We start from the raw sequence: 111,963 nt of genomic DNA, 5'->3' as shown, positions 1-111,963 counted from the left end.
CTGGTTCTCGGCGGCGCGGGCCTCTTCGGCGCGTTTCCGCTGGCCTATGCGGTGATTATTGATGCGCTGACCATTCCCCTCACCGCGATGCTGATCGGCCTTATCTTTCGCGGCGTCGCCTTTGAGTTCCGCTTCAAAGCCACGCCCTCCCACCGCAAATTCTGGGACTACTCTTTTGCCGGCGGCTCCCTGCTCGCCACCTTCAGCCAGGGGGTGGTCGTGGGCGCGGTGATTAACGGCTTCGACGTGGAGGGTCGGCGGTTTGTTGGCTCGGCGCTGGACTGGCTTACACCGTTCAACCTCTTCTGCGGTATCGGGCTGGTTGTCGCCTACACCCTGCTGGGCACCACATGGCTGATTATGAAAAGCGAAGGCGCCCTGCAGGCCCGCATGCGCGAGTTAACCCGCCACGTGCTGCTGGCGCTGGTGGTGGTTATCGCGGTGGTCAGCATCTGGACGCCGCTCGGCTGGCAGTACGTGGCCGAACGCTGGTTTACCCTGCCCAACTTCTTCTGGTTCCTGCCGGTACCGCTGCTGGTGGGGCTTTTCAGCGTGCTGATCTGGCGCCTGACTCGCAACCCGGACAGCCACTCGCGCCCCTTCCTGCTGACGCTGGGGCTAATCTTCCTCGGGTTCAGCGGGCTCGGTATCAGCCTGTGGCCCAATATTATTCCGCCGCGCATCACCCTGTGGGAAGCCGCGGCGCCGCCCGCCAGCCAGCTGTTTATGCTGGTCGGGACGTTGCTCATTATTCCGGTGATTCTGGTGTACACCGCCTGGAGCTATTACGTCTTTCGGGGCAAGGTTTCTGATACAGAAGGTTACCACTGAGGTGCAGGATGGCAGGCTGGCATACACGGGCCATTATTTACCAGATTGATACCGCGCTCTTTTATGATTTAAACGGCGATGGCTGCGGGGACATCGCCGGGATCGCGGCCAAGCTGCGTTATATTCGCCGCATGGGCGCGACGGTTATCTGGATCACCCCGTTTTATCTCACCCCTTTTCTTGATGAAGGTTACGACGTCAGCGACCATCTCCAGGTGGATCCCCGCTTCGGAAAGCTGGCCGACATTATCGCCTTTATCGAGCAGGCCCGGGAGCTGGGCATGCAGGTCATTATTGAGCTGTTGATCCAGCATACCTCGGACGCCCATCCCTGGTTCCAGCAGGCTCGTCGCAACCCGGCGTCACCGTATCGTGATTACTATCTCTGGTCGGATAATGACGACGACGATACGCCCCCGATGTTCCCCGGCGTGGAAAAGAGCATCTGGAGCTGGGATGACGAGGCGGGACAATACTATCGGCACATGTTCTATCGCCACGAGCCGGATCTGAATCTGACCTCTCCCGCGGTACTCAAAGAGATTGAGAACATCATTCTTTTCTGGCTCAAGCTGGGGGTGTCGGGATTCCGCCTGGATGCCGCGTCCCATCTCACCACCCAGGCAGGAAACGGTGATGAGAAAAAGGGGCTCTGGATCCTCGAGCATATGCGCCGTCTGATTGAGCAGCACAATCCGAACGCAATCCTGCTGGGAGAAGTAGATGTCGAGGTGGAAGCCTATCGGGACTATTTTGGCAACAATGACCGGCTGAATCTGGTCCTCAATTTCTGGCTTAACAAGTATTTCTACGTCAGCCTGGCCCGGAAGAGCGCCCGCCCGCTGCGCAACGCGGTGAAGAAAATGATCGTCCCGCCGGATTCCTGCTGTTTCGCCAACTGGCTGCGCAATCATGACGAGCTGGATCTGGAAGGCATCTCTCAGAAAGATAAACAGTTTGTTCTCGACACCTTCGCCCCTGACGAAGAGATGAACGTCTACCAGCGCGGGATCCGCCGCCGCCTGGCACCGATGCTCAATGGCGATCAGAAGCGGCTGGCGTTCTGCCACGCGGTGCTCTTTTCCCTGCCGGGCGTCCCGGTGATGCGCTATGGCGATGAAATAGGCATGGGTGACGACCTCGACCTGGAGGAGCGCTACGCTGTCCGCACCCCGATGCAGTGGGCCGGATCGCAGGGGGGCGGTTTTTCCGCGGCGGATCCGCAGCGTTTTATTGCCCCAATCATCGACCACGGTCCGTACCGCTATCAAAAGGTGAACGTCGCCGATTCGCTGCTTCACCGCAATTCGCTGCTGCACCGGATCATTGATATTGCCAATACCCGCTCTGAGTTTCCTGAAATTGCCGTAGCGCCGTTTCGGCTTATCACCCTTGATCATGACGCGGTACTGGGTCTTTATTATGAGACCGACGAGCGCAGCATCCTCACCTTCGTTAACTTTAGCGACCAGCCGGTGCAGTTTACGGCGAAAGGGATCCGCAACGCCACCTGGACCGCCTGCCTCGCGGACAAGCGCTACGATGACGCCCTGATTTGCGGTAAAACCGTTGAGCTCACGCTTGGCGGCTACGGCTATCGCTGGTTCTGGACGCACCGCAGCGCGCTGCGCTGATTACCGCTTCCGGCGGGTGAGCAGACGCGTCACCACAATCCCCGCCACCGCGAGGGCGCCTAACGCCACTTTGCCCGGCATACCGGAGGTCACGGACGACGCGCGGGTTTTCGCCTCGTCAGTAAAACGGCCATGGATTTTGTGGAGATCGTTAACCGGTTGATCGAGATAGTCCTGGCGATCCGGTGCGTTCAGGTTGTCGGTCATCTGCCCTTCCCAGGCTTTTTTCACCATCAGCCGGTCAAGAAAACCGGGGAAGAAGAACTGCCCGACAATCGACTGGATGGTACTGCCGCCGACCCACAGCTCCCGAACCGGTTTTTGTGCGACCCTGAAAATGGCGCTGGCGGCCACTTCTGGCTCAAACACCGGCGGCACCGGGCGCATCGCCCAGGCGAACTTATTGCGCGCCCATTCGAACTGCGGCGTATTGAGCCCCGGCATCTGCACCATCGAAAGCTGTACCCGGCTGTTTTCATGCATCAGCTCGGTACGCACCGCGTCGGTAAAGCCGCGGATCGCCGCTTTGGCCCCGCAGTAAGCTGACTGCAGCGGGATGGATCGGTACGCCAGCGCCGAACCAACCTGGATAATCACGCCCCTGTCACGGGGAACCATCAGCTCAAGGGCGGCGCGCGTGCCGTTGACAAAGCCGAGGTACGTCACTTCCGTCACGCGACGAAACTCATCCGGTGTCAGGGTGCGAAACGGTGCCAGCACCGCGCCCATGGCATTATTCACCCAGACATCAATCGCGCCGAGGCGATACTCAATCTCGTTAGCGGCATCCACCACCGCCTGACTGTCGGCGACGTCCGCCTGAACGGCGTGGGCATTGACGCCAAACCGCCGCAACTCCTCCTGCGTGGAGTGCAGGCTGGCTTCATCGCGGGCGATAAGCCCGACGTTGTAACCTGCCCTGGCAAAGTGCAGCGCCGTGGCTTTTCCCACGCCCGCGGTTCCGCCGGTAATCACGATGACTGCCATATAACCTCCCCTGCGTTCAGCCTTTATTGCCGTCGGATAACAGGCTTACCAGTTCAGCCAGTGAAAATTGCACCGCCTTTTCCACCACGTCCTGACAGTCGCCGGAGAACAGCACGGTGCGGGTGTGCGTCTGGCCACAGATATTCCAGCCGAAACAGACCGTTCCCGCCGCCGTACCATCGTCGCCCCCTTCAGGGCCGGCGTAGCCGCTGATGGCAATGCTAACATCCGCCTGGGCGATGTCGCGGATACTGGCAGCCATCTCGGTGACCGTCTGTTCACTGACGGCGGTATACCGTTCAAGCGTCTGCGGGCTTACGCCGAGGATCCGCTCTTTTGCGCCATCGCTGAACACCACCAGACCGACATCATAAAAATCGGCGGTGTTCTCTTCTGCGCAAAGCGCCACCGAGAGCTTTCCCCCGGTGCAGGATTCCGCCGTGGTTAAGCGAAGCCCGAGATCGGTTAATTTGCTCGCCACCTTTTTTGTCAGTTCACCCACCGTGTAATGGTTATCGTGCAAAAGATTGCTCATCTTGCCGCCTCTTATTTCTCGAAAGGAATGATTGAAATATGTCCATTGCGTTCAAGTATGGCATATTTAATTTTACTCATTTCAGTAATGCCATTATTCTGACGCGCTGATACCAGAATATCATCGCAAGAGACATCGACTTTTTTGAGTTTATCGGCTAAGGGAATGCCGTTTTCCACCAGAATCACTGGGGTGCCATCAAGGATATTTTCGACAGGCGAAAAATATTTCTTCATTAACCCGAAAATAATATCCACTACCACCAGGGTAGTAATCGTAATCATCGCACCGGTGACCGAAAAATCCTCGCCAAGAAGCGCCTGTTGCGTGGCTTCACTAATTATCAGAAGCAGGATGAGATCAAAGCTGGTCATCTGCAGCAGCGCGCGTCGCCCGGCCACTTTAAATACCACCACGAGGAACAGATAAATAGCCAGCGCACGAAAGACCATATCCATATCAGCCTCCTACGGGTAAATAAATTGCCAGATGCTAATCTCCGGCCCGTTGTTTACGCGGATGACCGAGTTCCATTTGCCGGCTCGGGACGGTGTCGTGAAGAGTAATACTGAAAAGGTGTCTGTCTTTTTCAGGTTGTGATAAACAAAATAGAGGCTGTTGCCGTGGCTGAACATGCTGTCCGGCTGAGGCCAGACGCTACCAGGCTCATACGCATCGCTGCTCTCGCTGGTGATGCTGAGGGTATAGGTCCCCTCCGTTTTCACCGGAAACGCGAGCTGCATCCGTGTCTCCGTTTCCCGTCGGCCAAAGCGCTCATAATTGATGGTCAGGGATTTATCGGCATTCTCCTTAGCCGTATCGCTGACCACTCCGCTTGAAAACAGGCCGGCAATGGCAGCGACGATAATACCTAAAAGAACAATAAACCCTACCTGACGAAACGCGTATTCAAACGTCAGCAAGCGATAACTTTCATCTATCCCGGGTAACTTTTCATTTTCACGCTTCATGGTCATCGTCACCGTTTCGCTTATTATCCGATAATTTTGATTTCTAACGCGAATGTTTTTAGGACTTATCACATTTGCCACCTAAAGGAATAGCAACAATACTTAATAAGTCAAGACAACCAAAATGAAGGATATCCGATGAAATTATCGCTTATTTCCGCTTTTTTGATATTTCTGGTTCCGGCCGCATGGGCAGATAATAACGGCGGGTTACAAAAAGGTGAAGCACCACCGCCGCCGCACGCACTCGATAGCGGATATCGCGGAACCGATGACGCGCGAATTATGACCATCGATCAGGCAAAACAGCTCCACGATGGTGCAACCATTTCCTTGCGCGGCAATCTTATTGATGGTAGCGGCGATAAGTTTGTATTTCAGGATAAAACCGGAAAAATCGACGTTATTATTCCCCAGGCAGTCTTCGACGGCAGAACGGTAAAACCCGACCAGATGATCAGTATCAACGGTTCGCTTGATAAAAAATCATCCCCTGCCGTCGTCCGTGTTGATCGTTTGCAGAAATAATTCAGCGAAGCGTTAACGCTGCAACTATCCATCAAATCTCACCCCTTGGCTTAAGGAGTCAGCTATGAGTGATACACAACGTACGAACGCTTACCCGCAACCCCCGTTCCCGGAACAGCCGCAAACGCCGCCGGGACTGGCATCTGAAATGCAACCTGTACCCGACCACGGGGAGAAAAGCTACAAAGGGCATGGTCGCCTTGCCGGTAAAAAAGCGCTGATAACCGGTGGGGATTCCGGTATCGGTCGCGCAGTGGCGATCGCCTATGCCCGTGAAGGCGCTGACGTGGCCATCAACTACCTGCCTGAAGAAGAAAAAGATGCCGCTGAGGTCATCGACCTGATTAAAGCGGAGGGCCGCACCGCCGTGGCGCTGCCGGGCGACGTGCGGGATGAGACCTTCTGCCAGAACCTGGTTGAGGAAGCCGTTGCGAAACTGGGCGGGCTGGACATTCTGGTGAATAACGCGGGTCGTCAGCAGTTCCGGGAATCCCTTGAGGAGCTGACTACCGAAGACTTTGACGCGACGTTCAAAACTAACGTTTACGCGCCTTTCTGGATCACTAAGGCGGCGCTGCGCCACCTGAAAGCGTCGTCCGTCATCATTAATACCTCCTCCGTGCAGGCGGTGAAGCCCAGCCCCGTGCTGCTGGATTATGCCCAGACCAAAGCCTGTCTGGCGGTATTTACCAAATCCTTAGCCAAACAGCTCGGCCCGAAAGGCATTCGCGTCAACGCGGTCGCCCCCGGCCCTTACTGGACGGTACTGCAATCCAGCGGTGGCCAGCCGATGGAAAAAGTGAAGGAGTTCGGGGGAGATACGCCGCTGGGGCGTCCGGGTCAGCCCGTCGAGATTGCCCCGCTGTACGTCACGCTGGCCTCGGACGAGTGTTCATTTACCTCCGGTCAGGTATGGTGTTCTGACGGCGGTGATGGTGTGATCTAAATCTGTTTCCCTTTCCCACCCTGCAATGAGCAATAAATGAACATGGACGTTCGCTTATCTGATCCTGCCGAAAAACATGTTGTAACTCAAACAGATCAAATGTTAAAAATATTTTGCTATCAAGTTATCAAAATTAAACAACTTAACTTGTCACCCGCATCGCTCTGTTTTTAACATCGCCTATGGAAAAAAATGGTCTGTTCAGTCAGCGCATACGCTTGCGCCATTTGCATACATTTGTGGCCGTCGCTCAACAGGGAACACTGGGGCGTGCGGCTGAAACCCTTAACCTGAGCCAGCCCGCGCTCTCCAAAACCCTTAATGAACTGGAACAACTGACCGGTGCCCGTCTTTTTGACCGCGGTCGGTTGGGGGCACAGCTTACTCTCGTGGGCGAACAGTTCCTGACGCACGCGGTGAAAGTCCTGGATGCGCTCAATACCGCAGGCCAGTCCCTGCACCGGAAAGAAGAGCAAACCCACGAGGTCGTGCGCGTGGGTGCCCTGCCAACCGCCGCGCTGGGCATTCTCCCTCCGGTTATTGGCCAGTTCCACAAGCAACAGCGGCATACCACGCTTCAGGTTGCCACCATGAATAACACCATGTTGCTCGCCGGGTTGAAATCGGGCGAACTGGATCTCGGCATCGGTCGGATGTCCGACCCCGAACTGATGGTCGGTCTTAACTACGAATTGTTATTCCTGGAATCGCTGAAGCTGGTGGTACGTCCCGATCACCCTCTGCTGCAGGACACCGTCACCTTAAGCCGCGTCATGGAGTGGCCAGTGGTGGTTTGCCCGAAAGGGACCGTCCCGCGCCAGGCCGCCGAAACCTTGCTGCAGATGCAGGGGTGTACGCTCCCTTCAGGGTGCATCGAAACGCTCTCGGCCTCGCTGTCGCGCCAGCTCACGCTGGACTATGACTACGTCTGGTTCGTCCCCTCCGGGGCGGTGAAAGATGATTTGCGCCAGGGAACGTTGACCGCCCTGCCGATAACCTCCCCCGGCGCCGGTGAACCTATCGGCATTTTAACCCGGGTGGATACCCCGCTTTCCACCGGCGCGCAGACGCTGCTGAGCGCTATTCGTAAATCGATGCCGGTTTAATACCCCCCTCACCCTGACCCTCTCCCCTGAGGGGAGAGGGGACTGACCTGTGCGTTAATCAAATAATGCGGAATAAATCATTAACAATTGCGTAAAACAATTTAACAGTTTTATCATAACGGCGAATTCACCAAATGGTTCGCAAATCATTTTATAAATCTGAATTCACCTGTATCAAACATTAATCCCTCCGAATTTATTACCCAACTGGTACACATCCGGCACGGCGGGGGGATCTAAAGGAGAGAGAAATGGCATTTGGCAGCGCGCCACGTGGGATACCGCGTATTCTGCAGTGGCTTCTTGCCGGACTGATGATGCTCATCGGTCTGGCCGTCGGCGGTCTGGGCTTTAAGCTCGCCACCGTGGGCGGAAGTGGTTACTTCCTGATGATGGGTGTGGCGATGGTGATTGCCGCAGTCCTGATTTTCCTCAACCGCAGCAGTGGGATCGTGCTTTACGCCATCGCGTTTATCGCCTCGCTGTTCTGGGCGGTAAGCGATGCAGGCTGGGATTTCTGGCCGCTTTTCTCCCGCCTGTTTACCTTTGCAGTGCTGGCGTTCCTTTGTGCCGTCGTCTGGCCTTTCCTGCGTACAGCCAACCACCGCACGGCGAATAAAGCGCCTGCATTTGGCGTTGCGGCGCTGCTCGCGGTGGCTATGCTGGTCAGCCTGGGCTGGATGTTCAAGCCGCAGACCCTCGTGGCGGCAAACGAGCCCGTTCCGGTTAAACCCGTCGCACCCGGTGAGCAGCAAAAAAACTGGGAGCACTGGGGCAACACCACGCACGGCGACCGCTTCGCCGCGCTGGACCAGATTAACAAGCAAAACGTCAACGACCTGAAGGTCGCCTGGGTTGCGCACACCGGCGATATTCCGCAAAGTAACGGTTCCGGCGCGGAAGATCAGAACACGCCATTGCAGGTTGGCGACACGCTCTATGTCTGTACCCCGTACAGTAAAGTGCTGGCCCTTGACGTGGACTCCGGTAAAGAAAAATGGCGCTACGATGCCAAAGCAACGGCGCCTAACTGGCAGCGCTGCCGCGGTCTGGGGTATTTTGAAGATCGCTCAAACGTGACAATGTCACAGACAGAGATTCAGCCTGCGGCCTGCCCACGCCGCCTGTTCCTGCCGACCACCGATGCGCGCCTGATTGCCATCAACGCGGATACCGGCAAGGTCTGTGAAGACTTTGGCGATCATGGCACCGTTGACCTGAGCGTCGGCATGGGCGAGATCAAACCAGGCTATTATCAGCAGACCTCCACGCCGCTGGTTGCCGGGAATGTCGTCGTGGTCGGCGGTCGCGTCGCGGATAACTACTCCACCGGCGAACCGCCGGGCGTGGTGCGCGCGTATGACGTTCACACCGGTAAACTGGCCTGGGCGTGGGATCCGGGTAATCCGAACCTGACCGGCCTGCCGCCGGAAGGGCAGACCTACACCCGCGGTACGCCGAACGTCTGGTCTGCGATGTCCTACGACGCCAAACTGAACCTGATCTACCTGCCTACCGGCAACGCCACGCCAGACTTCTGGGCAGGTGAACGCACCGCGCTGGACGACAAGTACAGCTCGTCTATCGTCGCCGTTGACGCGGCCACCGGTCAGGTCCGCTGGCATTTCCAGACCACTCACCACGACCTGTGGGACTTTGACCTGCCTTCCCAGCCACTGCTGTACGATCTGCCAGACGGTAAAGGTGGCACCACGCCTGTGCTGGTCCAGACCAGCAAGCAGGGCATGATTTTCATGCTCAACCGTGAAACCGGTAAACCCGTGGCGAAGGTTGAGGAACGTCCCGTTCCGGCGGGCAACGTTGAAGGTGAACGCTACTCTCCGACCCAGCCGTACTCCGTTGGTATGCCAATGATAGGCAACCAGACGCTCACCGAGTCTGATATGTGGGGAGCGACGCCTGTTGACCTTCTGCTGTGCCGCATTCAGTTTAAGGAGATGCGTCATCAGGGTGTCTTCACCCCGCCTGGCCTCGACCGTTCCCTGCAGTTCCCCGGCTCTCTCGGCGGGATGAACTGGGGCAGCGTCTCCATTGACCCGAACAACAGCCTGATGTTCGTCAACGACATGCGCCTGGGTCTGGCAAACTACATGGTGCCGCGCGCTAACGTGGCGAAAAACGCCAGCGGCATTGAGATGGGGATTGTCCCGATGGAGGGCACACCGTTCGGTGCGATGCGCGAGCGCTTCCTGTCACCGCTGGGCATTCCGTGTCAAAAACCGCCGTTTGGCACCATGTCGGCGGTTGACCTGAAATCCGGCAAGCTGGTGTGGCAGGTTCCTGTCGGCACGGTGGAAGATACCGGCCCGCTCGGCATTCGCATGCACATGCCCATCCCGATCGGGATGCCGACGCTGGGTGCGTCGCTGTCAACGCAGTCCGGCCTGCTGTTCTTTGCCGGTACGCAAGATTTCTACCTGCGCGCGTTTGATACCGCCACCGGAAAAGAGATCTGGAAAGACCGCCTGCCGGTCGGCAGCCAGTCCGGCCCGATGACCTACGTGTCGCCGAAAACGGGTAAACAGTACGTTATCATTAATGCCGGTGGCGCACGCCAGTCGCCGGATCGCGGTGATTACGTTATCGCGTATGCGTTACCCGATAAGCAGTAACAGATAAGAAAAGGGACCGAAAGGTCCCTTTTTTGTAGGCCATACGTAGGTCGGGTAAGTGAAGCGCCACCCGACACTGCTGGCGACTCAGAACGTCTCCCAGTTATCTCCGGAAACCGCTGCTGCGGGGCGTAACGGCGCGCTCTTCGCCACCGGCGCAGGCGTTGCCGCACGGCCCGGCTTCGTGCCGCTCAGACGAAACGCGCCGACCGCCTCGGTCAGACGTGCGCCCTGTTCTTCCAGAGACGCCGCCGCGGCAGAGGCTTCTTCCACCAGCGAGGCGTTCTGCTGGGTCACTTTATCCATCTCAGAAATCGCCTGACTGACCTGCACGATACCGCGGCTCTGCTCATCGGACGCGGCGGCGATCTCCAGCATGATGTCGGTAACGCGTTTCACCGCTTCGACAATTTCATTCATGGTATTACCGGCGGCAACCACTTCACCGGAGCCCTGGTCAATCAGCGAAACCGATTCGTTGATCAGGCTTTCGATCTCTTTTGCGGCATTCGCACTGCGGCTTGCAAGCGTTCGGACTTCGCTTGCCACCACGGCAAAACCGCGTCCCTGCTCGCCCGCACGCGCGGCTTCTACCGCCGCGTTCAGCGCCAGGATATTGGTCTGGAACGCAATACTGTTAATGACCGCGGTAATCTCAGAGATCTTCTTCGAACTGCTGGAGATATTGCCCATGGTTTTGACCACCCCGGAGACCATCTGACCGCCGCGGCTGGCTTTCCCGGAGGCATCTTCCGCCAGCTTGCTGGCATGGTGGGCGTTATCGGCGTTCTGTTTCACCGTCGCGGTCAGCTGTTCCATGCTAGCGGCGGTCTGCTCAATGGCCGCCGCCTGCTGCTCGGTACGGGAAGAGAGATCGGTATTACCAGCTGAAATCTCGCTGGTGCCGCGGTAGATCTCCTCCGCCCCCTGACGGACGGTGCCGACAGTGTTTTCAAGGGAGTGCTGCATGGTTTGCAGATCGCGCGTCAGGCGGCCAATTTCGCTGCGTCCGGCCACGTCGTCCGGCATCGTCAGGTCGCCTTTGGCGATATTTTCGATGCGTTTTGCGGCACGCTGCAGCGGGTTGATCACCGTGCGGCGCAGCACAACAAAGGTCATCGCCGTCAACACCAGCGCCAGCGCAAACGCGCCGACCATAAACATCAGCCCCAGCTGCGTGCGGCTGTGCGCCTGTGCCGTAAGCGCATTGGCTCGATCGGTACGGATCTTAATCGCCTTCAGCAACACGGCGTTGTAGGCGTCATCCAGCGGACGCGCCGTTTCGTTTTCGTGGTTGATGATCGCCTCGAACATGCCGTTTTTGGCAAATTTGACCATCGGCTGCAGGCCCGCGATATAGGCGTCGTAGCGCGCTTTCAGGTCAGCATCCAGCGCTTCGTCGGCAGAGGTGCGCACGGAACGGTTCATGTAGGCGGTAAAACTATCCTGGGACTGCTTAATCCGCGTTTCCGCCTCGCGGATGTTCTGCTTCATGGCATCCATCTCTGCGATACGGCTGGCCGCACCGGCGTGGATCATGTTGATGCGCGCCGTTCGCAGATGGTTTGAGCTGTTCGACAGCCCCATACGCACCTGAATTTCGGATGTAACATCCTGCTGATCGTTATCGGCCTGTAACAGGAAATACCCTGCCAGACCCGAGCTCAAGGCAAAAAGCAGAATAATGCCACCGAGAATGGAGGAAAACAGCGGAACCAGCCTGATGTGATGCAAGAAGCTCAGCTTGCGCTGCGCTGGCATCGAAGTAGTGTTGTCCATGACCGTCGACTCTCTTGTAGGTAAGATGCGTAAAAACACGCCTGTCAGATAGTCATCGGCACGGCAGAGATTTAGATTACGGCTAAAAACGCCGCACTGGTCACACTTTAGAGAAGAATATTAAAGCAATGCCAGCGGCGAAAAACCGCTGGCAGAAGAGTTACTTGTCGCCGAAATGAATCACGGTACGGATGGATTTTCCTTCGTGCATCAGATCGAACGCTTCGTTGATCTGCTCCAGCGGTAAACGGTGGGTAATGAACGGGTCGAGCTGGATCTTGCCGACCATGGCGTCTTCAACCATCCCCGGAAGCTGGGTACGGCCCTTCACGCCGCCAAACGCGGAACCGCGCCACACGCGCCCGGTGACCAGCTGGAAAGGACGGGTTTTGATCTCCTGGCCTGCACCGGCCACGCCAATGATGATGCTCTCACCCCAGCCTTTGTGGCAGCACTCAAGCGCGGAACGCATGACGTTAACGTTGCCGATACATTCGAAGCTGAAGTCCACGCCGCCGTCGGTCATCTCGACGATGACGTCCTGAATCGGCTTTTCGTGATCTTTCGGGTTCACAAAATCAGTCGCACCCATTTCACCCGCCAGTTTGAATTTCTCCGGATTGGTGTCGACCGCGATGATGCGACCGGCTTTCGCCTGAACCGCGCCCTGAATCACCGCCAGACCGATGCCGCCAAGCCCGAACACCGCCACGGTGTCGCCCTCTTTCACTTTTGCCGTGTTATGCACCGCGCCAATGCCGGTGGTGACACCGCAGCCCAGCAGGCAGACTTTATCCAGCGGCGCCTGCGGATTCACCTTCGCCAGCGAGATCTCCGCGCAAACGGTGTATTCGCTGAAGGTGCTGGTGCCCATGTAGTGATAAACAGGTTCGCCGTTGTACGAGAAACGGGTGGTACCGTCCGGCATCAGCCCTTTCCCCTGGGTAGCGCGAACTGCCTGGCAGAGGTTGGTTTTACCGGATTTACAGAACTTACATTCGCCGCATTCCGCCGTATACAGCGGGATCACGTGGTCGCCTGGTTTCAGGCTGGTCACGCCCTCGCCCACTTCCACCACAATCCCGCCCCCTTCATGGCCGAGCACCGCCGGGAAGACGCCTTCCGGATCGTCACCGGACAGCGTAAACGCATCGGTGTGGCATACGCCGGTATGGGTGATTTTGATCAGCACTTCTCCTTTTTTGGGCGGCGCGACGTCGATTTCAACGATTTTGAGCGGCTGGCCGGGTCCAAATGCAACTGCAGCGCGAGATTTCATATTGTCTTCCCTTATTGTGAGGTGTGTGGGTTTATTTTAGATAAGCGCGCAGCAAATGGCCGACTTCCGCCATGCGCACGGCTCGCTGATCCGGCGTGGTTTCCCCCGTCACCAGCTCATCTTTGAGGTGAATTTCGACCATTTCGCCCATCAGGCCATTGGCAGCCCCGCGCACGGCGGCAATCTGCTGCAAAATGGTCAGACAGGGGTCGCCCGACTCCAGCGCGCGTTCAAGGGCCTCAACCTGGCCCCGAATGCGACGGACGCGGGTAAGAATACGTTTTTTATCTTCGGGTGAATGCGGCATACGCCCTCCTGATACTATAGGGGGGTATGGTATTTTAGTTATCTGATGATGTAAACCTGTCTTTATGGGTGGCAATAACAACAGCACATCGTCGGCAACTCATCAGTCGCACAGATAAATCAAACAAAGGCATAACAAATTGAAATATATGATCTTTTAATAACATTAATTGCCTAAGCGAATTGATACTCTCGTTGTTTACTGACGTTTTCATACTTCAGACAAAGAGATATGTGGAGTGGCCCGGGATATCGCTCCGCACGCCCTCCTTACAAAATTTACAGGAAAAGCTGATGCGTAACGTTCTCTTGATGTGCCTGTTTCTTACGGGATGTTCAACACAAATGGATGCGCCGGAAAAACGTACTCATGACTTTTACCAGTTTTACCTCACTGCTTTCGTTACAGACAGCAAAGAAGATAATCTCGATTCACCAAAAATGCGTGACTATATTGCGCATGACACGCTCTCCCGACTGCAGAAAATTTCCTCTCTCTACGAACAAGAAATTATCGGTTCTGATTATTTTACCTATACGCAAGACTATGCGGCGGAGTGGATCCCTGACCTAAGCGTAAGCAATGCGATAAACTCGGTGTCCGGAAAAGTTGTTAACGTCGACCTGGGTACAGGTAATGGGCAAAAACAGCGGTTAAACGTGTATCTGCGTAATGAAGACGGTAAATGGAAAATTTATCGCGTCACCGATGCGAGCCATCATTTCGAACAGTATATTTTTGACGACAGGGCGATTGCTGCCGCACAACGATATACGGCCAGTATAACTTCTCCATAATTAGCAAGATTAACAGTCTCCACGCCTGGAATATTGCGATACCCCCTTGCTTGCCGGGTGGCGCTGCGCTTGCCCGGCCTACTCTCCCCTGCAAGCCTGCGCCAGCGTTTGCAGTTCTTCCTTAAGCCAGCGTGTCGCGCCCCGCTGACCGCTGCGTTTATGGGAGTAAATTTTCACCTCAAATCTTCGTATTGAGAACGGTAAGTCAAAAATTTTAATATCCACTGCCGCCATCAGCTTCTCGGCCGCATACCGTGGAATGGCCATCAGCAGATCGCTTTCCGCCACGATAAATGGCGCGCTGAGCATCGACGGCGTTTTGATCGCAATGTGTCGGGTATAGCCTAACTGCTCGAGCCGCACATCCAGAACGCCCTGTTTCTCATTCCATGGCGTAACCACCAGATGTCGGGCCGCGAGATAATCCTCCAGCGTCATCCGCGTCCGGTTCACGTTGCTAATGACGACATACTCATCTTCAAACCAGCCGATCTCTTCCAGTTCCGGATGACGGATATCCTCCGGCGTACTAAATCCCAGGGCCAGATCCACCTCGCCCGCCAGCAGTTCCGTCAGCGCCGGGCTGTGCGGCAGGTAGCGTAATTCAAAACGTAATCCCGGGGCAGACAGCTGCAGGGTGTGCATCAGGGCCGGGAAAATGCACAGCGCGGTAAAATCGGTAATCGCAATCTGTAAGGTCTCAGTACTACTGGCCGGGTTAAACGGCGGCTGCGGCGTTAACTCGTGGTTGAGGAACGATAAGGCGGAAGCAATGGAAGGTGCGAGTTGAGAGGCATACACGCTGGGGGACATGCGGTGCCCTTCGCGAAAAAAGAGCGGATCGTTCAGGGTCGTACGTAAACGCGACAGCGCATGGCTGAGTGCGGACGTGCTCATCGCCAGCTCGTCAGCGGCCAGCCGAACAGAGCGGTGGCGATATATCGCATCAAAAACAGGCAGCAGGTTTAAATCAAGACGTCTCAGGGCCGGATGCATAATATTCATCATTTGTTGATTTCATTGCACTTAATTCTTCGGACAATACTCCGTATGCTTAACGCCATCAATCAACACACAGGCAAAAATCAGGAAAAACCATGAATATCACCCTTCGCCAGGCCCGTCCCGACGATGCAGCGGCCATTTACGCCATGATCTATGAGCTGGCAGTGTATGAGAAAGCGCCGGAAGCCGTCGTCACCACCCCGGATGAGATCCGGGAAACACTCTTTGGCGAAGGCAGTAAAACCGAAGCGTTGATCGCTGAGTGTGAAGGACAAATTGCTGGCTATGCCGTGTTCTTCACCAGTTATTCAACCTGGCTTGGCCGCAACGGGATTTATATGGAAGATCTGTATGTTTCCCCGGCGTACCGCGGCCTGGGTGCGGGAAAAGCACTGCTGAAACATATCGCGCAACTCGCCGTACAACGGCAGTGCGGTCGCCTTGAATGGAGCGTGCTGGACTGGAACCAGCCCGCCATCGACTTTTACCTGAGCATTGGTGCACTGCCGCAGTCTGAATGGGTGCGTTATCGTCTGGATGGCGAAGCGCTGCTGAAATTTGCCGATTAGCGGCGTCGCGTGCTGTGGCGTTTCAGGCACAGAGATATCCGAAAACAGCCATATTGCGGGCCGAATTTAGCCCTGCGGGCCTCACATCTGTTAAGAGAGGCTATCCTTTACCTGTTAACAAAAGGAGGCACAATGTCTGATTTCGGTACTGATAAAAACACCCAGTTTGCTGAAGACAAAGCAAAAAATAAGCTTGATGAACTGACAGGTTCAGCGCAGCAGCAGTTTGGTGAGTTCGTGGATTCACCAAGACATCAGGTAAAAGGTGCCGCTAAAAAATATGCCGCACAGGCCAGCGATGCCGTCTCCGATGTCACTGAAGCTGTCAGAAATAACCCCCTCACCGGCCTTATCGCCGCGGGAGCGGTGGGTATTGTGCTCGGCCTGTTGCTGGGTCGCAAATAATCAAAGGCCCTTCGGGGCTTTTTTTTCGCCCTCTTCCTGTCGCTCCCCCTCTCTCCTGTTTGCCCCCGACATCGTTCTTTCTTCTGCGTCAAAATGCTGTATTATGCAAACTATTGCGACATTTTGCAGGATTGCAGCCATGCACAAAACCGCTCGTCAACGCTACGTCCTCGATCTCCTCAGTGAGCAGGGCCAGGCCAGCATCACCGAACTGGCAGAGAAGCTGCAAGTTTCAGCAGACACCATCCGTCGGGATTTGACCGACCTGGAAAACCAGGGCCTGGCGCAGAAAAACCACGGCGGGGCCATCGCCCTGAATCTCTCCGCCATGAATCGTCAGGGCCGCAACACGCTGCTGCCGGAAACCAAACAGCGCCTGGGTAAACAGGTCGCAAAGCAGATTCCTCCGGGTTCCACCCTGTTTCTGGATGCCGGAAGCACGGTGATGGCGGTCGCCACCTTTCTTCAAGGGCCGCTGACCGTCATTACCACGTCGCTTGATATCGCCCAGCATTTTAGCGAGCGGGAAGACATTGAACTGATCCTGCTCGGCGGGAAATGGGACCCAAAACAACGCCTGTTCGCCGGAAGTGCAACGTTGTCGCTGCTGTCCCGGTATCGGGCAGATATCGCCATTCTCGGCGCGTGCGCCATTCATGCCGAACTCGGCCTGAGTGCCGGTAAAGAAGCGGATGCCGAGGTTAAACGCGCGATGCTTGCCGCGAGTCATGCCCACTGGATTGTCGCCGACCATCTGAAAGTCAACCGCTGTGAACCGTATCTGGTTTCGGGGCTATCCGGCATTCAACAACTCTTTTTAGATCGTCCCTGGCCTGAGCTTGGGGACCCTGGCGCATTGCAGGTAACGGTGTGAGCGTAATAACGTGGAGAAGGTCATGAGTACAGTTCAAACAATCAACATTGCGCTGATCGGGTATGGATTCGTCGGTAAAACGTTCCATGCTCCGCTGATCCAGTCTGTGGATGGCATCAGGCTGGCCGTGGTCTCTTCCCGGGATGAAGAGAAGGTGAAACGCGATCTGCCTGACGTGCTGGTGGTGGCCACGCCGGAAGAGGCGATTCAGCACCCGGACGTCGATCTGGTGGTGATCGCCTCCCCCAATGCCACGCATGCCCCGCTGGCAACCCTGGCCCTGAATTCAGGGAAACATGTGGTCGTGGATAAGCCCTTCACGCTTGATATGCAGGAAGCCCGGGATCTGATCGCCCTGGCGGATGAAAAGCAGCTTCTGCTCTCCGTCTTCCACAACCGCCGCTGGGACAGCGATTTCCTCGGCATTAAGCAGATTATTGAGCAAGGCACGCTCGGCAAGGTTAAACATCTGGAGTCGCACATCGACCGCTTCCGCCCGGAAGTGCGCGTGCGCTGGCGTGAGCAGAATGTCCCAGGGAGCGGTCTGTGGTTTGACCTGGGTCCGCATCTGATCGACCAGACGCTGCAGCTCTTTGGCCTGCCGCAGACGGTGCAGGGGAATATTGCGACACTGCGCGACGGCGCAGAAGTTAACGACTGGGCGCACGTGGTCCTGAACTACCCGGAGCATAAGGTCATTCTGCACGCCAGCATGCTGGTGGCTGGCGGAACAGCACGTTTTACCGTCCACGGGGACAAGGGCAGCGTGGTGAAAGCCCGCATCGACCAGCAGGAGGCGCAACTGCTGTCTGGCGTCATTCCAGGCAGTGAAGCCTGGGGGGAAGATAGTGACAGTATGGTGTTCTATGGGGCTGATGGCGCACCGCAGACGATTACCACGCCGAAAGGCGATCAGCGCCAGTATTACATCAACGTGCGCGATGCCCTGCTCGGGAAGATCGCCAACCCGGTGCATCCAGTTGAGGCGTTAGCGGTGATGGCGGTGCTGGAAGCGGCGGTGAAATCGTCGGAGACGGGGTCAACGCAGCCGCTGGCGTTAACGGCTGAAGAGCGTGCTCTGCTGGGTTAAAAACAAGCCGGGTGGCGGCTACGATGCAAATGTAGGCCGGGTAAGCGCAGCGCCACCCGGCAAGCGTTAAAGACTACTGACGCTTTTTCGGCATCATGCGAAGAAGCGTATTGTCCTTCCAGAAGTAGTGATGCATCAACGCTGCGGCGGCATGCAGGCCAATCACAAAATAGCCCAGATTTGCCAGCGTCTCGTGCCACTCTTTCAGCGTATCCACCAGGTCAAAATTGGACTCCGCCGCATGCGGCATCGTCAGGCCAAAAGCAAACCAGTCGCTCCCCCGGTTGTACATCATCACAATGCCAACCAGCGGCAGCGCAATAAAAAGCAGATACACCACCAGATGCCCTAAATGGGAAAGGCCCGTCACCATCGCTTTTGGCTTCGGTTGAATCGGTGGCGCGCGGAATTTCAGACGCACCAGCAAACGGGTCACCATCAGCACCAGGATACTGATACCGCAGGACACGTGGATCATATTGATCGCCGGGCGTGCAGTTCGCGGGAAGAAGCCTTTAAACTCCATCGCGCAGTAGGCGACGATGATTAACAGAAACACCAGCCAGTGAATCGCAATCTGCAGGCTTGTATATTTAGTACGCATGGGATTTCCTGAAAAAAAACAGTCACCGCGCCAACATAATCTCCTTTCCTTAAAAATTCATTAACTTTACTGTATGGTTTTTCAAATACTTCCTCGCGCATGAAGCATCTTCAATTGCCGCCCTGCCCGTCATGGTCTAAGCCTGGATGAGTTCAAACTGTCGCACCGACACGTTTACAGGAGAACACCATGAGTAAAATTGGCATTAACGGATTCGGGCGCATCGGACGTCTCGTCCTTCGTCGCCTGCTTGAAACCCAGGACAGCAACACCGTCGTCGCCATCAACGATCTTACCTCGCCCAAAGTGCTGGCCTATCTGCTCAGGCATGACTCTAACTACGGCGGTTTCCCGTGGAGTGTGGATTTCACCGAAGACGCGCTGATTGTGGATGGCAAAACGATCGCGGTGTACGCCGAAAAAGAGGCCCGACATATCCCGTGGAAAGCCGCCGGGGTGGATATCGTCGTGGAATGCACCGGTTTTTATACCTCTGAAGAGAAATCCCGGGCGCATCTGGATGCGGGTGCCCAAAAGGTGCTGATCTCCGCCCCTGCGGGCGAGATGAAAACCATTGTCTTTAACGTGAACGACGATACCCTCGACGCCAGTGATACCATTATCTCCGTCGCCTCCTGCACCACCAACTGCCTCGCCCCGCTGGCAAAAGCCCTGCACGACGCCTTTGAAATTAAAGTCGGTACCATGACCACCATTCACGCCTATACCGGTACGCAGGCGCTGGTGGATGGCCCGCGCGGGAAAGATCTGCGCGCCTCGCGCGCCGCGGCAGAGAACATCATTCCGCACACGACAGGGGCCGCGAAAGCCATTGGCCTGGTGATCCCGGCCCTCAGCGGTAAACTCAAAGGCCACGCCCAGCGCGTGCCGGTCAAAACCGGTTCGGTAACCGAGCTGGTCGCTGTTCTGGGGAAAAAAGTGACGGTTGAGGAGATCAACGCCGCGCTAAAAAAAGCGACCCAGGGCAACAAATCCTTTGGCTATACCGATGAAGAGATTGTGTCGTCGGATGTGATCGGCTCGCATTACGGTTCGGTATTTGACGCCACGCAGACGGAGGTCAGTGAGGCTGGCGATCTGCAGCTGGTGAAAACGGTCGCCTGGTATGACAACGAATATGGTTTTGTCACACAGCTGGTGCGTACGCTGGACAAGTTTGCTGCACTGTAACCGGAAACCTGCCTGTTTGCAGTAAAGGTGATGCAAACGGGCAGTGATTTACAGCAGGGCTCGGCTCGCGAGCGCCTCTGTCAGAATCGCATCGTTACGTAAGATTTGCCATGCGGTTTCCACCTGCGCGGGTATCGTCACATGGGCGATAAAATCACGCCCGGCCGGTCCGTAACCGTTAACATCGTCGCGCAGACGCGGCAGTTCACCCAGTACCAGCGACAAATAGCGTTCAACCGGCCACAGCCCTTCTCCTCTCCCGCTGAAGACCAGTCCATCGTTGCTGTTACGTAGCACGGGCGTCAATCCGGGATGGCTTATCCATTCTGGTGCGGCAGGTTCATCCCGGCATACACGGGCAAACGTTGCCATTGTGCGCCGCTGCATGGTGGGGTCCTGCACCACCAGCACGCGTTCAGGAGCAAGATGAAGATGTTTCATCAACGCCCGGCTAAACCGTGCGTTCTCACCGCAGTTGGTTGACTGCTCTTCCACAAAAATGCGCTCTGCCGGAATATGCCAGTACTGACGGGCGATATCGGCCAGAATGGCCGCCTCCGCACGGCCTGCCGTGGGGACGATGTGATAGTGCGGGTGTCTGGCAACAGCGGCATAGAGGAAGGCGGTGGAATGTCCTATTCCCCCGCTAATCATCAAAGGCACCCCCTGCTCGGCCGCCAGGCGACAGGCGGCATCAATGGCAGGAATGACAGCATTACCCGCCAGAATGACCAAATCAACGGGCTGCCCCGGCTGCAGGTCATCCTGTGCCAGCCAGTGTCCTACGGTGTTAATAGCACGTAGCGTGTCAGCGGGCACGCAGGGGAAAAAAGTCGGTATCATCATCATCTCCTTACAGCATCTGCGGTTAGCGTACCGCACTTAGCGCCGCAAAACAGGCTTTCATGGCTAAAGTTCGTCTGGTCAGGCCGCTCTTTTTCCTTAAACTTCCTCTTCAACATTTGATTAACATGCGTAAATCATATTCACTTGAATTATGATTTAAGGCAGACGTAGAATCGCGAGCCCGTTAATTTTTCAATTTTTTCAAAGGTAAACAACGTTATGCGCCTGCCCGAACGCGACCCTTATGCTCCTCGCGAGTGGCAGCCACACGAGAAACCGGCACTGCTGGGGTCACCCTCCACGCCAAACCACAGTACGCCCAAACGGGTTGCCTACGGCGTCGTTGGCCTGCTGGTCTGCCTGACGGGTGCCCTGGGCAATGCGGTGGTCACCGCCAACCTGCAAAATCTGCAGGGTACCTTCGGCGCCTGGTCTACGGAAATCGCCTGGTTACCGGCGGTCTATGTGATGACCAACATTTCCATTAACCTGCTGCTGGTTAAGTTCCGCCAGCAGTACGGTTTGCGCGCCTTTACGGAAGGTTTTCTGGTGCTGTATGTGCTGGTCACCTTTTTCCACCTCTTTGTTAACGATCTCAGCTCGGCGCTGATGGTCCGCGCCGCGCACGGCATGGTGGCCGCCGCGCTCAGCTCGCTGGGGATTTACTACCAGATCCAGGCCTGGCCGGCGAAACATCGCCTGAAAGCGCTGACTATCGGCATCACCGGATCGTCACTCGCCATCCCTCTCGCCCGCCTGTTTTCGACCGAGCTGCTGCAGCTGGACGAGTGGCGCGGGCTCTATTTCTTCGAACTGGGGCTGGCGCTGATCTCCCTCGCCTGCGTGATAGCCTTAAAACTGCCTCCGGGTGACCGACGAAAGGTTTTTGAGAAAAAAGACTTTATCACCTTCTTTTTAATGGCCCCTGGAGTGGCCCTGCTCTGCGCCGTACTCTCTTTAGGCCGTCTTGACTGGTGGTTCGAGGCGCCGTGGATCGGCTGGTCGCTGGCGCTATCGCTGGTGCTCATTGTGGCGGCCATCGTCTTTGAGCATAACCGCAGCAACCCGCTGCTCAACACCCGCTGGCTGTCGAGCGGCAGCATCGTTCGTCTTGGGCTGATCATGCTGCTGATCCGTATCGTGCTGGCCGAGCAAAATACCGGCGTCATCGGCTGGCTGCAGTACGTGGGCTTACAGAACGAGCAGATGACGCATCTGGCGTGGTCCATTTTCGCCGGTATCGTCTGCGGGATCGTCACCAGCTGTCTCACCATCAAGCCGACGAAACTGGCGTGGCCAATTATTACCTCGCTGGCGCTGATGATTGTTGCCTCGCTGCTGGATAGCCAGTCCAACAATCTGACCCGACCGGATCAGCTGATGCTGAGCCAGTTCCTGCTGGGCTTTGGCAGCGCCTTCTTCCTGGCTCCGGCGATGCTGGCTGCGATCGGCGGCGTGATCGCTGACCCGCGCAACCTGGTCAGCTTCTCGGTCATGTTTGGCATGAGCCAGAACCTCGGCGGCCTGCTGGGCTCCGCTATTCTCGGCACCTTCCAGACCTGGCGTGAGAAGTACCACTCCAGCCTGCTGGCGGACCAGCTCACCACGCTCAACCCGCTGGTCAACGAGCGGATCCAGCTTTATACCCAGATGTACAAAAGCCTGATTGGCGACAGCGCGCTGCTGGGCACCCAGGCGATCACGCAGCTGCAAACGGTCACCAGCCTGGAAGCGAATATTCTGGCTTATAACGATACTTATCTTCTGACCGCCAGTATCGCTGCCGCCACGCTGGTCTGGATTTTATGGCGCTTGCTGCGCCTGCGCATCACTGCCCGTATGGCGCTTAAGAACGCCACCGGCAACAAATAATTGAAATATTTCTGGAGAGTTTATGAGTCAGCAGGATGCCGCCAAAGAGCAGGCCAACACCCGCAAAAATGTGCGCATTGTTTCCGTTTTCACTGCCGCCGCCATCGGTATCGTCGGCGTGCTGGTGATCCTTTACGCGTGGCAACTCCCGCCATTCACCCGCCATGCCCAGTTTACCGACAACGCTTACGTGCGCGGCCAGACGACGTTTATCAGCCCGCAGGTGAACGGTTATATCACTGAGGTGCACGTTCAGGACTTTGTGCAGGTCAAAAAAGGCGATCTGCTGTTGCAGATTGATGACCGTATTTATCGTCAGCGGGTGCATCAGGCCGAGGCCCAGCTGGCGATGAAAATTGCCGCCCTGAATAACAATCTGCAGCAGCGTAAAAGCGCTGAGGCCGTCATCGCCAAAAATGACGCTGCGCTGAAAAATGCCCGCGCCCAGAGCCTGAAAACCCAGGCGGATTTAAAGCGGGTGAAAGAGCTGACGGCTGACGGTTCGCTTTCCATTCGTGAACGCGACGCGGCGCTGGCCAGCGCCGCCCAGGGGAGCGCGGATATCGACCAGGCGAAAGCCGCGCTTGAGATGTCGCGTCAGGATCTGCAGACGGTGATAGTGAACCACGGTGCGCTGGAAGCGGATGTTGAAAACGCGAAAGCGGCGCTTGAGCTGGCGCAGATCGACCTGCAAAACACCCGTATTGTGGCCCCGCGCGACGGCCAGCTCGGTCAGATCGCCGTGCGTCTCGGGGCGTATGTGGCCGCCGGGACCCACCTCACCACCCTGGTGCCGCCGCAGCACTGGGTCATCGCCAATATTAAAGAGACCCAGCTCGCGGAGCTGCGCGTCGGCCAGCCGGTGAAATTCACCGTCGATGCCCTCAATAACAAAGCCTATCAGGGCCGCGTGGAGAGTATCTCTCCGGCAACCGGCGTAGAATTCAGCGCCATCACGCCGGATAACGCCACCGGGAACTTTGTCAAAATTGCCCAGCGTATTCCGGTGCGCATTGAGGTGCTCGGTAAGCCAGAAGATTCCGCGCTGCTGCGTCCGGGCATGTCGGTACAGGTGACCATTGATACGCGGGAGGCGAAGTAATGATCCTTCGCCCGATAGCCGCACTGGTGGTGGCGGTCATGCTGGCCGGATGCCAGTCCGTTGATGTCAAACCGGCTCAGCCGACGCTGCACATCCCCACCCAGTGGCGCACTGTCTCCGGCCCTGCCAGCCCGACGGAGCAGCTCTGGTGGCGCAATTTTCATGATAACCACCTGAACCGCTATGTGGACCAGGCGCTTGGGCATAACAGCGATGTTCTGATCGCCCGCGAACGGATAAACGAGTATCAGGCGCGGGTTTATGCTGCCGACGGCAGCCTGTTTCCCTCGCTCGATGCCGGCATAACCGGGACACGCGCCCGTTCGCAGTCCGCCGCGACCGGGCTGCCGGTTTACGGCACGCTGTACAGAGGGAGCCTGACGGCGAGCTATGACGTGGATATCTGGGGCGTCAACCGCAGCACGTCTCGTGCTGCCGAAGCCTCGCTGGAGGCGCAAAAAGCCGCCGCTGCCGCCGCGGATTTAACCGTCGCGTCGTCCGTGGCATCCGGGTATGTCACCCTGCTCGCCCTTGACGAACAGCTGCGGGTAACCGAGTCCACGCTGAAATCACGCGAAGAGGCATTTAACCTCGCGAAGCGTCAGTTTGAGACGGGCTACAGCTCGCGCCTGGAGCTGATGCAATCGGATTCCGAACTCCGTTCAACCCGGGCGCAGGTTCCGGTGCTGCAGCATCAGATTGCACAGCAGGAGAATGCCCTGAGCCTGCTGCTGGGAAGTAACCCGGGCGACGTGGCGCGCAGCGAAAGTTTTGCGGCGCTGACACCGCTGAAATTGCCGTCACAGCTTCCATCTGCGCTGCTGAACCGCCGCCCGGATATCGTCCAGGCCGAACGACAGCTGGTGGCAGCGGATGCCTCGCTTGCCGCGTCGCGTGCCAGCCTGCTGCCGTCGATCAATCTCACCGCAAGCGGATCGATACAGGATCGCACGCTTTCCGGCCTGCTGGATAACCCGCTGCAGCTCTGGAGCGCAGGGGGAAGTATTCTCGCCCCGCTCCTGAACCGTCAGGCGCTGAATGCGCAGGTGGATATTTCTCAGTCCCAGCGTAACCAGGCGCTGTACACCTATGAGAAAACCGTGCGAAACGCGTTTGCCGAAGTAAACAACAGCCTTGATGCCATTATGCGCTATCAGGAACAGCTGACGGAGCTGCTTGCCCAGCAAGATGTCGCCCGGGAGACCCTGCGCATTGCGCAGAACCGCTATCGCAACGGCTATTCATCTTATCTCGACGTGCTGGATGCGCAGCGCACGCTGTTCTCGGTCCAGACCAGCGTTGTGCAGGTGAAAAATAACCTGCTGCTGGCGCAGATTGATCTGTACAGAGCGCTGGGCGGCGGCTGGGTCAGTGCCTGAAGACCTGCCCGGTGGCACTGCGCTTACCGGGCCTGGATTTCGTCCCGTAGGCCGGGTAAGGCGCAGCCGTCACCCGGCGATTACCCGCAAGGAGTCAATGTATGCAACAACAGTGGTCTGCAGTCGATAATTTCATGATTTCGTCGCTTATTCCTGAAGATGACATCCTTAATCAGGTCCTGGAAAATAACAAACGCGCCGGACTCCCCGAACATGATGTAGCGGCCAATCAGGGTCAACTGCTGGCGCTGTTCGTGCGCATGACGCAGGCGCGGCGTGTTCTGGAGATCGGTACACTGGGGGCTTACAGCTCTATCTGGATGGCACGCGCGCTGCCGCCGGACGGAAAGCTGATTACGCTTGAGGCCGATCCTACGCATGCCGACGTTGCGCGCCAGAATATCAACCTCGCGGGGCTGAACGAACGCATTGAATTGATTGAAGGCCCGGCCCTGAACTCTCTTGAAAAGTTCGGTGACATTCCGCCGTTCGACCTGATCTTTATTGATGCCGATAAGCCAAACAATCCCGGCTATCTGGAATGGGCGCTGCACTACTCCCGTCCGGGTACGTTGATCATCGGCGATAACGTGGTGCGCGAGGGCGAAGTGATTAACGGGCAAAGCGACGACGCGCGGGTGCAGGGCGTGCGTCGGTTTATCGAGATGACTGGAGATAACCCGCGCTTAACCGCCACCGCACTGCAAACGGTGGGGGTTAAGGGGTGGGATGGGTTTACGCTGGCGATTGTAGAACGATAACCAGCCGGGTGGCGGCTACGCCTTACCCGGCCTACCTGTTCTCCCGTAGGCCCGGTAAGCGCAGCGCCACCGGGCAAGGGTTTTAAGCGGAAATCTGCTCCATCGCCTGCAGAATACGTTTATCCGAAATCGGATACGGCGTACCGAGCTGCTGGGCAAAGAAGCTGACGCGCAGCTCCTCAATCATCCAGCGGATCCCCCGAACGTCTTCATCGTCGCGGCGCGCAGGTGGCAGCTTGTTCAGCCACTGCTGCCACGCCTGCTGCACGCTTTCCACTTTCAGCATCTGGGCGCGGTCGCGATGCGGGTCGATGGCCATTTTCTCCAGACGTTTTTCAATCGCCTGAAGATAACGCAGCGTATCACCGAGACGGTTAAAGCCGTTGCCGGTAACAAACCCGCGATACACCAGCCCCGCCATCTGCGCCTTCACGTCTGACAGCCCCAGCGCCATGGTCATATCCACGCGCCCTTTCAGGCGCTTGTTGATGTTGAACACGGTGGTGAGGATCTGCTCCACCTGCTTCGCAATGTCCACCACGGTGTCGTTCAGCTCCGCACGCACTTTTTCATGAAGCTGGGCAAAGCCCTCTTCCGTCCAGACCGGGCCGCCCGCCTCGTGGATAAGTTTGTCCACGCCGCAGGAGATGCAGTCGTCAATCAGATCCAGCACTTTACCGTACGGGTTAAAGTACAGCCCCAGCTTGGCTTTGTTCGGCAGCTTCTCGTGCAGATACTTGATCGGCGACGGGATGTTCAGCAGAAGCAGGCGACGCAGCCCGCGCCACATCATCTGCTGCTGTTCCTGCGGGTTATCAAAAAGCTTGATCGCCACGCTGTCGCGCTCGTCCACCAGCGCCGGCCAGGCCTTCACTTTGTAGTTACCGCGCTTCTGCTCGTAGCTTTCCGGAAGCTGACCAAAGCTCCAGATATGCAGCCCGCTCTGCTCAATGCCGTCATCCGCCACCGCAGAGAGCGTCTCCTGGACTTTTCCTTTCAGCGCCTCTTTCAGCTCGCCGAGCGAACGCCCTTCCAGCAGCTTTTTATTTTTGTCGTCCACCACGCGGAAGCTGATTTTCAGGTGATCGGGCACCTGATCCCAGTTCCAGTCGTCGCGGTCAATGGTGGTCCCGGTCATGCGGCGGAACTCACGCTCCAGCGCATCCAGCAGCGGCAGCTCCAGCGGCGTAACGCGGCCTAAAAACGCTTCCGCATAGTTTGGCGCAGGCACAAAATTGCGGCGCACCGGTTTCGGCAGGGATTTGATCAGCGCAATCACCAGCTCGCGACGCAGGCCAGGGATCTGCCATTCAAACCCGCTCTCATCCACCTGGTTTAACAGCGGCAGCGGAATGTGGACGGTCACGCCGTCCGCGTCTGCCCCTGGCTCAAACTGATAGGTCAGACGCAGCTTGAGGTTGCCCTGGTGCCAGAAGTTCGGGTAGTCGAGTTTGCTGACCGACTCCGCCCCCTCTTTAATCAGCATGCTCTTTTCGAAGTTGAGCAGATCCGGCGTCTCTTTGCTGGCCTTCTTCCACCAGCTGTCGAAGTGGCGGGCGGAGATGACGTCGTGGCTGATGCGCTGGTCGTAAAACTCGAACAGCGCTTCATCATCCACCAGAATGTCGCGGCGGCGGGATTTATGCTCCAGCTCTTCCACTTCGGCGCGCAGTTTGAGGTTTTCACGGAAGAACGCGTGGCGCGTCTGCCAGTCGCCCTCCACCAGCGCATGGCGGATAAACAGCTCGCGGCACAGCGCCGGATCGATCTGGCTGTAGTTGACCTTACGCGCGGCCACCACCGGCAGACCATAAACGGTCACTTTCTCGGTCGCCATCACCGCCCCCTGCGCGCGCTCCCAGTGCGGCTCGCTGTACGAACGCTTCAGCAGGTGCTGCGCCACCGGCTCAACCCATTCTGGATCGATACGCGCGGCAATGCGTCCCCACAGGCGGCTGGTTTCCACCAGCTCCGCGACCATGGTCCACTTCGGCGGCTTCTTGAACAGGCCGGAACCCGGGAAGATGGCGAAACGGGCGTTGCGCGCGCCGGTATACTCCTGCTTCTCGGCGTCTTTCATCCCAATGTGGGACAGCAGGCCGGTCAGCAGCGCGATATGGATTTCGCGGTACGCCGCCGGTTCGCTGTTGACCGGGATCCCCAGCTCTTTCACCACCTGGCGAAGCTGGGTGTAGATATCCTGCCACTCGCGCACGCGCAGGTAGTTGAGGAAATCCACGCGACACTGGCGACGGAACTGGTTCGAGGAGAGCGCTTTCTGCTGCTCGCCGAGGTAGTTCCACAGGTTCACGAAGGCGAGGAAATCGGACTCTTTATCGTGGAAGCGGCGGTGTTTTTCGTCAGAGGCCTGCTGTTTGTCCATCGGACGCTCGCGCGGATCCTGAATGGAGAGCGCCGAGGTAATGATCATCGCCTCGCGCACGCAGCCGTGTTTCTGCGCTTCCAGCACCATACGCGCCAGGCGCGGGTCGACCGGCAACTGGCTGAGCTGGCGGCCCAGCGGCGTCAGCTTGTAGACCGTCGCCTGCTCGTCGGTGGTGATCGCCCCGAGCTCTTCCAGCAGACGTACGCCGTCCTGAATGTTGCGTTTGTCCGGCGCTTCGACGAACGGAAACGCCGCGATATCGCCCAGCCCCAGGGCAGTCATCTGCAGGATAACGGACGCCAGGTTGGTGCGCAGAATTTCCGGGTCGGTAAACTCCGGGCGCGACAGGAAATCGTCTTCGGAATAGAGGCGAATACAGATCCCTTCCGACACACGCCCGCAGCGGCCTTTACGCTGATTGGCGGAGGCCTGGGAGACGGGCTCAATCGGCAGGCGCTGGACTTTGGTGCGGTAGCTGTAGCGGCTGATGCGCGCCGTACCCGGATCGATAACGTATTTAATCCCCGGCACGGTGAGCGAGGTTTCCGCCACGTTGGTAGCCAGGACGATGCGGCGTCCGCTGTGCGGCTGGAAGACGCGATTCTGCTCGCTATTCGACAGACGTGCGTATAGCGGCAGGATCTCCGTGTGGCGCAGGTCGCGCTTGCTGAGGGCGTCGGCGGTATCGCGGATTTCACGCTCGCCGCTCATGAAGATCAAGATGTCGCCCGCGCTTTCGTTGCCCAGCTCGTCAACGGCATCAAAAATAGCCTGCAGCTGGTCGCGCTCGGTATCATCCGCCTCTTCGACGATCGGGCGATAGCGCACTTCCACGGGATAAGTGCGTCCTGACACCTCGATAATCGGCGCATTGTTGAAGTGCTTCGAGAAGCGTTCCGGGTCGATGGTTGCGGAGGTGATGATGACTTTCAGATCCGGACGACGCGGCAGCAGCTCTTTCAGGTAACCGAGCAGGAAGTCGATGTTCAGGCTGCGCTCGTGCGCTTCATCGATGATGATGGTGTCGTACTGCATCAGCAGGCGATCCTGCTGAATTTCCGCCAGCAGAATACCGTCGGTCATCAGCTTGACCATGGTGTTATCGCTGACATGATCGCTGAAGCGCACCTTGTAGCCGATGCAGCCGCCCGGCTCCGTCTGCAGCTCTTCTGCAATACGGTTCGCGACGGTACGCGCCGCCAGACGACGCGGCTGGGTGTGGCCAATCAGCCCTTTGATCCCGCGCCCAAGCTCCATACAGATTTTCGGCAGCTGGGTGGTTTTTCCCGAACCGGTTTCGCCTGCGACAATCACCACCTGGTGGTCGCGCACGGCCTCAAGAATGTCCTGTTTTTTCTGGCTGACGGGCAGGTTTTCCGGGTAGGTAATCGCCGGACGCGCGGCTTCGCGCAGCACAACTTTCCCTGCTGCCTGTTCAATCTCTTTCGCCATCTCCTGGTAAATGGCCTGTTGTGCATCAGGATTTTTAACCTTCTTCACGCCGTGCAGACGCCTGGCGAAGCGCTGTTTGTCGCGCAGCGTCAGAGAATCGAGTTGTTGCAGGAGCATCGGGAAGGTGAATTTTTGTTGTTCTGTCATAGCGTTAAAGGGCAGTACACGCCCTGATAAACTCTCTTTTTAATGATTGCTATAGAGTACCACATTGACGCCTTTCGCGCCTTATTCAAAAAATTCGAACATAGACTTCGATATATTGCGCTATCTCTGTGGCAGGATTGTGAATAGAGTGTCAACAAGCAACGGGGCAACCCCCTTCAATCAAATGCAACAACAGGAATCACCCATGAGCAAAGTATTAGTTTTGAAATCCAGTATTCTGGCAGGGTACTCTCAGTCTGGTCAGCTGTCTGATTACTTCGTTGAACAGTGGCGTGAACAGCATTCCGCTGACGAAATCACCGTGCGTGACCTGGCTGCAAACCCGATTCCTGTGCTGGATGGCGAGCTGGTTGGCGCGCTGCGTCCGAGCGATGCGCCGCTGAGCCCACGTCAGCAGGAAGCACTGGCCCTGTCCGACGAGCTGATTGCTGAGCTGCAGGCGCACGACGTTATCGTGATCAACGCCCCAATGTACAACTTCAACATCCCGACCCAGTTGAAGAACTATTTCGACCTGGTGGCTCGCGCTGGCGTAACCTTCCGTTACACCGAGAATGGCCCGGAAGGTCTGGTGAAAGGTAAACGCGCTATCGTGCTGACCAGCCGTGGTGGTATCCACAAAGATACCCCAACCGACCTGGTAGCGCCGTACATGAGCCTGTTCCTGGGCTTCATCGGCATCACTGACGTGAACTTCGTGTTCGCTGAAGGTATCGCTTACGGTCCTGAAGTGGCGACCAAAGCGCAGACCGACGCGAAAGCCGCAATCGACAGTCTGGTTGCCGCTTAAGATTTCCCCCTCTCACCGCCCGGTGGGAGGGTTTTTCTTTTCCCCGCATTTCGTTATCATCCGCTCCCACTCTCCAGCCCGGCGGCCTGATGTCTGCGATTATTGATTCTTTTATTGCCCCACCGTGTCACGACGACATTGCGATCCTCTGGCAGGATGAACATCTGCTGCTGATCAATAAGCCTTCCGGTCTGCTCAGCCTCTCGGGCAAAAATCCGCAAAACCGCGATTCTGTACACTATCGTCTGGTTCAGACCTTCCCCGACTGCACGCTGGTGCATCGCCTGGATTTCGGCACGTCCGGGCTGATGGTGGTTGCGCGCAATAAGGCCATTAACGCTGCGCTCTGCCAGCAGTTTAGCCAGCGCAGCGTGGAGAAAGGTTACAGCGCCCTGCTTTGCGGACATCTGGAAAACGATGAGGGAGTCATAGACGCGCCCATTGCCAAAGACCCGGCGCTGTTCCCGTTAATGTCGATCTGCGCTACAACCGGAAAACCGGCTCGCTCCCGCTACCGGGTAGTAGAACGTTTTTATCAGGAGACGGGCGTACCGTTAACACGGGTAACGCTGACCCCGGAGACCGGGCGCACCCATCAGTTGCGTATTCACTGCCAGCAACTGGGGCACCCAATTCTGGGGTGCGATCTGTATGGCGGGCTTAACGTGCCGGGCACCGAAACGGCACCGCGGCTAATGCTGCATGCAAGCGTTCTGAATTTTATTCATCCCGTGAGCGGTGAGCCGGTTAACGCCCGTCACGCCGCCCCGTTCTGACGGTGATTTACCACATCAAATCGTCCGGGATTTTGAAGTCCGCGTACGGATCGTCTTCGTCCTGCTCGTCCTGACTGAGCGCGCTGTTTAACACAATGCTGTCGGCATCGCGCTGGGCAATTTTATCGGCCACCACCGCCGGAATAATCGCGTATTCACAGTCGCCGCTGGCGTTGATGACCAGGCGGGCAATCGCCAGACGGCCGTTGATCAGCTGAGTCTGCGTCTGCTTATCAACTTCGAGCTTTTTGATCACATTACCGTCGGTAAAGTTAAAGGTGATATTGCCTTTCGCCACGGTGATGCGGTTCATCTCAATCAGTTGCTTCACCTGCGCTTTGAACTCTTTCGCCAGCACGGCCTGCTTCTGCTGCTCGCTCAGCAGCTTGTCACGCTCGATCTGCGCTTTCTTATTCTCTTCGACCGCTTCCCGGGCCTCACGCGCCTGAACGCGTGATTTCTTGGCCGTGCGCTGCACTTTCGCCGCTTTCTTGCTGCTGACTAAGCCTGCTTTCAGCATCTGCTCTTGTAAGGTGAGTTTTGTCATGATTATTTCTAAACCGGTTGGAAATTTTGGGGATTATAGCGTCATTACGCGCGAGCCGAAACATAAGTAAAACATAGGGCAAGTCACCCTAACTGTCTGATAATTTAACGGCTGTAAACAATCCGCAATGGAACCATCCCATGATAACGATTAACACCGCAGACCTGCATGCCTGTGAATCCCTGCGTTTGATTGAAAATTTGTCATCAGAACTGGCAACGATCACCGGGGATAGCGGTACGCGTCATTTTGCAGTTGACTCAATGAAGGGTGAACGCGCTGTGTGGGTTATCGCCAGAAATGCAACAGGTGATGCCGTAGGATGTGCGGCATTGCGCCCGCTTACCGAACAGGTTGCCGAGCTAAAGCGCATGTATTCAGACAGAAGCGAACCCGGAATTGGTCAGGCTTTACTGGCTTTCCTTGAAGCCTCTGCGCAACGTTTAGGCTACGGTGAAATCTGGCTTGAAACCCGGAAAGTGAACAGGCGTGCTGTGAACTTCTATGAGCGCAATGGCTACCGTGCGATCGACAACTATGGCCCCTACATCGGCAGGCAAGAAGCCATCTGTTTCGCTAAAAAAATCATGATGACCTGACACGGTCAGAATATGTGATCAGCATCATGAACTTCCCTCATGTTGCGTTGAAATTAAGTCACTTCCCCTGTGCCGCGGGCTCAGGCATAAATTATGCATCGGTAACTTCTTGGCAACATGAACTTAGGATGCATAACCACATGAGCAAAGCTTTCACATATACCCTTAAGCGCAGTTGCTTCGATGAGAATTACAACCCGTCAGAAAACACGCGTACCACCACCAACTTTGCCAACCTGGCGCGCGGGGAAAAGCGTCAGGAAAACCTGCGCAATACGCTGGTGATGATCAACAACCGCTTCAACGCCCTGGCGCGCTGGGATAACCCCAACGCCGATCGCTACGCGGTTGAACTGGAAATCATCTCTGTCGACCTCAATATCGGCGCGGAAAAACCGTTCCCGGCCATTGAGATATTGCAAACGTATATTATCGACAAAAAACGCAACCTGCGTACTCCAGGGATTGTCGGCAATAACTTCTCGTCTTACGTGCGGGATTATGATTTCAGCGTCCTGCTGCTGGAACACAACAAGAACCAGCAACACTTCACTATTCCGGAAAAGTTTGGCGAACTGCACGGCAATATTTTCCGCCACTTTGTGAATTCACCTGAATACAAAGAGAACTTCAGAAAAGCACCGGTGATCTGCCTGAGCGTCTCCAGCAAGGATACTTATCGCCGCACGGGCAACCAGCACCCCATTCTGGGCATTGAGTATCTGCCGGAGGGCGAATCCTTAACGGAACAGTACTTCGCGAAGATGGGTCTGAACGTGCGCTATTTCATGCCGGAAAACAGCGTGGCGCCTTTCGCATTCTTCTTTACCGGAGATTTGCTGAATGATTACACCGATCTGGAACTGATCGCCACCATCAGCACGATGGAAACATTCCAGAAAATTTATCGCCCGGAGATCTATAACGCCAACTCGGCGGCGGGCCTGTGCTATCGACCGGATCTGAACCAGCAGGATCACTCATTAACCAAAATTGTGTATGACCGTGAAGAGCGAAGCCGCCTGGCCATTGAACAGGGTCGGTTTACCGAAGAATACTTTATTAAGCCTTACAAACATATTCTTGAGCAGTGGTCTGATAACTACACGCTTTAATTCATCCAAAAAGGTCTTTTATTATGAAAACATTGCTCCCGACGTCCACCGCTGGCAGCCTGCCTAAGCCGACCTGGCTTGCGCAACCTGAAACGCTCTGGTCACCGTGGAAATTACAGGATCAGGAATTACTGGCGGGTAAACAGGATGCGCTGCGCTTATCGCTGGATGAGCAGATCCGCGCGGGAATTGATATCGTTAGCGACGGGGAACAGACCCGCCAGCACTTCGTCACCACCTTTATTGAACACCTGAGCGGCGTTGATTTTGAGAACCGCCAGACGGTGCGCATTCGTAACCGCTATGATGCCAGCGTGCCGACCGTGGTCTCTGCCGTCGCCAGGCAGAAACCGGTCTTCGTGGACGATGCCAAATACTTACGCCAGCTCACGGATAAGCCGATCAAATGGGCCCTGCCGGGGCCGATGACCATGATCGACACCCTTTACGACGCGCACTACAAAAGCCGCGAAAAGCTGGCCTGGGAATTTGCCAAAATCCTCAACCAGGAGGCGAGAGAGTTAGAGGCCGCAGGCGTCGATATCATCCAGTTTGACGAACCGGCGTTTAACGTCTTCTTTGACGAGGTCAACGACTGGGGCATCGCCGCGCTGGAACGCGCCCTCGAAGGGCTGAAATGCGAAACCGCGGTACACATCTGCTACGGCTACGGCATCAAAGCCAATACCGACTGGAAAAAGACGCTGGGTTCAGAATGGCGACAGTACGAAGAGGCCTTCCCGAAGCTGCAGACCTCTAACATCGACATCATCTCCCTGGAGTGCCACAACTCTCGCGTGCCGATGGATCTGCTGGAGCTGATCCGCGGTAAAAAAGTGATGGTGGGCGCGATTGATGTGGCAACCAACACGGTTGAAACGCCGGAGGAAGTGGCCGATACGCTGCGTAAAGCGCTGCAGTTCGTTGATGCCGACAAGCTTTACCCTTCCACCAACTGCGGCATGGCCCCTCTCTCCCGCCAGGTTGCTAACGGGAAGCTGAAAGCGCTCAGCGCCGGCGCAGAGATTATCCGCCAGGAGCTCGGCGCGTAATCCCCTTACGCTTGCCAGTACAGCGGCGAACCAAAACGCTCGACGTAATAATCAATCACCGCCCTGACGTTCAGGGGCGGATGTCGGGCATCAGGATAAATCGCCGCGATAGCCTGTTGTTCCGTATTAATGGCGCACTCCAGCGCGGGCAGAAGCGGGATCAGCTCGCCGCGCTGGAGGGGCTCGCTCAGCAGCCAGTCCGGAAACAACACAATCCCCATTCCGCCCAGCGCCGCCGCCAGTAACGCTTCCGCATTATTTGAGGTCATCAGTGGCGTAACGGGATAGTGCATCCACGCCTCGCCCGGCCTGCGAAACAGCCAGCGGTTAGGCCCCGACGATCCGCGATAAACAAGACAGTGATGCCGGGTCAGTTCGTCGGGACCGTCCGGCGCACCGTGTTTACGCAGGTACTCTGGCGATGCGGCCAGGTGATACACCTGCTGACCAAACACCCGGGCGCGAAAAGAGGAGTCGGTCAGCACGCCAATGCGGAAGATCACGTCGGCAGCATCCCGGTGCGGGTCGATAAAATCATCGGTCAACGTCAGCTCTACGCTGAGTCGGGGGTAACGTTCCGCCAGACCGGGAAGCCCCGGTGCAATGTGCTTCTGGCCGAAAAATACCGGTCCGTTAATACGGATTACGCCAGACGGCTCCACCGCGCGGGCGTCCAGCTCCCGTCGCGCCTCTTCCAGGTTTTCCGCCATCAAACGGGCATAGCGAATAAAAAGATGGCCACTTTCCGTGGGGATAACAGCCCGCGTATTGCGATAGAAAAGCTGCTGCCCCAGCGCATCTTCAAGCTGATGGATCACGCGGGATATCTGCGAGGCCGAGATCCCCTGCCTGCGCGCGACGACGGAGAAGTTCTGCGCTTCATACACGTCAATAAAGATCAGCAGCGCGCGGATATTGATGTTACTGGCGTCGACCATTAATGCATACCTTGCAAAGGTGTTTACTGCATTATGGCATTTTTCTCACTAAGCTTGCGACGTAATCTTCTTCCCCTGAAATGGAGGAAAGATATGCAGTTTGTTTTGATTTTACTGGTGATTGCCGGCGGGATGGGCCTGTCCGTTGAGGCGGGGTTGCTCGGTCCGCTGGGCAGTGAAGTTGGGGATTTATGGGCGACGTTCAGCATTTTTGGCTTCGGTGCCGCGCTAACGTTTCTGTTGATGTTGTTTTTTAGCCCTCGCAATAGCCCGTCGTTTTTTGCTCAGCCCGGCTGGCAGTTGCTCGGCGGCGTGCTTGGCCCTGTGTATGTGGTCATTCTGACCGTTGCGACACCCGCCATCGGCATCGCCATGACCATGATCGGCATTCTGGCCGGTCAGGTCTTTAAAAGCCTGATCATTGACCACTATGGTCTGCTGGGGACACCGCACAGGAGAATAAACGCGAAACGCATTATCGCGCTGGGTTTCATCATTGCGGCACTGGTTCTGGTCGCACAGGGGTAACGTATGACACTGATTATGATCCTTCTGGCCGTCTGCGGCGGCGCGACGCTGAGCATCCAGGCTGCAATCAACGGACAGCTCGGCAGCAGCGTGGGCGTATTTAAAAGTGCGTTTCTGACTTTTTCCGTCGGCGCGCTGGTGACCGCCCTGCTGATTTTCTTCGTTGAGCCTAAGCAGGCCATTACGCTGCTGGACGTGCCAAAATGGCAACTCCTCGGCGCGATGTTCGGCGTGCCCTATATCGTGATAATGGTGCTGGCCGTGCAGCGGATCGGCACCGCCGTCGCCACGGTGGCGGTGATCTTCGGCCAGCTCGCGATGAGCATGCTGATTGATCACTTTGGCTGGCTGGGTAATTCTGCCATTCCGTTTTCAACAAGTCGTCTGGGGGCGGTAGTCTGCCTGGGTATTGCGCTCTGGTTCATTTACTCGGGCAGTAAAACCCACCGCGCCCGCGACTAGACTCATGTCTTACGGGTAAAGAACAGCGTCACGGTGGCGACGGTGACGCCAAATTTCTTCATCTCCGTTTTATTAAACAGATGGGTCTCGTCCTGCAGGTACATCCAGTCGTCAAACGTCAGTCGCCAGGTGCTCCCGTTGGCTTTTACATTCATGCTGTAATGCCAGTTAAAGGCGTTGCCCGCTGCCTGCCCCGTGGCGACACCATCAATGTCCCCCGCCGTGCCCTCGTAACGATCGTTCCCTACGCGCCGGATATGCCATACCCGCTGCTGCTTCTCACCGTCGTCATAGACAAAGTGTTCATTGAGGGTCAGCGTATCGCCGATAACATCCCCGGCAATCTCCACGTGAAAGCGGCGGATCTGTTTGCCGCTGCGATCCTGCACCATCCCCCACGCTTCGGTTTTGCCCTGAAAGTACTGGAAGATATCCAGCCGCGGCTGCTGCTGGCGATACTCGGCCACCTCGGTACTACAGCCTGCCAGCAGCATCGTCAATGCCAGCGCCAGGGTCAGGAAACGTTTCATTTTTGGCCTCCGATTAACTGCTGACGCAGCTCAGGATATTGCGTGCGGGGACCCAGCCAGATGGCCAGAAAGCGGGTGCTGAAGGCTTCTGACTGACGCGGTCCGAGTGGAATAAAGGCTTTTTGCGCTGCTGACGCGCGATACCAGAACTGCCCCTGCCCGTCGTCGAGCACAAACGCCAGCTGTGCGCCCGGCCGGACATCCGGCCACAGAGAGCGCAGCATCTGTAACCAGGCTTCGCTTCGGGGTTCCCGTTGCAGGATCCCCTGCGCCTGCCACTGGTCGCGGGTCGCTTCAACCAACGCCTCGCGATCGATATCGCGCGCATAGGTAATAATCAGCGCCTGATCCTGGTTCTCCCGACCGTAACGCCCGTCCGGGGTGCGCAACTGGGAGGTATAGACGGTGAAAGGTCCCCAGGTGAGCGTGGCGTCGCCTACCTTACGCCAGGCCAGCCAGTCTGCCGCCAGGACCTCGGGCGCGACGAGCGAGAGCCAAAGCAGCAGTACCGCAGTTCTCATTTTTGTCTCCCCATCAGCAGGTGGTAAAACAGCATCAACACCAGCCACCCCGGCACCATCCAGCCGACGACGATAACGGTCGGCTCCAGAAACGTGATGGCGCCCAGCCGCTCGCCGAACAGATAGGCCACCGGCCCTCCCACGGCGGCAAGCAGCGTCAGCAGCCAGCCGGGCAACGTGGTGGTGCGCGTCAGCTGCGTCCAGACGGTGGCGAACATCAGCCACAATGCCACCATCCATAGCGGCATCAGCGACTCGCCCGCGAAGTCAATGAGCCCGGTCAGGGCCCAGAGCGCGTCCAGCAAACTGCCCGCCGCCGCCAGCCCAATGGCGTAAGGACGGTATACCGACGGCAATAGCAGACACGCCAGGATCGCCAGCGCGAGCCACAGAATCAGGCCCTGTTCGCGAAAGAGCACCACCAGCGCCCAGTAAAGATCGAACGCGACGGCCAGCAGGAAAACCTGAAGGTAACGTCTCATACGCGCTCGGCGGTGAGCTGCACCACGCTGATGGTGCGGGCGTTAAACCCGGCTTCGCAGTAGCCAAAGTAATACAGCCACATCCGGCGGAACCGGTCATCAAAGCCGAGCTTTTCAATCTCCTGCCAGGCATGGACAAAACGCTGCCGCCAGTGGGCCAGCGTGCGGGCGTAGTCCGGCCCCATGTCGAAGAGGTTGCGCACCACAAAGTCGGTGTGGCGCGTCATCAGCTCATTCATCGCGGTAATGCTCGGCAGGAAGCCGCCGGGGAAAATGTAGCGCTGGATAAAATCGACGCTTTTGCTGTAGTCGCGATAGCGCTGATCCTGAATGGTGATGGCCTGAATCGCCATCCGTCCTCCCGGCCGCAGCCGCGCCTGACAGGTGCGGAAGAACGTGGGCAGATAGCGCTGCCCGACGGCTTCAATCATCTCTATTGAGACCAGCTTGTCGTACTCCCCGGTCAGGTCGCGATAGTCGCAGAGCAGCACCTCGACCCGGTCCTGCAGCCCCGCACGGGCAATCCGCTCGGTTGCCCAGACGTATTGCTCCTGCGAAAGCGTGGTGGTGGTCACCCGACAGCCATAATGCCGGGCGGCGTATTCCGCCATTGCCCCCCAGCCGGTGCCTATTTCAAGCAGGTGATCCCCCGGACTCAGCGCCAGCTGTTCACACAGGCGCGCCATTTTGGCCTGCTGTGCCGCGGTAAGATCCTGCTCATCCGCGGTAAACAGCGCGCTGGAGTAAAGCAGCTCCTTATCCAGAAAATGGCTGTAAAAGGTGTTGCCCAGATCGTAATGGGCGGCGATATTTTCCCGCGCCTGGGCACGGGAGTTACGCCGCGTCCAGTGGCGTAGCCGCTCAAGCGGCCTGCCGAGCAGGCGAAAGCCTTTCTCCAGACGGCCAAGAACCTCGCCGTTGAGAGCCAGGATTTGCAGCAGCGGCGTAAGCTGCGCGGTCTCCCATTCGCCGTCCATCCAGGCTTCTGCTGCGGCAAGGCTCCCGCCCGTTAAGACACGCCAGTAGACCCCGGGCGTCAGGATCTGCACGTCGGCATGCAGCGCGGAGGATGTTTCGCCGAAATGGAAACTCTGCGCCCCTTCACGCAGGGTGAGCGAGCCGCCGCGGATGCCGCTTAACAGCCTGAAAAGCAGCCAGCGCGCGATGCGGACGTTGCGCGGAATATCGGGTTCAAGCGCAAAGACGGGATCGGTCATGAGCGTTCACTCCTGCTGAAGGGATGGTTATACAGCGGCACGCGCTTGAGCCACAGCCTCAGCGCCTGCCAGTAAATGGCGAATACGGTTTTCAGGGTCATGAGCGGGATGCGCAGCAGCAGTACGCGCAGCGTCGTGCGGGTCAGCGGCTCCCGACGCAGCACCAGGGTGGCGTCAAACACCTTTGTATCCTGATGATTTTCAATGTGCATATGCAGCGTGTTGTCCGGGGTGTTGAAGCGCCAGTGGTAGATCATGTCCATCGGGTTGAACGGGGAAACGTGAAACGCCTTTTCCGTAGGCTGCGCATCCTGTCCGTTGACGGCATAGTAATGGCGTTCATTCCACGGCGTATTACGAACCTCCGCCAGTACCCAGCGCAGCGTCCCCTTTCCGTCATAGCAGTAGTAAAAGTTGACCGGATTAAAATGAAACCCGAAGTAACGCAGCTGGGTCAGGAGCATAACCCGCCCGTCAGGTCGTTCTCCGGTCAGGCTCTCCAGCCTGCTCAGCACGTTCTCTTTAAGCGGCGTGCCGAGCGGATAGTCGGCGTCATGGAACGAGGCGGCGGCAAAGCGATTGCGCCGCACGCCAACGGACGCCAGCAGCGGCAGTTCATCCAGATCCAGCCAGGCCATAAAGACGGTGTAGCGAAATTCATGCGTTTTCGGCTGAAGGCGGCGGTGGCGTAACACGCCGTGATAAAGGCAGCTGTTCATCTCAGTTCCCCTGTCCGGCCGCTATCGCATTGACCACGTCCAGCGCGCTGCGCACGCCGTCTTCATGAAAACCGTTGTACCAGTAAGCCCCGCAGAACCAGCTTCGCCGCTGACCGTTGATCTCTGGGCGGCGCGCCTGCGCCCGCCAGCTTTGCGGGTTAAACAGCGGATGTTCATACACAAAACGCTGCCAGACGAAACGTTCGTCCACCGGCCTTTCCGGGTTGAGAGTGACACAGAACAGCGGGCTGCCCGCAGGCAGCCCCTGCAGGATGTTCATGTTGTAGGTGACGCAGGCGCTGGCCTGCTCCTGCTCGCTGAGACGGTAGTTCCAGCTGGCCCACGCGCGCTTGCGCACCGGCAGCCAGCGCGGATCGCTGTGCAATACAACCTCGTTGCGCTGCCAGCCGATATCACCCAGCACCTCGCGCTCCGCCTGCGTCGGGTCGGCAAGCATGGCCAGCGCCTGGGCGGAGTGGCAGGCAAATATCACCTGGTCGAAGGTATGGCTACCGTTTTCGAGCTGGAGAGTGACCCCGCGCTCATGGCGGCTCACGCGCTTCACCGGCGCGTTCAGGTGCAGCGTCAGACGGTCACCCCGTTTTTCCAGCATGGCGCGGATATACTCCCGCGAGCCCCCCGGGACGACGTACCACTGCGGGCGATGGGTGATATCCAGCAGCCCGTGGTTTTGGAAGAAACGTAAAAAGAGCGGCAGCGGGAAACGCTTCATCTCCTGCAGCGACGATGACCAGATGGCGGCCCCCATCGGCAGAATATAGTGGCGCGCAAAAAACGACGTGAAAGCGTGCTGGTCCAGAAACGTCTGCAGCGTAGCGTTGGGATCCCCCTCGCCCTCCAGCGCCGCTTTCGCCAGACGGTTAAAGCGAACGATCTCGCCCAGCAGCCGCCAGAATCTCGGATTCAACAGGTTTCGACGCTGGGCAAACAGCGAGGTCAGGGTATGGCCGTTGTACTCAAGCCCGGTCGCAGGATTGTGTACCGAGAAGCTCATCTGCGTTTTTTGCCCGCTGATGCCCAGCTCGCTGAGCAGACCCATAAAGCGCGGATAGGTGCGGTCGTTGTAGACGATAAACCCGGTATCGATGGCCCAGGTGCCCTGCGACGTTGCCACATCCACAGTTGCGGTATGGCCTCCTGGCACGGCTCCCGCTTCAAACAGGGTAACCTGATGATGTCCGGCCAGCCGCCAGGCGCAGGTCAGCCCGGCAATGCCGCTGCCAATAATCGCAATCTTCATGAACGCACCATCCTGCGCAGCAGCGTGCGCTGAAGAAAAGCAGGCAGCCCGGCGAGCAGCCGCAAAATGAGGCCAAAACCGACAGGAAACGCGATATGCATTTTTCCTGCCGCCAGCCCGATACGGATCGCTTTCACCGCTTCGTCAACGCTCACCCTGCCCGGCATGGCAAAATCGTTTTTCCGCGTCAGCGGCGTATCCACAAAGCCTGGCGAGACAACCGTGACGGCAATCCCTTTTGGTTCCCAGTCCAGGCGCAGGCTCTCGGCAAACCAGCTCAACGCCGCTTTGGAGGCACCATAGGCCTCCGCACGGGGAAAAGGCAGCCAGTGGGCCATTGAGCTCACCAGCACCACGCGGTTGCCGGCAACCAGCTGCGGCTGAAGTGCCTCAAGGCAGTTCACCGGGCCAAGGAAATTGGTTGCCATCACCCGCTCCACCAGCGCCGCATCCACCACGCCACCGTCGAGGTATTCGCAGGTACCGGCGCAGAGAATAATCAGATCGGCGTAGCTGCCGGTCAGCGCCTGTCGGCAGGCGTCCCGGTCCGTCATATCGAACAGGCGAACGGTGAGATTGGGGCAGGTCTGATGCAGCGCTTCCAGGCGCGCCGGATCGCGTCCGCAGGCAATCACATGGTAGCCGTCAGCGGCAAAGGATTTCGCAAGCCCAGCCCCTATGCCCGAGCTGGCGCCGGTAATCAGCACCGTCTTCATGATTTCACCCTGCGCTTGACGCCGCGAACCGCCCAGCCCAGCAGAGGAAGATGTTCGTAGATCATCTCTCCCGCATCGTAGTAATCCCGCTGGCGCGTGATGAGATCGTTTTCCGTCTCCACCACTGAGCACCCCGGCAGTTCGAGCGGCTCTCCTCCGGCAATGCGCGGGTGCGACCAGTGCATCACCCAGGTGACCACAAACCGGTTTTCGCCGCACAGTGGGTCATCGATGGTAAAGCGGCAATGCTCAACGTTGGCCAGCAGATGGGTGAAGTAGCGCTGAAGCGCGAAAAGCCCGTCATGCTCGCCAAAGGGATCGATAAGCGTCGCATTTGAGTGATAAAGCCCCACCAGCGCCGAGGGCGGCTGGCTATCCAGTGCGGCGTAGTACTCAACAAACCGACTCACGACAGAGGGCAAAGTGCTCATGGGTCACATCCTGGCTGTAAACAACGTGGCGTAATCGCATAATTAAAACTTACACAATTAACGTTATTTGTCCAAGTTTGTGCAAATTTATTTTTTATTTTCTAATACTTTCAATGAGATGAACCTTCATTCAATTGAGAGCTTTGTAGGCCGGGTGAGACGTAGCCGCCATCCGGCTTTCACTTTCAGGAAATCCTTAAGGCAAACTCACCGGCCATCTTCCAGGCTTATTCTTTTTAATTCATAAGGATGCCTGACATGAAACGCTTCTTTCTCTCACTTTTCTCCAGCCCCGAATCCTTACTTCAGGTCATGAGTCAGCAGGAAATTATTGAAGCTGTCGAAGATGGCGATCGCATCATCATCGACCAGGACGGGAACGCCTCGGTGAACTACAAGAGCAACGAGGTGCGGCAGGACTTTCTGCGTCACGTCAACGCGCTGAAGAGGGCCTGATATGGGAACGGCGATATTTATGGTGCTGATGGTCTGCGGGTACTGGTACACCAGCCGCGACCTGTCGACCCGCTTTAAAATCAAGCGTTCCTTTGGCTGGGATGTCTATTTTCTGGTTGCGCTTTATGGCTCTATTTTCGTTCTGCAAGGCGTGATTGCCACGGGGCTGCTCTGGCTGCTGCTGCTCGCCCTCTCCGCCGCCAACAACGCTTTTCACTTTGCCTCTCCGAAATACACCGACTGGCAAATCGACTTTATGAACTGGAGTTTTTTAGGTATTCAGGCGCCGGTGGTGGTGATGCTGGCCTTCGCCATCCTGTTTTGCCTCTACCGCTCTAACTGGGCAGGCAGCGCCAGACTGGACGGCGAGAGCCGGAAAAAGCTCTACAAACGGCTTGCGCAGGCGAGCGGGATCGAACAACTGCTCTATCAGTGTATGGAGCAAGGCGAGCTGGCGCAGGTCACGCTGCGCTCGAGGCGGATATACGTGGGGATGATCCACACCGCGACGCTGGAATATGAAAAAACGGCCAACATCGTGCTGATCCCGATGTTGAGCGGGTACCGGGACGCGAAGACGATGAACCTGCGCATCGAGAATAATTACAGCAGGTGGTATGCGGAGCATGACATCACGCTCGACTCGGAACCCCGCAGCGCCATGTCATTCCGCAAAGTGATTTTACTCAATCAGATTGAGAGCCTGTCGTTGTTCGATCCCGCCAGCGCCAGTGCGCTGTCGCTGGCACAGCGGGACGAGCATGCGTGTGCTAAAGAGACATCCCCATAATTCTGAGTATGCTCTGCTGAGAAGCGGTTTCGAAAAGAAAGTTCTTAATGCAGAGCATGCCCTGCTTTTGGTAAAACCGGTACGCGCCCGCATTCTGCTCAAGCACCTCCAGCCAGAGATAGTTTTTCCCCCTGTTCCGGGCCAGGTCGATAATGGTGTTGAACATGAACTGACCATAGTTCTTGCCGGTTTCAGCAGGATCAAGGTAGAGCTTGTTAAGGAGCACGCCCTGTTTATCCGTTTCTGGGATCGTGGCCTCCCAGGTCGCTTTCATGAACCCCACGGGGCGATCGGTTTCGGCTACAAACCAGGAAACAGGGCTCTCAGTCAGGCTCTGCTCGACGACGGAAGGGGCGTACTCGGCGTCCAGAAAATCCTTCATTTCTGCGCCTGACACCCACAAATGCTGAAAATGGGCGGGATAAATGCGGTATCCCAGCTCGCTTAACAGTGTTGAATCGGCCACGGTGGCCTGTCGAATTCTAAGCATCATTTGCCACCTGGTAAGCCTGCCAACGCCCGCTTCAACGACGTGATGACCTCATCCGTCCCCATGCCCATCTGCGCATGAATAATGGCACCGTCAATGAGCAGCATGATTTCATTGACGATGTGCTCATCAGCGATCCTCGTCAGCGACGCAATAATATTCTTTGTTTCGATTTTATGATCGCGACATATCGCTTTTATTTCGCTTTCAATATCTTCGGATTTGGCTTCCGCGCTGGCATTAATAAATGCGCAACCGTGGAACTCGGGTGAAACAAACCATTCATATAGCGTTGCAGAAATCGCATCAGCAGGTATTTCGCCTTCATCGAGATGTCGGCGCAGCGTGGATTCAAACCAGTCAATCCATATTTCATGCCGATACTGCAAATAGGCAAGGATAAGTAAACTTTTACTCGGAAAGTGACGATAAAACGTCACCTTGGTGACTTTCGCCTGCTTGATAAGCGTATCCACGCCGGTTGCTTTAAAGCCCGTGGAATAAAACAGATCGTGGGCCGTTAGTATTATTTTATCCCTGACGCTGATTTTTTTATCGTTGCCTGCAGCTTCTGCTTTCATTTTTCCACAGCCTCATAAGGGGGGTTGACAGCGTTATTTTACAGGCATAGATTACCGCAAGTAGACAGATCTGTCTACATATAACTCACTGAGGTAATCGCCATGAACACACGCCCTCCCTTACCGCCCTTTACCCGTGAAAGTGCGACAGAAAAAGTCAGACTGGCAGAAGATGGCTGGAACAGCCGCGACCCGGCGAAAGTCGCGCTGGCCTATACGCTGGATACCCAATGGCGCAACCGCGCCGAGTTCGCCACCAACCGTGACGAGGCGCAGGCGTTCCTGGCGCGGAAATGGAAAAAAGAGCTGGATTATCGTCTGATTAAGGAGCTGTGGGCCTTTACGGATAACCGCATCGCCGTTCGCTATGCCTATGAGTGGCATGATGATTCCGGCAACTGGTTCCGCTCGTACGGCAATGAAAACTGGGAGTTCGCACCGGACGGGCTGATGAAGCGTCGTTTTGCCTGCGTAAACGATATGCCGATAAAAGAATCGGAACGGCTGTTCCACTGGCCGCTGGGCAGACGCCCGGACGATCACCCTTCGCTGAGCGATCTTGGCTTATAGGATTTTCGCATCACTCCGGGCCGCCCCGGAGTGGTGAATTTACAGTGCGCCCAGCTGTTTCATCAGCGTCAGGTTGTCCTCAATATGCCAGTTAGCCGCAATCTTGCCGTCAGCGATCTCATAGATATCCGTGGCGATAAAATCTATTTTCTGCCCCTTTCCCTTCAGCTTGCCAAATGTCCCGGTGAATGTGCCGTGAAAATGTAAATGCGAGACCACGCGATTGCCTGAAATAATCATTTGCTCAACGTCGCAGCGTAAATCAGGCACGGCTGTACGAAACGCACGCGAGGCTAAAATAGCGCCTTCGGGACCTTGCTTACGACCTTCCGGAGGCGTTTTATCAATAAAATTCACTGCCAGCGCATCACGCGCCAGGGACTCTTCTCCCGTATTCCAGAACGTTGCATATTCTCTGGCAACGGCTTCATTCGCCCTTAATTGCGCCTGGGGTAGGCTCTTATCAACAATAAGCTGTTTCGGTGGAAGCCATTCCAGCTGCGCCGAAAATGCGGTGCCGGACAGACCGGCAAGAATAAGCATCGCCACAGCTGGACGAAAACACGTCGTATATTTCATGATATCTCTCAATAGAGTATTACATTACTCGCAGTCGATTTCCTGCGGTTCAAATCCGCGAGGGTCAGTTAATTAACGCCCCGCCCTCAATATCAATGATCGACCCCGTGACAAAGGGATTATCAATAGCGAAAAGATACCCTTGCGCGATGTCCTCCGCCCTTCCCCAGGCTTTGGCTGGCAGGGTTTCCGCCGCGCCAGCGAGCATTTTTTCCCGCGCGGCGGAGTCCATGCCCGCGTACGCTTCCGTGTCGGTCAGCCCCGGACTCACGACGTTGACGCGCAGCGGTGAAAGCTCTTTCGCCAGCACTTTTGTCGCGGCCTCAATCGCGGCATTCATCGTCGTTTTAACAATGGCACCCGCCACGGTGCGACGCGCCACGAACCCGCTGGTGAACGTCAGCGTACCGCGGGGAGCGATGTTCCCGCTGAGATAGCGGGCGACATTGATGCTTCCCCAGAATTTTGTATCAAAGGCCAGCCTTGCAGCGCGGAGATCCAGCCCGGAAAGAAGCCCTCCCGGAGCCTGTGAGCCCGCGGTAACGACAATATTATTGACCTCACCCAGCGTTTCACCGAGCGCGACAAGTTCTGCCTCACGGCTGATATCCAGCACGAGGGTGTGAACAGACGCGGCGTGGGTGCTCAGCCGTTGCCGCGCAGCGTTCAGCTTCGCGCCGTCGCGGCCCGCAAGAATAATTTCCTCGCCTCGCCAGGCAAGCAGGCTGCCCACGGCGAAACCGATGCCGGACGCGCCGCCGATAATTAAGGTTTTACGGGTCATAACGTTTCCTCCTGCAGGGTGTAAATGGGGTAATCGGTATAGCCCGTCGCGGTGCCGCCAAACAGCGTGGCGGGGTCTCGCACCTGGGCCAGAGGCAGCTGGTGCGCCAGCCGGTGGGGTAAATCCGGGTTGGCAATAAACGGCCGTCCGAAGGCAATCAAATCGGCATAGCCGGCAGCAAGGATCTTTTCCGCTTTTTCAAGGTCATAGTTACCCGCAACGATAAGGGTTCCGCTAAACGTCTCGCGAAGGGATCGACGGAACTGTTCAGGTACCTGCGGCGCATCGTCCCAGTCGGCTTCCGCCAGGTGGATGAAAGCAATACCTTTTTGCTCACACCAGGCCGCGAGCGCGAGTATGGCTTCCGTCACCTGCGGGTCGTTCATCCCGCGCTGGGTGATAAACGGCGAAAGACGAATGCCCGTTCGCTCGTGACCAATGGCCTCAGCAATGGCGCTTAACACTTCCTGAGCAAAGCGGATCCGATTCGCCAGCGTGCCGCCGTACTCATCCGTGCGTATATTGGATGTCTGGCGCAGGAACTGGTCGATTAAATAACCGTTACCGCCGTGAACCTCCACGCCATCAAATCCGGCCTGAACGGCATTCAGCGCGGCCTGGCGATAGTCCGCGACGATGCTGTGAATGTCCTTGCGCGAAAGCGTTCTTGGCTGCGGGCAGTCCACCATTTGGCCTTCACCCTTTTCATTCACCACCCATACCTGCGCGTCCGGCGCCAGCGCTGACGGGGCGACGGGCTGGCCGTCCTGATGAAAACTGGCGTGGGACATTCGCCCGACGTGCCAGAGCTGAGAAAAAATGAGTCCGCCCGCCTGATGCACGGCGCCCGTGATGAGTTGCCATCCTGAAACCTGCTCCGGCGAATGAATGCCGGGCGTCCAGGAGTATCCCTGACCCTGAGGCGAGATCTGCGTGGCTTCGGTGATGATTAACCCCGCGCTGGCCCGCTGCCGGTAATATTCCGCCATCAGTGCAGAGGGAATATTCCCCGGCTGAAGGGAGCGCGCGCGGGTCATCGGCGCCATGACGATACGATTTTTCAGGTCCTGCGGACCTAACCTGTAGCGTTCAAAAAGTGAGGTCTGTTTCATGTTTCATCCCTTATGGTTTGGATGAAACCACTTTACAGACAGCATCTGCTTTTGATAATTACGCTAAAATCAGATGCACTTTTCGGAAAAGATGAATAATGGGAAAACTCGAAGACATGGCCCTGCTGGTTGAAGTCGCTGAGGCCGGTGGCCTTTCCGCTGCCGGACGACGCCTGTCGCTTTCCCCTGCCACCATGACGGCCAGGCTGAAGGCGATTGAAGAGCGCTACCAGACCCGCCTGTTCCATCGCTCAACGCGGTCGATCACCCTGACCCGTGCTGGCGAAGAGTTTTACCATGCCGCGCTGCGCGTGCTGGAAGAGGTTCACCATGCCGAGTCGTTACTGACGCAAAAAGAAGGCGTGCTCAGCGGTAATATTCGCCTTTCTGCCCCCTCTGACTTTGGCAGGCAGTACCTTAGCCCCGCCGTGGTTGAGTTTTCCCGCCACCATCCCGACGTGAAATTTTTCATCTCGTTAAGAGAGCACGTTGAGGACCTGGTCGCTAACCGGCTCGATATGAGCGTGCGCTTCGGCAACCTCCCGGACAGCAGCCTTGTCGTCAAAAATATTCGCCCCAATCATCGGGTACTGGTCGCCTCCCGGTCCTATCTTACCGCCCATGGTGTCCCGGCCACGTTTGCGGAGTTAGCCCATCACCGGTGCCTGGCGCTTGAGTCGCAGGGGGTGGTGATGAACGAATGGCGCTTTGAGACAGAGGGCAAGGAAACGGTCGTTCGCGTCGATCCTGCCATGGTGTGTGACGACGGCGCGCTGCTTCGTCAGTGGGCACTCAGCGGGGCGGGCATCGCGGGGAAATCGTGGTGGGACGTCAAAGACGACGTTGAGACAGGAAGACTCACGGTGCTGTTTGCCGACAGCTTCACCGGCTTTAGCCGATACGACCGCAAAGACGTCGGGCTGCAGTTTGTCTACCCGCAGCGCACCCTGCAGCCGCTTCAGGTCACAGCGTTCAGTCAGTTTTTTCTCGACTGGCTTAAAAAACAATAACGCCAAAAAACGGTGATACACTACCTCTCACCGGGTCATCGTCCCGTCTGAATGACCTGGTACGAAAACACAGGTAACCAAAATACAAAATGGTCACTCGTTGTTAATCGTAACCTGTCACGCTAAGCTTAAATAATGACTAAAAATATGCCTACCCCATCATCACGTGGTCCACTTGACCACACTGTCAGAGAGCAAATCGTCGAAGCGGCTTTTGAGCACTTCGGCCACTACGGCTATGAAAAAACCACCGTGGCCGAGCTGGCCAAATCTATCGGTTTTTCTAAGTCCTACATTTATAAATTTTTTGAGTCCAAACAGGCAATTGGTGAAGTGATCTGCGCTAACCGCCTGGAACTGATCATGGCGGCCGTGCTTTCCGCCATCGAGGACGCGCCCTCAGCCAGCGAAAAACTGCGCCGTCTTTTCAAAGCGCTAACCGAAGCAGGCAGCGAGCTGTTCTTCCACGATCGTAAGCTTTACGACATTGCCGCCGTCGCCGCACGCGAACAGTGGCCCTCAACGGAACGGTATGCAGAAAGCCTGATGAAGCTGATTGAGAGCATCATCATCGAAGGCAGGCAGGCCGGTGAGTTCGAGAGAAAAACGCCGCTGGACGAGGTCACCCAGGCCATTCACATGGTGATGTGTCCATACATCAATCCCGTACAGCTGCAGTACAACCTCGAAACAGCCCCAACTGCGGCAGTGCTGCTCTCTTCACTGATTTTACGAAGCCTGGCCCCCTGATTTGTGACCATTGACAATATTGGTCACTAGTCAGAGAATGCGGATACCGTTCTGTTACGTCAAAAAGGTTTCCCATGCTCAGGCTCACTTCAGCCCGCGTTGCCGTTTGTCTCCTGCCGTTCGCCCTGGTGGCATGCGGCGATACGTCTTCGAGTGACGATCCGCGCACTCAGCCGCCGCTTGTCAGATCCGCCTCTGTCGCACTTGCCAGCGACACAGCCCGCGCCTTCACGGGCGTGGTGGTCGCCAGAACGCAAAGCGATTTGGGTTTCAGGGTGCAGGGAAAAATCCTCGAACGTCTGGTGGATACCGGGCAGACCGTCAAACAGGGTCAGCCGTTGCTGCGCCTTGACCCGGTGGATCTGAAATTACAGGCCCAGGCACAGCAGCGCGCGGTGGACGCCGCCCAGGCGCGCGCCCGGAAAGCGTCCAGCGATGAGGCGCGCTATCGCGGTCTTGTGGCTTCTGGCGCCGTGTCCGCCGCGGAGTATGACCAGATCAAAGCCGCTGCGGATACGGCCAGAGCTGAGCTCAGCGCTGCCCGGGCGCAGGCCAGCGTGGCGCAAAACGCCACGGGTTATGCCGTACTGCTGGCGGATTCAGACGGCGTGGTGATGGAGACCCTCGCCGAACCGGGTCAGGTGGTCAGCGCCGGTCAGGTGGTGATCCGGCTTGCCAGAGCTGGACAGCGCGAAGCGCTTGTACAGTTCCCGGAGACCCTGCGTCCTGCCGTCGGCAGCGCCGCGCAGGCCACGCTGTACGGCAATGAAAAACACCCGGTCAGCGCAACACTGCGCCTGCTGTCTGATTCCGCCGACGCCACCACCCGCACCTATGAAGCACGCTATGTCCTGGAAGGCACCCTGGCAAACGCGCCGCTGGGGGCAACCGTCACGCTCCAGCTCGCCGAGCGCCAGGCGCAGGGCCAGGTGATGCAGGTTCCGCTGGCCTCCCTCTACGATGCAGGCAACGGCCCCGGCGTCTGGCGCATTTCCGATCGGTCAGCAAAAGTTGCCTGGACGCCCGTTACGGTGCAGAGCGTGGGGGACGATGCCGCGCAGGTCACGGGAGGCGTGAAGCCCGGGGAGAAGATTGTTGCGCTGGGTGCCCATCTTCTGCATGAAGGTGAGACCGTCAGGCTGGCCGAACAACGTCATGCCGGCCTCGCGGAGACCACGCCATGAGCGAAAACCGCTTCAACCTGTCAGCGCTCGCCGTTCGCGAGCGTTCAGTCACGCTGTTTCTGATCGTTCTCGTAACAATTGCCGGTATTTACGCCTTTTTTGGCCTTGGACGCGCAGAAGATCCGCCTTTCACGGTGAAGCAGATGACGGTGATTACCGTCTGGCCGGGTGCAACCGCGCAGGAAATCCAGGATCAGGTTGCCGAACCGCTGGAAAAGCGCCTGCAGGAACTCAAATGGTATGACCGCACGGAAACCTATACCCGGCCCGGCATGGCCTTTATCACGTTGTCATTGCAGGACAAAACGCCGCCCGCTGAGGTGCAGGACGAGTTCTACCAGGCGCGGAAGAAGCTGGGAGACGAAACCCGGCGTCTCCCGTCCGGCGTCATCGGGCCGATGATCAATGACGAATTCTCGGATGTCACCTTTGCCCTCTTTGCCCTGAAAGCGAAAGGCGAACCGCAGCGGCAGCTGGTACGTGATGCCGAAGGCCTGCGCCAGCAGCTCCTGCACGTCCCGGGCGTAAAGAAGGTGAACATTATCGGTGAACAGGCTGAGCGGATTTACATCTCCTTCTCGCATGACCGTCTGGCGACGATGGGGCTCTCAACCCAGGATATCTTCACTGCGCTCAACAGCCAGAACGCCCTGGCCGCTGCTGGCTCCATTGAGACCCGGGGCGCGCAGATTTTTATTCGCCTCGACGGTGCTTTCGACGAATTGCAAAAGATCCGCGATACCCCCTTTGTGGCTCAGGGCAAAACCCTCAAGCTGTCCGATGTGGCCACGGTTGAACGGGGCTACGAAGATCCCCCGACGATGCTGATCCGTAATCAGCATGAGCCCGCCCTTCTGCTGGGCATTGTGATGCGTGAAGGCTGGAACGGTCTGACGCTGGGTAAAGCGCTGGATACAGAAGCGGCGAAAATTAATGAGGGCCTGCCGCTCGGCATGACCCTGACCAAAGTCACCGATCAGTCCGTGAATATCCGCTCGTCGGTCGACGAGTTTATGATCAAATTCTTCGTCGCCCTGCTGGTGGTGATGGTGGTCTGTTTTGTCAGTATGGGCTGGCGCGTGGGCGTGGTGGTGGCAGCGGCGGTCCCGCTCACGCTGGCGGTGGTCTTCGTGGTAATGGAGGCCGCAGGAATAAACTTTGACCGCGTCACGCTGGGCTCCCTGATCCTCGCGCTTGGCCTGCTGGTTGATGACGCCATTATCGCCATCGAAATGATGGTGGTGAAGATGGAAGAAGGTTACGACAGAATCAAAGCTTCCGCCTACGCCTGGAGCCACACCGCCGCGCCCATGCTGGCGGGTACGCTGGTGACGGCCATTGGCTTTATGCCGAACGGCTTTGCCCAGTCGACCGCCGGGGAATACACCAGCAACATGTTCTGGATTGTCGGCCTCGCCCTGATTGCGTCCTGGTTTGTCGCCGTGGTGTTCACGCCGTATCTGGGCGTGAAGATCCTGCCAAACATCCCGGTCGTGGAAGGTGGCCATGCCGCCATCTATAACACGCCTCGCTATAACCGTTTTCGCCAGCTGCTTGGCCGCGTTATCGCCAGAAAATGGCGGGTGGCCGGCTCGGTCGTCGCCATTTTTATCCTCGCCGTGCTTGGTATGGGGCTGGTAAAAAAACAATTTTTCCCGACCTCCGATCGCCCGGAAGTGCTGGTTGAAGTCCAGATGCCCTACGGTACCTCGATTGCGCAGACCAGCGCCGCCACCGCAAAAATTGAAGCCTGGCTAAGCAAACAGCCGGAAGCCAAAATCGTTACCGCCTATATTGGACAGGGTTCACCCCGTTTTTATCTGGCGATGGCCCCCGAGTTGCCCGATCCGTCTTTTGCCAAAGTCGTGATCCTCACAGACAGCGAGACCTCACGCGAGGCGCTCAAGTTCAGGCTCCGGCAGGCGGTTGCCAGCGGCCTTGCGCCGGAAGCCCGCGTGCGGGTAACGCAGCTGGTGTTTGGCCCGTACTCGCCCTTCCCGGTGGCCTGGCGCGTTTCAGGACCGGATGTCGCAGCCGTGCGTGGCATCGCTGATAAGGTGAAAGCCGTGCTGGAGGCAAGCCCGATGATGCGCACCGTCAACAGTGACTGGGGCTCGCGCGTGCCTGTATTACATTTCACCCTCGACCAGAACCGCCTGCAGGCGACGGGGTTAACGTCCAGTGACGTCGCCCGCCAGCTCCAGTTTCTGTTGTCCGGTGTGCCTGTTACCGCCGTACGGGAAGATATCCGTTCGGTAGAGGTGATGGGCCGCGCCGCGGGAGATATCCGCCTTGATCCGGCAAAAATTGAGGGGTTCACCCTGGTCGGCAATGCGGGACAGCGTGTTCCGCTGTCCCAAGTCGGCAAGATTGAGATCGGCATGGAAGATCCTATCCTGCGCCGTCGCGATCGCACACCGACCATTACCGTGCGGGGCGATATCGCCGACACGCTTCAGCCACCGGATGTGTCGGTTGCCATCATGAAGCAGCTCCAGCCGATTGTTGATGCGCTGCCAGCCGGGTACCGCATCGACATGGCGGGGTCGATTGAGGAATCAGGTAAAGCCACACAGGCCATGCTCCCGCTGTTCCCGATCATGATTGCCCTGACGCTGCTGATCATCATTTTGCAGGTGCGTTCCCTCTCGGCGATGGTAATGGTGTTTCTTACCGCGCCGCTGGGATTGATTGGCGTAGTCCCCACCCTGCTGATGTTTAATCAGCCGTTTGGCATCAACGCCCTGGTGGGCCTGATCGCCCTGTCAGGCATTCTTATGCGCAATACCCTGATTCTGATCGGGCAAATCGACCATAACCAGAAGGCGGGCCTCGATCTGTTCCAGGCGGTGGTTGAGGCGACGGTCCAGCGCGCGCGCCCGGTATTACTGACCGCGATGGCTGCCGTGCTGGCGTTCATTCCCCTGACGCATTCGGTGTTCTGGGGAACGCTGGCCTGGACGCTGATCGGCGGAACGTTGGGGGGAACCATCATTACGCTCGTCTTCCTGCCAGCGATGTATGCAATCTGGTTCCGGATCCGCCCTGCGGAACAAGGCGTGCAGCTCCCTGCTGAATACGTGTAAACTACCCTCAGTAATTAACTGACCCGAGGAAAACATGGTTGTTAAGCGCTTAAGAAAAGAGGATCGCCGCGTGCAGCTGCTGGAGGTGGCGCGTGGCATTGTCCGCCAGCAAGGCACGGAGGCACTGACGCTGGGTTACCTGGCGGAACGGGCCAACGTGACAAAGCCGATCCCCTACGACCACTTTGGCGATCGCGAAGGGCTGTTGATGGCGCTGTACCAGGATTACAGCGATCGGCAGTTGAAAAAATTCCGTGAAACACTGGCGGTAGACAGCAAAACGCTGGAAAAGACGATCCGCTTTTTCAGCGCCGCCTATATCGATTGCGCCATCACCGCGGGGCCCGAAACCGGCCCCATCGCCGCGGCGCTGTCCGGGTCCCACGCGCTGCAGACCTTCCGGGAAGCGTGCGTGGCAGAGTGTGCGGACTGCCTGCGCACCGCACTTTCTCCTTTTGTCGTGCTCAAAGGTGTCCAGGGGGAAGCGGTGCTGACGGCCATTTTGGGTGCTGCGGACGCGCTCAGCGCCGCCGCAGGGAGCGGTGCGCTCGCCCGAAATGTTGCGGAAGATATGCTCAGCGGCGCCATGTCCGGCGTGCTGGAGACCTACGCGAAAAGCACAAAATGATCGTAGCAGGCAGATTGACAGGTAAGTTACCAATAGTAATATAGGGGGCAATTCACTCCCTGCTGAGGTTGCTATGTCTGCTAAAGATGTCATCAAAAATGCGCTGATCGTGACGACTCACCCTGTCGAAAACTCGTTGTCTCATTCACTGGCCGATCGCATTGCCGGACAGCTTCGCGAACAAGGCACGCAGGTTGAAAGGGCTGACCTGCATGCCGAAGGTTTTAATCCGGCCATGTCGCGCGCCGATCTGGATTTTTATCATGGCGAACCCGGCGCCCTCCCCGACGATATTCTGCGCGAGCAGCAGCGCGTCGAGCGAGCGGATATGCTGGTGTTTGTCTTTCCGGTGTACTGGTGGTCAGTTCCCGCGCTGTTGAAAGGCTGGTTCGATCGCGTATTAACCCTGAACTGGGCGTATAAGGTAGCCGACGACGGCCGGATTGTGGGCAACTTAAGGGATGTTCCCGTCCGCCTGATTGCCACTGGCGGCAGCGATCTCACCGGATTTGATAAACACGGCTATACGACAGCGATTCAGACGCAGATCATCGAAGGCGTATTTGGCTTCTGCGGGTTGAAGAACGTCACGCTCGATATTCTCTACCAGGCCGATACGGCAACACCTGCTCAGGTTGAGGATTTTCTGCAAGGACTCAATATTGCTGATTAATATCAGCCTGTGATTGAAATTTCCCGGCGCATCTTATCGCGCGCCGGGCACAGATGAGACCCCTTACAGGATAAAACCCCCATCACCCACTTGCGCCTGCGCGTACCATTGCATCAGCTTTTCGGTGCCGGGTGCGTTTTCAGCAGGTGCCCATGGGGCAAAATCAGGCCCGGCAACAGGCTGATATCCGCCGTGTTTAACCTCAAAAATAACGCCACCTTTATCCAGTGACAGCACGGCATGCCAGGTGCCCGCCTCCATCTCCAGCACCTTGCACGCGTCACCCAACACCACGCGTTGAGTCACGTTACCGTTGTCATCAAAATTCAGCACCAGAAAGCGGCCACTTAGCGCTGTCAGTAATTCAAAGGTATGCGGGTGGCGATGCGGGCGAACATAGGTGCCAGGCTCCATGGCAATGGCCAGGCGCTGAACCGGGTCGCTCAGTTCAGGGTGTAAATTACGATGCGCACGTAAGCGAGGGGAATTGGCGGCCTGCTCGCTCTGTTGCTGCAGATCGCTGAAAGTAATTTGTTTCATATACACCTTTGTGAATGGGGTCAGCTGACGGCACCCCGAGTGCCGCAAGGCGTTATACCATTCTGAACAGACTGTGGGCTACGGCATTTGTGAAACAAAACGCTGCCTGAGTTATCGGCCTGGAGGCTGAAAATGGCCTCAAAGAAGGGTGACGGACTCATCCAGCCAGCCGGGAAGATGATCCCTGTACCAGTTAAGGTAGATATTCAGATCAGGCTTTTTCCTTTCGTGCAGTAATAACACGACTTCAGTGACAATCCATGCTTTGGCGATAGTGATTTCTCTGGCTAACCTGTCTGCAAGGCAATGAGCAGTAAATAAACAGTAGCGTTCGGCAAGCTGCAAAATGCTTTGTCTTGTACCCATCCCTTTCACCAGCGGAGCAAGGTCGATAGCCGGACTGCCCGTGCCGAACCTTTCCCAGTCAAAAAGGATCACATCGCCGTTTTCTCTTCTGCCCCAGTTACCCGCATTCGTATCACCTGAAATCAAACATTCCTGATTAAACAAAACGCTGCCCGCCTGGTGAAAATAACGCAACTGCCGCTCAATGCGGACGGGTAATTCCAGAAGAGACAGCGATCTTTCAAGCGATGACTCAGGCCAGCTATGGGGGTGATAAATCCATGCGGGGTCGGCAGGATAATCGTGAAGGCGTGAAAGTCGTCTCAATATTTCGTCAGCAGTAACCTCATCCTGGGAGATCTTATGCGGAACGTACTCGAGCCTCAGGACGTGTTGATGAGGATCTGAGTGCAACAGTCGAGGTGATTCAACAGCCCTCTTGAGTGGCTCCGCCGCACGCTCATAAAAGCAGTATTCAACATCACTAACAGGGCTTTTTTCAATTATCTGATTGCCATGTTGATCCGTCAAAAGGCGTACCTTTGCAGCGCCCATTTTGGATAAGTTGTCGGTAGACATACCGTCCTCATTCGATACGTTCGGTTTCTGGTCGTAAGTATAGCGTGATGGGGTAAATAAGATGTTGAGTAAAACTCACACTGACGCTCACTATTTATCGTTTTTCAAACGTAATCACGTTAAATACCATCAGGTCATCATCCCTTTAAAATTATAAATATCACTCTGCCTGTATGGAGCACCTATGACACTCGATGTTTTACTCCCGGTCATGAAAATTATCGCGCCGCATAAAAATAATATCGCTGAAAGCTTACATGACTTAATTAAAATACTGTCAGCAGAAAAAGAACATTCCGAAGCGCTGTCACCCTTTATTCATCGACTGCATCTGCTCTCTTTCGCCCAGAGCGCGCCGGGTAACGCCGAGGCGCTGCTCGCGGCGCATCTGCCAAAAGAAGATGGGCTCCTTCCGCTGCTTGACTTCGCGGACTGGCCCCGGGTGCGTTACGCCACATCAGGTGAAGTACAGACGCCTGAGTCTGAGGCGTACTTCCAGAAAATAACAACGGCTGCCAATCTGTTACGTTCAGCATTGATTGATGCTGAGCGCGAAAAAGGTACGCCTGCGCTTTATATTATCGATAAATTGCTTAATCTGAACAGCGCGCTGCCGGAAAGATATAAACAAATGGCAAATATTCCCTACGCCTGATGTTATGCCTGTGGCCGTCCTTTTTGACAGGTGACGCTGCGCTTACCCGGACTCTGTTGTAGGCCCGTGCAAGCGTAGCGCCGCCGGGCGAAGGTGACTATTCAACGTTCAGACAGACAATATCCAGAGCAGGAACCACCGGCGTATGGAGGTTAAGCCAGTCCCGCAGGCGTTCGATACTGTGTGTTCTGATGGAATTTTTCGGCCAGACAAGATAATAGCCGTCGCCTGTGTCGATGGCTTCCCTGAAGGGTAATGCAAGCAGTCCGCTTTTCAGGGCTTCCAGCGTGAGCCGAAGATCGGCCATCGCAATACCATGCCCGTGCATGGCGGCAAGACTTCCCTGCTCCAGGGTGTCGAACACGATCCCGCCACTCATGTCGAGCCCCGGATATAACCCGGTCCTTTTCAGCCAGCGTTTCCAGTCCCGTCTGTCCGGAGAGGGATGGATAAGATCGCACTGCGAAAGCTGGTGCCGGGCAGACTCCAGCAAAGACGGCGTACACACCGGAATGAGCCATTCGCTGAAAAGCAACCGACTCTCCGTTGACTCGCCAAAGTAGCCATTGCCGAGGAGGATTGCGCAATCATACGGCTCGCGGCTGAAGTCCACGGTGTCAAAGTCCATCCAGACGCTGGCGATTTCAACTTTAGGTTTTGCATGGTTCTCGCGAAAGGATTTGAGGACATTCAGAAGCCAACGCATCGTCAGGGTGCTGGGCGCTTTAAGGCGCAACAGATGATTTTCACTTCGGAATGCGCGACAGGCCCACTCGATATTCGAGAAACTTTCGCTAAGCTGTCCTGCCAGGATACGCCCGGCGTCGCTGACCTCGACTCTCGGCCCCTGCCGTTTAAAGAGCTCACAGTCAAACCACGTTTCAAGCGTCCGGACATGCCTGCTGACCGCACCCGGTGTGATATTGAGCACTTCAGCAGCTTTGCTGAAGGAGTTCAGCCGCGCGGCTACTTCAAAAGCGCGCAGGGCATACAGCGGAGGTAAGGACATAATTTCCCTTTAAGTGACGAATATTCATCGCGTTATTCTTTCAGCTAATAACCGTTGGGCGGTTACTCACGAGATTAATGTGTCCGATCTTTTCGCCGGGTACAACACCTGTATTCACAAGATTATATTTCGCTTAAGTTCAGACACGAAAAAAAATACCAAAACTGGCAGTTGATTCTTATTTGTATGACTTTTAAGATTTGTCTGCAACTCATTGATTAATTTGATTTAGGGAAATAAAAATGACAAATAAAGTCGTTGCGGGAATGATGATGGCCGCGTTTTCAGGGGCAGTATATGCAGGACCAGCACAAGTCACTCCGGATTTTTCACCAGAGAGTTTAACGGTTTCAGCCTCTGCAGGGATGCTGAGCGGAAAATCTCACGAGATGGTTTATGACGAAGTGACAGGAAGAAAAATTAGCCAACTGGACTGGAAAATTAAAAATGTCGCCATTCTGAAAGGCGATATTTCCTGGGATGCTTACTCCTTTTTGACACTGAACGCTCGCGGCTGGACATCCCTCGCATCAGGCTCTGGTCATATGGATGACTATGACTGGATGAATGCAAAACAATCCTCCTGGACAGACCATTCGAGCCATCCAGCGACGAACGTTAACTATGCCAATGAATACGATCTCAACGTAAAAGGTTGGATCTTCCAGGGCGATAATTATAAAGCGGGTGTTACCGCAGGTTATCAGGAAACCCGCTTCAGCTGGACGGCGACTGGCGGTACTTACAATTACGATAACGGCACCTATAAAGGGAACTTCCCGGCAGGCGAACGCGGCATTGGTTATAGCCAGCGTTTCTCCATGCCGTATATTGGTCTTGCAGGACAGTACCGATTTAATGACTTTGAGTTTAATGCCCTGTTTAAATTCAGTGACTGGGTCCGTGCGCATGATAACGACGAGCACTATATGCGCGATCTGACCTTCCGTGAGAAAACTAGCGATTCCCGCTATTATGGCGCATCCGTCGATGCCGGGTATTATGTCACTCCGCATGCCAAAGTATTTGCTGAATTTACCTATAGCAGCTACGAAGAAGGTAAAGGCGGTACGCAGATCATTGATACCAACACCGGGCAGTCCGGCTCTATTGATGGGGACGCTGCGGGTATTTCTAACCACAACTATACCATTACAGCGGGTCTGCAATATCGCTTCTAATCCAGGCCGAATGTTAATACAGTTCAGGCCCCTGATGGGGCCTTTTCTGCGCTAACCTCGCATGTCAAAGCCGGATTTTTGAAAATCTCTGTAGACTTCCGGATTGTTGAAGGCCGGGAATGTGGCTTTTTGGGCTGCTGATTTTAGCGCTTCGCACCAGGCTTTATTGCCGTCGCTGGTTGAGATATTTAAAGCCGTGCCATCCTGAGCAAATTCAATATGTAACCGGCATTTTTTCCCTTTCCACTTTTGCGGCTCGTCAATTTTGTCTTCTATTGCCGCCTTGATCGCCCGTGCCTGCGCCCCCCATTCATCCTGATCGTCCCAGCGTCCGGAACCACAAGACCCCGTTGCCGTGGTCTTATGGCACCCGGAAGGATGTAACGGCGCGCATCCCGCAGCCAGGCTCGCCACAATGGCCAGCATCACGATTTTCTTTACTGTGTCAGACACGCCCACGTCTTGCTCCTTAAATCCATTTAAACCTCAACAGTGTTGGCCTATTCTTTCGTAACTGGTGGTCGCTACTCAACTACTAATAATTAGCCTGTCAGTGCGGCACGGATCGCCGATTCCATTTTCTCGGGCGTGGTCATCGGTGCAAAACGTTTGAGCGGTTTACCGTTGCGTCCAATCAGGAATTTCGTAAAGTTCCACTTGATCCGCCCACCCAGCACGCCGGGCAATTCCTCTTTCAGGTAACGAAACAGCGGGTGCGCAGCGGCGCCATTGACCTCTATTTTCTCGAATATCGGAAAACTGACACCGTAGTTTATGTGGCAGATTCTTGAGATGTCTTCGGCGCCGCCGGGTTCCTGTTTACCGAACTGATTACAGGGAAAGCCAAGCACCACAAATCCCTGAGGAGCGTATTTCTTGTATAACGCTTCAAGAGCAGCGTACTGCGGCGTAAAGCCGCACAGGCTAGCCGTATTCACGACCAGCACCACCTTACCCTCATAGTCGGCCATAGCGACCGGTCGGCCATCCAGGCGGGTGGCTGAAAATTGATAAAAATGCGTCATACTGGCAACCTCAAAGCGGAATGTATTCACCCTCAACATTACCACATAGCACGTGATTCGGATCTTTACAGCCACAGAGCGACATTGAGGATTAAACTATCTATACGCCGTTATATAAGTCCCAATAAAATGAGTCTTTCAGCCGTTAATACTCAAGGATGATTGAAAATTTGCGTCACATGGAACCCCTCAGGTAAATGAGGTACGGGATGAGGTAATAAAGGATCAAAATACACACCTTCGTAGCAGGCAATCCAGTGGCGAGCCCCACTCGTAACATTATCCCAGCGGCCATGAAATATACCATTAATTTTCGGTTCACTGGCCCCGTCATGTTTTATAAACGAAATATTCTCCAGTCCGATATAAAGCAAAAATCGTTTCATTTGCGCAAGATTGACACGTTTATATTTATCACAGAAACCTTTTTCCATTGCAATGTGTAACGTTTCTTCATAAGTTTTTTGAAGTAAACGGGCCATAACAGCAATACCACACCCTTCGTGCTGATAAGGTTGTTGGACATGCTTATAAGTCATTTTCATCGGAATCATCCATTTTTTATTTTCAGGAATTACGTTTAATCCACAGATTATTATCGGCCCCCTGAAGCGTTTCTTGATAACAATAGCGCGTTGCGATGTAAGACTGGTTAAGAAACCATCTTCGCCGACTCAACCAGCGGTTAAATTTCAGCAATGGATTGCCTGGGGACAGGTGTATGAGTAAAATCCAATCTTTCGGGTAAAGAAAATGACTGTTGCTGATTCACTTCTCACTTTCTCCTTCGCTGCACTCCTGCTCACTCTCACGCCTGGCCTGGATACGGCTCTGATTCTTCGAACGGCCTGCGCTGAAGGGGGACGAAAAGCTATTCACACTGCGCTTGGCATCGATGCTGGCTGTTTTATATGGGGAGCGCTGGTCGCTTTGGGGCTTGGCGCTCTGCTGGCCGTTTCTGAGCTGGCTTACACCGTGCTGAAAATTTGTGGTGCAGCCTATTTAAGCTGGCTGGGCTTACAGCTGCTGGTACGTCCCCGATCGTCTTTCGGTCTCAGCGACGGCAACCATGCTTCTCATGGGAACTGGTTTATGAGAGGGATGATGGGTAATGTGCTCAACCCCAAAATGGGTATTTTCTATGTCTCTTTTTTGCCTCAGTTTATACCTGCCGGTCACTCTCCTTTACTCTGGACGTTTTTGCTGGTCAGTATCCACGTGACAATCGGCACGATATGGTCAGTGACGCTTATTTTATCGACGCATTTTGCGTCAGGCATCCTGAAGAGAAGTGGCGTGATCAAGGTTATGGACAGGGCAACAGGAGGCTTGTTTTTGTGCTTCGCGGCTAAACTGGCGCTAAGCACAAGATAAGTCTCTTTCGTCCGCTTCTGCCGCGAAGCGGACCTCCCCCTACACCGACGACTTCGGCCGTAAATTCTCATCAAACGTCAGCCGTTTCCGCTCTGGCTCAACCTCACGCAGCGGCTCCACCTGATGCATCGTCAGTTTGCAGCGTTCCACCAGCACCTGATACTCCCGCGTGCCCTGCTGCTTCCAGGCCAGCTCCTGCTCGCTCAGCTCACGGATCGCTTTTGCCGGGCTACCGATGATCAAATGGTTGGCGGGCATCTCCGCTTTCGCCTTCACGAACGCCGCGGCGCCGACGATGCTGTTCTCGCCAATGACGGCGCCGTCCATCACCACCGCGTTCATGCCCACCAGCGCATTGCGGCGGACCACACAGCCGTGAAGGATCGCACTGTGGCCAATATGCCCGTCCTCTTCCACCACCGTGTCCTGCTCCGGGAAACCGTGCATGACGCAGTTATCCTGAATGTTCGCCCCGTCTTTCACCACGATACGGCCGAAATCACCGCGCAGGCTGGCATTGGGGCCGACATAAACACCTTTGCCCAGAATCACGTCGCCAATCAGCACCGCCGTTGGGTGTACATAGCTCTCGTCCGGCACCACCGGCGTCAGACCGTCAATTTGATAAACTGGCATCCTCACTCCTTATGCGCTTGTCAAACCGCCAAAGCGTTGATAGTAGAGCGTGCCGGGCACAGGCAGTTCGCCGACGGAGGTTTCGCCCTTCTCGCTGACAAACGCCAGCGCCCCCGGTGCCACACGCTGATAAATATTGATGCAGAGCTGTCGGGCGCTTTGCCCGGCCCAGTGCGCAGGCAGTAACTCCTCCGGCAGCAGCGGGTCTTTCAGCACCACACGACGATAAAAGTGGATCAGTAACAGCTGGATCTGGAAGCAGCGTTCCGGCGTCAGCTCTTCCGGCGTGGCCTCTTTCAGCAGCGGCAGCAGCGGGCGGAACGAGCTGATAAACGTCTCGTACATCGCGTTTTGCTCGGTCAACTGCCAGCACTCCTCGACCCGGGAACGCAGCGCGGCGCGGGAGAGCGCCAGCGGCGAGTGGGCTTCGAAGAAGATCACGTTTTCTGCCACGCCGGCATCGTGTAGCAGGGACTGCACATCCGCCAGATGCTGCGACGGCGAGGCCATCAGGCTCGGCGCCAGCGTGCCAAACCCCTGCCAGATAAGCTGTTTTTTAACGTCGGCGAGGGTGTTTTTATCCAGCCCCTCGGAGAGCAGCAGTAACCATTTACCATCCCAGGCGGGCAGTTCCGCGCGGTAGATCTTATTCTCCGCGCGACGCGTCAGGCGCAGCCCTTTATCACTCAGGCGGTAAAAGCTGCGCCTCCCGATGCGCGAGACGTCGAGCCAGCCCTCTTTGTTGAGGCGGAACAGCGCGGTACGCACGAAGCGTTCACCAAACCCCAGCCCTTCCAGCAGGGCGGCCAGACTACCGAGCCAAATCTCACCGCCGCGATGGGAAAGCGCGTCACCGTATAACGAGGAAATAAGGGATGTCCCGCTGACTGGAACAGAGCTGACCGCGTGCTGGATAAAGGCGTCGAGTTTATTCATGTGATTCATTCTGTTGTTATTTTTGTCCTGGATGAATCATAGCATACCAATCTGGCATCGACCCTCACCCTAACCCTCTCCCAAAGGGAGAGGGAACTTAATACACCCTCTCCCTTTGGGAGAGGGCTGGGGTGAGGGAAATTTAACCGTTGGCTGCCACTTTACGCAAATCAAACACCCGGCAGGCTTTGCCCTCTGAGCGCGGGATACTGCCGCAGTTCACGATCGTCACGTCGGTGGAAATCCCCACCATCGACTTAATGCGGTGACGCAACTGGTGACACACCTGGCAACGCTGCTCGTGCGTTAGCGTCAGGCTGCTCTCTTTTAGCTCCACCTTAACGGAAAGTGAATCAAGATGCCCGCAACGGTTGACCTCCAGCTGGTAGTGCGGAGAGAGGTGTTCAAACTTCACAATCTCCTCTTCCAGCTGTGACGGGAAGACGTTAACGCCGCGGATGATCAGCATATCGTCACTGCGGCCGCTGATGCGGTCCATGCGGCGCATGCTGCGCGCCGTCGCCGGCAGCAGACGCGTCAGGTCGCGGGTGCGGTAGCGGATCACCGGCAGCGCCTCTTTGGTCAGCGTGGTGAACAGCAGTTCGCCCTGCTCGCCGTCATCCAGCGGCGTGCCGTCGTTCGGGTTGACGATTTCCGGATAGAAGTGATCTTCCCAGATGGTCGGGCCGTCAACGGTTTCGATACACTCCATCGCCACCCCGGGTCCCATGACCTCCGAGAGGCCATAGATGTCCAGCGCCGTGATGCCTAAGCGTTTCTCAATTTCGTGGCGCATCGCCTGGGTCCACGGCTCGGCGCCGAAGACACCCACGCGCAGGGAACAACTGCTGGCATCGCCGCCCATCTGCCGCTCCAGCTCCTCAATCAGGTTGAGGCAGTAGGAGGGCGTCACCATGATCATATCCGGCTGGAAATCACGGATCAGCTGCGCCTGTTTCTCCGTCTGGCCGCCGGACATCGGGATCACCGTCGCCCCTAAGCGCTCGGCACCATAGTGTGCCCCCAGCCCGCCGGTAAACAGGCCATAGCCATACGCCACGTGAATTTTGTCCTTCGCGCTGCCGCCCGCGGCGCGCAGGGAACGGGCCACCAGATTGGCCCAGTTGTCAATGTCGCCTTGCGTGTAGCCGACAACGGTCGGTTTGCCGGTGGTACCGGATGAGGCGTGAATACGCACCACCTGCTCCATCGGCACGGCAAAAGTATCGAATGGGTAGTTATCCCGCAGGTCCTGCTTGGTGGTGCACGGGAATTTACGGATATCCGCCAGCTCTTTGAAATCGTCAGGGTGAACGCCCGCGGCGTCAAACTTGCGTTTGTACATCGGCACGTTGTTATAGGCGTGATGCAGCGTCCATTTCAGACGCTCGGTCTGCAGCGCCTGTAACTCGTCAATGGAGGCCGTCTCAATCGGATCAAGCTTTGTTGTATTTGTCGTTGTCATTGCAGGGTACTCACATTGAAAATTTGATCAAACACGCTCAAGGATCATGGCAATGCCCTGACCCACACCGATGCACATCGTACACAGCGCGTACCGCCCGCCGCGTCGATGCAGTTCATTGCTGGCTGCCAGCGCCAGCCTGGCCCCGCTCATTCCGAGCGGGTGACCCAGCGCAATCGCCCCACCGTTTGGGTTAACGTGCGCGGCATCATCCGGCAGTCCCAGCTGACGCAGCACGCCCAGCGCCTGGGAGGCGAAAGCTTCGTTAAGTTCGATAACGTCCATATCGTTAATACTGAGTCCGGCACGCTCCAGTACCTTGCGGGTGGCAGGTACCGGGCCTAATCCCATCAGTCGTGGCGCCACGCCGGCCGTTGCCATCGCCACGATCCGCGTGCGCGGGACTAACCCCTGCGCCAGCGCCGTCTGCTCGCTGGCAACGATCAGCGCCGCCGCGCCGTCGTTGACGCCGGAGGCATTGCCCGCCGTGACCACGCCGTTCTGACGGAACGGCGTTTTCAGTGCGGCCAGCTGTTCAAGCGTGGTGTCCGCACGCGGATGTTCATCCACGCTGAATTCGGTGACCGCGCCCTTTTTACCCGCGACCTGCACCGGCACGATCTCCTGCGCCAGAATGCCGTTCTGCTGCGCCTGTGCGGTACGCTGCTGGCTGCGCAGCGCAAAAGCGTCCTGATCGGCACGACTGATATTTAACAGTTCAGCTACATTCTCTGCCGTTTCCGGCATACTGTCCGTTCCGAAGTGCTGATGCATGAGCGGATTCACAAATCGCCAGCCGATGGTGGTATCAAAGATCTCCGCCTGACGCTGAAACGCGGCGGTGGCTTTGCCCATCACAAACGGCGCACGGGACATCGACTCCACGCCGCCCGCAATCAGCAGATCGCCGTCACCCGCTTTGATGGCGCGTGCGGCAAAACCAATCGCGTCCAGCCCGGAGCCGCACAGGCGGTTGATGGTGGTCCCGGAGACCGTTTGCGGCAGCCCGGCCAGCAGTGCCGACATACGCGCCACGTTGCGGTTATCTTCCCCCGCCTGGTTGGCGCAGCCGAAGATCACATCATCTATCCGCTCGAGGTCGAGCTGCGGGTAGCGGGCCAGCAGCGCACGCAGCGGCACGGCACCGAGATCGTCGGTCCTTACCGTGGAAAGCGCGCCGCCGTAGCGCCCCACCGGGGTTCGAACGCCATCACAAATAAATGCATCACCCATCAGGCCTCTCCTGTCACACTGCCGCCGATGCGGTGAGATTTCCCGCGAAAAAGGGCGACGGTTTTCTGTTGTTGATTTTGGATCTCAATGTCATACACGCCCGTCAGCTTGCCCTGATGCTTCACCCGCGCGGTGGCGGTAAGCGTGTCCCCGGCAAAGCCCGGACGCAGAAAATCAATCGAGCAGCCTGAGGCCACCGCTGCCAGCCCCTGGCTGTTGCAGGCGTAGGCAAAGGCGGTGTCTGCCAGCGAAAACAGCTGTCCGCCATGGCAGGTGTTGTGCCCGTTGAGCATCTGCGGGGTGATGGTCATGGTCACCACCGCGTAGCCCTCGTCCATCTCGACAATGTCCATCCCCATCGCCTGCGCGCAGGCGTCCCGTTCGTACATGGCGCGGGCGTTGTGCCAGGCGTTATGACTCATAGCTACTCTCCAGAAGCGCGCGCTGGCGCAGCAGTGAACAGGGGCGATAGCGTTCCTCTCCGTAATGGCGCTGCAGGTTCTCCAGCAGCGTCAGCAGGCGCTGCCAGCCCAGTCGTTCCCCCCAGGCGATCGGGCCGCTCGGGTAGTTGACGCCAAGACGCATGGCGGTATCGATATCCTTCTCGCTGGCCACCCCTTTTTGCAGGGCATCCAGCGCTTCATTGGCAATCATCGCCACCGTGCGCCAGATCAACAGGCCAGGATAATCGGCGATTTGCACCACCCGTTTTCCCTGCTGTTGCAGGTAGCGGATGACTTTTTGTGTCGAGGTCAGGGGGTTGCTGGCGGCGGCCGCAATCACCGCCACGTCGCCTTCAATGCGGTCCACCACCACCACCGGGCCGCTCAGGCGTAACGCCAGCGCCTGCGCGGTTTCCCCCTGCGTTTCGATGAGATACACATCATCAATTTTTGTGACACCGTCACGTTCTTTCTCGACGCGCATCGGGCTGTAGCTGTCATCTACGGTCTCAATCCACTGTACGGTGGGTTTGTCACCCTGCCAGTCGTAAACGCCCTTCCCGCTCTTTTTGCCCAGCCTTCCAGCCAGCACCAGCTCCTGCTGCACCAGTGAGGGCAGAAAACGCCGCTCCTGCCAGAAGGCGTTAAATACCGAGCAGGTCACCGCAAAATTAACGTCCTGACCAATCATGTCGGTCAGCTCCAGCGGACCCATCGGGAAACCGCCGCCTTCGCGCAGGGCAGCGTCAATCACCTCCGGTGCTGCCACATGCTCTTCCAGCGCGCGCCAGGCTTCGGAATAGAACGGACGCGCGACGCGGTTGACGATGAACCCCGGCGTTGACTGGCAGCGAACCGGCTGTTTCCCCCAGTTGAGCGCCAGCTCGCACAGCGCGTCGGCCACTTCCGGGGAGGTCGCCAGCCCGCTGACCACTTCCACCAGCTTCATCACCGGCGCCGGGTTAAAAAAATGCAGCCCCGCGACGCGTTCCGGGTGGTGTACATCCGCCGCGATTGCCGTGATCGAAATGGAAGAGGTGTTGCTGGTCAGTACCGTCTGCGCCGGGCAGATCTCAGCCAGCCGGACAAACAGTGCTTTTTTCACCTCAAGACGCTCAGAAGCGGCCTCTATCACCAGCTCCGCCATAGAGAGCGCGCTGATATCAGTGACCGGGAGCAGCCGGGCGAGGATCTGTCCGCTGGCGTCCGCAGAGAGTTTGCCGCGCGTGACCCGGGAAGCCAGACGCTGGCGGATCCCCTCAATGGCGCGTGAAATCGCATCGGCGGAGATGTCGTAAATCAGCACCTGATGGCCGTGGCTGGCAGCAACCTCGGCGATGCCGGCACCCATCGTGCCGCTGCCAATCACGGCGACAGTCCGTATGTTCAACATCTTATTTCCCCGTAAAGTGTGGCGCGCGCTTCGCCAGGAAGGCGCTGACGCCCTCGCGATAGTCGTCGCTGCGCCCGGCCAGACGTTGATAGTCGCGCTCGAGATCGAGTTGAGCGTCCAGGGTGTTGGTTTCCGCGGCATTGATCGCCTGCTTTATCAGCCCCAGCCCGAAGGTTGGCTGCGACGCAAAGTGCAGCGCCATCTGCTGCGCGGTCGCGGAGAGCTGTTCGTCATCCACCACCTGCCAGATCATCCCCCAGGCCTGCGCCTGTTCGGCGCTCAGCTTGTCACCGAGCAGCGCCAGTCCCATGGCACGGGCGCGTCCGGCTACCCGCGGCAGCAGCCAGGTGCCACCGCAGTCCGGGACTAACCCGAGCTTACTGAAGGCCATCACAAAACTGGCGGAACGCGCCGCAATCACCATGTCGCACCCGAGCGCCAGCGTGGCTCCGGCACCGGCCGCCACGCCGTTGACCGCGCAGATGACCGGCTTCGGCAGTTTTGCCAGGCGACGAACCAGCGGGTTGTAAAAGGTTTCAACGGACATTCCCAGATCCGGCGCCGGGCCGTTGGGGTCGACATTACGGTCATTCAGATCCTGACCGGCACAGAAACCGCGTCCGGCGCCGGTGATCAGCAGGCAGCGAACGGTGTCATCACGCTCAGCCTGTTTCAGGCACTCGGCGAGTTGCTGATGCATTACGTCATTAAAGCTGTTCAGACGCTCCGGACGGTTCAGCGTAAGGGTCATTACGCCCTGTTCTACATGACTGAGAATAAATTCCACAATTAGCGTCCTTTAAAGTCGGGGGTGCGTTTTTGTAAGAAGGCGTCGATGCCTTCCCGGCGGTCTTCAGTGGCAGAGAGCAGCGTAAACAGCTGACGCTCCTGGGCCAGCCCGGCCTGCAGCGGCACCTCCTGAGACTGGCGCAGCGCCTGTTTCGCCGCCTGCAGTGCCAGCGGCGAGTGGCGCGCCATCAGGCTCGCCTGCTTCAGGGCATACTCCAGCGTCAGCGCGGCCGGGAAAACATCACTGACCAGCCCGGCGCTCAGCGCCTGCTCTGCGGAAATGCTCTCGCCGGTCAGCACCATTTTGCTGGCCAGCGATTTACCGACGCAGCGGATAAGACGCTGGGTACCGCCCGCGCCGGGCATAATGCCGAGCGTGATTTCCGGCAGGCCAAAACGGGCGTTGTCACCGGCAATCACCACGTCGCACAGCAGCGCCAGCTCGCAGCCCGCTCCCAGCGCGAAGCCGTTCACGGCGGCGATCAGCGGTTTAGGAAAAGCGTTGATACGTGCCCACAACTGCGGGCGAATATCGTTCAGGGTGGCAGGCAGGTCTTTCTCCGCCATTTCGTTGAGATCCGCCCCGGCGGCAAAGCAGCGCTCGTTGCCGTAAATCACGCAGACGGTGACCCCGGTATCCGCTGCGGCGGCCTCAAGCTGCTCCGCCAGCTGCGTTAGCAGCGCATTGTTGAGCGCGTTGTGCGCCGCCGGACGGTTCAGCGTCAGCTGCAGCACGCGGCCATGACGGGTGACAGTCAGTTCGCTCATGCCATCCCCTTCGCGTCAAAATCCACGATCACGTCAGCGGTGAGCGGCAACGACTGGCAGCTCAGCACATACCCGGCGGCCAGCTCGTCCGGCTCCAGGCTGTAGTTGGTCGCCATGTCCACCTTCCCGCGCAACACTTTGCATTTACAGGTGGCGCACACGCCGCCCTTGCAGGCATACGGGAGATCCGCCCCCTGACGCAGGGCGGCATCAAGTATGCTTTCGTCGTCCGCCGTCAGGGTGATTTCACGGTCGCGTCCGTCCTGGCGTACGGTCACTTTCTGGCCTTCTGCCTGCACGTGCACCGCGCGTTTAACAGTGGTTCCGGCGGTATTAAAGCGCTCAAGATGAATCGATTTATCCGGCATTCCCAGCGCCTTCAGCGCGGCTTCGGCGTCGTCCATCATCGCCGACGGGCCGCAGATAAACGCTTCGTCATACTGGCGGAAGTTGATCAGGTTTTTTGCCAGCGCCTGCAGCTTTTCCCCGTCGATGCGGCCATAAAGCAGGTCGCTGTCCAGACGCTCCTGGCTGAAAATGGAGACCAGCTGCAGCCGCTGCGGGTATTTGTCCTTCAGGTCCGCCAGCGCCTGGCGGAACATCATGCTCTGGCTGCTGCGGTTGCCGTAAATCAGCGTGAAATGGCTGTTAGGTTCGGTCGCCAGCGTCGCGGAGATAATCGCCAGCATCGGGGTGATCCCGGAGCCTGCCGCAATCGCCAGATAGTGCCCCTCGCGCCCTGCCTGGGGCTGGTAGCCAAACTGTCCCTGGGGAACCATCACCTCCAGCGCCATACCCGCTTTGATCTCGTCCCGGGCATAGCGGGAAAAGCGACCGCCTTCGATGGCTTTAACCGCCACGCTGATCTCGCCCGGAGCGCTACTCCGGCAGATGGAGTAGCAACGGCGCAGCTCATCCCCGCCCAGCGTCGTTTTCAGGGTCAGGTGCTGGCCGGGACGAAAGCGGTAGGCTTCCTGCAGCGCCTGCGGCACCGCGAACGTGATGGTCACCGCGTCGCGGGTTTCGGGTTCCACTTTTGCCACTGTTAATGAATGAAACGTTGTCATGGCAGCCTCAAATACATTTGAAATAGTCGAAGGGCTCACGGCAGGCATTGCAGCGGTAGAGCGCTTTGCACGCCGTCGAACCAAATTCACTGATAAGCGAGGTGTCGGTGCTGGCGCAGCGCGGACAGCTCACCCCGGCCGGCGCGTGCGCGTGACAGCTATGGCCCACGGGCGGGCTGATACCGTATGCCCGCAGGCGCTCGCGCGCGTCGGGGGTCATCCAGTCGGTGGTCCAGGCGGGTTCAAGCTGGAGCACGATATGCACCGGGGTAAAGCCATGGGCGGTCATCGCGTCGCGGATCGCCCCCAGCAGATGTTCCGTTGCCGGACACCCTGAGTAGGTGGGCGTGAAGCCAATAACCCAGCCTTCACCCTGCGCCTTCACGCTGCGCACCATGCCTAAATCGGTGATGGTGAGTACCGGCACTTCCGGGTCCGGGATCTGGCTTAACAGCGCCCAGATTTGCGGAATTTGCGCAGGCGCAATGTCGACGAGGCGTTGCATAGCGTTCTCCTTTACCACTGCTGACCGGGATACGCGCGCTGGAGATACTGCATTTCCGCCAGCATCGGACCGAGATGTTCGGTATGCAGCCCTTTCTTGCCCCCGGTGCGGTACGCCACCTCTTCGGGCACCCGCAGGCAGGCTTCATTCAGACCGGCAAAGACTTCGCTTTCCCACGGCTGACGCAGCGTGCGCGGGTCAACCGCCACGCCGGCGTCAATCAATTCCAGCTCGACGTCATCCGCCTCAAACAGCTCCGCCGTAAAACGCCACAGGTTGTCGATGGCCTGCTGCATTTTTTGCGCGGAGGTTTCGGTGCCGTCGCCCAGCCGCACCAGCCAGCCGCGGCTAAAGCGCAGGTGGTAGCGTGCCTCTTTAATCGCTTTGGCGGCGATGGCGGCAAGCTGGCTGTCGTGGCTTTGGGTCAGGCGTTCGTACAGCGCGACGTTCCAGGCATCCATCAGATACTGGCGGGCAATCGTGTCGGCGAAGCTGCCGTTCGGCTGTTCCACCAGCAGAAGATTGCGGAACTGGCGCTCGTCACGACCAAACGCCAGCGTGTCTTCATCGCCCTGTCCTTCCAGCCCGGCGGCATAGCTCAGGAAATTGCGCGCCTGGCCCAGCAGGTCAAGCCCGATATTGGCGAGCGCGAGGTCAATCTCCAGCTCCGGGGCGTGGCCACACCAGGCGCCCAGACGCTGGGAGAGCACCAGACCGTTGTCGCCCAGACGCAGGGCATAGGCAGTCACTGAATTCATTCTTTGCCTCACATGTGCTCGATGCCGTCGGGGAGGGTGTAAAACGTCGGGTGGCGGTAAACCTTGCTTTCCGCCGGGTCGAAGAACTCGCCGCTCTCTTCCGGCTGGGAGGCGACAATCTCGCTCGCCTTAACCACCCAGATAGAGCATCCTTCACTGCGCCGGGTGTAGGCATCGCGCGCATTTTCCAGCGCCATGCGGTCGTCGGCGGCATGCAGGCTGCCCACGTGACGGTGGGACAACCCTTGTTTGCTGCGTACGAACACCTCGTACAGCGGCCAGTAGACATTGCTCATGGTTATTTCCTCTTATGCGGCCTGACGGGCGCGTTGTTTTTCAGCATGCGCCAGCGCGGCTTCCCGCACCCATGCCCCCTCTTCCCAGGCTTTACGCTTGGCCGCCAGGCGTTCGTGATTGCAGATCCCACGTCCGTTAATGACCTCTTCAAACTCCTGCCAGTCGATCTCGCCGAAACGGTAGTGACCGCTCTCTTCGTCAAAGCGCAGATCGGGATCGGGCACCGTCATGCCCAGCATCTCCACCTGCGGCACTGTGTTGTCGACAAAGCGCTGGCGCAGTTCGTCATTACCGAAACGTTTGATTTTCCAGGCCAGGCTGCGGGCGCTGTTCGGCGAGTTGTCATCGTTCGGCCCGAACATCATCAGCGCCGGCCACCAGAAGCGGTTGATGGCGTCCTGCAGCATCTGGCGCTGGGCCTCACTCCCCTGCGCCAGCGCCATGCAGGCTTCAAAGCCCTGACGCTGGTGGAAGCTCTCTTCTTTACAGATTTTCACCATCGCCCGGGCATAGGGCCCGTAAGAGGTGCGGCACAGCGCCACCTGGTTGACGATGGCGGCACCATCTACCAGCCAGCCAATCACGCCGATATCGGCCCAGCTCAGGGTCGGATAGTTAAAAATGGAGGAGTACTTCATCTTGCCGTCGAGCATCTTCTGGTAGAGATCTTCCCGCGCGCAGCCCAGCGTTTCGGCTGCGCTGTAGAGGTAGAGCCCGTGTCCGGCTTCGTCCTGCACCTTCGCCAGCAGGATCGCCTTTCGACGCAGCGTCGGCGCGCGGGTGATCCAGTTCCCCTCCGGCAGCATGCCGACAATTTCGGAGTGCGCATGCTGACCAATCTGGCGGATCAACGTCTTACGGTAGGCATCAGGCATCCAGTCCTGAGGCTCAATCGCCGTCTCCTGCGCTATGCGCTGCTCAAACCGTTGTTCTTGCGTCACATCATCACCTTTATGATTCGTTAGATTGCAAACTAAAGCGTAATTTTGAATCACTTTGTTTTTTAAAAGTTACACAAAGGTTAAATATAACCCCAAGAATTGTTTCCTGGTTTTGTGATGTCGCTCGCAAGGCTTTACCTGAGCGCCTCTCATCACTGTGCTGTGAGCGCAATGATTCGTCATCCCGGATCACAATGTTAACAATTCATTAAAACTCAGCTTGATTTTTATGATTCACGATCAAACTATTAATAGTGAAATTACGTAACATTTGGAGATAAGCGATGCAGCAGTTAGCCAGCTTCTTGTCCGGTACCTGGCAGTCTGGCCGGGGACGTGAACGCACTATTCATCACGCCATCAGTGGCGAAGCGCTGTGGAGCGTGACCAGCGAAGGGCTGGATATGGCAGCCGCCCGACGCTATGCAATTGAGCGCGGCGGCGAAGCACTTCACGCGATGACCTTTATCGAACGTGCGGCCATGCTGAAGGCGGTGGCAAAGCACCTGCTTGGTGAGAAAGAGACGTTTTATGCCCTCTCCGCCCAGACCGGGGCGACGAAAGCAGACAGCTGGGTCGATATTGAAGGCGGCATCGGCACCCTCTTCACTTACGCCAGCCTGGGCAGCCGTGAACTGCCGGATGACACGCTGTGGCCGGAGGATGAACTGATCCCGCTGTCAAAAGAAGGTGGCTTTGCGGCGCGTCACGTTCTGACCTCGAAGGCCGGCGTGGCGGTGCATATCAACGCCTTTAACTTCCCCTGCTGGGGGATGCTGGAAAAACTGGCGCCGACGTGGCTTGCCGGCATGCCCGCCATTATCAAACCCGCGACCGCTACCGCGCAGGTTACGCAGGCGATGGTGAAATCCATCGTGGACAGCGGACTGGTGCCGGACGGCGCCATTAGCCTGATCTGCGGCGGCGCGGGCGATCTGCTGAATCAGCTCGACAGCCAGGACGTGGTCACCTTTACCGGCTCCGCCAGCACCGGACAAAGCCTGCGCGTGCACCCCAATATTGTGGCGAATTCAATTCCATTCACCATGGAGGCCGACTCCCTGAACTGCTGCGTGCTGGGTGAAGACGTCACCCCGGAACAGCCGGAGTTCGCCCTGTTCATCCGGGAAGTGGTGCGTGAGATGACCGCCAAGGCCGGACAAAAATGTACCGCAATCCGCCGCATTATCGTCCCGCAAAACCAGATTGAAGCCGTCAGCCAGGCGCTGATTGCGCGGCTGGAAAAGGTAGTGGTGGGCGACCCGGCGCAGGAAGGAGTGAAGATGGGCGCGCTGGTCAACGCTGAACAGCGCGCGGACGTTCAGGAGAAGGTGAATCAGCTGATCGCCGCTGGCTGTCAGATCCGTCTGGGTGGAAAAGCGGATTTGCAGGCCGCTGGCGCATTCTTCCCGCCGACCCTGCTGTTCTGTCCGCAGCCGGATGAAACCCCGGCGGTCCACGCGACGGAGGCTTTCGGCCCGGTTGCAACTCTGATGCCATATCGGAATGCACAGCACGCGATGCAGCTTGCCCGCGCCGGCGGCGGCAGCCTGGCGGGAACGCTGGTTACCGCCGATCCGGCCATTGCCCGCCAGTTTATTGCCGGCGCGGCGCGCGCCCACGGGCGTATTCAGATCCTTAACGAGGAATCCGCAAAAGAGTCTACCGGCCACGGCTCCCCGCTGCCGCAGCTGGTCCACGGCGGTCCGGGCCGCGCGGGCGGTGGCGAAGAGCTGGGCGGTCTGCGCGCGGTGAAGCACTACCTGCAGCGCACCGCGATCCAGGGCAGTCCGACCATGCTGGCCGCCATTGGCAAACAGTGGGTACGCGGCGCAACGGTGCAGGAAGATCGCGTGCATCCGTTCCGCAAATACTTCGAGGAGCTGCAGCCGGGCGACAGCCTGTTGACGCCGCGTCGTACCCTGACGGAAGCGGACATCGTGAACTTTGCCTGCCTGAGCGGCGACCACTTCTACGCCCATATGGACAAGATCGGCGCGGCAGAGTCGATATTTGGCGAGCGCGTGGTGCACGGCTACTTCCTGATTTCCGCCGCGGCGGGACTGTTTGTCGACGCGGGCGTCGGGCCGGTGATTGCCAACTACGGTATGGAAAACCTGCGCTTTATCGAGCCGGTGAAACCGGGCGATACCATTCAGGTACGTCTCACCTGCAAACGTAAAACGCTGAAGAAACAGCGTACCGCAGAGGAAAAACCCACCGGCGTGGTGGAATGGGCGGTTGAGATTTTCAACCAGCACCTGCAGGCGGTGGCGCTCTACTCCATTCTGACGCTGGTGGCGCGCCAGCAGGGTGATTTTTAATCCACAGCAACACCACCTGCAGAGAAAAGGACTGGATGGATTTGGTTAAGCAAACCATCCAGTCAACGTAGTCTGGATAAGTTACAACCAGAAACATTAAGCAAATTGACCAGATTGTTAGCATGGTTATTATTTAATACCGGGAATGTTCCCGGATTAAATTACATGGAAGATTAATAGATTATGGCAATTCCTGTTTACCTTTTCTTAACTGACGATGGCGGCTCAAAAATCGCAGGCTCGGTAGATATTCGTAACCGTGAGGGAAGTATTGAAGTTACTGGGCAATCCCTTAAAACAGCGGAGTTAAGGTGGTATCGCATTAATGATACCGAGCAGGAAGTCGAATATTACAATATGCATCTCGATAATATTCACGTCGTTTCTGTTACACCATTGATGCATGACACTAAAGACCCGACAAAAGAAAAACACAATCATCTTGAAGTCGTGGAACTACGCTACGATAAAATATCCTGGACGTATTGCGACGGTAACTTGCAGTTCGCGGATAGCGGAATAGATTATGCGCGACGGTCGGGTTTTTAACTGGCGAGCCGGGATAGTGGTAGTCATTTTCCTGGTATTTATCCTGTATCCGTTCCGCAATTTTTTCACCGTGTATGAAAATATTCAGGAAAAAATTAGCGTTAACGATCAATTAACTCTCTATATCACCCAGGTTGAAGCGAGTTCTTTATCCAAAAACACGTTTCACTTTTATCTCTATGATGCGAGAAAAAGCACTGAAGAGTTTATGTCTCACCTGTCAGACATCAAGCCTGTCATGATTACCAACGATGCTAAAGCCACTGCAACGGTTACCAACGGAGAAATTTATCTACGCGTTCGCGGAAATATTTATGCTTTCACTGCAGTTGGGTTCGATGTACCTATTCATCTCGATAGATCAGCTGACTAATCGCACGGGGTTTTTATCACGGGGATGTGATGTATCCTCGCTCTTTTTTTAACCTGGCAAGACTGACAAATAATCTGGCAGATGCAGGCAAACGCTTTTCTCATGCGCCTGTCAGGATAAGGCTATCACAACACAATATACCCTAAATAATTCGAGTGGCAGGAAGGCGGCAAGGGAACGAATCCCCGGAAGCGTACACAAGTACGTGACTGGGGTGAGTGAGTGCAGCCAACGCACCTGCAACTTGAAGTATGACGGGTATAAACACAACAAGATGAGGTCTACGATGGGAAGCAATTCTTCTTTTTCTGCCCGTAGAACGGCACTGGCCATGGCCGTTGCGCTGTGTTGCGCCTGGCAATCCCCTGTTTTCGCCCACGGCAGTGAGGCGCATATGGTCCCGATGGACAAAACGCTACAGGACTTCGGCGCGGACGTTCAGTGGGATGATTACGCACAGATGTTTACCATTGCGAAAGACGGTGCCTTTGTGAAGGTCAAACCGGGTGCCAAAACCGCCATCGTCAACGGCAAAACCCTCAAGCTTGAGGTGCCGGTGGTGATGAAAGGCAAGAAAGCCTTTATTTCAGACAGCTTCATCAACGATGTTTTCCAGTCCGGTCTTGACCAGACCTTCCAGGTTGAAAAAAGCCCTCACCCGTTAAACGCCCTAACGGCGGACGAAATTAAGCAGGCCGTCGAGATTGTGAAAACCTCTGCGGATTTTAAACCCAATACCCGCTTCACCCAGATTGCCCTTGCCGAGCCAGAGAAAGCCAAAGTGTGGGACTTTGTACTTAACGGCACGCCAGTGGATGCCCCCCGCCAGGCGAAGATCGTGATGCTGGATGGAAAGCACGTTATCGAAAGCGTGGTGGATCTGAAGGATAAAAAAATCCTGCGCTGGGAACCGGTGAAAGACGCGCACGGTATGGTGCTGCTGGATGATTTCACCGCGGTGCAGCAGATCATCAACGAGAGCACCGAGTTTGCTGAGGTGCTGAAAAAACACGGCATTACCGACACCAAAAAAGTGATCACCACGCCGCTTACCGTGGGCTATTTCGACGGTAAAGACGGTCTGAAGCAGGAAGATCGCCTGCTGAAAGTGGTGAGCTATCTCGATGTCGGCGACGGCAACTACTGGGCGCACCCGATTGAGAACCTGGTGGCCGTGGTGGATCTTGAGCAGAAAAAAATCCAGAAAATAGAAGAAGGCGCCGTGATCCCGGTGCCCATGACCCCGCGCCCCTATGATGGCCGCGACCGGGTAGAGACGCCGAAAAAGCCGCTCGACATTACTGAACCGGAAGGCAAAAACTACACCATTACCGGCGACAGGGTTCACTGGCAGAACTGGGATTTCCACCTGAGCCTCGACTCCCGCGTCGGCCCGATGATTTCGACCGTCACGTATAACGACAACGGCAAAAAACGCCAGATTATGTATCAGGGCTCCTTAGGCGGGATGATCGTCCCGTATGGCGACCCGGACGTGGGCTGGTACTTTAAAGCCTATCTCGACTCCGGCGACTACGGTATGGGCACCCTGACCTCCCCGCTGGTGCGCGGGAAAGACGTCCCGTCCAACGCCGTGATGCTCAATGAAACCATCCCGGATTACACCGGCGCGCCGATGGAGATCCCACGCGCGATCGCCATTTTCGAACGCTACGCCGGGCCGGAATACAAGCATCAGGAGATGGGCCAGCCTAACGTCAGCACCGAGCGCCGCGAGCTGGTGGTGCGCTGGGTGAGCACCGTTGGCAACTACGATTACATTTTCGACTGGGTGTTCCATGAAAATGGCACCATCGGCATTGACGCAGGCGCGACAGGAATCGAAGCAGTGAAAGGCGTGCAGGCGAAAACCATGCACGATGCCACCGCCAAAGACGACACCCGTTACGGCACGCTGATCGATCACAACATCGTGGGCACTACGCACCAGCACATCTATAACTTCCGCCTGGATATGGATGTGGATGGCATCAACAACAAGCTGGTGGCCATGGATCCGGAAGTGAAACCGAATACCGCCGGCGGCCCGCGCACCAGCACCATGCAGATCAATCAGTATGATATTGATACCGAGCAGCAGGCGGCGCAGAAATTCGATCCAGGCACTATTCGCCTGCTGAGCAACACCCGCAAAGAGAACCGCATGGGCAACCCGGTCTCGTATCAGATCATCCCTTACGCGGGCGGTACGCACCCGGTGGCGACCGGTGCGAAGTTTGCCCCGGACGAGTGGATTTACCATCGCCTGAGCTTTATGGATAAACAGCTGTGGGTGACCCGCTACCACCCGGATGAGCTCTACCCGGAAGGAAAATTCCCTAACCGCTCGATCCACGACACGGGCCTGGGACAGTACAGCAAAGATAACGAGTCGCTGAACGACCAGGATGACGTGGTCTGGATGACCACCGGCACCACCCACGTGGCGCGCGCAGAGGAGTGGCCGATCATGCCAACGGAATGGGTGCATACCCTGCTTAAACCGTGGAACTTCTTCGACGAGACGCCAACGCTCGGCAAGAAGAAAGAGAATAAATAACTCCCCGCCGGGCAATTGCCCGGCTTTTTTTTGCCGCAACATTTGAGGATCGTCCAGGCTTGCTTATAGTTACTGATATCTCAGCCGCATGATTTATCCCCCGGACGGGAAAGGATTTTATGGAAAAAAGAAAAAAACCGCCCCTCGAACGGGCAACCTGGCCGACACGTCATGCCATGGTCATGCATGGCCTGGCGAAAAACCTGCCGTGGCTGGCCTTCGTCAACGTCAGTTTCGCGGTAATGATCCTGCTGCGACACGTCCTGCTTAAGCCCGGCGATCCCCTTTATCCGACCTCTCCGCATCTGACAAAAATGGTCGATGCCTCAATGCTCGGCATTATTATCCTCTCTGCGGCACTGATCCTGATGACATGGCGACGCATCGCCGGTATTAGCGTGGTGCTGTTTTTCTGTAGCGCCATCTGGTCAGTCGCCTGTTTCTGGTTTATTACCCAGCTGCTGCTGCCCCACGTCTGGCCGCTGTGCGTCATTCTGTTACTCGCCGGTTTGACGGCGCTCTACTTTTACCCCGAGGGGTTGCTCGCCTTTGAACTTCCGCTCTGGATCACCCTGCTGATTGCTAGCTGGAGGCTCAATGACGGTCTCAACCTTCACTTCGTCATCATCTGGAGCGTGTTTACGCTGATCCTGATCTGCGGACGTTTCATCCTGTTGAGCTGGTTTGACGAAGCCTGGCGGCGCAACCAGCAAAATCAGCTGCTGATTTCCCGGCTGGACGCGCTGGCGCATCAGGATCCGTTAACCAAAACCGCCAATCGCCGGAAAATGGAAGTGGTGCTGGAGAACGCCGTTGAGCAGAAAAAAACCTTCTCGGTGATCATGCTGGATATCGACTATTTCAAGCGCTACAACGATACCTACGGGCACCAGGCGGGTGACGAATGTCTGACGCGCGTAGCGCGGGTGCTGAAGCAGTCGGTGCGCACCCCGGAAGATGTGGTGTCACGCTACGGTGGCGAAGAGTTTCTGGTGATTTTGTTTAATTGCCCTGAAGCCATCGCGGAAAAGGTTGCCCTGCGTATTCAGGACGGCCTGCGCGCAGAGGCCATCCCGCACGGTGCCTCAGCGGTCAGCGACCATGTCACGGTGAGCATGGGGATTACGAGTATGGCGGAGGGGCTAGCCGGCACCGAAATCATCGCCCGCGCCGACGCGGCGCTGTACCGGGCAAAGGAGGCCGGGCGGGATCGGTGGTCGCGGTGATAAAGCCCGATGCGGCCTGATGCCCTCACCCTGACCCTCTCCCACGGGAGAGGGAACAAACACTAAAAAGGCAACCTCCCGGTTGCCTTTTGCTTTTACTAGTACCGCACGCACACCGATTTAGTTTCACACCAGCCGTCCAGCCAGTCCGGACCAAAATCACGTCCGGTGCCGGACTGCTTCATCCCGCCGAACGGCAGGTTGGCGTCAATCAGCGTGTGGCTGTTCACCCAGACGGTGCCCGCCTGCAGCCTGTCGGTATACTCCAGCGCCTTGCTGATATTCTGCGTCCAGACGCTGGCCGTCAGGCCATATTCGGTGTCGTTTGCCAGCTGGAGCGCCTCTTCCCCGTCGGAGACGCGCACGAGGTTGACCACCGGGCCGAACACCTCTTCGCGGGTCAGGCGCAGCCCGGCATCCGGGTTTACCACCAGTGTTGGTGAAACGTAATAGCCTTTGCCTTCCGGACCACGGTTGCCGACGATCAGCTCCGCGTTGCGCGATTTTGCTTCATCAAGGAAGGTCTGCACCTTGTCACAATGCGCACGCGACACCAGCGGATTGATAAACGCCTCCGGCGACATGCCCGGCCCAACGCTCAGGGATTTCACCGCCTGCTCAAACCCGCTGACCAGCGTGTCGAAGAGCGGCGCCTCAATGTAGATGCGTGAGCTCGCCGCGCAGACCTGCCCCTGGTTCAGGAAGCTGCCGGTCATCAGGCCTTCGATCACCCAGGCCGGGTCGGCATCCTTCAGCACAATGGCCGGGTTTTTGCCCCCCAGTTCCAGCGTCACCCCGGTCAGCGTGTCCGCCGCCGTGCGGGCAATCTGCTTGCCGGTCGCCGTTGAGCCAGTGAAACTGACCTTGGCAATATGCGGATGCGCGGTCAGCGCTGCGCCACACACCGCGCCGCTGCCGGTTACCACATTGAATACCCCGTCCGGGATCCCCGCTTCGCTGGCCAGTTCCGCCACGCGCAGCATGGTCAGCGGCGTGGTTTCCGACGGTTTAATGACGATAGAACACCCCGCCGCCAGAGCAGGCATCACCTTCCACATCCCGATCATCAGTGGGAAGTTCCACGGGACAATCCCGGCCACCACGCCAACCGGCTCTTTGCGCGTCCACGCCTGGTAGCGTGCGCCCTGCGGCAGCGGAATGGAGAGGTCGAGGGTTTTCCCCGCAATTTTAGTGGTCAGCCCGGCGGTATAGCGCATCCAGTTGAGGGTACAGCCGACTTCAAAGGCGCGGGAGATGTTGATGGACTTGCCCTGCTCCAGCGTTTCAAGCTGGGCCAGCTCCTCGCTGTGCTGCTCCACCAGATCGGCGAAATGGAGCAGGATCCGCTCGCGCTCCGCCGGTAATTTTCCGGCCCAGCTGCGGGCGACGAAGGCGCGCCAGCCGGACATCACGGCGCGATCAACGTCATCGACGCTGGCATCGGCAGTCGAGGCTATCACCTCGCCCGTGGCCGGGTTATAGACATTGAGCCGTTTTTCACTGTCCGACGCAGCCTGACGCCCTTCAATCCATAGGCCATGATGTCGGTCTAAAAACTGCTGCACGGCAGGCTGAATAGCCACCTGTGATTCAGACATAGGATACTCCTTCGTTATTATTCGCAGGGTGTTTATCCAGTCTAAGAGGGGTTTCGCATTCCCGCTTTTGTCTCTGTGACATTCGCTTTGCCACCTGTGACAGGCTCCGCAAATCGTGATAATTCCGTCTTATAGCGCTGTCCCCGGTGAGTGTTCTTTCCTATAGTCAGCCTCAGAGCTCTGACAAAATGCAACACAAATGCAACAATGCGTAAACGTTGACGGTGCAGTGAGAAAAACGATGGCGTGTGCAAGCGAGCAGGAACAGTATCAGCAGTGGCTGGCGCAAATTAACCAGGTTTGCGGGCGTTTTAACGCGCGTCCTCTGGAGGGAAAATTCTTCGGTGAACTGGAGACCAGCTATGCGCGCAGCCTGAAGCTCAGTACCGTGACCGCTGGCGGCGTTACCCTGTTCCGCTCCCGCCAGGAGATCAGAGACAGCAACGATGCCTGGTTCTATACCGTGTTTCAGCTTGAAGGCAGCGCGCAAATCGAGCAGGACGATCGCCGCTCTGTGCTGAGAACCGGGGATATTACGCTGATTGACGCATCGCGCCCGTGCTCAATTCACTGGCAGGAAAAATCCCGCCAGATTTCGCTGCTGGTGCCCCGTCAGATCATTGAGCAGCAGTGCCGGTTTCAGGAGATCAGCTGCGCACTGACGCTCTCCCGTTCGTTGCCGACGGTACAGTTAAGCCATCGTCTGTTGATGGAGAGTATGAGTAATGCCGACCTGAGCGACCGGGAAAGTGAAGCGGCGCTTGAAGCGATGGTGTGCCTGCTGCGCCCGGCGTTCCAGCAGCGCGAGTTGATTCAGCCACGTAAGGAACGCCAGTTCCGGCAGGTGGTGGCGCTGATCGACGACAACATTCAGTCTGACTCCCTGCGCCCGGAATGGATTGCCGCCGAAAGCGGAATGTCCGTGCGCAGCCTCTACCGCATGTTTGCCGAAAAAGGGCTGGTGGTGGCGCAGTACATTAAAAACCGTCGTCTGGATCTCTGCGCGCAGGTGCTACGCTCCGCCGGAGATGATGAAAAGCTGGCGGGAATTGGCTACAGCTGGGGGTTCACCGACCATAGCCATTTTTCAACAGCGTTTAAGCAGCGTTTTGGCGTCTCACCGGGTGAATACCGCAGGCGCTATCGCTAGCTACTTTTTGAGCCACTTTCCGTTAATGCCCTTCACGTACTCGCCCGGCTGCGCGCGGGCAACCAGCTTTTGACCTGCCATTTTCGCCACTTCATCAACCGGCAGATTGTTGCTGTCCGCCAGTTTCTGGTAGTTTTCCGTGCGGGCCGCGTTGATGCGGCTGACCAGTGCCAGCGTTTCCGCGTCCTGTTGAATCGGGGCCAGATAGCCGCTGAGGGTTTCCCCCACCCGGCCCTGCGCCCGGGCGTCGTTCAGGGTCAGCGCCGCCGCCTGCACGTTCATCCCTAATGCCAGTAAAATCAGAGCTAATCGTTTCATAGCATCCTCAGAACAGATCGCTGCGCGATTTCAGCAGATTTTCAACGTCTTTATCGACTTTTATATAGATCTCATGTTCGATTTTGACGTTCATGTTGATGGTAATCGGCTCTTTTGGCGCGGCGACTTCAATACGCGGCGTACAGCCAGTCAGTAGCGCGGCAGCGGCAACGGTGAGCACACCAGCCCTCTTTTTCATTGTTGTTCCTCACTTTCCTTGCCAGTCGAACTGCGGGGCGCAGGTATCGCCGTATGTTGCTCAAACCAGGTTTGCAGGTTGTCGCCAAAACGCAGGCTGCGCCAGAGGGTAAAGACATTCTCGTCATGGGTATAGTTCAGATTGACGGAGCTGCTTTTGCCCTCCACGCGGCTGGTCCCCTTGATGGTCGCCTGCATGGTTAATTCACCCAGGTTATCTAAATTGATTCTCGTCCACGAACGTGAAATTTCCATATAGCGGAGCCAGTTAATCGCGGCACCCGCCACCATATTATCTTTAACGATGGCGTCTGCCGTATCTTTGTCGATGCGCAGCGTCATGGGCCCCGGGTTGGTCAGCCAGCCATCTTTAATGATCCACTTTTCATTGTCCAGCCAGAACGGCAGCGCTCCGCTGACCGGGCCAGACATGGCAAACTGTTTCGGATTGACGGCACTAATCAGCTCGCTGGAGGAGATATTGTCCACACGCAACAGGGCCGGATCGTGCTGCGGCATCCGCAACTGCTGCATGGTGATCTTCCCGCCGAGGGTTTCCACCTTCACGTTGGTGAGCAGCAGCGGATTGTCCTCGGTCCAGGGATAGTCCCCCTGCAAATCCGCGGTAATGTTGCGCGCGGTGATCAGGTTTTCCACTTCGCCAATGCGCAACGTCACCGGTCCGCGGGTCCCCAACGACCAGGTCCCCTCGCTGAAGCGGAACGGCAGCACAAAATCGACGCCGTTAATCTGGTTATCCGGCATCCAGGCGCTGCCGGATTTCAGTACGCCGTGCCCGCCGGCCTCAAAACCCTGATCGGCCGCCGCCGAGAAGGCAACCTGGGCATAGAGCTCCCCGTCGCGCAGGGTCATTTTCCAGTCTGGCGGGATCAGCGGCTGGAAGACGGTAAGCGACTGTTTCGGCCACCAGGCCTGCCCGCGAAGACGCTCCCCGTCCCAGCGGCCGTTGACCTGTACCGGACCGATGTTGTCCGCACGAAGATCGCCTTTGAACTGGAAAATCGTCGGGTCGCTACCGTCGACGCTGAAGGTCAGAACCGACGGCGGCAACACGCTGCCGCCGGAGAAACGGGTCTGTCCGGCATTGAGCGACAACGCGCCGCTGAAGGTCGGTTTTTCGGGGTCACGGAACCAGCGCACCGGTTGGTCGAGCACCATGCGTGGCTTGCTGACCTCCATCGTGCCGTACTGAAGCTTGTCAAAACCGGTGGAGAGCGCCGTCAGTTCGATAAGGTTGTCGCGCCACTCGCCTTTCCCGGCGACATCCCAGCGGGCATGCATCGGCGTAAAGCCGCCTTTCCCCCAGTAGCGCCACTGCCACAGGCCCTTGTCGGGTAAAAAGTCGTTTGCCTGACCGTCGAGGTGGAGCTCAAAATCCCCCATTTCGTTTTCATGGGCGCGCAGAATAGCCTGTAAACGGCCGTCCACGCCCTTTTGCGTGAGCTTCACGCCCGCCAGCGGCCAGCGGATTTCATCGATATCGAGCGAGTCAATGATGCGCCCGCGCGAGCGGAGCAGCGCGCCCGGCTCAAAGGCGAGCTGCGGTTCATACAGGCTGCCGGTCAGTTTTGCCGGCAGCCGGGCGTAGAGAATAAGATCGTTCTGTTTCGCCTCACCGCTCAGGTGCAGCGGCATGTCGCTGTTCTCCATGCTGAGTCTGCCGGGCCCAATATTCAGTACCGCGTTGCCTTTCCCGGCGTCGCCGTGGGTCAGCACATTCAGTCGACCGGTCAGGGTGGCCTTCTCCAGCCCCTGCTGCCAGTTGTCGGCACGAAGCGAAACGCGTCCGCTCAGCGGCATGCCGGAGAGCGCCCAGTTCCAGCGTCCATCGCTGATGTTCAGCTGCTCAGCGGTGATCTGCCACGGCAGGTCAAGGAGCGGTTCGGGGTTATCCCGTGCCATCACCACCAGTTGCCCCTGATTGTCTTCCCAGTCCAGATCGGCATCGACCAGGGACGTTAGCTGTGGCACGTTAAAAGTCGCCACCGCGTGGCCCTTCACCGGCACGCCATCCGGCACCAGCGGCAGCGTGAACTCGCCCACCAGCTTAACGGGCTGCGGCTGGTCAGGAAGCTGCACATCGAACTGGGTAACGGAGAGCGTCTGCCCGCGAAGTGTCCCCTTAATGCTGACCTGCTCGCCTTTATAGGCGATCTCCTGTCTTGCCGGGGTCAGCGACGCGTAAAGTTCCCCCTGCCACTGCTGCCAGGGTGAAAGCGTCAGACGGTGAATGGTAAGCCAGGTATTCGGTAATACCGCCTGCCACTGGGCCAGCGTTTTCGGGGCGACCGTTGACGGTGCGGACTCGGGAATCTTGCTCAGACAGACGGCGTTGAGATCGAGTGCGCCGATATCCAGCTTCCAGCGGCTGGGATGTGACAGCGTCACGTTATCGATACGGGCTATCTCGCAGTCTTCCACCAGATAGCGGAGATCGGGGATCACCAACGCGTGACGAGTGAGCTTCGGGCTCTCTTCGAACGCGATACGCGTCCCGACGGGTAGCCAGATCCCGGCGAGCGTCGGTACCCACTGGGCGAGCGTCATCAGCAGCGTCAGCGGCAACAATATGAACAGCAGTAAAAGCGCAAGTGCGGCTTTGTATTTACCCTTCATGGGCAGTTAATATCCTGATTTAGCGAAAGAATTAAGCCGGCAGTGCCGATCATTGTCGCATGTTTGGCCAGTCAGTTGAAGGAAATGCCATTTTTAAGAATAGATGCTCTAGAATAATTAACAGAACTTATTGAATTCAATAATATTTTAGAAATTGTAAGATAATTTTAATCATGCTAACGTGAATGCAAAATCACTGGAGAAAGTCTTATGAAACTCGCGGTATATAGCACAAAGCAGTACGACAAAAAGTATCTGCAACATGTTAACGAGGCTTACGGGTTTGAGCTTGAATTTTTCGACTTTCTGCTGTCCGAAAAAACCGCCAAAACGGCGCACGGGTGTGAAGGTGTCTGCATTTTTGTAAACGATGACGGCAGTCGTCCGGTGCTGGAGGAGTTGAAAAAACAGGGGGTGAAATACATCGCCCTGCGCTGTGCGGGCTTTAATAATGTGGATCTCGATGCCGCCAAAGAGCTGGGTCTGAAGGTAGTTCGCGTGCCGGCGTACTCTCCGGAAGCGGTGGCGGAACATGCGATTGGCATGATGATGTCCCTCAACCGTCGTATTCACCGTGCTTATCAGCGTACCCGTGACGCCAACTTCTCACTGGAAGGCCTGACCGGCTTTACCATGTACGGCAAAACCGCTGGCGTGATCGGGACCGGTAAAATTGGCGTCGCCGCCCTGCGGATTCTGAAAGGCTTTGGCATGCGTCTGCTGGCGTTTGATCCGTACCCAAGCGCGGCTGCGCTGGATCTGGGCGTGGAGTACGTTGACCTGCCAACCCTGTTCTCGCAGTCTGACGTAATCTCCCTGCACTGCCCGCTGACGCCGGAAAACTACCACCTGCTTAACCAGGCGGCATTCGACCAGATGAAAGACGGCGTAATGATCATCAACACCAGCCGCGGCGGGCTGGTTGACTCTCAGGCCGCTATCGAAGCGCTGAAAACCCAGAAAATTGGCGCACTGGGGATGGACGTCTATGAGAACGAACGCGATCTGTTCTTCGAAGACAAGTCGAATGACGTGATCCAGGACGACGTGTTCCGTCGCCTCTCCGCCTGCCATAACGTGCTGTTTACCGGACACCAGGCGTTTCTGACCGCCGAAGCGCTGATCAGCATCTCGGAAACGACGCTCGGGAATTTGCAGCAGCTGGAAAAAGGTGAAACCTGCCCTAACGAACTGGCTTAAATCTCACGCCGGGTGGCGTCTACACTTCACCCGGCGCGTTCGTTTCCCAGCTACGGTGGGCAAAACGCCACCACAGCAGTACGCCCATCAGCGCAATCGCGCTTAATACACTGAATGCCGTCGCAAACGAGTAATGCCCGGCGATCGTACCGGTTAATGCCGGACTCATGGCTGCCCCCACACCCTGCATCAGCATCACGACACTCTGCCCGGCATTGACGTGCCCGCTTCCGCGCAGCAGCACCACGATAAACGACGGTACCACGACCCCCAAAATGCCGGCGGCCAGACCGTCGAGAATTTGTACCGGGATCATCATGAACGGTGCGTCCGTGCTTGCTGCCAGCGCCGCGCGTACCGGCATCACCAGCAGCGCCAGCATAATTAACCGCCAGTAGCCGTAGTGTTCTATCCGGCGTGCGCTCCAGATGGCGACGGGGATCATCACGGCCTGTGAGATGATGACGGTACCCGCCGCATACAAACCGGGGTTGATCGAGGCGGGTGCCGCTGCAACCCGCATGCTCAGCATCGGCAGCAGCGCGGCATTCGCCAGGTGGAACAGCAGAAGCGTCAGTCCGGTCACAAAAAGCGCCCGGTTTTTCATCAGCACCGCAAAGCCGGGAACCGGCACGCTCCCTGAAGATGACAGCCCCCGCGCGGCATTGTTGTCGATATCGCCGTTGCGAATGGCCAGCAGCGCACAGAGCGTGAGCAGCGTCGTACAGGTCATCAGCAGGAAAATCCCGCCGACGCCCCAGTACCAGGCAATGCCGCCTGCCATCAGCGCGGTGACAAAGTTTCCGCCGTGATTGAACGCTTCATTTCTGCCCATCTGCGCGCTGAAGCCGTTCTGGCCGGTCAGCCCCAGCGTAATGCCGGCGATCAACGGCCCGACAAATGCCGCACAAATACCGGTGATAATTTGCGAAATGGCGACCACGCTGCTCTGCTGGCTAAACCAGAGCAGAAGCGTGCTCAGGGTGATCAACAGGCAGAGCAGCGCCAGCACGGCACGTTTGTTCCTGGAAGTGTCAGTAATAAATCCTGCCGGGAGCGTGGCCAGTAATCCTGCCAGCCCACCGGTCGTCATCAGTATGCCGATATTGTCCGGGGACCAGTGACGCTCGGTCAGAAAAATACCGAGAAATGGCCCGAGGCCATCGCGAACATCCGCAATAAAAAAACTGGTCAGGCATAATGCCCGCAGCGAACGAAGAGACATACTTCCTGCCTTTGTCTGTTATCGCCTGAAAAAATGAAAATGTAGTATAGCGGGTATTTTTGACAATCAGCGTCACGCGGGTTGTTCAATACTATCAATTCATTGTATGGCCCAGGCTATACGCACTTAATACCGCTGCGTTTAAATTTAAGTCCGCAATGGCAGACGGTTTCCCGAGTAAGTACCCCTGCACTTCATCGCACTTATTTTTCATGAGGAAAGTGAGCTGTTCGAGGGTTTCCACCCCTTCTGCGGTGATCTCCATGGAATAGGCCTTGCCCAGATCGATTATTTTCTCAACGACAGCCTGGTTCTGCGGTGAATCGCCTAACGTAAAAATAAAGCTTTTGTCGAGCTTGAGCCCATCAAACTGAAACTTCCGCAGATAGCTCAGCGAGGCATAGCCGGTACCGAAATCATCAATCAGAATGCGAACGCCCATTTTTTTGAGGGCCTTCATGGTCTGCAGAGTTTTTTCTGGATCGGAAAGCGTGACATTCTCCGTCACTTCAATTTCCAGCCGCTGGGCTTCGAGCCCGGTGTCATGAAGAATATCTTTAATTCTTTCGGCGAGATCGCTTGCCTGGAATTCAATCGCAGAAATATTGACCGATACCGATAATCCTGGCAAGAAAGCTTGCGTATCCAGACACGCTTTGCGAATAACCCAGTTGCTGAGACTAATAATAAGCCCGGTTTCTTCAGCCAGCGGGATAAACTGATCGGGCATCATGTTTCCGCGTTCCGGGTGCTGCCAACGAACCAGGGCTTCCACGGCCTCGATTTTAGAATATCGGAGGCTATAACGCGGCTGATAAACCAGAGAGAGCTGGTCCTCGCGAATCGCAGTTCTGAGCTCTAATTCCAGTTTTCTGCGTTCAGTCAGCTTTTCCGACATATCCGGGCGATAATAAACCCATCGGTTTCTACCCGATTGTTTCGCCTGATAAAGGGCAATATCCGCAAAGCGTAAAAGATCGTTTGCGCTGCTGCTGTCCTGTGGCGCCATTGCAATCCCCATGCTGACGCCTATTGCCACATCGTTGCCATCAATGGTGAAAGGACGGTTGAGTTCTTCCACGATACGTTGACACACCTCTTCAATCTGCTCTTTTTGACTGATGTTGCCGAGGAGCAGCATAAATTCATCGCCCCCTTGTCGGGCGACAAAATCCCCGTCACGAACACAATGTTTAAGACGCGAGGCGACCTCGCCAAGCAGGGCATCCCCTGTGGAATGGCCAAAAATATCATTGACGGGTTTAAACTTGTCTAAATCCAGGCAAATCATGGCGAAGGGATAATGATTAACGCCTTCTTTCGCTAACTGGCCCGCCAGAAACTCCTTAATATGGTACCGGTTCGGGAGGCCTGTTAATTCATCATGCCGTGACAGGAACTCCACGCGTTTAGTGGCTTCCACTTCCAGAGAAACATCGGTTGCCGCACCGCGCAATACAACAGTGCCATCCGGCTGAGTCGAAAATTTAGCCAGCAGCGTGCAATACGCGGTGGCATGTTGATAGTTCTTATAAGGGCAGTTCTTAAATTCGAAGCGCCCTGTTAACGCATGGCCCGTTACAGGCTTATTAAAACTGCCTCTGGTCGAAGGAAAGAGTTCATCCAACCGGCGACCGATCCATTGACTCTGATCGTAACCTGTGACGGTGGAAAAACGGCCGGACAGCCATGTTATTTTTAACGATAAATCGGTTTCCCAGAACCAGTCGCTGGTGGTTTCACTCACGTCCCGGAAGCGTTTTTCGCTCGTGATAAGATTCAATCTTGCCTGTTCAAGCAGAAACGTATTTTCGTCATGCATTCTCGCCTTGTGCATAATATGGCGCATAAGGATGACCATCATCGAAATTGTCAAAAGTACTGACAGGATCATTAACGGCAGAAAATAGATGATCAACGCCTGACCGGGGTTTTCACTGTCCCAGATAATGTCCACATCACCATTTTGGGTGCGTAGAGTAAATGCGGTCTGGTTATTTGCCTCAGCCTTTTCTTTATTAAGGGAAGCGCGTACATTATTTATTCCGGCATCCTGCCCTATCGTCAGCAGTTTTTTAGCCGTTAATTTATCAATAAACACCATGACTGATGGCTTACCCGGTGAGGGTCGTACACTCGGATCATCGCCCGTTGTTATCCATTCGGCTGAAACAATGGCGGGGACGGAATGGATAAGCGTGAGCATGGAGATCGGCAGTCCATTTTTCAGGCTAAGTTCATGGAGTAAACGCGCTTTCGTGGGTTTATCTAACCAGCTTTCCAGTTCTTCACGTTTCAGTTTCCCGTCAAGCACGCTGTAACGCGTGGTCCCTTCCGCTGAGATAACAAACACCCCTTCGTAGCCAAAGTTGTCGTACAGTGACTTACCCAGATTCTGCTTATCCCATGCCCAGTGAAGGTCAATTCTCTGATGAAGATGTTTATAAACATCGCCCCACTCGGCATTGTCTTTAAGATGACTTCGCATGCTTTCCTGGCGAGTCTCTAACGCTTTTTTTAATAAAAACTCATCGTGTTGGTCGCTGATTTGGTTAACATTGTTTTTTATTATTAGCAAGGCAACGATTGCCGCAATGAAAATACTTATCAATAACGTGACGACATAGGTAAAGGTTTTATTTATCAGCCTTTTAGAATGTTCGGTATCCGTAAAGCCAGGAGTGTTCAGAGGTAGGGTCATCATTCGCCTTCTTAACTGCTCTTACGTCATTTTTTATGCCATCTTCGGTTATCGGCATAAAACAAGAAAATTTTAGCGTTAAAACCTGACACTAAAGAATATTTGTTTTCCCTAATCCAGATCAAATGATTAATCATTAACTATTTTGCAAACTCTACACTGTTTATAAAACATGCCGTGCAGAATGGGTTTATCTCGCATAAATTTAATTTAAATAAAACGTTTGTTGGCGGGAAATAGGATATTACTTTGTTGGTGCCATTCCAGACTTCAGACCCGGTATAAAAAAACCGGGCGTAAAGCCCGGCTCTGTTTTCAGGCAACCCGTGTTCTATGCACTCAACCCGCGATTCTCCAGCATCGGTTCAATCTGCGGATCGTGTCCGCGCCAGTTACGATACAGTTCCGCTAAATCCGTGCTGTTCCCGCGAGACAAAATCGCTTCGCGGAATTTTTGTCCGTTCTCACGCGTTAAGCCGCCCTGTTCGACAAACCACTGGTAGCCATCATCCGCGAGCATTTGCGTCCACAGGTAGGCGTAATACCCCGCCGCGTAGCCGCCACCAAAAATATGGGCAAAATAGCTGCTGCGATAGCGCGGCGGTACAGCGGGCAGATCCAGCCCCTCTTTTTGCAACGCTGCCGTTTCAAATGCGTCAACGTCCGAAACGGCCTCACTGATGCCGTGCCAGTTCATGTCCAGCAGCGCAGCGCTCAGCAGTTCCGTCATATCATAGCCTTTGTTGAAATGCGTCGCGTTGAGCATGCTTTCCCGCAGCGCGTCCGGCATCGGTTCGCCGGTTTCGTAGTGGCGCGCATAGTGCGTAAAGACCTGCGGATGGCTGGCCCAGTGCTCATTGATTTGCGACGGGAATTCAACAAAATCACGCGGAGTATTGGTGCCAGAGAGCGTGGCGAAACGCTGGCTGGCAAACAGGCCGTGCAGCGTATGGCCGAACTCGTGGAAGAGCGTTATCACATCATCCCAGGAGAGGAGCGCGACACCGCCGTTCGCCGGTTTTTGGTAGTTACAGACATTATAGATAACCGGACGGGCCGCAAACTCGAACGATTGTTCGACGAAATTGCCCATCCAGGCGCCGCCCTGCTTGGAATCGCGTGCAAAGAAGTCGCCGTAAAACAGCGCCATGCCCTCACCGGTGTGGTCGAAAATTTCCCATACGCGTACGTCCGGGTGATAAACCGGGATATCGAAGCGCTCGACGAAGCGGATACCAAACAGCTGGCTGGCCGCCCAGAACACGCCATCCTGCAGTACGGTATTGAGCGCAAAATAAGGCCTGATTTGCGACTCATCGAGAGCATATTTTGCCTGGCGCACGCGCTCCGCATAAAAGGCCCAGTCCCACGCCTGCACCGTAAAACCAGCCTGCTCGTCATCAATCACTTTCTGAATATCGGCCTGCTCGCGCTCCGCGCGGGCGCGGGCGGCAGGCACAATGCCGCGCATAAAGGCCAGCGCGGCGTCAGGGGTTTTCGCCATCTGATCCGCAGTACTCCAGCTGGCGTAATCCTCAAAGCCCAGCAGGCGAGCCTGACGGGCACGCAGCGCCGTGAGACGAAGGATCAGCTCGCGGGTGTCGTTTTCATCCCCTTTCTGGGTACGTGTCCAGCCAGCCCTGAAGAGATTTTCACGCGTCTGACGATTGCGCAGCGCTGCCAGCGCGGGCTGCTGGGTGGTGTTCAGAAGCGGGATCAGCCAGCGATCGTTAAGCCCTCTCTCTGCGGCCGCCTGTGCCGCGTCCGCGATCTCTGTTGCGCTGAGCCCATCCAACTGATGCGCATAATCCACCACCAGCCCGCCGGTCTTATCGGCAGCCAGCAGACGTTGATTAAACTGGCTGGTCAGAGAGGCTGCCTCGGTATTCAGCGCCTTCAGCTCGGCTTTTTCTGTCTCACTCAGACGCGCCCCGGCCAGTATAAACCGCTGATACGTCTCCTCGACCAGCCGCCGGGATTCGGCGTCCAGCGCGGCACGGTCCTGCCAGACGCTCTCGACGCGGGCGAAGAGGGTATCATTCAGCCAGATATCGTTCGCCAGCGCGGCAAGTTCGGTGGAGAACTGTTCTTCCAGTTCCTGCAGATACGCGTTGGTGTGCGCGGAGGTCATGGCGAAGAAAACGCTGCTGACGCGCGTGAGCATAACGCCACTTTTTTCCAGCGCCAGCACGGTGTTATTGAAATCTGGCGCAGCGTGCTGAGCGACAATGGCCTCAATGTCCGCCCGCTTCTGGCGAAGCGCTTCATCGAAAGCCGGGCGATAGTGGCTGTCGTTGATTTCATCAAAACGGGGCGCCTGGTAAGGCAACAGACTGATGTCAAAAAAAGGATTGGTGGCCGCCATCTTTCACTCCTGAGTACGGGTTTCTTCCCAGAGTAGCCCCTGCAACGCTGTCATACAAATGTTGCCTTAACGCTCCCTCTGCGACCATGCTATGTTAGTACAACACAAAAAGCGTTGAGGAACAGTGAGATGATTATTTTAGTTACCGGGGCAACGGCAGGTTTTGGTGAAAGCATCACGCGTCGCTTCGTCGCCAACGGGCACAAGGTTATTGCGACCGGGCGCCGCCAGGAACGTTTGCAGGAGCTGAAAGACGAATTAGGCGACAGCATCCTGACCGCGCAGCTCGATGTGCGTAACCGCGCTGCCATTGAAGAGATGATTGCCAACCTGCCCGCTGAATGGCGCGCCATCGACGTGCTGGTCAACAATGCTGGTCTGGCGCTGGGCATGGAGCCCGCCCACAAAGCCAGCGTAGAAGACTGGGAAAACATGATCGACACCAACAACAAAGGGCTGGTCTACATGACCCGCGCGGTGTTGCCGGGGATGGTTGAGCGTAACCGTGGCCATATTATCAATATCGGCTCAACGGCCGGGAGCTGGCCTTACGCGGGCGGCAACGTTTATGGCGCGACGAAAGCGTTTGTACGCCAGTTCAGCCTTAACCTGCGCACCGATCTGCACGGCACCGCCATTCGTGTGACCGATATCGAGCCGGGTCTGGTGGGCGGCACCGAATTTTCCAATGTCCGTTTCAAAGGCGATGACGCGAAGGCAGATAAGACCTACGAAAATGCTAACGCGCTGACGCCGGAAGATGTCACCGAAACGGTCTGGTGGGTGGCGACGCTGCCAAAACACGTCAATATCAATACTGTCGAAATGATGCCCGTCAGCCAGAGTTTTGCCGGACTGAACGTCCATCGCGGCTAACCGTGCCCTTCCCGGCCTGCGGGCCGGGTCTGTTTCGGGTTATAAAAGAATGGTAGTATGTTCGGGCTAACTCTCTGAGAAATGACAACTCATGGCCGCTGAATCGCAACTTAATCCCACCCAGCCCGTCAACCAGCAAATCTATCGCATTTTGCGACGCGATATTGTTCATTGCCTGATCCCACCGGGAACACCGCTTTCCGAAAAAGAGGTCTCCGTGCGGTTTGACGTCTCCCGGCAGCCGGTGCGTGAAGCGTTTATTAAGCTTGCGGAAAACGGTCTGATTCAGATCCGTCCCCAGCGCGGCAGTTACGTGAATAAAATTTCACTTTCTCAGGTTCGCAACGGATGTTTCGTTCGTCAGGCCATTGAATGCGCGGTGGCGCGTCGTGCTGCAACACTTATCAACGACAACCAATGTTACCTGCTGGAGCAGAATCTGCATCAGCAGCGTATTGCGATTGACCGTAAACAGCTGAATGACTTCTTCCAGCTCGATGATGAATTCCACCAGAAACTGGCGCAGATTGCGGATTGCCAGCTCGCCTGGGACACTATCGAAAACATCAAAGCCACCATCGATCGCGTGCGGTATATGAGTCTCGATCACGTCTCGCCACCGGAAATGTTGCTCCGACAGCATCACGATATTTTCAGTGCGCTCGAAAAACGCGACCCGGACGCTGTGGAAAAAGCAATGACGCTGCATCTGCAGGAAATTAGCGAATCGGTGCAGCTTATCCGTCAGGAAAATAGCGAGTGGTTTAGCGAAGAGTAACATTCGCCGCCCCTTACGGGTGCGGCGAGTCATGCGTTGTCCTGCCTGGTTTTATTCCATCCAATGACGTTCGCGCTATATTCCCCTCTCTGCGATCGCTGCTCCTGCGAAATAAAGAAAAAAGTGTGAGTTTGATCAAAAACAAAAAACTGACCTGCGGACAGGCGTATTTATATGCCCCGTGAACGGCGTACCAGAAATAACGCCGTAACGACCAGGTTAGAGAGGAGAAATACCATGATGACATACGACCGTAACCGCAATGCAATCACTACTGGCAGCCGCGTCATGATTAGTGGCACAAACCAGTTCGGCGTGATTAAAGCGATCCACAGTGACGGCCTCAATGCCGAGCAGGTGCGTCGTAGCAAAACCGTGGAAGTGGAAGGATGTGAAGGTAAGTTCGAACCGATTGAGCTGATTCGTCTGGGGATGCACTAACCTGTGTCCCTGCATGCCGCCGCGAGCGGCGGCATGTGCTGAACTACCGTTGCGACACGAACTGCGCCACGGTCGCTTTGGCGCCCTTCTGCAGTAACGTCTGATATGCCTTCATCACCGTATCCACAAAGTCAGCGTCCTGCGGTAACGCTTTACCGAAGATAGCCTCAATGCCGAGCAGCGCATGCACCCGGCTTTCCCCTTCTGCACTGCCCTTCACCGCCGCCTGAATGACCGCCAGCTGCGGATCGCTCACCTCAATGGCCTTGCCCTGCTCATCCACGCCGCCGACATAGCGCATCCAGCCTGCGACACCCAGCGCCAGCAGCGGGAAAGGCTTCCGGTGCGCCAGATGCCAGCGCACGGAATCAAGCATCCGCTGCGGGAGCTTCTGGCTACCGTCCATCGCGATTTGCCACGTACGGTGACGCAGGGCCGGGTTGCTGTAGCGGGCTATCAGCAGATCGGCATAGCGACCTAAATCGACGCCTTTCACCTTCAGGGTTGGTGCCTGTTCGCCGATCATCAGCGCGTGCGCAGCAATGCGGTAGTTCTCGTCTTCCATACACTCGTTGATATGTTGATACCCGGCCAGATACCCCAGATACGCCAGGAACGAGTGGCTGCCGTTGAGCATGCGCAGCTTCATCTCTTCAAACGGAATGACGTCAGCAACCAGCTCGGCACCGGCTTTTTCCCACTCAGGACGACCGGCGACAAAGTTATCTTCTATTACCCACTGGCGGAACGGTTCACAGGCCACCGCTGCAGGATCGCGAACGCCGGTCAGCTGCTCGATTTTATCCAGCGTATCGGGCGTGACCGCGGGCACGATGCGGTCCACCATCGTTGACGGGAAGGTGACGTGGGTTTCGATCCAGTCCGCCAGCTCAGCGTCAACCGCCCGGGCGTAAGCGCACGTGACGTTGCGCATCACATGGCCGTTCTCCGGCATGTTGTCGCACGACATCACGCTAAATGCCGGCAGACCCGCCGCTTTGCGGCGCGCCAGCGCTTCCACCACCACACCCGGCGCGGATTTTGGCTGGTGCGGGTTTTGCAGGTCAGCGACGATAAACGGGTGATCGAGCATCAGTTGTCCGGTCGCGGGGGAATGGCAGTACCCTTTCTCGGTGATGGTCAGTGAGACAATCGCCACCTGCGGTTCGCACATTGCTGCCAGCACGCTCTCCAGCCCGTCAACCTGCGCATGCAGCGCCTTTTTGACTACGCCAACCACGCGGGAGGTCCATGCATCGGCGGACATTTCCGCCACCGTATAGAGGTTATCCTGCGCGTTCAGATCGGCGATCTGCTGCTCGCCGCCAATCAGGTTAACCTCGCAGTAGCCCCAGTCGCTGCCCTGTTCTGCCGCGAGTATGTCGGCATACACCGCCTGATGCGCCCGGTGAAAGGCGCCAAACCCTAAATGAACGATGCGTGCTTTGAGGCTGTCGCGATCGTACTGAGGCAGCGTCGCGTGGGCCTGCAATAACTTGTTTTCCATGATTAAGACTCGTTAATTAGAACGCTGTGGAGCGCTGCCGCATATTGTTAAACGGCAGCGCTTGCTGACTACACCAACTAGAATGGCAGTTGGGGTAAACCATAACTGCCATCAACCATACTGATACTGCCGTTCGAGGTTTTGATTTATATTAACTTTTGCGCACGTGGTGTGACATAAAGAGAAAGTTGTGTGATATCTCACGAAAGATATAAACCACTAACGACGCGAGGAGAGCGCTCCGTAACCAACAGTCTCTTCTGGCACCGTCTCCGCCGCGTCTTGTGCCGCACTCAAATCGCGGTCGCGCACTTCTGGCATCAGGATAGCCGAGACCAGCCCGATCGCGGAATAGGCCACCAGCATGGCAACAATCGGCCACCAGGAGCCGGTCATATTACAGAAGATCCCCGCCAGCACCGGACCAAAACCTACCGCCACCAGACCACCCGCCTCTTTTGAGATAGCCATGCGGGTAAAGCGATTTCGCGAGCCAAACATCTCCGCCATGGTGATATTTTCCAGCGCAAACAGCCCCAGTACGGCGAAATTGTGGATAACGATAATCGAGAGCATGATCGTCCCCGGCGCGTAGCTTTTGTCGACGATGATCGACAGCATCGGATACGCGAGAAGAATGGCGGAGATATTGAGGATTATGTACGGCAGCCGACGGCCCACTTTATCGGAAAGCCAGCCCAGCAGCGGAATGGAGATAAACCCAAGAATGGAGCTGATCATCAGCGCATCGGTCGGGATGGCTTTATCGAACAGCAGTGTCTGAACCAGATAACCCGCCAGGAACGTCTGAATCAGGCCTGAATTCCCCGCCTGACCAAAGCGCAGGCCGGTCGCCAGCCAGAAGGATTTGCTTTTCACCATCGAGCCCAGCGAGGTGTCCGGCATCGCGGTTTCTTCTTCGTTAACTTTCTCAAACACCGGGCTCTCTTTCAGGTTCATACGGAGCCAGATGGCAAAGATCATCACCACAACGCTTGCAAGGAACGGCACGCGCCAGCCCCAGGCGAGCAGCTGTTCACGGTCAAGGGCGAAGAACATAATGGCCCAGATAGCCGTTGCGCTCAGCGTCCCGCAGTTGGTGCCCATCGCCACCAGCGAGGAGATAATGCCGCGTTTACCTTTCGGCGCGTACTCCGCAAGCATCGTCCCCGCTCCGGAGATCTCCGCCCCGGCACCCAGTCCCTGAATAATGCGCAGCGTCACCAGCAGAACGGGGGCGAAAATCCCTATCTGGGCATAGGTCGGCAGTACGCCAATCAGCGTGGTGCAGATCCCCATCATGGTAATGGTGATAAACAGCACCTTCTTACGGCCAATGCTGTCGCCCATGCGTCCGAAGATAAAGGCCCCAACGATACGCGCAATATAACCTGCGCCGTAGGTGCCCATCGCCAGGATCAATGCCATCGCGGCGGATTGTTCCGGGAAGAAGATCTCATGGAAAACCAGGGCGGCTCCCAGTGAGTAAAGCTGGAAGTCCATAAATTCGAGCGCGGTGCCCAGCCAGCCGGAAACGGCGGCTTTCACCAGATCGGAGGTGGTTCTTTGAGGTTGTACTTGCGTCATAATGGCTATCTCTGAAAGGTAAGATGCGTACCACTTAGCGCCTGTCTGCGCAGGCGCTTAACCGCGTAAATGATTATTGCCCGAACGTGAGCAAGACTTTGCAGCACTGCCGCTGGTCTTTTTCAAACAGTTCAATGGCGTCTGTAACGTGGTGATAGTCAAAGGTATGGGTGATCAGTTTTTCCGGGTCGATCAGCCCTTTTTCCAGCCAGTCGATGACGACCGGGAATTTGTTGGCATTCAGGCGCGAGGAGAAGATCGCCAGCTCTTTGCCGGTAATGCCCTGCTGAACAATCTGGCTCGGCTCGCTGGAGAAGCCCATCAGCACAATGCGCGCCGCCGGAGAGGCCAGGGTTATCGCTTCCTGCAGAATCGACGGATGACAGGCAGCATCAATGATTAATGTCGGCCTGATGCCTTTTTCGTCCAGCGCGACCTGCAACGACTGCTTGCCGTTATTGAAGACCCAGTCCGCGCCGCTGCGCTGCGCCATTGCAAGGCGTTCATCTATACGGTCAACCACGATAACCTGCTTCACCTTATAGACGCCCTTCAGCGCCTGTACGGTGACCAGCCCCATCGGGCCTGCGCCATAGATCAGCGCAACGTCCTGTTCAGTGGTATTGGCCTGCCCCGTCACGTTGGCAGCAATGGTGAAGGGCTCAACCATGACGGCATGGTTATCCGGGATCGCATCCGGAATTGGCCAGGCATTTTTAGCGGGCACGGTCGCATATTCGCTAAAACCGCCGTCACGGTGTACGCCCAGTACCACCAGCGAGGTGCAGACGTTCGGTTTCCCGACGGAGCACGGATAGCAGTGCCCGCAGCTGATCACCGGGTCGACGGAGACGCGCTGGCCCAGGCGGGCGCTGTCGACACCCTCGCCCACGGCGTCAATCACGCCAAAAAATTCATGGCCGATCACACGTGGATATTTTGCAAACGGGTTGTGCCCGCGGAATATGTGGCTGTCTGAACCGCAGATGCCGGCCAGCCGGATGTTAACGCGGACCTCACCTGCGCCCGGCTCCGGGAGAGGACGCTCTTCAAGCACCAGTTCGTTCGGCTGTTGAATCACTACGCTTTTCATCGTTAGCTCCTCCATTACCAGTTCCACAGCGTCCCGTCTTCGAGACGGGCCACCGGCAGATAGGCGGGATCGTAGGGGTATTTCGCGGCCAGTTTTTCATCAAATTCGATGCCCAGCCCCGGCTTGTCGCCCGGATGCATATAGCCGTTATCGAAACGCCAGCTGTGGGGGAAGACTTCCAGCATCTGTTCGGAATAGCCCATATACTCCTGTACGCCAAAGTTCGGCACCCACAGGTCGAAATGCAGCGCGGCGGCATGACACACAGGCGACAGATCCGATGGGCCATGTGAACCGGTACGGACCTGGTAGAGCGAGGCGAAGTCCGCGATGCGACGCATCCCGGTGATCCCGCCCGCATGGGTAAGGGTGGTACGGATATAGTCGATAAGCTGCTCTTCAATAAGCTGCTTGCAGTCCCAGATGCTGTTAAACACCTCGCCCACCGCAATCGGCGTGACGGTGTGCTGGCGGATAAGGCGGAAGCAGGCCTGGTTTTCCGCAGGCGTAGGGTCTTCCATCCAGAACATGCGGAATTCTTCAATGCTCTTGCCAAAACGGGCCGCTTCAATCGGCGTCAGGCGGTGGTGCATGTCGTGAAGAAGATGTTCATTAAAGCCGAACTGGCTGCGCACCGCATCGAACAGCTTCGGCGTGAAATCGAGGTATTTCTCGGTGGACCAGAGCTGCTCTTCCGGCCAGTCGCCTTTGGTCGCAGGCTCGTAGGCCAGCCCTTTCCCTTTGGCCATGCCGTAGGTGGTTTTCATGCCCGGCACGCCGCACTGCACGCGGATCGCCCTGAAGCCCATCTCTTTATGACGGGCGTAATCTTCCAGCACGTCATCAATGGTGTGCCCGGTGGTGTGGCAATAGACCATCACCCCTTCCCGGGACGCGCCGCCCAGCAGCTGGTACAGAGGCATGTTGGCGGCTTTGGCTTTGATGTCCCACAGCGCCATATCCACCGCGGAGATGGCCGACATGGTGACCGGACCGCGACGCCAGTAGGCGCCTTTATAGAAAAACTGCCAGATATCTTCAATGCGGTGCGCATCGCGACCAATCAACTGGGGGCAAAGGTGATCCTTCAGGTAAGAGGCAACAGAGAGCTCGCGTCCGTTCAGCGTGGCATCGCCCAGACCGACGATCCCCTCATCAGTGGTGATTTTAAGGGTGACAAAGTTACGTCCCGGACAGGTCACAAATACTTCAGCCCCGACAATCTTCATAATTCCTTTCCTTACATCGCGTGTTGTGATGTGAGAAATTTACGCAACTGAGCTACTACCATACAAGTATGATGATCAAAATATCCGCGAAGGATCACAAAACTGGGGCGCTCAGGCGCGCCCCCATCCTGCGACAATAATCAGCATCCCGCAAAGGGCTACCAGCGCCCCGGCCCAGTCGTATGCGCTGAGTTTGACGCCATCCACCACCCGTAACCACAGCAGCGCGGTGCAGACATAAACACCGCCGTAAGCCGCATAGACGCGACCGCTGGCCGCCGGATGCAACGTTAATAACCAGACAAACAGCGCCAGCGCGACCCCGGCCGGGATCAGCAACAGTGCGCTTCCCCCCTTCTTCAGCCAGAGCCAGGGCAGGAAGCAGCCGATGATTTCGCACAGCGCGGTGGCAAAAAAAAGCAGCGTTGTTTTAAGCATGTTTCACTTCAGGTGAGGATTCATTTAGACATGATACCTGATGATGCCCTTTACTTTTCCATACTTGCCCCGCGGGTATGCCGTCATTTCGCTTTAGTGTAGAATCTGTACGGGGTAACTTGATTATCTGCACCCATTTAAAAGGAAACGCTATGACCACATTAAGCAAACGCCTTTGTCTGACAGCCCTGCTGGCGCTGTCATCGTTCGCCTTTGCCGCCTCTGCGACAGCGGAAACCAGCAAACTCATCATTGAGTCTGGTGACAGCGCGCAAAGCCGCCAGAACGCCGCCATGGACAAAGAACAATGGAATGACACCCGCAACCTTCGCCAGAAGGTCAACAAACGTGCCGAAAAAGAGTGGGACAAAGAAGATGTCGCCTTTGACGCGCGCGACAAGTGTCAGCAAAGCACAAACGTCAACGCCTACTGGGAGCCTAATACCCTGCGCTGCCTGGATCGCCGCACTGGCCGTACGGTAGCCCCATAATGTCGGCGCCCTGTGACGTAAAACTTCGTCCGCTGGAGCGTGAAGATCTGCGCTTTGTCCACCAGCTCGACAACAATGCCAGCGTGATGCGCTACTGGTTTGAAGAGCCCTACGAGGCGTTTGTCGAGCTGTCCGATCTTTACGACAAGCACATTCACGATCAGAGTGAGCGTCGTTTTGTGGTGGAGTGTGAAGGCGAAAAAGCCGGTCTTGTGGAGCTGGTTGAGATCAACCACGTTCACCGCCGGGCGGAGTTCCAGATCATTATTTCCCCTGAGCATCAGGGCAAAGGCCTTGCCTCACGGGCGGCGAAGCTGGCAATGGATTACGGATTCAACGTTCTGAATCTCTACAAGCTTTACCTGATTGTGGACAAGGAGAACGAGAAAGCGATCCATATCTACCGCAAGCTGGGCTTTATGGTGGAAGGCGAGCTGATTCACGAGTTCTTTATCAACGGTGAATACCGTAACACCATCCGCATGTGCATTTTCCAGCATCAGCACCTGGCCGGGCACAAACCGTCAGGCGCCAGCCTGCTGAAACCGACCGCGCAGTAACCTGCGCGGTTTTATTCTCAGTAGTATTCAATCGTATTTTTGATGGTGTATTTGCGCTCAACGGCGGGCTTGACGCTATCGTCCGTGATGATCAGGTCGCAGCTTACCGGGTTGTTGTGTCGGTCGTAGTCGCAGCTCTGCTTCACATTACCCAGCGGTTTGTCGTTCAGCATGCTGACTGCCGAGTAGTCCATTCTTTTGCGCAGATCCTTAGACGGTGTCGACTGGACGGACAGATGCTGATCCCCGGAAATGGTGGTTTTGCCCAGCGGGTAGCCATCGGCATCATAGCGATACTTCACTTCCATCTCTTTGCCGTGGGCCGCCACCACAAACCCGTTGTCGTCGGTATCCCACGTCACTCCGGCTGACGGCAGTTCGGCCAGCTGGCATTTCCCCTGCAGCTTCACTTTTCGCTGCTGGGTTTCCGCATCAAGGTAGTAATTGGCATCCAGTACCAGCGCCACGCCGGTATTGGCCTCCAGGTCGTGCAGCTCCAGCGTATCAAAACACCCTTCTGCCGATACGGTGCCGGTGACCCGTTTGGACACTTCGCCCTTTTCGTTGAACAGAGTCTGGGTAAAGTCTTTAACCGGGCCGCGCAGGGGATCAAAATCAAACTCGTTGGAAAAACTCGCCATCTCGGGCGTAAACGACAGCGGCGCGGAGTTGTTATCGCATCCCACCAGTGCTGCTGCCAGTAGCGTTATCGCTGCGTATTTCTTCACATTCATTTCCGTACAGGGAGATTATTCCCAATCATATTAGCAAATACAGTTGTTTACACGAAGCCTGCTAAAATTAATCTCTACACAGAGAAAAGGAGCTACAGATGAAACGGTTACCCTGGATTACCGCCCTGCTGTTAATGAGTGCCTCAACGGCCGCGCTGGCGGCACCGGATTCCTGCGAGCGTGTGAAAAGCGACATTCAGCAAAAAATCATCAACAACGGCGTGCCGGAGTCCGGTTTTACGCTGAACATTGTACCGAACGATCAGGCCGACCAGCCGGATGCACAGGTGGTGGGTCATTGCGCTAACGATACCTTTAAAATCCTTTATACCCGCACAGGCAGCGGATCGGCGGCAGGCGGCCAGGACTCCACGCCGACTGAACCGCAGTAATTTTCCTGCAATTCCCGTTGATTTGATGAGGATTAAGATCTAATCCCCCCAAATCAGTAACACTCACCCCATCATTAGCCCGGTTGTAATAACGGGAAAAATAATACGCAATTATAATGATGGGGTGAGCCATGTCCGATAGTGAACATCACGGCGGTATTAGCCGTCGAACACTCGTAAAATCTACAGCCATTGGTTCTCTGGCGCTTGCCGCCGGCGGTTTGTCGTTGCCCTTTGGCGTGAAACGTGCCGCCGCGTCCATGCAAAACGCCATGAACGCTGCCGAAGATAAAGTGGTCTGGGGCGCCTGCTCGGTTAACTGCGGCAGCCGCTGTGCATTGCGTCTGCACGTCCGTGACGACGAAGTGTACTGGGTCGAAACGGATAATACCGGTGACGATATTTACGGTAACCATCAGGTGCGCGCCTGCCTGCGCGGACGTTCTATTCGCCGCCGTATTAATCATCCTGACCGTCTGAACTACCCGATGAAACGGGTGGGTAAGCGCGGTGAAGGCAAATTCGAGCGCATCACCTGGGACGAAGCCCTCAATACCCTCACTGCCAGCCTGAAAGATGTCGTGGCCAAATACGGCAACGAAGCGGTTTACATCAACTACTCTTCCGGCATTGTCGGCGGCAATATTACCCGTTCCTCCCCTTATGCTTCACTGGTGGCGCGCCTGATGAACTGCTACGGCGGTTTCCTGAGCCACTACGGCACCTACAGCACGGCACAAATCGCCTGTGCGATGCCCTACACCTACGGCAGCAACGACGGCAACAGCACGTCTGACATCGAAAACACCAAACTGGTGGTGATGTTTGGCAATAACCCGGCGGAAACGCGCATGAGCGGTGGCGGGATTACGTACTATCTGGAGCAGGCTCGCGAGCGATCCAGTGCGCGCATGATCGTCATCGACCCGCGCTACACCGACACCGCCGCTGGCCGCGAAGATGAATGGATCCCCATCCGTCCGGGTACCGATGCCGCGCTGGTAGCCGGTATTGCGTGGGTATTGATCGCCGAAAACCTGGTCGACCAGCCGTTCCTGGATAAATACTGCGTGGGCTATGATGAAAAAACGCTGCCGGAAGGCGCACCCGCTAACGGCCACTACAAAGCGTATATTCTCGGTCAGGGCGATGACAAGACCGCGAAAACCCCTGAGTGGGCTTCCCGCATTACGGGCATACCCGCCGATCGCATTGTTAAGCTTGCCCGTGAAATCGGCTCCGCCAAACCGGCTTACATCTGCCAGGGTTGGGGACCCCAGCGCCAGGCGAACGGAGAACTGACCGCCCGCGCGATCGCGATGCTGCCTATCCTCACCGGAAACGTGGGGATCAACGGCGGTAACAGCGGCGCGCGTGAGTCGACATACACCATTACTATCGAACGTATGCCGCTGCCGGACAATCCGGTCAAAACGCAAATTTCCTGCTTCAGCTGGACGGATGCCATCGCTCGTGGACCGGAAATGACCGCCCTGCGCGACGGCGTGCGCGGGAAAGATAAGCTGGACGTGCCGATTAAGTTCATCTGGAACTACGCGGGCAATACCCTCATCAACCAGCACTCCGATATCAATAAAACCCACGATATCCTGCAGGATGAAAGCAAGTGCGAAATGATTGTCGTCATCGACAACTTTATGACCTCATCGGCGAAATATGCCGATATCCTGCTGCCGGATCTCATGACCGTTGAGCAGGAAGACATCATTCCGAACGATTATGCCGGGAACATGGGCTACCTGATTTTCCTCCAGCCCGTGACCGCGCCGAAGTTTGAGCGCAAGCCCATCTACTGGATCATGAGTGAAGTGGCGAAACGCCTTGGACCGGATATTCATCAGAAATTCACCGAAGGACGGACGCAGGCGCAGGCGCAGTGGCTGCAGTATCTGTATGCCAAAATGCTCGAAAAAGACCCCACACTGCCCTCCTATGACGAGCTGAAAAAAATGGGCATTTATAAGCGCAAAGATCCGAACGGGCACTTTGTAGCCTATAAAAAATTCCGCGAGAACCCGGAAGCCAATCCGCTGAAAACGCCGTCGGGCAAGATTGAAATTTACTCCAGCAAACTCGCGGAGATTGCCGCCACCTGGGAGCTGGAAAATGATGAAACCATCAGCCCGCTGCCCGTCTACGCCTCGACCTTTGACGGCTGGGACGCGCCCGAACGCGAGCAGTTCCCGCTGCAGCTGTTTGGCTTCCACTTCAAAGCCCGTACCCACTCAAGCTATGGCAACATCGACGTGCTGAAAGCGGCCTGTCGGCAGGAGGTATGGCTTAACCCGGTCGATGCCGAAAAACGCGGCATTAAGAACGGCGATATGGTGCGCGTCTTTAACGAACGCGGTGAGGTGCGAATTGAAGCGAAAGTCACACCGCGCATCATGCCCGGCGTGAGCGCCATGGGCCAGGGCGCCTGGCACGACGCCAGTATGAATGGCGATCGTATTGACCACGGGTCATGCATCAATACCCTGACCACGCACCGCCCGTCGCCGCTGGCAAAAGGCAACCCGCAGCACACCAATCTGGTACAGATCGAAAAGGTTTAGCACGATCGTGGTTTCTTATACGGTCAGTATTCTTGGTTAACACAGCCGCGCGGGCGCAATCCGCGCGAGCAAGGAAGGTTTAATGAAAGACGTCTCACAGCGTGAATCGTTCGCGTTCAGCGCCCGCGTACTGGGCGCGCTGTTTTATTTCTCACCCGACAGTGAGCAGGCCGCGCCGCTTGTGCAGGCCCTTACCGCTGGCGACTGGGTTCAGGACTGGCCGCTGCCACCGGAAACGCTGCAGCCCCTTGCCGAAACCTTTGCCACCCCAGCCGATGAGCCGCTGACGGACGCCTGGCAACGGCTGTTTATTGGCCCTTATGCCCTGCCCGCACCGCCGTGGGGCTCCGTCTGGCTGGACCGCGAATCGGTGCTGTTTGGCGACTCGACCCTCGCGCTGCGCCAGTGGATGCGAGAAAACGGCATTGCTTTTGAGATGCAGCAAAATGAACCGGAAGATCATTTCGGTACCCTGCTGCTGCTGGCGGCGTGGCTGGCCGAGAATGGCCGCGAAGCGGAGTGCGATCGGCTTCTGGCGTGGCATCTTCTGCCGTGGAGTACCCGTTTCCTCTCGGTGTTTGTCGACAACGCCGGGCATCCGTTTTATACCGCGCTGGGCAAGCTCGCGCAGCTGACGCTGGCGGACTGGCGTTCCGCGTTGCTTGTTCCGGTTGCGGAAAAGACGCTGTATCGCTAAGGGGTACGGCTTGCTCGCAACTGGCGGGCAAGCCTGGGTTTGGTTTATACCTCTCCACCCGATTCACTCGCACTCTCTTTGCTTTGAATGAACCGAAGTGCCAGATAGAGGTCTGGTGCCAGAATCATGTCATCATCATTCATTGTTGGCCGGCTGTCTTTAAACCAGCGCGTTAATTCTGTTTTCCTGCCCGCAAGAATTAACGTAACCTGCCGAGCTTTCAGGTCGCGCTTCAACTCATTTATGGTTGCCAGAACACTGATGTCTGAATAGGTGAAGCAAGCCACAGCATCAATAATCACCCATTTAGGCTGTAATGCTGCACCATCAACTAAGTTCAATACCCGGCGTTTAAAATAAGCCACATTAAAATAGGTCAACGGTGAGTTAAACCGATACATCAGCACGCCCGGGACCATTTTAATATCGGTTGTATTGCCTAATGAGTGAATCATGCCATCTTCGTCAGTGCCCAGTAAGTGCTCGGAGGGACGAAAGACGGTACGCAGGAACTGTAACAGGCCAAGCAACACCGCGAGGCCGATCCCCTGGATAACGCCGATAATTAACACACAGCCAAACGTGAAGAAGGCCAGGCGAAAGGCCTGTTTATTTCGCCGTCTCAGGTTCCAAAGCCCACGTAAATCAATCAATGACCACGATGCGTACATTAGAACAATCCCTAACGCCGAAACCGGAATAAACTGCAGTGGCTGAGTGAAAAATACCACGACGATACCGATGATTAAGGCGGCGACCACGGAAACCAGCTGGCTTTTCCCTCCAACTGAATCATTCACCGCGGTCCGGGAATCGGCGCCACTGATAGCAAACCCCTGAGATAATCCCGCCATCAGGTTCGCAATACCCAGCGCTCTGAATTCAGCATCCGCATTAATTTCATAACCATTTTTCGCGGCGAAACTGCGCGCGGTCAGCATCAGACTCACAAAACTGACCAACGCCAGGTTCAGCGCCGGGATCACCAAATCACGCATCGGACCAGGCTGAAACGTCTCCCAGTGAACAACGGGCAAACCAGGCTGGAAACCGTCTCCCCCAATGGTGGCAATACCGTACTGTTGTGCAGATGTCCCCCAGACCAGTAACGTTGTCAGAACAATGGCAATCAAAGGTGCGGGCCAGTGGCTGCGATACGTTTTGATAGCCATTAAAATAGCGAGCGTTAAAAGTGATATTCCTGCGGTTAAAAAATGGCTGTCTGAAATGCGGCCTGGCAAGGCGATGATTTTCTCGATCACCTGCGCTTCATCAAGCTTGATCCCTAAAACCTTGCCGATTTGCCCGACAATAATCGTCACGGCTACGCCATTCAGCAAACCGGTAAGAATGGGATGAGAAAGCAGATCGGCAAGCGCGCCGAGGCGGAATTTACTGGCAAGCAGGCACCATCCGCCCATCATCAACGTCATGACGATTGTCAGTTGCCAGTGCAGTTCAGGATTTCCCGCCGAAAGAGGAAACACCACGGCCGCAATCACCGCGCAGGTCGTGGCATCAGGGCCGACAATAAGCTGACGTGAAGAGCCAAACAGTGCATAGGCTATCATCGGTAAAACGCAGGAATACAGCCCGACTATGGCCCCAACACCCGCCAGCTCCGCATAAGCAATCGCAACCGGTAGCGCGACAGCCGCGACGGATAACCCGGCTTTAACATCATGTTTTAGCCAGCTTTTATCGTAGGCTAACAAATTTTGCAGGCCCGGCATGTAGCTTAAAAAATACTTTCCGAACACCTTATTCTCCGGAGATTAATATTACCCGCGAAATGTTGGCACACTTTTAAGTGAGGTTCTGGCTTTCAAATGCTCCGGACGGAGGCCCCGCCGCTCGGGCCGTATAAACACTTAACTATTTTGATATTCTGACTGGTGTTAAACATAGTACAAAAACTACTGCTTAGCCGGGGTGGTCCCTGCCGGATGCTGCCGTGCTGCACGCGGACGACGGATGGGTGGAATCGACAGCCCGGGAGCCGATGATCTAACAGGTTTGTGGTTCGGTATGAGGAGTCTTGAGAAAAAGTTTAGCCCAGAAGATTGTCTGCTTTGTGCCAGGAGCGGACGTTGCTAACATCAATTCAGAAGTTCACCATAGAAGAAGTTGTGAATAATTTGATTGGCTTATAGTGGTAAACCACGCCAACATATCATCATGGAGGCTGTTTAATGAGTTGCGATCGGTGCCTGGATTTATGTGTTAAATACGTTATCCGCCAACCTGAACAATTACGTAAAGCAATCCGTATTGCAAAGAATGCGCTCAGCGAAGGGGTTCTGGCCGAAATTGATGCGACGGATGACTGGAATCAATACAGCTTTCAAGAGTGTGCTGAAAAGATGATATGGGGCGATATCGTCGATTACCGTTTTGTTTGTAGGCACTGTGGAACTAAGTTTGTATTAGGTGCTGAAACTTACCATGGCAGCGGTGGGTATTGGTCGCCCGAGAATGAAAAACCATCGGAAATAATTGACTAACTTCCGCTCCTCGCTCACACCAGACCTACACCCCTCGCAACTTCCCTCTTCTCTCGTCCCTCTTCTTTCCGCCAAACCTTTGATAAAATAATGTCCATCCAACACACAGACTTGCTACAAAACATCGACGATGATCAGTGATGTGCTGCAACTGAGGATAACGCGCTAGCCAACGTTTCTCATCACCCCGTCGCCTAAAGACATCATACTTTTCCCGCTCAAATACGGGCGTCGGTCTTAAACGCAGCTCAAACCGGTCATTAAGAGCATAGGGTGCAATGACCTCGATGAGATCGTTATCGCCCAGTCTGACGGCCACGGCCGTCGCGGTTTCAGGCCAGTACAATAGCGCATTTTCTGTTGAGTGATAGGCCGCCCCGCCATCGAAACCGGAGCGGCTTAAATTACCGTATTGCGCCCTCAAAACCACAAGCCGCCACAACCCACACTTAAAAACTGTACGTCACCTTCAGACTCCCCGTAGGCGACGTCTTACGATGCACAATCGGGCTATCGGCAGCATCTCCCGTCAGGTGCGTCACGCCCGCGGCGGCAAGCACGCTCCAGCGCGAGGTGAGCCTGTGCGTCCAGTCAAGATTCAGCATGTACGCATAAATCCCGGCGCCAGCGTCATGGCGGGCAAACCCGGATGCCGCCGACTGGGCGGCACTGACGCCGTAGTAGGTCAGCATATATTTGTCAGATCCCCAACTGCCGGTCAGCGCCAGCGTGACTGCGTTATTCGGTGAAATATAGAGCGGGCTGGAAATACCAAAATGCACCGCCTCACCGTTGTCTCTCTCAGAAACCGGGATCTCACCCTGCACCTGCAGATTAAGCCAGTCGGTTACCTTGTAACCCAGACCGGGCATCACGATAGCCGAGCCTTTTATCTCGCCCATTCCACGTAGCTCGTCGCTGCCGGAGCTGATCGAATCGCTGCTCACGTCTTTATCTTTACGGCCTGTGCGGTAGCTGAGCGCTGCGCTGTAATCCAGGTTACCCAGATTGTTGCCGTAACCGATACCCCGCGTGGTGCCGATAAAAAAGCCGTTAGCCATGGAATAATCCACCACCTGAGCCGCGCTGACGCGGGTTTTATCCGAACCCGAGTAGCGTGGCGCGACGTCCACCCCGCCCCCGAGAGTTAATACGTTACCCTGGCTCTGCTCTGCCGCCAGTAGCGGTGTGGCCAGTAACGCCAGCACGACGCCCGGCACGATGTTTTTCAGGCTGCGGCCCGGGAATAAATGGGGGAACGGATGACGCAGTTCGATGTTTCTCATTAAGGACGTCCTTATGGATGCAAATGATGACGATGAAGCGGTTAAACGCCAGAACGCCCATTTTGAAGCGTGACCCTAAGGTTCTTATGAGCCGAAAATGAAGAAACGCTGAAGCGCGCGGGTGCTGTAAACCGGACAAATTTACTGATACCGTTTTTTTCTTAAGATGTTCTTCATTCACTGCCGATACAGTTACCACTGTGAAAATTCTACTTATTGAAGACGACCTGGATCTCGGCAATGGCGTACGTATCGCCCTCTCCGATCAAGGCTTTGACGTTATATGGGTTCGCCGGAAAGAGGATGCGCTGCATCAGCTTGACGTCTGCGTGCCTGAGCTTGTTTTACTCGACTTAGGGCTGCCCGATGGCGATGGCATGAGCCTGATGACGCGTTTGCGCCAGCAGCTTAAGGGCATCCCCGTTATCATCCTGACGGCGCGAGGAACGCTGCAGGATCGCCTTTACGGGCTGGATGCGGGCGCAGACGACTATCTCGTCAAACCCTTTGTTCTCGCCGAGCTGCTGGCAAGAGTGAGAGCCCTTGCGCGACGCAGTTACGGTTTTGAAAATGAGGCAATAGAAATTCGCGGGCTGTCACTTCATGTGCCGACGCGTCGCGTGACGGTGAGCGCACGCCACGTTGACCTGACGGCCAGTGAATACGCCCTGCTTGAAACGCTGATGCTGCGCGCTGACCGCGTGCTAACGCGACGGTTCCTGGAAGAAAGGATCTTCGGCAACAAAGAAAACCTCAGTAACGCGCTCGACGTGCATATGGGTAATTTGCGGCGAAAAATTGGCGACGGTTACGTGCGAACGGTGCGGGGCGTCGGGTATGTCATTGATACCGTCTCTGTCCAGAGGGTGACCGGTTAATGCGAAACTTTTGGTCCCACCTGCGCCACGCCACGCTGGTGCGGCGAATTATCATCGCCCAGATGCTGTTGCTTACGCTGCTGTGGTGTCTTTTTTTAACCTTCATTCTGTGGGAGGAC

Annotated in this window: 113 protein-coding genes and 2 pseudogenes (2 of these 115 cut by a window edge); 54 read left to right on the top strand and 61 right to left on the bottom strand. The window is 56.5% G+C overall.

Annotated features, from left to right (window positions below; all coding sequences use genetic code 11):
* Together cydB and SP99_RS10680 are read left to right on the top strand one after the other, a co-directional pair.
* On the top strand, positions 1–831 hold the 3' portion of the coding sequence (gene cydB, locus SP99_RS10685) for a cytochrome d ubiquinol oxidase subunit II (RefSeq protein ID WP_047958550.1). Its footprint begins 180 nt before the window's first position; only the last 831 of its 1,011 coding nucleotides appear in the window; its start codon lies off the left edge, out of view; its stop codon occupies positions 829–831.
* An 8-nt stretch (positions 832–839) separates the two neighbouring features.
* A complete protein-coding gene (locus SP99_RS10680) occupies positions 840–2,465 on the top strand; it encodes an alpha-amylase family protein (protein WP_047958549.1) in 1,626 nt (541 codons plus the stop codon).
* Here SP99_RS10680 and SP99_RS10675 read toward each other — a convergent pair whose 3' ends face one another.
* From SP99_RS10675 to SP99_RS10660, 4 genes are read right to left on the bottom strand one after another with little or no spacing between them, the layout of a single operon-like run.
* Positions 2,466–3,452, bottom strand: a complete 987-nt coding sequence (locus SP99_RS10675) for an SDR family oxidoreductase (RefSeq protein WP_047958548.1) — start codon at positions 3,450–3,452, stop codon at positions 2,466–2,468. It lies immediately after the preceding gene.
* Between the two features lie 16 nt (positions 3,453–3,468).
* Positions 3,469–3,987, bottom strand: a complete 519-nt coding sequence (locus SP99_RS10670; RefSeq protein WP_047958547.1) for a 2-oxo-tetronate isomerase — start codon at positions 3,985–3,987, stop codon at positions 3,469–3,471.
* 11 nt (positions 3,988–3,998) lie between these two features.
* Positions 3,999–4,445 (bottom strand): DUF421 domain-containing protein, encoded by a 447-nt coding sequence (locus tag SP99_RS10665; RefSeq protein ID WP_047958546.1) that lies wholly within the window; start codon positions 4,443–4,445, stop codon positions 3,999–4,001.
* Positions 4,446–4,454: 9 nt separating this feature from the next.
* Positions 4,455–4,958 carry a hypothetical protein gene (locus tag SP99_RS10660; protein WP_047959805.1) on the bottom strand — a complete coding sequence of 168 codons (504 nt, stop codon included), beginning with the start codon at positions 4,956–4,958 and terminating at the stop codon, positions 4,455–4,457.
* A 138-nt stretch (positions 4,959–5,096) separates the two neighbouring features.
* Between SP99_RS10660 and SP99_RS10655 the strand changes: the two genes are divergently transcribed.
* The 4 genes from SP99_RS10655 (at position 5,097) to SP99_RS10640 (ending at position 10,171) form a co-directional block, all read left to right on the top strand.
* Positions 5,097–5,486 (top strand): YdeI family stress tolerance OB fold protein, encoded by a 390-nt coding sequence (locus tag SP99_RS10655; RefSeq protein ID WP_008502282.1) that lies wholly within the window; start codon positions 5,097–5,099, stop codon positions 5,484–5,486.
* Between the two features lie 64 nt (positions 5,487–5,550).
* On the top strand, positions 5,551–6,432 hold the full coding sequence (locus tag SP99_RS10650) for an SDR family oxidoreductase (RefSeq protein ID WP_045284350.1): 882 nt from the start codon (positions 5,551–5,553) through the stop codon (positions 6,430–6,432).
* A gap of 182 nt (positions 6,433–6,614) precedes the next feature.
* Positions 6,615–7,538 (top strand): LysR substrate-binding domain-containing protein, encoded by a 924-nt coding sequence (locus SP99_RS10645; RefSeq protein ID WP_025756376.1) that lies wholly within the window; start codon positions 6,615–6,617, stop codon positions 7,536–7,538.
* Between the two features lie 251 nt (positions 7,539–7,789).
* A complete protein-coding gene (locus SP99_RS10640) occupies positions 7,790–10,171 on the top strand; it encodes a glucose/quinate/shikimate family membrane-bound PQQ-dependent dehydrogenase (protein ID WP_047958545.1) in 2,382 nt (793 codons plus the stop codon).
* An 87-nt stretch (positions 10,172–10,258) separates the two neighbouring features.
* On the opposite strand, the gene SP99_RS10635 is transcribed toward SP99_RS10640, so the two are convergent.
* The 3 genes from SP99_RS10635 to SP99_RS10625 all read right to left on the bottom strand — a co-directional run bounded on the left by SP99_RS10635 (position 10,259) and on the right by SP99_RS10625 (position 13,536).
* Entirely contained in the window at positions 10,259–11,950 is a 1,692-nt protein-coding gene (locus SP99_RS10635) for a methyl-accepting chemotaxis protein (RefSeq protein ID WP_047958544.1), read from the bottom strand.
* A 160-nt stretch (positions 11,951–12,110) separates the two neighbouring features.
* Positions 12,111–13,229 carry an S-(hydroxymethyl)glutathione dehydrogenase/class III alcohol dehydrogenase gene (locus SP99_RS10630; RefSeq protein WP_047958543.1) on the bottom strand — a complete coding sequence of 373 codons (1,119 nt, stop codon included), beginning with the start codon at positions 13,227–13,229 and terminating at the stop codon, positions 12,111–12,113.
* A gap of 31 nt (positions 13,230–13,260) precedes the next feature.
* Entirely contained in the window at positions 13,261–13,536 is a 276-nt protein-coding gene (locus SP99_RS10625; protein ID WP_047958542.1) for a metal/formaldehyde-sensitive transcriptional repressor, read from the bottom strand.
* A gap of 207 nt (positions 13,537–13,743) precedes the next feature.
* Here SP99_RS10625 and SP99_RS25245 point away from each other — a divergent pair.
* Positions 13,744–13,830, top strand: a pseudogene (locus tag SP99_RS25245) (hypothetical protein); the annotation flags it as partial.
* Positions 13,830–14,333: a YqhG/Tai3 family protein gene (locus tag SP99_RS10620; protein ID WP_047958541.1), complete on the top strand. Its 504-nt coding sequence runs from the start codon at positions 13,830–13,832 to the stop codon at positions 14,331–14,333. The pseudogene SP99_RS25245 and the gene SP99_RS10620, both read left to right, overlap by 1 nt.
* Positions 14,334–14,411: 78 nt before the next feature.
* Here SP99_RS10620 and SP99_RS10615 read toward each other — a convergent pair whose 3' ends face one another.
* Positions 14,412–15,341: a LysR family transcriptional regulator gene (locus tag SP99_RS10615; protein WP_047958540.1), complete on the bottom strand. Its 930-nt coding sequence runs from the start codon at positions 15,339–15,341 to the stop codon at positions 14,412–14,414.
* Between the two features lie 89 nt (positions 15,342–15,430).
* Here SP99_RS10615 and SP99_RS10610 point away from each other — a divergent pair, with 89 nt between their 5' ends.
* The 4 genes from SP99_RS10610 to SP99_RS10595 all read left to right on the top strand — a co-directional run bounded on the left by SP99_RS10610 (position 15,431) and on the right by SP99_RS10595 (position 18,276).
* On the top strand, positions 15,431–15,907 hold the full coding sequence (locus SP99_RS10610; protein WP_047958539.1) for a GNAT family N-acetyltransferase: 477 nt from the start codon (positions 15,431–15,433) through the stop codon (positions 15,905–15,907).
* A 132-nt stretch (positions 15,908–16,039) separates the two neighbouring features.
* A complete protein-coding gene (locus SP99_RS10605; protein WP_047958538.1) occupies positions 16,040–16,312 on the top strand; it encodes an ElaB/YgaM/YqjD family protein in 273 nt (90 codons plus the stop codon).
* Between the two features lie 139 nt (positions 16,313–16,451).
* Positions 16,452–17,186 carry a DeoR/GlpR family DNA-binding transcription regulator gene (locus tag SP99_RS10600; protein WP_047958537.1) on the top strand — a complete coding sequence of 245 codons (735 nt, stop codon included), beginning with the start codon at positions 16,452–16,454 and terminating at the stop codon, positions 17,184–17,186.
* A gap of 22 nt (positions 17,187–17,208) precedes the next feature.
* Positions 17,209–18,276 (top strand): oxidoreductase, encoded by a 1,068-nt coding sequence (locus SP99_RS10595; RefSeq protein ID WP_047958536.1) that lies wholly within the window; start codon positions 17,209–17,211, stop codon positions 18,274–18,276.
* 73 nt (positions 18,277–18,349) lie between these two features.
* Here SP99_RS10595 and cybB read toward each other — a convergent pair whose 3' ends face one another.
* The gene (gene cybB / locus SP99_RS10590; protein WP_047958535.1) at positions 18,350–18,880 is read right to left on the bottom strand and encodes a cytochrome b561; all 531 of its coding nucleotides are present in this window, start codon (positions 18,878–18,880) and stop codon (positions 18,350–18,352) included.
* A gap of 189 nt (positions 18,881–19,069) precedes the next feature.
* On the opposite strand from cybB, the gene gap reads away from it, so the two are divergent.
* Positions 19,070–20,071, top strand: a complete 1,002-nt coding sequence (gene gap / locus SP99_RS10585) for a type I glyceraldehyde-3-phosphate dehydrogenase (RefSeq protein WP_047958534.1) — start codon at positions 19,070–19,072, stop codon at positions 20,069–20,071.
* 48 nt (positions 20,072–20,119) lie between these two features.
* Here gap and SP99_RS10580 read toward each other — a convergent pair whose 3' ends face one another.
* On the bottom strand, positions 20,120–20,914 hold the full coding sequence (locus SP99_RS10580) for a YdcF family protein (RefSeq protein ID WP_047958533.1): 795 nt from the start codon (positions 20,912–20,914) through the stop codon (positions 20,120–20,122).
* Between the two features lie 222 nt (positions 20,915–21,136).
* Between SP99_RS10580 and SP99_RS10575 the strand changes: the two genes are divergently transcribed.
* From SP99_RS10575 to SP99_RS10560, 4 genes are all read left to right on the top strand, one after another.
* A complete protein-coding gene (locus SP99_RS10575) occupies positions 21,137–22,789 on the top strand; it encodes an MFS transporter (protein ID WP_047958532.1) in 1,653 nt (550 codons plus the stop codon).
* A gap of 22 nt (positions 22,790–22,811) precedes the next feature.
* Positions 22,812–23,891 carry an HlyD family secretion protein gene (locus SP99_RS10570; RefSeq protein WP_047958531.1) on the top strand — a complete coding sequence of 360 codons (1,080 nt, stop codon included), beginning with the start codon at positions 22,812–22,814 and terminating at the stop codon, positions 23,889–23,891.
* A complete protein-coding gene (locus tag SP99_RS10565) occupies positions 23,891–25,270 on the top strand; it encodes an efflux transporter outer membrane subunit (RefSeq protein ID WP_047958530.1) in 1,380 nt (459 codons plus the stop codon). The genes SP99_RS10570 and SP99_RS10565 overlap by 1 nt, the downstream gene beginning before the upstream one ends.
* 101 nt (positions 25,271–25,371) lie before the next feature.
* Positions 25,372–26,031 carry an O-methyltransferase gene (locus SP99_RS10560; protein ID WP_047958529.1) on the top strand — a complete coding sequence of 220 codons (660 nt, stop codon included), beginning with the start codon at positions 25,372–25,374 and terminating at the stop codon, positions 26,029–26,031.
* An 82-nt stretch (positions 26,032–26,113) separates the two neighbouring features.
* Here the strand turns inward: SP99_RS10560 and hrpA are convergent, their stop codons facing one another.
* Complete coding sequence (gene hrpA / locus SP99_RS10555) at positions 26,114–30,016, bottom strand: ATP-dependent RNA helicase HrpA (protein ID WP_047958528.1); 3,903 nt, start codon at positions 30,014–30,016, stop codon at positions 26,114–26,116.
* Between the two features lie 205 nt (positions 30,017–30,221).
* Between hrpA and azoR the strand changes: the two genes are divergently transcribed.
* Both azoR and SP99_RS10545 read left to right on the top strand, forming a co-directional pair.
* Positions 30,222–30,827, top strand: coding sequence for an FMN-dependent NADH-azoreductase (azoR, locus tag SP99_RS10550; RefSeq protein ID WP_025757907.1), 606 nt, complete (start codon positions 30,222–30,224; stop codon positions 30,825–30,827).
* Positions 30,828–30,916: 89 nt separating this feature from the next.
* Positions 30,917–31,603: an RluA family pseudouridine synthase gene (locus tag SP99_RS10545; RefSeq protein ID WP_047958527.1), complete on the top strand. Its 687-nt coding sequence runs from the start codon at positions 30,917–30,919 to the stop codon at positions 31,601–31,603.
* A gap of 7 nt (positions 31,604–31,610) precedes the next feature.
* Here the strand turns inward: SP99_RS10545 and SP99_RS10540 are convergent, their stop codons facing one another.
* Positions 31,611–32,150 (bottom strand): DUF2058 domain-containing protein, encoded by a 540-nt coding sequence (locus SP99_RS10540; protein ID WP_025757909.1) that lies wholly within the window; start codon positions 32,148–32,150, stop codon positions 31,611–31,613.
* A gap of 140 nt (positions 32,151–32,290) precedes the next feature.
* On the opposite strand from SP99_RS10540, the gene SP99_RS10535 reads away from it, so the two are divergent.
* The 3 genes from SP99_RS10535 to SP99_RS10525 all read left to right on the top strand — a co-directional run bounded on the left by SP99_RS10535 (position 32,291) and on the right by SP99_RS10525 (position 34,916).
* Complete coding sequence (locus SP99_RS10535; protein ID WP_047958526.1) at positions 32,291–32,749, top strand: GNAT family N-acetyltransferase; 459 nt, start codon at positions 32,291–32,293, stop codon at positions 32,747–32,749.
* A gap of 140 nt (positions 32,750–32,889) precedes the next feature.
* Positions 32,890–33,864: a DUF1852 domain-containing protein gene (locus SP99_RS10530; RefSeq protein ID WP_047959804.1), complete on the top strand. Its 975-nt coding sequence runs from the start codon at positions 32,890–32,892 to the stop codon at positions 33,862–33,864.
* A gap of 23 nt (positions 33,865–33,887) precedes the next feature.
* Positions 33,888–34,916, top strand: coding sequence for a methionine synthase (locus SP99_RS10525; RefSeq protein WP_047958525.1), 1,029 nt, complete (start codon positions 33,888–33,890; stop codon positions 34,914–34,916).
* A 5-nt stretch (positions 34,917–34,921) separates the two neighbouring features.
* Here the strand turns inward: SP99_RS10525 and SP99_RS10520 are convergent, their stop codons facing one another.
* The gene (locus tag SP99_RS10520) at positions 34,922–35,854 is read right to left on the bottom strand and encodes a LysR family transcriptional regulator (RefSeq protein WP_047958524.1); all 933 of its coding nucleotides are present in this window, start codon (positions 35,852–35,854) and stop codon (positions 34,922–34,924) included.
* Positions 35,855–35,947: 93 nt separating this feature from the next.
* Here SP99_RS10520 and SP99_RS10515 point away from each other — a divergent pair, with 93 nt between their 5' ends.
* Complete coding sequence (locus SP99_RS10515) at positions 35,948–36,382, top strand: DMT family transporter (protein ID WP_047958523.1); 435 nt, start codon at positions 35,948–35,950, stop codon at positions 36,380–36,382.
* Between the two features lie 3 nt (positions 36,383–36,385).
* Complete coding sequence (locus tag SP99_RS10510; protein WP_025757920.1) at positions 36,386–36,844, top strand: DMT family transporter; 459 nt, start codon at positions 36,386–36,388, stop codon at positions 36,842–36,844.
* 2 nt (positions 36,845–36,846) lie between these two features.
* On the opposite strand, the gene SP99_RS10505 is transcribed toward SP99_RS10510, so the two are convergent.
* From SP99_RS10505 to SP99_RS10470, 8 genes are read right to left on the bottom strand one after another with little or no spacing between them, the layout of a single operon-like run.
* Positions 36,847–37,374 carry a DUF3833 domain-containing protein gene (locus SP99_RS10505; protein WP_045284326.1) on the bottom strand — a complete coding sequence of 176 codons (528 nt, stop codon included), beginning with the start codon at positions 37,372–37,374 and terminating at the stop codon, positions 36,847–36,849.
* Positions 37,371–37,895 carry a chalcone isomerase family protein gene (locus tag SP99_RS10500; RefSeq protein WP_047958522.1) on the bottom strand — a complete coding sequence of 175 codons (525 nt, stop codon included), beginning with the start codon at positions 37,893–37,895 and terminating at the stop codon, positions 37,371–37,373. The genes SP99_RS10505 and SP99_RS10500 overlap by 4 nt, the downstream gene beginning before the upstream one ends.
* Positions 37,892–38,377: a DUF2878 domain-containing protein gene (locus tag SP99_RS10495; RefSeq protein WP_047958521.1), complete on the bottom strand. Its 486-nt coding sequence runs from the start codon at positions 38,375–38,377 to the stop codon at positions 37,892–37,894. The genes SP99_RS10500 and SP99_RS10495 overlap by 4 nt, the downstream gene beginning before the upstream one ends.
* On the bottom strand, positions 38,374–39,594 hold the full coding sequence (locus SP99_RS10490; RefSeq protein WP_025757924.1) for an SAM-dependent methyltransferase: 1,221 nt from the start codon (positions 39,592–39,594) through the stop codon (positions 38,374–38,376). The genes SP99_RS10495 and SP99_RS10490 overlap by 4 nt, the downstream gene beginning before the upstream one ends.
* Complete coding sequence (locus SP99_RS10485; protein ID WP_047958520.1) at positions 39,591–40,313, bottom strand: DUF1365 domain-containing protein; 723 nt, start codon at positions 40,311–40,313, stop codon at positions 39,591–39,593. The genes SP99_RS10490 and SP99_RS10485 overlap by 4 nt, the downstream gene beginning before the upstream one ends.
* A 1-nt stretch (position 40,314) precedes the next feature.
* Complete coding sequence (locus tag SP99_RS10480) at positions 40,315–41,574, bottom strand: NAD(P)/FAD-dependent oxidoreductase (RefSeq protein ID WP_047958519.1); 1,260 nt, start codon at positions 41,572–41,574, stop codon at positions 40,315–40,317.
* A complete protein-coding gene (locus tag SP99_RS10475) occupies positions 41,571–42,290 on the bottom strand; it encodes an SDR family NAD(P)-dependent oxidoreductase (RefSeq protein ID WP_047958518.1) in 720 nt (239 codons plus the stop codon). Before SP99_RS10475 ends, SP99_RS10480 begins: the two co-directional genes overlap by 4 nt.
* Positions 42,287–42,721, bottom strand: a complete 435-nt coding sequence (locus tag SP99_RS10470; RefSeq protein ID WP_025757930.1) for a nuclear transport factor 2 family protein — start codon at positions 42,719–42,721, stop codon at positions 42,287–42,289. The genes SP99_RS10475 and SP99_RS10470 overlap by 4 nt, the downstream gene beginning before the upstream one ends.
* Before the next feature lie 258 nt (positions 42,722–42,979).
* On the opposite strand from SP99_RS10470, the gene SP99_RS10465 reads away from it, so the two are divergent.
* On the top strand, positions 42,980–43,177 hold the full coding sequence (locus SP99_RS10465) for a hypothetical protein (RefSeq protein WP_008502331.1): 198 nt from the start codon (positions 42,980–42,982) through the stop codon (positions 43,175–43,177).
* A 1-nt stretch (position 43,178) separates the two neighbouring features.
* On the top strand, positions 43,179–43,967 hold the full coding sequence (locus tag SP99_RS10460; RefSeq protein ID WP_025757931.1) for a hypothetical protein: 789 nt from the start codon (positions 43,179–43,181) through the stop codon (positions 43,965–43,967).
* Here SP99_RS10460 and SP99_RS10455 read toward each other — a convergent pair.
* Both SP99_RS10455 and SP99_RS10450 read right to left on the bottom strand, forming a co-directional pair.
* Positions 43,948–44,349: a GNAT family N-acetyltransferase gene (locus SP99_RS10455; protein WP_231584227.1), complete on the bottom strand. Its 402-nt coding sequence runs from the start codon at positions 44,347–44,349 to the stop codon at positions 43,948–43,950. The genes SP99_RS10460 and SP99_RS10455 overlap by 20 nt on opposite strands.
* Positions 44,350–44,456: 107 nt before the next feature.
* Complete coding sequence (locus SP99_RS10450; RefSeq protein WP_047958516.1) at positions 44,457–45,038, bottom strand: TetR/AcrR family transcriptional regulator; 582 nt, start codon at positions 45,036–45,038, stop codon at positions 44,457–44,459.
* Between the two features lie 102 nt (positions 45,039–45,140).
* Here SP99_RS10450 and SP99_RS10445 point away from each other — a divergent pair, with 102 nt between their 5' ends.
* Positions 45,141–45,608: a nuclear transport factor 2 family protein gene (locus SP99_RS10445; RefSeq protein ID WP_047958515.1), complete on the top strand. Its 468-nt coding sequence runs from the start codon at positions 45,141–45,143 to the stop codon at positions 45,606–45,608.
* A gap of 39 nt (positions 45,609–45,647) precedes the next feature.
* Here the strand turns inward: SP99_RS10445 and SP99_RS10440 are convergent, their stop codons facing one another.
* From SP99_RS10440 to SP99_RS10430, 3 genes are all read right to left on the bottom strand, one after another.
* The gene (locus SP99_RS10440; RefSeq protein WP_032647031.1) at positions 45,648–46,187 is read right to left on the bottom strand and encodes an ester cyclase; all 540 of its coding nucleotides are present in this window, start codon (positions 46,185–46,187) and stop codon (positions 45,648–45,650) included.
* Positions 46,188–46,251: 64 nt separating this feature from the next.
* A complete protein-coding gene (locus SP99_RS10435) occupies positions 46,252–46,971 on the bottom strand; it encodes an SDR family oxidoreductase (RefSeq protein ID WP_047958514.1) in 720 nt (239 codons plus the stop codon).
* Positions 46,968–48,083 (bottom strand): alkene reductase, encoded by a 1,116-nt coding sequence (locus tag SP99_RS10430; RefSeq protein ID WP_047958513.1) that lies wholly within the window; start codon positions 48,081–48,083, stop codon positions 46,968–46,970. Before SP99_RS10430 ends, SP99_RS10435 begins: the two co-directional genes overlap by 4 nt.
* A 98-nt stretch (positions 48,084–48,181) precedes the next feature.
* Between SP99_RS10430 and SP99_RS10425 the strand changes: the two genes are divergently transcribed.
* The 6 genes from SP99_RS10425 (at position 48,182) to SP99_RS10400 (ending at position 55,414) form a co-directional block, all read left to right on the top strand.
* A complete protein-coding gene (locus SP99_RS10425; protein ID WP_047958512.1) occupies positions 48,182–49,093 on the top strand; it encodes a LysR family transcriptional regulator in 912 nt (303 codons plus the stop codon).
* A gap of 135 nt (positions 49,094–49,228) precedes the next feature.
* Positions 49,229–49,843, top strand: coding sequence for a TetR/AcrR family transcriptional regulator (locus tag SP99_RS10420; RefSeq protein ID WP_047958511.1), 615 nt, complete (start codon positions 49,229–49,231; stop codon positions 49,841–49,843).
* Between the two features lie 74 nt (positions 49,844–49,917).
* Positions 49,918–51,027, top strand: a complete 1,110-nt coding sequence (locus SP99_RS10415) for an efflux RND transporter periplasmic adaptor subunit (protein ID WP_047958510.1) — start codon at positions 49,918–49,920, stop codon at positions 51,025–51,027.
* A complete protein-coding gene (locus tag SP99_RS10410; protein ID WP_047958509.1) occupies positions 51,024–54,113 on the top strand; it encodes an efflux RND transporter permease subunit in 3,090 nt (1,029 codons plus the stop codon). Before SP99_RS10415 ends, SP99_RS10410 begins: the two co-directional genes overlap by 4 nt.
* Positions 54,114–54,147: 34 nt before the next feature.
* Entirely contained in the window at positions 54,148–54,741 is a 594-nt protein-coding gene (locus SP99_RS10405; RefSeq protein WP_045284311.1) for a TetR/AcrR family transcriptional regulator, read from the top strand.
* A 73-nt stretch (positions 54,742–54,814) separates the two neighbouring features.
* Positions 54,815–55,414 (top strand): NAD(P)H-dependent oxidoreductase, encoded by a 600-nt coding sequence (locus SP99_RS10400; protein WP_047958508.1) that lies wholly within the window; start codon positions 54,815–54,817, stop codon positions 55,412–55,414.
* A 63-nt stretch (positions 55,415–55,477) separates the two neighbouring features.
* Here SP99_RS10400 and SP99_RS10395 read toward each other — a convergent pair whose 3' ends face one another.
* Positions 55,478–55,954, bottom strand: coding sequence for a WbuC family cupin fold metalloprotein (locus SP99_RS10395; protein ID WP_047958507.1), 477 nt, complete (start codon positions 55,952–55,954; stop codon positions 55,478–55,480).
* 138 nt (positions 55,955–56,092) lie between these two features.
* Entirely contained in the window at positions 56,093–56,878 is a 786-nt protein-coding gene (locus SP99_RS10390) for a phosphotransferase family protein (RefSeq protein WP_047958506.1), read from the bottom strand.
* A 184-nt stretch (positions 56,879–57,062) separates the two neighbouring features.
* Here SP99_RS10390 and SP99_RS10385 point away from each other — a divergent pair, with 184 nt between their 5' ends.
* Complete coding sequence (locus tag SP99_RS10385) at positions 57,063–57,533, top strand: hypothetical protein (RefSeq protein WP_047958505.1); 471 nt, start codon at positions 57,063–57,065, stop codon at positions 57,531–57,533.
* A 97-nt stretch (positions 57,534–57,630) separates the two neighbouring features.
* Here SP99_RS10385 and SP99_RS10380 read toward each other — a convergent pair whose 3' ends face one another.
* Complete coding sequence (locus SP99_RS10380) at positions 57,631–58,542, bottom strand: LysR substrate-binding domain-containing protein (RefSeq protein ID WP_047958504.1); 912 nt, start codon at positions 58,540–58,542, stop codon at positions 57,631–57,633.
* 242 nt (positions 58,543–58,784) lie between these two features.
* Here SP99_RS10380 and SP99_RS10375 point away from each other — a divergent pair, with 242 nt between their 5' ends.
* A complete protein-coding gene (locus SP99_RS10375) occupies positions 58,785–59,723 on the top strand; it encodes an omptin family outer membrane protease (protein WP_047958503.1) in 939 nt (312 codons plus the stop codon).
* A 51-nt stretch (positions 59,724–59,774) separates the two neighbouring features.
* Here the strand turns inward: SP99_RS10375 and SP99_RS10370 are convergent, their stop codons facing one another.
* The 3 genes from SP99_RS10370 to SP99_RS10360 form a co-directional block, all read right to left on the bottom strand.
* Entirely contained in the window at positions 59,775–60,149 is a 375-nt protein-coding gene (locus SP99_RS10370) for a cell envelope integrity TolA C-terminal domain-containing protein (RefSeq protein WP_047959803.1), read from the bottom strand.
* Positions 60,150–60,265: 116 nt separating this feature from the next.
* Positions 60,266–60,748: a glutathione peroxidase gene (locus SP99_RS10365; protein WP_047958502.1), complete on the bottom strand. Its 483-nt coding sequence runs from the start codon at positions 60,746–60,748 to the stop codon at positions 60,266–60,268.
* 152 nt (positions 60,749–60,900) lie between these two features.
* The gene (locus SP99_RS10360) at positions 60,901–61,293 is read right to left on the bottom strand and encodes a hypothetical protein (RefSeq protein ID WP_047958501.1); all 393 of its coding nucleotides are present in this window, start codon (positions 61,291–61,293) and stop codon (positions 60,901–60,903) included.
* Between the two features lie 208 nt (positions 61,294–61,501).
* On the opposite strand from SP99_RS10360, the gene SP99_RS10355 reads away from it, so the two are divergent.
* Positions 61,502–62,122, top strand: coding sequence for a LysE family translocator (locus SP99_RS10355; RefSeq protein WP_047958500.1), 621 nt, complete (start codon positions 61,502–61,504; stop codon positions 62,120–62,122).
* Positions 62,123–62,161: 39 nt separating this feature from the next.
* On the opposite strand, the gene paaY is transcribed toward SP99_RS10355, so the two are convergent.
* The 13 genes from paaY to paaA form a co-directional block, all read right to left on the bottom strand.
* Entirely contained in the window at positions 62,162–62,758 is a 597-nt protein-coding gene (gene paaY, locus SP99_RS10350) for a phenylacetic acid degradation protein PaaY (protein WP_047958499.1), read from the bottom strand.
* A gap of 9 nt (positions 62,759–62,767) precedes the next feature.
* Entirely contained in the window at positions 62,768–63,703 is a 936-nt protein-coding gene (gene paaX, locus SP99_RS10345) for a phenylacetic acid degradation operon negative regulatory protein PaaX (RefSeq protein ID WP_047958498.1), read from the bottom strand.
* 133 nt (positions 63,704–63,836) lie between these two features.
* The gene (gene paaK / locus SP99_RS10340; RefSeq protein ID WP_047958497.1) at positions 63,837–65,159 is read right to left on the bottom strand and encodes a phenylacetate--CoA ligase PaaK; all 1,323 of its coding nucleotides are present in this window, start codon (positions 65,157–65,159) and stop codon (positions 63,837–63,839) included.
* Positions 65,160–65,186: 27 nt separating this feature from the next.
* Positions 65,187–66,392: a 3-oxoadipyl-CoA thiolase gene (gene pcaF, locus SP99_RS10335; protein ID WP_047958496.1), complete on the bottom strand. Its 1,206-nt coding sequence runs from the start codon at positions 66,390–66,392 to the stop codon at positions 65,187–65,189.
* Positions 66,392–66,814 carry a hydroxyphenylacetyl-CoA thioesterase PaaI gene (gene paaI / locus SP99_RS10330; RefSeq protein ID WP_045286536.1) on the bottom strand — a complete coding sequence of 141 codons (423 nt, stop codon included), beginning with the start codon at positions 66,812–66,814 and terminating at the stop codon, positions 66,392–66,394. The genes pcaF and paaI overlap by 1 nt, the downstream gene beginning before the upstream one ends.
* Positions 66,804–68,228: a 3-hydroxyacyl-CoA dehydrogenase PaaH gene (gene paaH / locus SP99_RS10325; protein WP_047958495.1), complete on the bottom strand. Its 1,425-nt coding sequence runs from the start codon at positions 68,226–68,228 to the stop codon at positions 66,804–66,806. Before paaH ends, paaI begins: the two co-directional genes overlap by 11 nt.
* Position 68,229: 1 nt before the next feature.
* Positions 68,230–69,018 (bottom strand): 2-(1,2-epoxy-1,2-dihydrophenyl)acetyl-CoA isomerase PaaG, encoded by a 789-nt coding sequence (gene paaG, locus SP99_RS10320; RefSeq protein WP_025757967.1) that lies wholly within the window; start codon positions 69,016–69,018, stop codon positions 68,230–68,232.
* Positions 69,018–69,785: a 2,3-dehydroadipyl-CoA hydratase PaaF gene (gene paaF, locus SP99_RS10315; RefSeq protein WP_047958494.1), complete on the bottom strand. Its 768-nt coding sequence runs from the start codon at positions 69,783–69,785 to the stop codon at positions 69,018–69,020. The genes paaG and paaF overlap by 1 nt, the downstream gene beginning before the upstream one ends.
* The gene (gene paaE, locus SP99_RS10310) at positions 69,782–70,852 is read right to left on the bottom strand and encodes a 1,2-phenylacetyl-CoA epoxidase subunit PaaE (RefSeq protein ID WP_047958493.1); all 1,071 of its coding nucleotides are present in this window, start codon (positions 70,850–70,852) and stop codon (positions 69,782–69,784) included. The genes paaF and paaE overlap by 4 nt, the downstream gene beginning before the upstream one ends.
* A gap of 7 nt (positions 70,853–70,859) precedes the next feature.
* Positions 70,860–71,357, bottom strand: coding sequence for a 1,2-phenylacetyl-CoA epoxidase subunit PaaD (paaD, locus tag SP99_RS10305; RefSeq protein WP_047958492.1), 498 nt, complete (start codon positions 71,355–71,357; stop codon positions 70,860–70,862).
* Positions 71,358–71,368: 11 nt separating this feature from the next.
* On the bottom strand, positions 71,369–72,115 hold the full coding sequence (gene paaC / locus SP99_RS10300) for a 1,2-phenylacetyl-CoA epoxidase subunit PaaC (protein WP_047958491.1): 747 nt from the start codon (positions 72,113–72,115) through the stop codon (positions 71,369–71,371).
* A gap of 8 nt (positions 72,116–72,123) precedes the next feature.
* A complete protein-coding gene (gene paaB, locus SP99_RS10295; RefSeq protein ID WP_025757972.1) occupies positions 72,124–72,411 on the bottom strand; it encodes a 1,2-phenylacetyl-CoA epoxidase subunit PaaB in 288 nt (95 codons plus the stop codon).
* A 12-nt stretch (positions 72,412–72,423) separates the two neighbouring features.
* The gene (paaA, locus tag SP99_RS10290) at positions 72,424–73,353 is read right to left on the bottom strand and encodes a 1,2-phenylacetyl-CoA epoxidase subunit PaaA (RefSeq protein WP_047958490.1); all 930 of its coding nucleotides are present in this window, start codon (positions 73,351–73,353) and stop codon (positions 72,424–72,426) included.
* A 284-nt stretch (positions 73,354–73,637) separates the two neighbouring features.
* Here paaA and paaZ point away from each other — a divergent pair, with 284 nt between their 5' ends.
* From paaZ to SP99_RS10265, 5 genes are all read left to right on the top strand, one after another.
* A complete protein-coding gene (gene paaZ, locus SP99_RS10285) occupies positions 73,638–75,677 on the top strand; it encodes a phenylacetic acid degradation bifunctional protein PaaZ (RefSeq protein WP_047958489.1) in 2,040 nt (679 codons plus the stop codon).
* 183 nt (positions 75,678–75,860) lie between these two features.
* Positions 75,861–76,226: a type VI secretion system tube protein TssD gene (gene tssD / locus SP99_RS10280; protein WP_047958488.1), complete on the top strand. Its 366-nt coding sequence runs from the start codon at positions 75,861–75,863 to the stop codon at positions 76,224–76,226.
* Entirely contained in the window at positions 76,204–76,599 is a 396-nt protein-coding gene (locus SP99_RS10275; RefSeq protein WP_047958487.1) for a hypothetical protein, read from the top strand. Before tssD ends, SP99_RS10275 begins: the two co-directional genes overlap by 23 nt.
* 286 nt (positions 76,600–76,885) lie before the next feature.
* Complete coding sequence (gene tynA / locus SP99_RS10270) at positions 76,886–79,159, top strand: primary-amine oxidase (protein WP_047958486.1); 2,274 nt, start codon at positions 76,886–76,888, stop codon at positions 79,157–79,159.
* Positions 79,160–79,278: 119 nt separating this feature from the next.
* On the top strand, positions 79,279–80,385 hold the full coding sequence (locus SP99_RS10265; protein ID WP_047958485.1) for a GGDEF domain-containing protein: 1,107 nt from the start codon (positions 79,279–79,281) through the stop codon (positions 80,383–80,385).
* Between the two features lie 98 nt (positions 80,386–80,483).
* On the opposite strand, the gene SP99_RS10260 is transcribed toward SP99_RS10265, so the two are convergent.
* Positions 80,484–81,983 carry an aldehyde dehydrogenase family protein gene (locus tag SP99_RS10260; protein ID WP_047958484.1) on the bottom strand — a complete coding sequence of 500 codons (1,500 nt, stop codon included), beginning with the start codon at positions 81,981–81,983 and terminating at the stop codon, positions 80,484–80,486.
* Between the two features lie 241 nt (positions 81,984–82,224).
* Here SP99_RS10260 and feaR point away from each other — a divergent pair, with 241 nt between their 5' ends.
* Positions 82,225–83,133 (top strand): transcriptional regulator FeaR, encoded by a 909-nt coding sequence (gene feaR / locus SP99_RS10255; RefSeq protein WP_047958483.1) that lies wholly within the window; start codon positions 82,225–82,227, stop codon positions 83,131–83,133.
* Here the strand turns inward: feaR and SP99_RS10250 are convergent, their stop codons facing one another.
* From SP99_RS10250 to SP99_RS10240, 3 genes are read right to left on the bottom strand one after another with little or no spacing between them, the layout of a single operon-like run.
* Positions 83,134–83,451 (bottom strand): YdbL family probable chaperone protein, encoded by a 318-nt coding sequence (locus SP99_RS10250; RefSeq protein ID WP_047958482.1) that lies wholly within the window; start codon positions 83,449–83,451, stop codon positions 83,134–83,136.
* Positions 83,452–83,458: 7 nt separating this feature from the next.
* The gene (locus tag SP99_RS10245; RefSeq protein WP_047958481.1) at positions 83,459–83,650 is read right to left on the bottom strand and encodes a YnbE family lipoprotein; all 192 of its coding nucleotides are present in this window, start codon (positions 83,648–83,650) and stop codon (positions 83,459–83,461) included.
* Entirely contained in the window at positions 83,647–86,286 is a 2,640-nt protein-coding gene (locus tag SP99_RS10240; protein WP_047958480.1) for a YdbH family protein, read from the bottom strand. Before SP99_RS10240 ends, SP99_RS10245 begins: the two co-directional genes overlap by 4 nt.
* 210 nt (positions 86,287–86,496) lie before the next feature.
* Here SP99_RS10240 and SP99_RS10235 point away from each other — a divergent pair, with 210 nt between their 5' ends.
* Positions 86,497–87,486, top strand: a complete 990-nt coding sequence (locus tag SP99_RS10235; protein ID WP_025757986.1) for a 2-hydroxyacid dehydrogenase — start codon at positions 86,497–86,499, stop codon at positions 87,484–87,486.
* A 19-nt stretch (positions 87,487–87,505) separates the two neighbouring features.
* On the opposite strand, the gene SP99_RS10230 is transcribed toward SP99_RS10235, so the two are convergent.
* The 3 genes from SP99_RS10230 to dcp form a co-directional block, all read right to left on the bottom strand.
* On the bottom strand, positions 87,506–88,711 hold the full coding sequence (locus tag SP99_RS10230; RefSeq protein WP_047958479.1) for an MFS transporter: 1,206 nt from the start codon (positions 88,709–88,711) through the stop codon (positions 87,506–87,508).
* A gap of 94 nt (positions 88,712–88,805) precedes the next feature.
* Complete coding sequence (locus SP99_RS10225; RefSeq protein ID WP_053060145.1) at positions 88,806–91,412, bottom strand: bifunctional diguanylate cyclase/phosphodiesterase; 2,607 nt, start codon at positions 91,410–91,412, stop codon at positions 88,806–88,808.
* A 331-nt stretch (positions 91,413–91,743) separates the two neighbouring features.
* A complete protein-coding gene (gene dcp, locus SP99_RS10220; RefSeq protein ID WP_047958478.1) occupies positions 91,744–93,777 on the bottom strand; it encodes a peptidyl-dipeptidase Dcp in 2,034 nt (677 codons plus the stop codon).
* A gap of 129 nt (positions 93,778–93,906) precedes the next feature.
* On the opposite strand from dcp, the gene ydfG reads away from it, so the two are divergent.
* The 3 genes from ydfG (at position 93,907) to ydfZ (ending at position 95,872) form a co-directional block, all read left to right on the top strand.
* Positions 93,907–94,653 carry a bifunctional NADP-dependent 3-hydroxy acid dehydrogenase/3-hydroxypropionate dehydrogenase YdfG gene (gene ydfG / locus SP99_RS10215; RefSeq protein ID WP_025757989.1) on the top strand — a complete coding sequence of 249 codons (747 nt, stop codon included), beginning with the start codon at positions 93,907–93,909 and terminating at the stop codon, positions 94,651–94,653.
* Positions 94,654–94,744: 91 nt separating this feature from the next.
* Positions 94,745–95,431 (top strand): GntR family transcriptional regulator, encoded by a 687-nt coding sequence (locus SP99_RS10210; protein ID WP_025757990.1) that lies wholly within the window; start codon positions 94,745–94,747, stop codon positions 95,429–95,431.
* Between the two features lie 237 nt (positions 95,432–95,668).
* Positions 95,669–95,872 (top strand): putative selenium delivery protein YdfZ, encoded by a 204-nt coding sequence (gene ydfZ / locus SP99_RS10205; protein WP_025757991.1) that lies wholly within the window; start codon positions 95,669–95,671, stop codon positions 95,870–95,872.
* Positions 95,873–95,915: 43 nt separating this feature from the next.
* On the opposite strand, the gene SP99_RS10200 is transcribed toward ydfZ, so the two are convergent.
* The 5 genes from SP99_RS10200 to SP99_RS10180 form a co-directional block, all read right to left on the bottom strand.
* On the bottom strand, positions 95,916–97,379 hold the full coding sequence (locus tag SP99_RS10200; RefSeq protein WP_047958477.1) for a mannitol dehydrogenase family protein: 1,464 nt from the start codon (positions 97,377–97,379) through the stop codon (positions 95,916–95,918).
* Positions 97,380–97,598: 219 nt separating this feature from the next.
* Positions 97,599–98,966 (bottom strand): MFS transporter, encoded by a 1,368-nt coding sequence (locus SP99_RS10195; protein WP_047958476.1) that lies wholly within the window; start codon positions 98,964–98,966, stop codon positions 97,599–97,601.
* A gap of 73 nt (positions 98,967–99,039) precedes the next feature.
* Positions 99,040–100,059, bottom strand: coding sequence for a Zn-dependent oxidoreductase (locus SP99_RS10190; RefSeq protein ID WP_047958475.1), 1,020 nt, complete (start codon positions 100,057–100,059; stop codon positions 99,040–99,042).
* Between the two features lie 14 nt (positions 100,060–100,073).
* A complete protein-coding gene (gene manD / locus SP99_RS10185; RefSeq protein WP_047958474.1) occupies positions 100,074–101,288 on the bottom strand; it encodes a D-mannonate dehydratase ManD in 1,215 nt (404 codons plus the stop codon).
* A 111-nt stretch (positions 101,289–101,399) separates the two neighbouring features.
* Positions 101,400–101,726, bottom strand: a complete 327-nt coding sequence (locus SP99_RS10180; RefSeq protein WP_045284860.1) for a YnfA family protein — start codon at positions 101,724–101,726, stop codon at positions 101,400–101,402.
* Between the two features lie 152 nt (positions 101,727–101,878).
* On the opposite strand from SP99_RS10180, the gene SP99_RS10175 reads away from it, so the two are divergent.
* Entirely contained in the window at positions 101,879–102,217 is a 339-nt protein-coding gene (locus SP99_RS10175; protein WP_047958473.1) for a DUF1283 family protein, read from the top strand.
* The gene (speG, locus tag SP99_RS10170; protein ID WP_023311549.1) at positions 102,217–102,777 is read left to right on the top strand and encodes a spermidine N1-acetyltransferase; all 561 of its coding nucleotides are present in this window, start codon (positions 102,217–102,219) and stop codon (positions 102,775–102,777) included. The genes SP99_RS10175 and speG overlap by 1 nt, the downstream gene beginning before the upstream one ends.
* Before the next feature lie 17 nt (positions 102,778–102,794).
* Here the strand turns inward: speG and SP99_RS10165 are convergent, their stop codons facing one another.
* A complete protein-coding gene (locus SP99_RS10165) occupies positions 102,795–103,505 on the bottom strand; it encodes a YnfC family lipoprotein (RefSeq protein WP_094917699.1) in 711 nt (236 codons plus the stop codon).
* Between the two features lie 104 nt (positions 103,506–103,609).
* Here SP99_RS10165 and SP99_RS10160 point away from each other — a divergent pair, with 104 nt between their 5' ends.
* The 3 genes from SP99_RS10160 (at position 103,610) to dmsD (ending at position 107,176) form a co-directional block, all read left to right on the top strand.
* Positions 103,610–103,903, top strand: a complete 294-nt coding sequence (locus SP99_RS10160; protein ID WP_047958472.1) for a DUF1161 domain-containing protein — start codon at positions 103,610–103,612, stop codon at positions 103,901–103,903.
* Positions 103,904–104,034: 131 nt separating this feature from the next.
* On the top strand, positions 104,035–106,479 hold the full coding sequence (gene ynfE / locus SP99_RS10155; RefSeq protein WP_047958471.1) for a selenate/tellurate reductase subunit YnfE: 2,445 nt from the start codon (positions 104,035–104,037) through the stop codon (positions 106,477–106,479).
* Between the two features lie 82 nt (positions 106,480–106,561).
* A complete protein-coding gene (gene dmsD, locus SP99_RS10150) occupies positions 106,562–107,176 on the top strand; it encodes a Tat proofreading chaperone DmsD (RefSeq protein WP_047958470.1) in 615 nt (204 codons plus the stop codon).
* Between the two features lie 44 nt (positions 107,177–107,220).
* On the opposite strand, the gene SP99_RS10145 is transcribed toward dmsD, so the two are convergent.
* Positions 107,221–108,936, bottom strand: coding sequence for a SulP family inorganic anion transporter (locus tag SP99_RS10145; protein ID WP_047958469.1), 1,716 nt, complete (start codon positions 108,934–108,936; stop codon positions 107,221–107,223).
* Positions 108,937–109,368: 432 nt separating this feature from the next.
* Here SP99_RS10145 and SP99_RS10140 point away from each other — a divergent pair, with 432 nt between their 5' ends.
* A complete protein-coding gene (locus SP99_RS10140) occupies positions 109,369–109,680 on the top strand; it encodes a hypothetical protein (RefSeq protein WP_047958468.1) in 312 nt (103 codons plus the stop codon).
* 145 nt (positions 109,681–109,825) lie between these two features.
* Here the strand turns inward: SP99_RS10140 and SP99_RS25015 are convergent.
* Together SP99_RS25015 and SP99_RS10135 are read right to left on the bottom strand one after the other, a co-directional pair.
* Positions 109,826–110,065, bottom strand: a pseudogene (locus SP99_RS25015) (nucleotidyltransferase family protein); the annotation flags it as partial.
* 64 nt (positions 110,066–110,129) lie between these two features.
* The gene (locus SP99_RS10135) at positions 110,130–110,966 is read right to left on the bottom strand and encodes a MipA/OmpV family protein (RefSeq protein WP_047958467.1); all 837 of its coding nucleotides are present in this window, start codon (positions 110,964–110,966) and stop codon (positions 110,130–110,132) included.
* A 200-nt stretch (positions 110,967–111,166) separates the two neighbouring features.
* Between SP99_RS10135 and SP99_RS10130 the strand changes: the two genes are divergently transcribed.
* Both SP99_RS10130 and SP99_RS10125 read left to right on the top strand, forming a co-directional pair.
* Positions 111,167–111,844, top strand: coding sequence for a response regulator (locus SP99_RS10130; RefSeq protein WP_047958466.1), 678 nt, complete (start codon positions 111,167–111,169; stop codon positions 111,842–111,844).
* Positions 111,844–111,963: the start of a sensor histidine kinase gene (locus SP99_RS10125; protein WP_047958465.1), read on the top strand. The gene runs 1,269 nt beyond the window's last position; only the first 120 of its 1,389 coding nucleotides appear in the window; its start codon is at positions 111,844–111,846; the stop codon falls past the right edge of the window. The genes SP99_RS10130 and SP99_RS10125 overlap by 1 nt, the downstream gene beginning before the upstream one ends.

This window comes from Enterobacter sp. BIDMC92, assembly GCF_001030225.1.
GTDB lineage: Bacteria > Pseudomonadota > Gammaproteobacteria > Enterobacterales > Enterobacteriaceae > Enterobacter > Enterobacter sichuanensis.
Note: the sequence above shows the minus strand (reverse complement) of the source record. Positions and strands in the feature narration are given on the sequence as shown.

Coding starts and splice junctions, on each gene's coding strand:
- SP99_RS10680 (WP_047958549.1), top strand. CDS start 840: ATGGCAGGCTGGCATACACGGGCCATTATTTACCAGATTGATACCGCG.
- SP99_RS10675 (WP_047958548.1), bottom strand. CDS start 3,452: ATGGCAGTCATCGTGATTACCGGCGGAACCGCGGGCGTGGGAAAAGCC.
- SP99_RS10670 (WP_047958547.1), bottom strand. CDS start 3,987: ATGAGCAATCTTTTGCACGATAACCATTACACGGTGGGTGAACTGACA.
- SP99_RS10665 (WP_047958546.1), bottom strand. CDS start 4,445: ATGGATATGGTCTTTCGTGCGCTGGCTATTTATCTGTTCCTCGTGGTG.
- SP99_RS10660 (WP_047959805.1), bottom strand. CDS start 4,958: ATGAAGCGTGAAAATGAAAAGTTACCCGGGATAGATGAAAGTTATCGC.
- SP99_RS10655 (WP_008502282.1), top strand. CDS start 5,097: ATGAAATTATCGCTTATTTCCGCTTTTTTGATATTTCTGGTTCCGGCC.
- SP99_RS10650 (WP_045284350.1), top strand. CDS start 5,551: ATGAGTGATACACAACGTACGAACGCTTACCCGCAACCCCCGTTCCCG.
- SP99_RS10645 (WP_025756376.1), top strand. CDS start 6,615: ATGGAAAAAAATGGTCTGTTCAGTCAGCGCATACGCTTGCGCCATTTG.
- SP99_RS10640 (WP_047958545.1), top strand. CDS start 7,790: ATGGCATTTGGCAGCGCGCCACGTGGGATACCGCGTATTCTGCAGTGG.
- SP99_RS10635 (WP_047958544.1), bottom strand. CDS start 11,950: ATGGACAACACTACTTCGATGCCAGCGCAGCGCAAGCTGAGCTTCTTG.
- SP99_RS10630 (WP_047958543.1), bottom strand. CDS start 13,229: ATGAAATCTCGCGCTGCAGTTGCATTTGGACCCGGCCAGCCGCTCAAA.
- SP99_RS10625 (WP_047958542.1), bottom strand. CDS start 13,536: ATGCCGCATTCACCCGAAGATAAAAAACGTATTCTTACCCGCGTCCGT.
- SP99_RS10620 (WP_047958541.1), top strand. CDS start 13,830: ATGCGTAACGTTCTCTTGATGTGCCTGTTTCTTACGGGATGTTCAACA.
- SP99_RS10615 (WP_047958540.1), bottom strand. CDS start 15,341: ATGATGAATATTATGCATCCGGCCCTGAGACGTCTTGATTTAAACCTG.
- SP99_RS10610 (WP_047958539.1), top strand. CDS start 15,431: ATGAATATCACCCTTCGCCAGGCCCGTCCCGACGATGCAGCGGCCATT.
- SP99_RS10605 (WP_047958538.1), top strand. CDS start 16,040: ATGTCTGATTTCGGTACTGATAAAAACACCCAGTTTGCTGAAGACAAA.
- SP99_RS10600 (WP_047958537.1), top strand. CDS start 16,452: ATGCACAAAACCGCTCGTCAACGCTACGTCCTCGATCTCCTCAGTGAG.
- SP99_RS10595 (WP_047958536.1), top strand. CDS start 17,209: ATGAGTACAGTTCAAACAATCAACATTGCGCTGATCGGGTATGGATTC.
- cybB (WP_047958535.1), bottom strand. CDS start 18,880: ATGCGTACTAAATATACAAGCCTGCAGATTGCGATTCACTGGCTGGTG.
- gap (WP_047958534.1), top strand. CDS start 19,070: ATGAGTAAAATTGGCATTAACGGATTCGGGCGCATCGGACGTCTCGTC.
- SP99_RS10580 (WP_047958533.1), bottom strand. CDS start 20,914: ATGATACCGACTTTTTTCCCCTGCGTGCCCGCTGACACGCTACGTGCT.
- SP99_RS10575 (WP_047958532.1), top strand. CDS start 21,137: ATGCGCCTGCCCGAACGCGACCCTTATGCTCCTCGCGAGTGGCAGCCA.
- SP99_RS10570 (WP_047958531.1), top strand. CDS start 22,812: ATGAGTCAGCAGGATGCCGCCAAAGAGCAGGCCAACACCCGCAAAAAT.
- SP99_RS10565 (WP_047958530.1), top strand. CDS start 23,891: ATGATCCTTCGCCCGATAGCCGCACTGGTGGTGGCGGTCATGCTGGCC.
- SP99_RS10560 (WP_047958529.1), top strand. CDS start 25,372: ATGCAACAACAGTGGTCTGCAGTCGATAATTTCATGATTTCGTCGCTT.
- hrpA (WP_047958528.1), bottom strand. CDS start 30,016: ATGACAGAACAACAAAAATTCACCTTCCCGATGCTCCTGCAACAACTC.
- azoR (WP_025757907.1), top strand. CDS start 30,222: ATGAGCAAAGTATTAGTTTTGAAATCCAGTATTCTGGCAGGGTACTCT.
- SP99_RS10545 (WP_047958527.1), top strand. CDS start 30,917: ATGTCTGCGATTATTGATTCTTTTATTGCCCCACCGTGTCACGACGAC.
- SP99_RS10540 (WP_025757909.1), bottom strand. CDS start 32,150: ATGACAAAACTCACCTTACAAGAGCAGATGCTGAAAGCAGGCTTAGTC.
- SP99_RS10535 (WP_047958526.1), top strand. CDS start 32,291: ATGATAACGATTAACACCGCAGACCTGCATGCCTGTGAATCCCTGCGT.
- SP99_RS10530 (WP_047959804.1), top strand. CDS start 32,890: ATGAGCAAAGCTTTCACATATACCCTTAAGCGCAGTTGCTTCGATGAG.
- SP99_RS10525 (WP_047958525.1), top strand. CDS start 33,888: ATGAAAACATTGCTCCCGACGTCCACCGCTGGCAGCCTGCCTAAGCCG.
- SP99_RS10520 (WP_047958524.1), bottom strand. CDS start 35,854: ATGGTCGACGCCAGTAACATCAATATCCGCGCGCTGCTGATCTTTATT.
- SP99_RS10515 (WP_047958523.1), top strand. CDS start 35,948: ATGCAGTTTGTTTTGATTTTACTGGTGATTGCCGGCGGGATGGGCCTG.
- SP99_RS10510 (WP_025757920.1), top strand. CDS start 36,386: ATGACACTGATTATGATCCTTCTGGCCGTCTGCGGCGGCGCGACGCTG.
- SP99_RS10505 (WP_045284326.1), bottom strand. CDS start 37,374: ATGAAACGTTTCCTGACCCTGGCGCTGGCATTGACGATGCTGCTGGCA.
- SP99_RS10500 (WP_047958522.1), bottom strand. CDS start 37,895: ATGAGAACTGCGGTACTGCTGCTTTGGCTCTCGCTCGTCGCGCCCGAG.
- SP99_RS10495 (WP_047958521.1), bottom strand. CDS start 38,377: ATGAGACGTTACCTTCAGGTTTTCCTGCTGGCCGTCGCGTTCGATCTT.
- SP99_RS10490 (WP_025757924.1), bottom strand. CDS start 39,594: ATGACCGATCCCGTCTTTGCGCTTGAACCCGATATTCCGCGCAACGTC.
- SP99_RS10485 (WP_047958520.1), bottom strand. CDS start 40,313: ATGAACAGCTGCCTTTATCACGGCGTGTTACGCCACCGCCGCCTTCAG.
- SP99_RS10480 (WP_047958519.1), bottom strand. CDS start 41,574: ATGAAGATTGCGATTATTGGCAGCGGCATTGCCGGGCTGACCTGCGCC.
- SP99_RS10475 (WP_047958518.1), bottom strand. CDS start 42,290: ATGAAGACGGTGCTGATTACCGGCGCCAGCTCGGGCATAGGGGCTGGG.
- SP99_RS10470 (WP_025757930.1), bottom strand. CDS start 42,721: ATGAGCACTTTGCCCTCTGTCGTGAGTCGGTTTGTTGAGTACTACGCC.
- SP99_RS10465 (WP_008502331.1), top strand. CDS start 42,980: ATGAAACGCTTCTTTCTCTCACTTTTCTCCAGCCCCGAATCCTTACTT.
- SP99_RS10460 (WP_025757931.1), top strand. CDS start 43,179: ATGGGAACGGCGATATTTATGGTGCTGATGGTCTGCGGGTACTGGTAC.
- SP99_RS10455 (WP_231584227.1), bottom strand. CDS start 44,349: ATGAAGGATTTTCTGGACGCCGAGTACGCCCCTTCCGTCGTCGAGCAG.
- SP99_RS10450 (WP_047958516.1), bottom strand. CDS start 45,038: ATGAAAGCAGAAGCTGCAGGCAACGATAAAAAAATCAGCGTCAGGGAT.
- SP99_RS10445 (WP_047958515.1), top strand. CDS start 45,141: ATGAACACACGCCCTCCCTTACCGCCCTTTACCCGTGAAAGTGCGACA.
- SP99_RS10440 (WP_032647031.1), bottom strand. CDS start 46,187: ATGAAATATACGACGTGTTTTCGTCCAGCTGTGGCGATGCTTATTCTT.
- SP99_RS10435 (WP_047958514.1), bottom strand. CDS start 46,971: ATGACCCGTAAAACCTTAATTATCGGCGGCGCGTCCGGCATCGGTTTC.
- SP99_RS10430 (WP_047958513.1), bottom strand. CDS start 48,083: ATGAAACAGACCTCACTTTTTGAACGCTACAGGTTAGGTCCGCAGGAC.
- SP99_RS10425 (WP_047958512.1), top strand. CDS start 48,182: ATGGGAAAACTCGAAGACATGGCCCTGCTGGTTGAAGTCGCTGAGGCC.
- SP99_RS10420 (WP_047958511.1), top strand. CDS start 49,229: ATGACTAAAAATATGCCTACCCCATCATCACGTGGTCCACTTGACCAC.
- SP99_RS10415 (WP_047958510.1), top strand. CDS start 49,918: ATGCTCAGGCTCACTTCAGCCCGCGTTGCCGTTTGTCTCCTGCCGTTC.
- SP99_RS10410 (WP_047958509.1), top strand. CDS start 51,024: ATGAGCGAAAACCGCTTCAACCTGTCAGCGCTCGCCGTTCGCGAGCGT.
- SP99_RS10405 (WP_045284311.1), top strand. CDS start 54,148: ATGGTTGTTAAGCGCTTAAGAAAAGAGGATCGCCGCGTGCAGCTGCTG.
- SP99_RS10400 (WP_047958508.1), top strand. CDS start 54,815: ATGTCTGCTAAAGATGTCATCAAAAATGCGCTGATCGTGACGACTCAC.
- SP99_RS10395 (WP_047958507.1), bottom strand. CDS start 55,954: ATGAAACAAATTACTTTCAGCGATCTGCAGCAACAGAGCGAGCAGGCC.
- SP99_RS10390 (WP_047958506.1), bottom strand. CDS start 56,878: ATGTCTACCGACAACTTATCCAAAATGGGCGCTGCAAAGGTACGCCTT.
- SP99_RS10385 (WP_047958505.1), top strand. CDS start 57,063: ATGACACTCGATGTTTTACTCCCGGTCATGAAAATTATCGCGCCGCAT.
- SP99_RS10380 (WP_047958504.1), bottom strand. CDS start 58,542: ATGTCCTTACCTCCGCTGTATGCCCTGCGCGCTTTTGAAGTAGCCGCG.
- SP99_RS10375 (WP_047958503.1), top strand. CDS start 58,785: ATGACAAATAAAGTCGTTGCGGGAATGATGATGGCCGCGTTTTCAGGG.
- SP99_RS10370 (WP_047959803.1), bottom strand. CDS start 60,149: ATGCTGGCCATTGTGGCGAGCCTGGCTGCGGGATGCGCGCCGTTACAT.
- SP99_RS10365 (WP_047958502.1), bottom strand. CDS start 60,748: ATGACGCATTTTTATCAATTTTCAGCCACCCGCCTGGATGGCCGACCG.
- SP99_RS10360 (WP_047958501.1), bottom strand. CDS start 61,293: ATGAAAATGACTTATAAGCATGTCCAACAACCTTATCAGCACGAAGGG.
- SP99_RS10355 (WP_047958500.1), top strand. CDS start 61,502: ATGACTGTTGCTGATTCACTTCTCACTTTCTCCTTCGCTGCACTCCTG.
- paaY (WP_047958499.1), bottom strand. CDS start 62,758: ATGCCAGTTTATCAAATTGACGGTCTGACGCCGGTGGTGCCGGACGAG.
- paaX (WP_047958498.1), bottom strand. CDS start 63,703: ATGAATCACATGAATAAACTCGACGCCTTTATCCAGCACGCGGTCAGC.
- paaK (WP_047958497.1), bottom strand. CDS start 65,159: ATGACAACGACAAATACAACAAAGCTTGATCCGATTGAGACGGCCTCC.
- pcaF (WP_047958496.1), bottom strand. CDS start 66,392: ATGGGTGATGCATTTATTTGTGATGGCGTTCGAACCCCGGTGGGGCGC.
- paaI (WP_045286536.1), bottom strand. CDS start 66,814: ATGAGTCATAACGCCTGGCACAACGCCCGCGCCATGTACGAACGGGAC.
- paaH (WP_047958495.1), bottom strand. CDS start 68,228: ATGTTGAACATACGGACTGTCGCCGTGATTGGCAGCGGCACGATGGGT.
- paaF (WP_047958494.1), bottom strand. CDS start 69,785: ATGAGCGAACTGACTGTCACCCGTCATGGCCGCGTGCTGCAGCTGACG.
- paaE (WP_047958493.1), bottom strand. CDS start 70,852: ATGACAACGTTTCATTCATTAACAGTGGCAAAAGTGGAACCCGAAACC.
- paaD (WP_047958492.1), bottom strand. CDS start 71,357: ATGCAACGCCTCGTCGACATTGCGCCTGCGCAAATTCCGCAAATCTGG.
- paaC (WP_047958491.1), bottom strand. CDS start 72,115: ATGAATTCAGTGACTGCCTATGCCCTGCGTCTGGGCGACAACGGTCTG.
- paaB (WP_025757972.1), bottom strand. CDS start 72,411: ATGAGCAATGTCTACTGGCCGCTGTACGAGGTGTTCGTACGCAGCAAA.
- paaZ (WP_047958489.1), top strand. CDS start 73,638: ATGCAGCAGTTAGCCAGCTTCTTGTCCGGTACCTGGCAGTCTGGCCGG.
- tssD (WP_047958488.1), top strand. CDS start 75,861: ATGGCAATTCCTGTTTACCTTTTCTTAACTGACGATGGCGGCTCAAAA.
- SP99_RS10275 (WP_047958487.1), top strand. CDS start 76,204: ATGCGCGACGGTCGGGTTTTTAACTGGCGAGCCGGGATAGTGGTAGTC.
- tynA (WP_047958486.1), top strand. CDS start 76,886: ATGGGAAGCAATTCTTCTTTTTCTGCCCGTAGAACGGCACTGGCCATG.
- SP99_RS10265 (WP_047958485.1), top strand. CDS start 79,279: ATGGAAAAAAGAAAAAAACCGCCCCTCGAACGGGCAACCTGGCCGACA.
- SP99_RS10260 (WP_047958484.1), bottom strand. CDS start 81,983: ATGTCTGAATCACAGGTGGCTATTCAGCCTGCCGTGCAGCAGTTTTTA.
- feaR (WP_047958483.1), top strand. CDS start 82,225: ATGGCGTGTGCAAGCGAGCAGGAACAGTATCAGCAGTGGCTGGCGCAA.
- SP99_RS10250 (WP_047958482.1), bottom strand. CDS start 83,451: ATGAAACGATTAGCTCTGATTTTACTGGCATTAGGGATGAACGTGCAG.
- SP99_RS10245 (WP_047958481.1), bottom strand. CDS start 83,650: ATGAAAAAGAGGGCTGGTGTGCTCACCGTTGCCGCTGCCGCGCTACTG.
- SP99_RS10240 (WP_047958480.1), bottom strand. CDS start 86,286: ATGAAGGGTAAATACAAAGCCGCACTTGCGCTTTTACTGCTGTTCATA.
- SP99_RS10235 (WP_025757986.1), top strand. CDS start 86,497: ATGAAACTCGCGGTATATAGCACAAAGCAGTACGACAAAAAGTATCTG.
- SP99_RS10230 (WP_047958479.1), bottom strand. CDS start 88,711: ATGTCTCTTCGTTCGCTGCGGGCATTATGCCTGACCAGTTTTTTTATT.
- SP99_RS10225 (WP_053060145.1), bottom strand. CDS start 91,412: ATGACCCTACCTCTGAACACTCCTGGCTTTACGGATACCGAACATTCT.
- dcp (WP_047958478.1), bottom strand. CDS start 93,777: ATGGCGGCCACCAATCCTTTTTTTGACATCAGTCTGTTGCCTTACCAG.
- ydfG (WP_025757989.1), top strand. CDS start 93,907: ATGATTATTTTAGTTACCGGGGCAACGGCAGGTTTTGGTGAAAGCATC.
- SP99_RS10210 (WP_025757990.1), top strand. CDS start 94,745: ATGGCCGCTGAATCGCAACTTAATCCCACCCAGCCCGTCAACCAGCAA.
- ydfZ (WP_025757991.1), top strand. CDS start 95,669: ATGATGACATACGACCGTAACCGCAATGCAATCACTACTGGCAGCCGC.
- SP99_RS10200 (WP_047958477.1), bottom strand. CDS start 97,379: ATGGAAAACAAGTTATTGCAGGCCCACGCGACGCTGCCTCAGTACGAT.
- SP99_RS10195 (WP_047958476.1), bottom strand. CDS start 98,966: ATGACGCAAGTACAACCTCAAAGAACCACCTCCGATCTGGTGAAAGCC.
- SP99_RS10190 (WP_047958475.1), bottom strand. CDS start 100,059: ATGAAAAGCGTAGTGATTCAACAGCCGAACGAACTGGTGCTTGAAGAG.
- manD (WP_047958474.1), bottom strand. CDS start 101,288: ATGAAGATTGTCGGGGCTGAAGTATTTGTGACCTGTCCGGGACGTAAC.
- SP99_RS10180 (WP_045284860.1), bottom strand. CDS start 101,726: ATGCTTAAAACAACGCTGCTTTTTTTTGCCACCGCGCTGTGCGAAATC.
- SP99_RS10175 (WP_047958473.1), top strand. CDS start 101,879: ATGACCACATTAAGCAAACGCCTTTGTCTGACAGCCCTGCTGGCGCTG.
- speG (WP_023311549.1), top strand. CDS start 102,217: ATGTCGGCGCCCTGTGACGTAAAACTTCGTCCGCTGGAGCGTGAAGAT.
- SP99_RS10160 (WP_047958472.1), top strand. CDS start 103,610: ATGAAACGGTTACCCTGGATTACCGCCCTGCTGTTAATGAGTGCCTCA.
- ynfE (WP_047958471.1), top strand. CDS start 104,035: ATGTCCGATAGTGAACATCACGGCGGTATTAGCCGTCGAACACTCGTA.
- dmsD (WP_047958470.1), top strand. CDS start 106,562: ATGAAAGACGTCTCACAGCGTGAATCGTTCGCGTTCAGCGCCCGCGTA.
- SP99_RS10140 (WP_047958468.1), top strand. CDS start 109,369: ATGAGTTGCGATCGGTGCCTGGATTTATGTGTTAAATACGTTATCCGC.
- SP99_RS10135 (WP_047958467.1), bottom strand. CDS start 110,966: ATGAGAAACATCGAACTGCGTCATCCGTTCCCCCATTTATTCCCGGGC.